This is a genomic window from Polynucleobacter sp. AM-7D1, from assembly GCF_018688455.1.
In the GTDB taxonomy this organism is placed as follows: Bacteria; Pseudomonadota; Gammaproteobacteria; order Burkholderiales; family Burkholderiaceae; genus Polynucleobacter.
Genome location: NZ_CP061319.1, coordinates 1,777,571 through 1,889,450 on the forward strand (window position 1 = coordinate 1,777,571; position 111,880 = coordinate 1,889,450).

The following is a 111,880-nucleotide window of genomic DNA, read 5'->3' on the forward strand; positions in this document are numbered from 1 at the left end:
CGATGACCATCGAGCAAGCCCATGAATTCTTCGAAGCAGTGCCTATTGTTAAACGCAAACTCAAAACCTTGCTCGATGTAGGTTTAGGTTATGTGAAGCTAGGTCAAAGTGCCACAACCTTATCTGGTGGTGAGGCACAACGTGTCAAACTCTCCTTAGAACTTTCTAAGCGCGATACTGGAAGAACACTCTATATCTTGGATGAGCCAACTACGGGCTTACATTTCCATGACATTCAATTGTTGCTGACTGTTCTTCAAACTTTGAAAAAGCAAGGCAATACGATCGTCATCATTGAGCACAACTTAGACGTCATCAAGACTGCTGACTGGATTATTGACTTAGGCCCTAAAGGTGGCGCTGGTGGTGGACAAATTATTGCGACCGGTACACCTGAAGAAGTTGCGAAGAACGAGGCTAGCTTTACCGGTCACTACTTGGCACCGCTACTAGTGCGCAAACCAGCCCCTGCAAAAAAGAAGAAGTAATTCAGAAATCGGAAGTGACTGAATACACTCAGAGCAATTTAGATTCGGCTAAATCAGTCGCCTCTGAATTGCCTGAGAGCACTAGGATATCGTTAGCTTGCAAACGTAAGTCTGGAGTGAGCTCCAATTTGACATAGTCGGAGCCATCCACTTTTCGCCTGACTGCTTGTACGCTCACGCCTTCGTTTTCAAGGTGTAACTCTTCAAGAGTCTGGCCAATACTCGCTGACTCAGGCAACAAAGTTACCGAGTGCAAACGCCATGACTCTTTGGTGTCGACTTCATCATCAACCCCCCGGAAATAGCCGCGCAAAAGACTGTAACGCGCTTCGCGTGCACTGGTGATGCGACGTACGACCTTACGCATAGGTACGCCCATCATTAATAAAACGTGTGATGCCATCATGAGACTACCCTCGATTAACTCAGGCACCACCTCAGTTGCTCCAGCTGCTTGTAACTTAGCTAAATCAGCATCATCTTTAGTGCGCACCAGTATGGTCATACCGGGACGCAAGCGCTCAACCTGATGTAATACTTTTAAGGTTGCTGGGGTATCTGCATAGGTAATTACTACTGCCTTTGCTCTCGACAAACCCGCGGCTACTAAATAATTTTCTCGACTGGCATCACCATAGACCACGTTATCCCCAGCGGCAGCAGCTTCTTTAACTCGATCTGGATCCATATCTAAGGCAATGTAAGGAATTTTTTCTTGATCGAGCATGCGGGCCAAGCTTTGTCCTGAACGACCAAAACCGCAAATGACAACATGGTTTTCAGTTCGGACACTTTTTGCTGCGACGCGTGTCAGCGCTAATGATTGCAACAACCACTCATTACTCGAGAAGCGCATCGCAATCCGATCGCTATATTCAATCAAGAAAGGTGCGCCAAACATCGAGAGCAACATGGCAGCCAGTACAGCCTGACTCAAAGCAGGATCGATTAAATCCAAGCCATCAATCTGATTTAAAAGAACGAAGCCAAATTCGCCAGCCTGCGCCAAACACAAGCCTGTCCGAATCGAAATGCCAGGGCTTGAACCAAAAGCACGTGACAGTAAGGCAATCAAACCAAACTTGAAAATCAAAGGGCCAATCAGTAAGAGCAGCACTAGCAACCACTGTTGGTAAATGACATTAAAGTCCAACAGCATGCCAATGGTAATAAAGAACAGGCCCAAGAGGACATCCCTAAAAGGCTTCACGTCCTCCTCAACCTGATGGCGGTAGGGTGTCTCGGCAATCAACATACCCGCCAAGAAAGCCCCTAGCGCAAGTGATAAACCAAAATGTTCTGTAAGTGCTGACATACCCAAAACAATCAGCAGCAAGTTGAGCATGAATAACTCTTGCGAGCGCAGCTTGGTAACCAAACTAAACCAGCGACTCATTAAAGTTTGGCCAATCACAAAAATCAGAACTAGCGCCACCGATATCTTGATGGAGGCTGCGGTCAAGGCCAAAAATAAGTCTCCAGGATTTTTACCCAGTGAGGGGATCAAAATAAGCAAGAAGACCACCGCTAAATCCTGAAATAGCAAAATACCGATGATGTTGCGCCCATGCTCAGTCTCAATTTCTGAACGATCGGCAATGAGCTTGGTAACGATAGCAGTTGAGGACATAGCCAGGGCACCCCCCAGGGCAATGGCTGCCTGCCAGGAAATGGGGTAAATCCAGTTCATCATCAAGCTTGCCGGCACTGCAAGCAAGATAGTCAAAAGCACCTGGCTGCCACCCAAGCCAAATACGATGCTTCGCATGGCCCGCAGCTTGTGGAGGTTAAATTCCAGGCCAATTGAAAACATCAAGAAAACCACGCCAAATTCAGCCAAATACTTGACTGTGGCGGAATCATTGGCCAAACCGAGGGCATGCGGCCCAATTAGGACGCCAATGGCAAGATAGCCCAAAATGGGGGGTAGTCCAAAATAGCGGAAAATAACTACCCCGGCCACTCCGGAGGCCAACAAGATGAGAGTTAATTGAAGGACTGACGGCATATACTCACCCCATGATAGCTAAGACTCGTGACCGAACCCTAAAGCTTGCGCGTGACACCCTCACCATTGAGGCTGCTGCACTGCACACTATGCGTGATCGCCTTGAAGGCGCCAATGCCGATGCCCTCGTTTTGGCAGTGGATTTACTGCATTCCTGCAAGGGCCGTATCGTTGTTTCTGGAATTGGTAAATCAGGTCATATCGCCCGAAAGATTGCTGCCACCTTTGCCTCTACCGGCTCCCCCGCCTTTTTTGTACATCCCGCCGAAGCCAGTCATGGCGACCTAGGAATGGTTACGCGTGATGATGTCTTTGTTGCACTCTCTAATTCCGGCGAGACTGATGAGCTTCTCACCATTGTGCCAATCGTCAAGCGCACCGGTGCAAAACTCATTGCACTAACTGGTGCGCCAAATTCTTCATTAGCAAAGTTGGCTGATGCCCATTTAGATACCAGTGTTGAGAAAGAAGCATGTCCACTTAACTTGGCGCCAACTACCAGTACAACCGCATCGCTCGCTATGGGTGATGCCCTAGCTGTTGCCTTACTTGATGCTCGCGGCTTTCAGGCTGAAGATTTTCAACGCTCCCACCCAGGTGGCCGCTTGGGTCGCAAGCAACTGATGCATGTCAGCGAAGTGATGCGCAACTTTGATGAGACTCCTAAGATTACGATCTCCGCTTCCTTACAAGAAGCTTTACTAGAAATGACCGCTAAACGCATGGGCATGGTGGTCACTTTAGATAGTGAAAATAAAGTTGCCGGCATTTTTACTGACGGCGACTTGCGTCGTCTACTAGAGAAGAGCACCAATTTGGATGGGCTCACCTTAGAAAAGGCAACTACTTCAGCACCCCGCACAATTCCTCCCGAACTCTTGGCGGAAGAAGCTATTGAGATGATGGAAAAACATCGGATTAATCATTTGGTGGTCACCGATCCTCATGGAGCATTACTTGGAGCGCTCAACCTCCATGATTTATTTGCCGCCAAGGTTATTTAAGCTTTTTACTTTTTAATCATTCATCTACTCACCTACATGCCAACCGCCTTTAATGCTCACCAAACCAATCCTCTGAGCCAGTATCCACAGGCCTGGGAGCGCGCTGGGGCAGTCAAGCTACTCGTACTTGATGTCGATGGGGTCTTAACCAATGGCCAGGTATTTCTTGGTGAAAACGGTAAGGAGTCTCTGAAAGCTTTTGATATTCAAGATGGCTTGGGAATCAAGCTCTTAGAAAAAATTGGTATTCCAACAGTCATCATTACTGGGCGTAGCTCCAAAATGGTTTTGGCACGCTGTGATGAACTCGGTATCAAGCATGTGCACATGGGTGTTGAAAATAAAGCCGTAGCCCTAGAAAAGATTTTGCAGTCACTTGGGCTCAAGTCGTCTGATTGCGCTGTGATGGGTGATGATTGGCCTGATTTTCAAATGATGAAGTCTGCAGGTTTAAAAGTATGTCCTGCACAAGGGCATGATGCCGTGAAAGAAACTGCTCACTTTATTACCACTCGATCTGGTGGATATGGCGCAGTACGTGAAGTCTGCGACTTGATTCTAAAAGCGCAAAATCGCTATGACGAATTACTTGCTCAGGCACGCGCTTAAGGTTTGTCTCAATGGAACTGAATGCCCAACAAATTAAATTGAGTATCTGGCGTGGCCTATTGCGCCTAATGCCATTGATCTTGATGAGCACACTTACTCTCGTCACTTTTTGGCTGGTTAAGAAAAATGCTCCCGTAGAAAAATCAGCACTAGAACGGGTACGCTTACATGAGCCTGACTACACTATTACCAATGGCGCCCTTTCCGCGCTCAACGAAGCCGGCAATACCAAATATCGAGTACTGGGCAAGAAAGTGATTCATTACGACGATGACGCTTCAATTGACATTGAAACACCTCGTATACGTTTGTTCCCTCCTGAAAAGTCGCCGATTACCGTGAAAGCGGACTCAGGTCATTTAGATGGCGACATCACCATACTAGATCTCATCAATAATGCTGAAATTTTTCGTCCACCACAAGCTGCTACCGCGACCGAACCAGCAAGACCACGCATGATTGCACGCTCTTCGTATTTCAAGGTACTCATCAATGACGACATTATTGAGACTAATAAACCCATTACGCTTGAGCAAGGCGTTTCCATCATGCGGTCAACTGATGGTGGCACATTCAACAACATCGAACAAAGTATGGTGCTGTCTGGCCAAGTGAGAGGTCGCATCGAGCGTGTTCAACCTGGAGCACAGCCATGAGCTTCTTACGCAAACTAGCAATACATTGTGGATTGTTAACAGCTTGCTTTATCGCACCTGCTCATGCTGAAAAAGCAGATCAAGATAAACCGGTTGTTTTAGAAGCAGAAAAAGTTTCTGTGAATGATGTGCAACAGGTCTATGAGCTTGATGGTCAGGTACTCTTGACCAAGGGCAGCATTTTAATTACCGGCGAAAAAGGCAATATCAAAGTTGATCCTGAAGGCTATGAGTACGTTGATGTTCAAGGCAATCCAGAATCAACGGCCAGCTTCAGACAAAGACGCGAAGGTCCGGCTAATGAGTTTATGCAGGGTCGCGGTCAAACAGTTACTTACAATGCAAAAACTGAATTGCTTACCCTAACTGGTGATGCTAACTTGAAGCGTCTTCACAATATGCAAATGTTAGATCAATTACACGGCTGGAAAATTGATTACGACGATGTCCTGCAGCGCTATCAAGTCACGCCACCCCCAAACGCTAAACCAGAAGATCTGCCTTTGGCTAAAGCCATCCTTTCACCAAGAAGAAAAGCTACACTAGAGAGATGACCACGGATTCCAGCAGCATTCAAAAGCCAGCAACCCTCAGCGCCCAGCATCTTCAAAAGCGTTATGGATCTCGCACAGTAGTTCGGGATGTATCGGTAGAAGTTAAATGCGGCGAAGTGGTTGGACTCTTAGGCCCTAATGGTGCTGGTAAAACCACCTCTTTCTACATGATTGTTGGCTTGGTTCCACTTGATGGTGGAAGTATTGTTCTGGATGGCACAGACATAACCCATCTACCGATTCATGAACGAGCTCGTATGGGCCTGTCATACCTCCCTCAAGAGGCTTCTGTTTTCAGAAAGCTGAACGTAGCCGAAAATATTCAAGCGGTATTAGAACTGCAGGTGCAAGGCGGCAAACCATTGAGTAAGTCTGAGATTGCGCATCGCCTAGATGAACTCTTGGGCGAACTTCAAATTAGTCATCTTCGTGATAACCCAGCACTATCCTTATCTGGAGGTGAGCGTCGTCGTGTTGAGATTGCAAGAGCGCTCGCCTCTCAGCCTAAATTCATTTTGCTGGATGAGCCATTTGCCGGCGTTGATCCGATTGCAGTTGGAGAGATCCAGCGGATTGTGCGCTTCTTAAGAGACCGCCAAATTGGCGTACTCATCACGGACCATAACGTACGCGAAACCTTAGGTATTTGCGATCATGCCTACATCATCAGTGAGGGTAGCGTGCTGGCAGAAGGCAAACCGGACCAAATCATTGAGAATGACGCCGTTAGAAGAGTGTATCTAGGCGAAAATTTCCGCATGTAAATATTCTGAGTTTTTCGAATATTTATTAAATAAACATGATCTGCCCCCTTGGTTTTCAGCAAAATCGCTGATACGCTGGAGGCTCATGAAGTTCATTTCCAAATAATCAAGTACATCGTTACAGGGGCTTGCTGCGCACCTCGGGTAATTATTTGCGCATGCATTTGTTTTGCTATGAATAGGAGCTGCTGATGAATCTGAAAATTAATAGCCGTCATGTCGAAGTTACTCCAGCCATGCGTTCCCACCTCGAAGCCGGGTTAGCTAAAATTCGCAAACATTTTGATCACGTTCTAGATGCATCAGCATTTTTGATTGTCGATAACGCTAAAGAAAAAAATCTTCGCCAAGCAGCCGAAATCACAATTCACCTAAAAGGTAAAGATCTTTATGCTGAAGCGCATAACGCTGATCTGTACCACGCTATGGATGCGGTGGTCGATAAACTAGAGCGTCAAGTTGTTAAGCACAAAGAAAAGATTCAAGACCATCACCATGAAAAGCATTTTGAGTGATGCCTCGCTTCAGGACACCTATAATCAATTGACATGAATGCCCTGACCGATCTTTTCGCTTTAGACCGCATTGCCTTGAATAGCCCCTCTAAAAATCGGGCTGAGGCATTTGCGGCTGTAGGACAGCTATTTGCAAAACAGGCAGGTCTTGAATCTGAAGCAATCGTTGGCTTCTTAAATGCTCGCGAGGACTTAGGTTCTACTGCCTTGGGTGCCGGCGTTGCTATCCCCCACGGCCGTGTAAAAGGGCTGAAGAGTCCGATTGCTGCGTTCGTCAAATTAAAGGACCCGATTGAATTTGCCGCGCCCGATGGTGAGGCTGTCTCTATTTTGATTTTTTTGCTCGTCCCTGAAAAAGCGACTCAGCAACATTTAGAAATTCTGTCTTCCATTGCACAACTGCTCTCTGACCCAGATGCTAGAAAATCGCTTGCCACGGAAGACAACCCAGAAAAGGTGTGCCAGCTATTACAGACTTGGGGCTCCGCTTGACAACCCAACCCTTACTCCTTGAGAGAGTTACTGCCCAACAGATCTTTGATGACAACGTCTCTGACTTAAAGCTTTCTTGGATCGGTGGCCTAGAAGGGGCAGACCGTACATTCCCCTCGGAGGCTGTCAAGGCTGCCGCAGCTAGCTCTGACTTAGTAGGTCACTTAAATCTCATTCACCCAAGCCGTATTCAGATTTTTGGTGAGCAAGAGGTTGATTACCATGCTCAGCTCGAACAAAAACAAAGGCAAGATCAAATCTCTAGCTTAATTTCAAAAACACCACCTTGTGTCATTGTGGCGGATGGAAAAACAGCTGATGCAGATCTACAACTGTTCTGCCAAAGATCCTCTACCCCACTCTTTACAACAACTATTTCTGCTGCGGAGGTAATTGACCACCTACGCACCTACCTCACAAAGATTGGTGCGCCCCAAATTACGATGCATGGCGTGTTCATGGACATCTTAGGCTTGGGCGTCCTAATCATGGGCGAGTCAGGTTTGGGAAAAAGCGAATTGGGTTTAGAGTTGATTTCTCGTGGCCACGGTTTAGTGGCTGATGATGCGGTGGACTTTGCTCGTCTTGGACCAGATTACATTGAGGGTCGCTGCCCTGTGATTCTGCGCAACCTCCTAGAGGTTCGTGGACTAGGCTTATTAGATATCCGCACAATTTTTGGTGAAACGGCCGTGCGTCGTAAATTGAAATTGCGCTTGATCGTACAACTCGTTCGTCGTAATGATGGTGAGTTCGAGCGTCTTCCATTAGAAGCGCAGCATATTGATGTGCTAGGCATTCCAATAAGGACCGTCAAAATTCAAGTGGCTGCAGGGCGTAACTTGGCTGTACTAGTAGAGGCGGCAGTCCGCAATACTATTCTGCAACTGCGGGGCATTGATACCTTAAAAGAATTTATGGAGCGTCAGCGTTTGCAAATGAATGCAGAGGCTGAATCTACTAAGTCACAGGGTCGACTCATTTAATATGCAAATCAATCTGATTACCGGTATTTCCGGCTCAGGTAAATCTGTTGCGCTGAGAGCCTTTGAGGATGCAGGCTATGACTGTGTAGATAACCTTCCAGTCACCCTCTTAGAAAATCTCATCACCACTCTAGAGATCGAGAAGAGTGAACGCGTTGCAGTAGCCATTGATGCCCGTCGCGGCCAGTCAATCGCAGAGCTACCCCAGATCTTAGAAAACTTACGACGCAGCCATGATGTGCGAGTTGTTTTCTTGAATGCAGATACTAATACACTCATCCAGCGTTTTTCTGAGACCCGTAGACGTCATCCGCTCTCTGGTAAAACTCAGGAGACTCAGTCGGCTACCTTGATAGAGGCGATTGATACAGAGCGTAACCTACTAGAACCCCTTCGCACCCAAGCGCATAGCATTGATACCAGCAACTTACCCGCCCATGCCCTACGCTCTTGGATACAGGATCTTCTGAAAGATAAGCCTCAAGGGCTTACCGTGATTTTTGAATCTTTTGGATTTAAAAAAGGTTTACCTAGTGAAGCAGATCTTGTATTTGATGTTCGTTGCCTGCCGAATCCGCACTATGACAAAGCCTTAAGACCACTGTCCGGAAAAGATCAGCCTGTGCGTGAATTCTTGGAAAAAATTCCTGAAGTCGTGAGCATGGAGAATGACATTATTCAATTTATTGAAAAATGGTTGCCCCACTACATTGCAGATGGTCGTAGTTATTTGACTGTTGCTATCGGCTGTACTGGTGGACAACACCGCTCTGTCTACTTAGTCACTCGGATTGCTGCGCATTTTCTGCCGCAAAAAGATTTGTCATCACTGCAGATTAATTTCTTAAGCCGTCACCGCGAGTTAGACTCAATCCCTGCAGTAGCAATTTAATTGGTTGAGGTAGGCCGTATTTTCCAAGCTGACGTAATGGCACCCACTTCAAATTATCACTAGAGAATTTCAGGGCATCGCTTGATGTCACATGCCAGATTTGCATCCACAAACGTCGATGGGTAAAGATATGTTTAATCTCTACTCCTTGCCCGATGGATTGAAAGCTCTTTAAAACACTGACAGTCTTTTCATCTGGCAACACCAGCTGAAACAACTCTTTAGCAGTAAAAGTAGCTGAATTGCTTGCTGAAGGTTTAGAATTTTTTTCCTTAGCCCTCCACGCAGATTCTGGTAACGACCACAACCCACCCCAGATAGCTTTGTCCGGGCGCCTTTGCAGTAAGACTGAATCACCATGTCTCAGTAGCAACATATCGCAATTAAATTCAGGGGATTTTGCTTTGATTACCTTGCGAGGCAATAACAAAACCTGATCGCTGAGATTGGCTTGGCATTCTTTTTCAAATGGGCATTTTCTCTCGCCACTCAAACACACCGGCTTACGAGAAGTACACCACGTTGCCCCAAAATCCATCAGAGCCTGTGTGTATACCGGCATATCCGAAGAATTTTTAGGAAGGAGTGTTTTGGCTAGTGACCATAATTCTTCATTCACCGTCTTTTCTTGGATGGCGCCACCTACACCAAATAGTCTTGCCAATATACGTTTGACGTTTGCATCGAGGATGGGTGCTCGCTCATGAAATGCAAAAGCAGCTATAGCACCTGCTGTGGACCTACCAATGCCCTTGAGCTGTTCAAGCAACACCGGATCCTCTGGAAACTTTCCTCCAAATTCCAGCATCACTTGTTTGGCGCAAGCGTGAAGATTGCGAGCACGCGTGTAATAACCAAGTCCTGCCCATTCGGCTAAAACATCATCTACCGGTGCAGCAGCCAATCTCTTAACATTCGGAAAACGTTTCATGAAACGCGGATAACGCTCCAGAACAGTAGCCACTTGAGTTTGTTGCAGCATGATTTCAGAAACCCACACTGCGTATGGATCTCGAATACTCTGCCATGGCAAGCCTTGACGTCCGTCTTTACCATGCCAAGCAATCAGCTTGGTGGCGAAATGCTTGATCAACGCTTCTGACATTGAGGGCAGAAATAAGTGGATCGTTGACCCTGTACTATTTGTTTAATCGGCGTCTTGCATACCTTGCAGGGCTGATCTTTGCGATCATAGACTTTGGTTTGCACCATGAAGTGGCCTGGGTCGCCCTCGCTATTCACAAAGTCTTTCAAAGAACTGCCACCTGCAGCAATCGCTTTTTTCAAAATCAATCTCACTGCATTAGCCAGTCTCGAACATTGTGGACGCGTTAGCTTTCCAGCAGCCTTTGCTGGATGGATGCCAGCCTCAAATAAACTTTCCGAGCAATAGATATTGCCGACACCTACTACCGCCTGTCCTGCTAATAAAAACTGCTTCACGGCAACACTGCGCTTGCGTGAGTATTGATATAAGACATCCGTGCCAAGCTCACCTTCAAACTCTGCTGAAAATGGCTCAACCCCGAGTTTTTGCAAGAGTGGGTTTTTCTCAATCGGCCCTTTAGATTTCGGGTGCCACAAAACGGCACCAAACTTTCGGGGGTCATGCAGACGTAAACTGAGCTTGCCAAACTCGAATGTCACGCGATCATGCGGTTTCAGGGTGTCGCTGCTAGGCAGTACGCGTAATGTACCTGTCATGCCTAAGTGCAGCAATAAATACCCAGCCTCAAACTCCATTAAGAGGTATTTGCCTCTGCGTTCTATTCCGAAGACTTTCTGGCCAGAAAGTAGTGCATTTAAATTGCTCGGCACCGGCCAACGCAGTCGACCATCAATAATTTTGACCGCGCTCACCCTACGCCCCTCCAAATGGGGCGCAATACCCAAGCGGGTAACTTCAACTTCTGGGAGTTCAGGCATAAATGGATTGTAGATTCGCGGATTAGAATGTGCTCATGACCAAATTTTCATTCAAGCCTTCTTTAAGGGTCTTATTGCTCGCAGGCGGACTTGGCCTAGGCCTTTCTTCCAGCTATGCTATCGCCCAAAACAGTAGCCTAGATAGCGGTCAAGCTGTATTTGAAGTCTTGGCCTCCGAAATTGCCCTGCAACGGGGCGAAGCTGGTTTGGCATACACAACCTATTTAGAGCTCGCTCGCCAACTCTATGACCCCCGTTTAGCCCAAAGGGCTATGGAGATAGCCATTACTGCCGGTGCGCCTGATTTAGCGCTGCAAGCAGCTCAAACCTGGGATAGTTTGGCAGGGCCCAAGCAAACCAAACCCAAAGAAGTGCTCGTCACACTCTTAATCTTGAATCAACGTTGGTCAGATGCAGTCAAACCCGCCATCTCCCTTCTAAATCAGCAAACGCCGGCGCAACGTGAAAAAACTTTGCTACAGATTCAGTCACTACTCGCTAAGGCAAACAATGAATCAGAGGCCTTAAGAGCTTTTTATGAAATCGTCTCATCATTAAAGCCAGAGCCAAAAGATCCTGGACTGCTCTATACCTATGCCATGTCTGCTGAAAAATCTGGGCATATGGATGTGATGGAAAGAACTTTGCGAGAAATCTTGCGCAAGAATCCAAATGACGTCAATAGTCTGAATGCACTTGGATACTCTCTAGCCGATCGTAACCAGAAATTGCCCGAAGCGCTCAAGCTCATTAGTAAAGCAAATCAGCTCTCGCCTAGAGACGGTTTTATTTTGGATAGTCTTGGTTGGGTGAACTTTCGCATGGGCAAAAATACCCTTGCGCTCGAACAACTTCAACAAGCATTCAACATGAAGCCTGAGGCAGATATTGCGGCACATATCGGTGAAGTGTTGTGGGTTATGAATCGCCCAATCGAAGCGGAAGACATGTGGCGCAAAGGGCAGCAATTGGATGCTAACAACCCTACCCTTAAGGAAACTTTGAAGCGCTTGAAGCCCGATTGGTCTGTGGCTGATACCGCCCTAAAAGGCTCATGGGACGGGCGTTTTGCCGTGAAAGTTACCGGCCTTACTGAAAGTAAAAATCAAGGTGGATCAGGTGGATTTACCTTGACTCAAGATGCGCTTACTGACGTTTTAGAAATTCGCAATCCAGTGGGCGGCTCCATTGCGAAAATTACGATTAAACCTGGTGAGGCGATTCTGGAGCGCGATGGTCAACTCACCACTGCAATTGATGCTGACACTCTTATCCAAAATGCATTAGGTCTTCCACTTCCAGCCCGTGGTTTATCTGACTGGTTACGTGGACAAACCCGCCCTGGTAGTAATGCGAGTGTGGAGCGAAATGAAAAAGGGCAAGTCAGCAAAATTACACAAGACGGCTGGACCTTAAATTACAACTGGAATGATGCTCAGCGCTTAGAAAAACTGACTATGAATCGCAGCTCTAATATCGGATCGATTGATATCCGCCTGGTATTTGATACTCCGAACGAGTAAAGCATAAATCATGAGTAATGCGATAGAACTCGCTTGCCCCGCAAAGCTCAATCTCTTTTTGCATATTGTTGGGCGCCGTGATGATGGCTACCACCTACTGCAATCCGTTTTTCAACTGATTGATTGGTGCGATGTTCTGACCTTGAAGCGCATTCCGGAAAACAAAGTTCGCCGTATCAATCCCATTCCTGGAGTCCCTCCTGAGCAAGACTTGGTTGTTCGTGCAGCCCAACTCCTGAAGGAACATTGCGGGATTGATCGGGGGGTTGAAATCAATCTCACGAAAAATATTCCAATGGGTGCTGGCCTTGGTGGCGGATCCTCTGATGCAGCATCCACCCTGATCGGATTAAATACCCTTTGGGATCTTCATCTCGATATCGCCACTCTTTGCCAACTTGGCCTAAAACTTGGTGCTGACGTGCCATTTTTCATCTTTGGCCAAAATGCTTTTGTTGAGGGGATTGGGGAGAAATTACAGGCAATTTCCTTGGAAACCCAAGACTTTGTGGTGATCTTCCCCAACAAGGGGGTCGCTACTGCTCAGATTTTTCAAGACCCTCAATTGACCCGAGATCACGCTCCGATTACAATAGATGGCTTTCTTGCATCGCCAAGGTCATATCAGTCGAATGATTGTCAGGCAGTAGCGGTGCAAAAATGTCCTGAAGTGAAGCAAGCATTAGATTGGATTTACAAGGCAGTGCCAAACTCGGCGCCTTGTATGTCCGGCTCTGGAAGTAGCGTTTTTGCCGCCTTAGACCCTAAGACGGACACCGCAAATCTGGAAATTCTTCTGCAAAATCTTCCAAAGGGATGGATGGGTCGAATTGTTCGGGGGCTAAATAAAAATCCCGCTTACAATTTGATTTCTTCAGATTGACCTGTAGGGGAATCGCCAAGCTGGTTAAGGCACTGGATTTTGATTCCAGCATGCGAAGGTTCGAATCCTTCTTCCCCTGCCAACTACTGTAGATACGACCAAAAGACATCCATTCGACACCTACCCAAATTCCAAAATCACCTATGTCCGCCCCAATGAACGCTGATTTACTGACTCTTTTCACAGGCAATGCAAATCCGGTTTTGGCCCATGCGGTAGCCAAAGAGCTCAATCTCCAAATGGGAAAAGCATTTGTTGGTCGGTTCTCTGATGGTGAAATTCAGGTAGAAATTCAAGAAAACGTTCGTGGTAAGAACGTGGTCGTTATCCAGTCAACCTGTGCCCCAACAAACGATAGTTTGATGGAGTTGATGATCATGATTGATGCCCTAAAACGAGCATCAGCAAGCCGTATAACCGCAGTGATTCCTTACTTCGGTTACGCCAGACAAGACCGCCGCCCTCGCTCAGCACGGGTTGCTATCTCCGCCAGGATCGTGGCAAACATGCTCCAGTCTGTTGCTGGCATTGAACGTGTTTTAACCATGGATCTCCATGCAGACCAAATCCAAGGTTTCTTTGATATCCCAGTAGATAACATCTACGCATCCCCTGTCCTTTTGGCCGATTTAGAGGCCCAAAAGACCAAAAAAGATCTCATCATTGTTTCGCCAGATATCGGCGGCGTTGTTCGCGCCCGCGCAATGGCAAAGCAATTGGGCACAGATTTAGCGATTATTGATAAACGCCGCCCTAAAGCGAACGTATCAGAAGTAATGCACTTAATCGGCGAAGTAGAAGGTCGTCACTGCGTCATCATGGATGACATCATTGATACTGGCGGAACGCTCTGTAAAGCCGCTGAGGCCCTTAAAGAACGTGGTGCCAAGGGTGTTACTGCCTACTGTACTCATGCCGTGCTTTCTGGTGATGCTGTAGCTCGCATTGCTGCCTCAGAATTAGACGAATTAGTCGTTACCGACACCATTCCATTAACACCGGAAGCAATGAAAATCTCCAAAATTCGTCAATTGAGCGTTGCACCCATACTTGCTGAGACCCTTTCCCGTATTAGCAAGGGTGATTCAGTGATGTCGATGTTCGCTGAATAAGCCAAAAATAGCGTTTCTACCTCTGTTTTTGGCAGTTTTGAGCCTTTTCTAGGCAAAAATCACCATTCCCACGATATAATCAAAGGCTTTTCTGTTTGGTCGCGAACGGAAATTAACCTTAATTTAGGAATTCAATATGAAAGTAGTAGCCTTTGAAAGAAGCGTACAGGGAACGGGTGCGAGCCGCCGTCTGCGCAACTCCGGTAAAACTCCGGGCATCATCTACGGCGGTAAAGACGCCGCAACTGTAATTGAGTTGGATCACAACGCACTGTTCCATGCTCTCCGCAAGGAAGCATTCCACTCATCCATCCTTGATCTCGAAATCGGCGGCAAAGCACAAAAAGTGTTGTTGCGCGATTACCAGATGCATCCATTTAAGCCTTTGGTTCTGCACATCGACTTCCAGCGCGTTTCTGCGACTGAAAAAGTTCACATGCGCGTTCCATTGCACTTCATCAACGCTGACACTTCAGCTGCAGTGAAATTGCAAGGCGCTGTAATCAGCCACATCGCAACTGAATTGGAAGTGTCTTGCTTACCAGCAGACTTGCCAGAATTCATTGAAGTGGACCTGAACAAGATTGAAGTTGGTCATGGTATCCACGCTAAAGACATCGCATTGCCAAAAGGCGTTACCTTGGTATTGCATGTTGAGCAAGAAAACCCAGTATTAGCTAACGCACGTATCCCAGCAGTGAAATCTGCCGATACTGAAGCTGCTCCTGCAGCTGCTGCGGCTCCTGCTGCTGAAGCACCAAAGGACAAAGCTTAATTATTTAAGCCTTATCTTTGCGACAGAGGAAGCCCGCTGACAAGCGGGTTTTCTTTTTTGCAGAAATGCTTTTATCCTTAAGCACTCATCATGACTAAATTAATTGTTGGCCTTGGCAATCCAGGCGAAGAACACATAGAAGATCGGCACAATGCTGGCTTCTGGTTTGTTGACGCCCTTGCTAAACAATTGAATACCCGCTTTGAAACTGAAAAACGTTTTCATGGCAAAGTGGCAAAAGCTAAATGGGAGAGTGAAGATCTCTTCTTACTCAAACCCAGCACCTATATGAATCTCAGCGGTCAGTCTGTCGGGGCACTATGCCGCTTCCACAAAATTACACCCAAGGATGTGCTGGTAGTACAGGATGAGCTTGATCTCAAGCCCGGTACTGCGCGTATCAAGCTTGGTGGTGGCACCGGTGGGCACAATGGTCTAAAAGATATCCAAGCTCACCTAGGAACGCCTGAGTACTGGCGCTTGCGATTGGGTATCGGACATCCACGGGATCTCGCCGCAGAAGGTGCACGAGTGATGGACGTGGCGGACTATGTGTTGAGAAGACCTTTGCAGCTTGAGCAAAAGCAGATCGATGCGAGTATCGAGGATGGTTTACAGATTCTGGATTTATTTATGAAGGGCGATACTCAGGCAGCAATGCTGGAGTTGCATTCCAAAACGAATTAGTGCGCTATTTTGTAGCTAGGGCTTTTTTAGCTGCAGTTAAGGCTTGATACTTCACCATAAGTTGCGTTTGGTTTTCTGGAAACGCGGGATTCAGTGGAATGCAGTCAACTGGACAAACCTGCTGACACTGGGGCGCATCGTAATGACCCACACACTCAGTACATTTATTGGGATCAATCTCATAGATCTCTAGACCCATGTAGATTGCGTCATTCGGACATTCAGGCTCACATACATCGCAATTGATGCATTCGTCCGTGATCATTAGAGCCATCTTGTTTCCCTGACGCCTTACTCTTTGCCCTTGTTGGCTTCAATCTTTTTAACTAACCACTTTTCTACAGATGGGAATACAAACTTACTCACATCACCACCCATCGAAGCAATTTCACGAACAAATGTTCCCGAAATAAATTGGTATTGGTCTGAAGGCGTTAGGAATAGCGTTTCAACATCAGGCAATAAATAACGGTTCATGCCCGCCATCTGAAACTCATACTCAAAATCAGAAACAGCACGCAAGCCACGCACAATCACCCTCGCATTATGTTCGCGGGCAAAATCTTTTAATAAGCCTGTGAAGCCCACAATCTTCACATTGGAATAATGGCCTAGAACCTCTTTAGCAATCTCAATACGCTCATCCAAAGTGAAGAAGGGGCGCTTGCTACGGCTATCAGCAACACCAACAATCAATTCCCCAAAAATACTGGAAGCACGGCGCACCAAGTCCTCGTGACCACGAGTAAAGGGATCAAATGTTCCAGGGTAAACAGCAACAGTCATAATGCTCCTCAGGCTTTTTCAGCTACAGGCAAGAGTTTAGCCCCTCTTCGAGCGAAATAGACAAGCTTTTACCTGCCCAGCCTCTAGGTATTTCCCACAATGCCATTCGGGCACCAGTGCTTCAATCTCATCACGTGAGCGACTAGCAGGAAATTCCACGTAAATTCCCCCGCCGGGACTGTCATCGCAAACGCGAGCAGCCTCTATCAACGCTTGATTGAATAAGCCCTCCTCCTGAAAGGGTGGGTCAATAAAGATCAAATTACTAGAGCGATCGGCTTGTTGCTTTAAAAACTCCAAGCTATCTCTGTGCACAATCTGTACTAATCCAGGAGCAGGGGATGACTGTAGCAAAGCATAGTTAGCCAAAAGCTTTGCATGCGCCCTCTTATCCTTTTCTAACAAAGTCACTGAACTGGCATGTCGTGAAGCAGCCTCAAAACCTAAGGCGCCAGTTCCTGCAAACAAATCTAAGCAACGCAAACCCACCAGATCCTGGCCAAGCCAATTAAATAAGGTTTCCCGAACGCGATCTGTGGTGGGACGTAGACCAGACAGATCCAGCACACTCAGTAAACGACTACGCCACACTCCACCAATAATGCGAATTTTCTGAGGAGGCTCAGGGCGCTTACCTAATGAAGCAGGCTTTGCGGGTTTATTTATTTTTAGCCCCTAACACCACAATCTTCATTCGGTCCATAGCCAAGTATTTTTGGAATGCCTCCTTGACTTGGTCCAAGCTCACCATCTCCACTTGCTTAGTCCATACATCCATCGTGTCGAGCGGCAAGTTATTCCAAGCAATAGATGACACGTTATCAAGCAGCTTGCGATTGTTATCAATTCTCAAAGGATAGCCATTGATTAAATTTGCCTTAGCAGCATCAAGTTCAGATTGCATCGGTCCATTAGCAATAAATTGTGCAATGGTAGAACTCATCACTTCAAGAGCCAAAGTAGCTTGATCATTCTTGGTCTGTACACCCGCCTGAAATATCCCTACATCCTTACCAGGGGCAAAATAACTGAACACACTATAAGCAAGGCCACGCTTCTCACGAACTTCTGACATCAGACGTGATACAAAACCGCCGCCGCCTAAAACATAATTCCCCACAAGTAATGGGAAGTAATCTGGATTACTGCGAGTAACTGCAGTCATTCCCATCGCAATATGGGCTTGCTGCGTGTCAAATGGAATAGTGACTTCGCGTTGACTTAAAGGCTCTACTGGTGAGCGCTCAAACTCTGGCAGCTTGGAAATAGCAGGTCCAGACTGCGGTACTCTTTGCAATAAACTATGAACGATTTCAGCGGCCTCGACTTTACTCACATCACCAACAATACTGACAATCATTCGATCGCCACGGTAGAACTGCTTATGAAACTGCTGCAAATCAGTAGCATTGATGTTGGCAATACTTTGCACCGTTGGCGAGTTAGCCAAGGGATAGTCGCCATAAACCAATTTTCTAAAACGACGATCCAATACTGACTCCGGCTTTGTCTCCGACTCTAATAATGCAGTAGTCATTCTTTGCTTCTCACGGGCTAAGATTTTGGCATCGTAAGTAGGGGCACTCAACATGGCTGATGCCAATTGAACGGCGCGATCACGCAAATCTTTGCGACTTAAAGTCCGAATGCGCATGATGGCACGCTCCCCGCTGACAGAGACCCCAAGGTTTGCGCCTAAATCAGCAATCTCATCAGCAATCTGCGCCTCATTCAACAAACCCTTCTCTGACTTGGCACCATAGTTCATCAACTGCCCAACCACAGTAGCTAAGCCACTCTTGGCTGATGGATCATAACGATCGCCTGCATCAATACTGATTTCAATATCGACCATCGGTAGCGATTTGGTTTGAACTAGATAAGCCTGTGCGCCCTTGAATGAGTCTAACTTTTCAATCGGCAATATTGCATGGGCAGAGGTGCTGACTACTGCTATCAGTGCGAATGTAAGACAAGCCTGCTTGATTGATTTATTTAGCAGCATGATTACCCCCCTGCTTGCTCTCAGCGGACTGACGCCCCTGCGGATCTAGCACCGCAATAGTCAGGCCCTCATCTACCAAATATTTTTTTGCAACGTGTTGAACTTGTGTGGGAGTGATTTTTTGCATCTTATCTAACATCACATCAATGTCTCTCCATGAGAATCCCGCCATCTCTGTGCTACCAATTTCCATAGCCTGCCCAAAGATTGAGTCGCGCTTATAGATTTGGTCGGAAAGGATGCGCACTTTAATACGCTTGAGTTCTGACTCCAGAATTCCTTTATCGACAATTTCTTTCAGAGCCTTGCGAATACTGCTCTCAGCCTGCTCCACTGTTTTTCCTTTAGCCATGCTGGTGCTAATTACAAAAAGTTCTGGACCTCTTGAGACCATGTCGTAACCGACACTCACATCATTGACTACACGCTCCTGCTTTACCAGTGCGCGATTGAGGCGTGCATTGTCATAACCATCAAGCACTGCAGCCAACAATTCCAATGCATAAGGCTCATCATCATCTAGCTTGCCCACTTGTAGCTTGGGAACCTTCCAGGCCATCGCTAACTGCGCACTATCTGCGGGTGCTTTAACCTGGACTCGCTTAATACCTTTTTGCGGTGGTTCAATCTGGGGCTTGCGATCTGGCAACTCTCTTGCAGAAGCAACTCCATAATATTTTTCCGCTGCTTGCAAAATGGCTTTAGGATCAACATCACCAGCAATCACCACGGTTGCATTATTCGGTTTATACCAACTACGATACCAATCACGTGCATCAGCGGCTTTCATATTCACCAGGTCATTCATCCAGCCAACTACTGGATGACGATAAGGCGAACTCACGAATGCAGTAGCCATCAGTGATTCATATAGCAAGCTGGTGGGATTATCTTCAGTACGCAAACGACGCTCTTCCATCACAACCTGAATTTCTTTTAAAAACTCTGCATCATCAAAATTGAGATTAGACATGCGATCCGCCTCTAGCCTCATCACTTCATCTAACTTAGACTTTTCAACTTGCTGGAAATACGCTGTGTAATCTCGAGAAGTAAAAGCATTTTCACGACCGCCCACCGCCGCAACTAAACGAGAGAACTCGCCCGATTTCACTTTGTTAGTTCCCTTAAACATCATGTGCTCAAGAACATGGGCCACCCCAGTTTTACCGTTAACCTCATCCATTGAACCAGCGCGGTACCAAACCATATGCGCGACCGTTGGTGCTCGATGATCCTCGCGCACAATCAACTTCAGCCCATTAGCAAGGACAAACTCATGGGTATTTGATGGGGCGGCCTCAGGAGTTGCCCAAGAAGCTGAGCAAGAGATCAGTAAGAAGAAAGAAAAACGCAATAAAGTGGAGCGCATCTGTAAGATCACCTATCCCAAGAATTTAATTGATAAGATGCAAGGATTAAATTGTATCGATTATGTTCGGCTTACGTAAAACCCTCGGATCCCTGTTTAAATCGAATCAGACTGATGAAGCCTGGTTTGATGCCCTAGAAGAATCTCTCATTTTGAGTGATGTGGGTCTACCTACGACCGAACAACTGATGAGCAAACTTCGCAAGGCTGCCAAATCAGAAAATGCCAGCAGTCCAGAAGACCTAAAGCAACTGCTGATTCAAGAGGTGGCAAGTCTCCTAAAGCCTTTGGAGCCAATCACTAACCCTTTATTTGTTCATGAACAAAAGACCACTCCGGAAATATGGCTAGTAATTGGCGTCAATGGCGCTGGTAAGACCACCACCATCGGCAAACTCTGCAAACTCTTTCAGTCACAAGGCAAGTCCGTCTTACTGGCAGCAGGTGATACTTTCCGGGCGGCTGCACGCAATCAGCTCCTGGAATGGGGTGGGCGCAACCAAGTCGACGTCATCATGCAAGAAAGTGGTGATGCTGCAGCCGTAGCGCATGATGCGATTCATGCCGCAGTGTCTCGTAAGAGCGATATTTTGATTATTGATACCGCGGGTAGATTAGCCACTCAAGACCATCTCATGGAAGAATTGAAGAAGGTTAAAAGAGTCATTGGCAAGGCCCTTCCTGGGGCCCCTCACCAGACTTTGCTGGTTCTTGATGGCAATACTGGTCAAAATGGTTTAAGCCAAGTAAAGGCCTTTCATGCTGCTTTAGGCCTATCAGCCTTAATCGTGACAAAGTTAGATGGCACCGCTAAAGGTGGAGTGATCTGTGCGCTTGCTCACACCCTCAAAGATGGGTCAAAACCAGCGGTTTTAGCCCTAGGCAAAGGTGAGGGAATTAACGATTTAGCCCCTTTCACTGCCGCGCAATATTCTTCTGAATTATTCAATTAAATCATAGACTTATAGAAGTAAAAAACCATTAGCACTCTCTTGACAAGAGTGCTAAAATAGAGCTCTATTAATACCTAAAATATATAAAAAGAAAATGGTTCAAAAGAAAACATACAATCCGCAATTGCAGGCAAGGCAAACGCTGCCGGCAGCGCAGACTGCTGCGGCTTCGCTTGCCTTTCCGATGCTGCCTTCCCTTGGGGTTGGCACACTCGACTCTTATATCTCGTACGTAAATCGCGTACCTATGCTCAGTGCTGCAGAGGAGCTTCATCTCGCGCAAGAATTTCGTCGCACTGAAAATGTAGACGCTGCAAAAACTTTGGTTCTCTCACACCTTCGCTTGGTGGTATCTGTTGCTCGTCAGTATTTAGGTTATGGCATTCCGCATGCCGACCTCATTCAAGAGGGCAATATTGGTTTAATGAAGGCTGTTAAGCGCTACGACCCAAACCAAGGCGCACGCTTAGTCTCTTACGCAATCCATTGGATTAAGGCAGAGATTCATGAGTACATTCTCAAGAATTGGCGTTTAGTGAAAGTAGCTACAACCAAAGCGCAACGTAAGTTGTTCTTTAATTTACGCAGCAATAAGCCCACTTTGGCTGCGCTAACTCCAAGTGAAGTTGAGGCATTGGCCAAGGCTCTGGACGTCAAAGGTTCTGACGTTAAAGAAATGGAAATGCGACTTGCTGGTGGTGATGTTGCCTTAGAAGGTGATGACAGCGATGACGAATCAGCCTATGCACCAATTCAATGGTTGGCAGATAGTAGTCAAGAGCCTACCGAGATGATGGCAGCGGCTGCAACGGATGCATTGCATGGCCCTCAATTGGATCAAGCTCTCATGGCTTTAGATGAGCGTAGTCGCAACATTGTGCAATCCCGTTGGCTGGCAATGGATGCGGATGGTAATGGCACAAAGACATTGCATGATCTCGCAAGTGAATACGGCATCTCTGCAGAGCGTGTGCGTCAGATTGAGACTGCTGCACTCAAAAAGATGCGCAGCCTCTTGCAAGCTGAGACTGCTTAAGCAGTCCTCCCTCTGTAAGGCTTTACTTCAGTAGCTCTTTCAAGTCTTGCGCTAAGGTATCAGCACCTTGCGCATGCTTGATGTACAGGCGTAAATGCCCCTCTGGATCGAATGCATAACTACCCGCCATGTGATCCATGGTGTATGACCCAGGACTCGTACCGGGAACCTTCTTATAGTAAATCTTGAAGTCCTTGGTCACTTTTTCTAAAGCCGCCTCGTCTGCAGGACGCAGGCCTAAGAAACGAGAATCAAACGCTGGTACATATTGCTTCAAAATATTGGCGCTATCTCGCTCGGGATCAACGGTGACAAATAGCACCTGAACCTTATCGGCCTGGGGGCCCAAGAGAGTCATCACTTGCTGCATCTCCGTTAGAGTCGTAGGACAAATATCTGGGCACTGCGTATACCCAAAGAACATCACAACTGCTTTACCTTTGAAATCAGCTAGCGTTCGCACTTTGCCATCAGGGTCGAGTAGACTAAAGTCAGTACCGAATGCCTTGCCGCCGGTGATGTCAACATTTTTAAAGCTCTGCTTGGGACTGCAAGCTAGCAGAGCCAATCCAATGATCGACAGCATCAGGCTGCGCGCAAGAAGGCTTGAAAGTGTTGATAAATTCATATTCAACTCAGATGAAATAGTGGTCAATTAATAGTGCTGCGAATAGCAAAGATAAATAGGTAATCGAAAAACGGAAAGTTTTCTTTGCAAGATCATCGCTATAAGAAATAAATAAGGCAATCACATAGGCAAGGAATATTAAGCCCAATATGACTGCAGCAATTAAATACACCAGCCCACTCATGCCGTAAATGTAAGGCAACAAAGTGGCAGCGATCAATATTAAGGTGTAGAGCAAGATATTGAGGAGCGTGAAGCGCTCACCATGAGTGACTGGCAGCATTGGTAAACCACTTTGCACATAGTCATCCCGACGATACAAAGCAAGCGCCCAAAAGTGCGGGGGGGTCCACACAAAAATAATGAGAACCAAGAGCCAAGCCTCAGCAGATAAGCCATTCGTCACGGCAGCCCAACCTAAGGCTGGTGGCATGGCGCCAGAGAGTCCGCCAATCACAATATTCTGTGGTGTGGCAGGCTTCAGTAACCAGGTATAAATTACGGCATAACCAACAAAGGTTGCTACGGTAAGCCACATTGTTAATGGATTGCAGAAGTTCCATAAGATGATCATTCCTAGGCTACCAAGAATGATCGAGAAAACAGTTATGTGAAAAGGCGTCACTTCACCAGTTGCAGATGGCCTCCAAGAGGTACGCTTCATCTTGGCATCAACGGCTTGCTCAATTAAACAATTCATTGCAAAAGCTGCGCCCGCCAACAACCAAATACCCAAAATGCCACCAATCAATACTGGGTAAGGAACCATACCAGGGGTAGCCAGGAACATTCCGATTACTGCACAGAAAACAGCCAGCAGAGTAACGCGGGGCTTAGTGAGCACCCAGTATTGACGCCAACGCGGCATCGCTACGGTAGTGGAGGAAGTGGGACTGCTCATAATGAATTAACCATCTTAATATGAATGGAGGCGCTCCACGAAGACCATTGAGTTAGGCGAACCAAACAGAACACCAGCGCAGCAGAGCCTGCGGTATGCATTAAAGCGGCAAGCAAGGGCCATTGGAAGACCACATTAGAAATACCTGTTAGCGCCTGAAGAATTAATAAGCCGAGCAATAACTTTGCAATCTTGCCCATTTTGGGCAATGCTGGATTACTTAACTTGAGAGCGCTGACTCCGAGAAGACTTAAAGCTGCAATGGCAATCACAGCAAACATGCGATGCGCCCAGTGAATCGTCTGCAAAGCCACAGGAGAAATAGATTCACCCTGTGCATTCAGGCCTAACTGACGCCATAGAGTGAAGCCCTCTTGCCAATCAGTTTCAGGCATAAAAGTACCTAGGCAAGTTGGAAAATCAGGGCAAGCTAATACAGCGTAATTTGTACTTACCCACGCGCCCAAAAAGATTTGAATAGATAAGACGACCGAAGCAAATAAAAGCAACTTCGCTGAAAGTGGCTTGATCTGAGAGTGAGCGACTGAGGAATTTCCCTCTTCAAACTCTTGCTGCGCATACGCTGTTAAACAGGCAAGTAAAACTAAAGCCAGCATTAAGTGGATAGTCACAATGATGGGTTGCAATTTGAGCGTTACTGTCCAAGCACCAAATGCGCCCTGGATACACACCAAAATCAATAAACCAAGGCTACCCAATAAAGGATACTTGCCCAAGCTTTTTAACTTGCTCCACGCCACTCCCACCTGAATCAAAATTAATGCACCAACCATCATTGCTAAATAGCGATGGATCATTTCAATCCAAGCCTTGATAACGGTGACGGGACCCGTGGGCATATTGGCTTCAGCCAATTGAATCTCACCGATTGCATGCCATGGATTAGATGTGCCATAGCATCCAGGCCAATCAGGACAACCTAAGCCAGAATCTGTTAGGCGAGTAAAGGCGCCAAATACAATCAAGTCGAAAGTCATAAAGACCAAAACCCAATTGAGTTTTTGGAAAAAATTAAATCCTGACCGAGTCCAGAGATAGAGCAAGGGTAGACCTGCAAAGACAATTGCAATGGCAGCTAACTCAGCGAGCAATAACAAACCACTCATTGCAACTTCTCACCCTTACGATTGAGGCGCAGCAGTTTCTCGAGATCTTTTTTAATGCTGCCAAATTCTTTGGGAGAATTTGTCACCGGAAATATCATCATCTTGGCCGGGCTAGGGTCAATCAACTGAATTTTCTGACCAGCGCCATCACGATTCAACCAAGTATCAAATTCCGCTTTCAGCTGAGGGTCTGTCGGCAAACTGAGGATCTGAAATCCTGCTGTTTTTTGATCGTAGGCCAGCAATACCTCTGGATCTACTGGCTTGCCATCGGTATTGACCCAGACTAACTGAACGCGGCCACTCTCACGACCAACTGCGATACGTAACTGACGCATTAAAAATAAGGCCTCAAGGCAAGATTCATTTTTGATGGTGCACTCACCGGCTGGCCTGGCCACCAGCAATGTCCACTTGCCATTAAATGGAATATCAAACCAAGCAGGATTCATATCTTGCACTGGCTGAACAAGAGTTCCAAAGTTAGTTTTTCCACCCTCTGGCTTAAATACGTAATACGCCAAATAGGAGGCGATGACAGGTGCTGCACAAGCTAACAACAGAAATAACATCTGCAGCCGGCCGCGGCGGGTCTGCGCATTAATTGCGGAAGAATCCATTTGCGAAGCTGGGATCAATAATTCTTTATCACTCACACTCTATCTCCATTTACCGCTAGCTCTCGCCGGTACTTCATAAGCCCATTGATGAGCCAAAATAAAAATCCAGCCAATGCCAAAGCAAACCACTGAAAGGCATAAGCATAATGGCGATCGACTCCGTTCGTTGGGGAAGGCCAATTTCTTAGCAAACCATCCTCTTTCGAAGAACCTGACTCTCGAACGATGAAAGGTAGTTGCTTCCATTCATGGCTTTGGGCTTCTAATGCCAAATCAAAATTTTGCTCAATTCGAGGTCTAGCTTTCGGATCCCCTTTTTGACCTAATTCATAAACTCTTCCCGGGTGTGGGAAGGCAATACCCTCAATAGTCACAATCTCATCGGCTGTCTTGACTGCGGGGAGCTCAATACGATTTTGGTTGTTACGAGGCGCCCATCCTCGATTAACCCAAAGAACTGCTTCTTGCCCTTCCAATCTCAAAGGCATCATCACGTAAAAGCCAGATTGCCCAGAAGCACCAGATCCACCCTCTGGGATAGGGCGAGGACGGTTATCTAACCAAACTACTTCATCCTGCATAAACCTTCCCCGAGCAAGAATACGGCGCTCTGAAGCCTTTTCTAAGGTCAAATTATCGACATTGGCATTGAGTACAGGCATTTGCAATTTGGCAGAAAGCGAATCACCTAAGCGGATTTTTTGTTCCGCTCTGTTTAACTGCCAGATACCAGCTCCACAGCCTACTAAAATCACCAGAAGGGCTGATAAAGTAGCAACTATACGACTAGTAATTAAGCTAGAAAACATATTCACAGGGGTATTTTGAGATGAAATGGATTATTCCAGTTGCGCTGCTAATGATTGTAGGAAGCTTGGGCTCTGCTCTCTACTTCATGATGAAAGACAAAGGTGGGAGCTCAAGAATGGTTCAGTCTCTCATGCTGCGTATTGGACTTTCAATAGTACTCTTCTTGGGAATTTTGATTGCCCACTACTTTGGCTACATCGAGGCTAGTGGCGTTCGGGTGGGCACAAACTAAGTCCACTCCTTAGCTAGCAAGCATCTAAAGCAAATCGGGGCTTAACGCCCCGATTTTTTATTTCCTTACATCCAGTAAACAGCGATGTAGAGACCAAGCCAGACAACGTCAACAAAGTGCCAGTACCAAGCAGCCCCTTCGAACGCAAAATGATTTTCAGCAGTGAAGTCACCACGAATCATTCGACGAAGAACAATCGCCAGCATCAAGCCACCTAGAAATACGTGGAATCCATGAAAGCCAGTCAACATGAAGAATGTTGAGCCATAAATGCCTGAAGTTAACTTCAGATTCAAGGCATGGTAAGCATGGTAGTACTCATAAATCTGGAAGCCTAAGAAAACAACGCCCAAGGCAACAGTTGCAGCCAAGCCATTGATGGCTTGCTTCATATGACCTTCACGAATCGCATGATGTGCGTAAGTAACCGTCACACCAGAAGACAAGAGCAGCAAGGTATTGATAGTGGGGATTGGCCATGGGCCCATAGTCGTGAACTTCTCTACCAAGCCTGCAGGGCCATCATTAGGCCAAACCGCTGTGAAATCAGGCCAAAGTAATTTACTTTCAACATCACCCATCCAAGGCATCGCAATATTGCGCGCATAGAATAAAGCTGCAAAGAATGCGCCGAAGAACATGATTTCTGAAAAGATGAACCAAGCCATCGACCAGCGATAAGAAATATCTACGTTGACACCATTCTTACCAGAGTTAGACTCAGCAATAGTGTCTCCAAACCAGTTGTAGAGAACAAACAAAACCCAGAGCACACCAACTGCAGTTACTGGGCCGCCCCAAGCTGCATGGTTTACCCAGCCAGACATGCCAGCGCCAAAAGCAAGCAAGCCTAAAGCGGCTGAAGCTGGATGACTAGATAGTCCAGGAACGAAATAGTAAGGGGTTGAATTGGATGACATCTTATTCTCTCTATTCAATCAAAAAATAATCAATGGGACACAACTGCTTTAACTATCAAGAGGAGTATGCCCATAAAAATTATGGCACCCAAAACTCCCGCAATGACAATATGTACAAAACTTAATGACGCTACATCTTCCTGCAATCCTGATTTTTTACGCACACCCAAAAAAGCCCACAATACTGCGACCATGGATTGCATAAAAGTACTTTTTTTACTCATGACGCCGTTTTCGATTTAGGGGTGGTTGAGCCTGCTGGCTGCTGACCAACACCTAACTCAAAAAAGGTATATGACAAAGTAATTGTTTTCACATCAGCAGGTAGTCCTGCATCAATTACAAACATGACCGGCATCTTCTTCATTTCATGTGCCGCCAATGTTTGCTGCTGAAAACAAAAACACTCTAATTTAGTAAAAAACTCCATCGCGCTTTTAGGCGCATAACTTGGTATCGCTTGAGCCTCTACAGGACGATTCAAGTTATTTGTCACTTCGTACACAATCTCGGTCATCTCGCCTGGATGCACTTCAAGAAAGTTTTTCACAGGGCGAAAGGTAAATGGGCCACGGCTATTGGAGTCAAACTCGATTGTCACCTTACGGGAATAATCTACTTGAGTATTGCCAACCTTATTAGCGCTATAAGCCCGGATCCCATAGTCATTCTTACTAGTGACCACATTAATACCAGTCACTTCACACAAGGCCTTGTACATCGGCACCAATGCATATCCAAAACCAAACATCATCACTGAAGCAATCAATAGCTTCAGCATGATCTGACGGTTAATGGAGGCAGTTGCAGACATATTGATAGAAGGCTTTAACCCAGCACACTCCGTTTAATCACGATGCCAATGAAGAACACAATGGCAACGCTTAAAAGGATAAAACCCAATCTGCGATTATTAGCAGATTGGGATTTGTGATGAGCTACTTTAGATTCCTGCAGCATGCAACTCTTTAGCATCAGGCGGAGTTTCAAATGTGTGGTGTGGCGCTGGAGAAGGAATAGTCCACTCCAAACCTTTGGCGCCATCCCATGGCTTCATGGATGCTTTTTCACCTTTGGCGTTATAAGCAGGCAAGACAACGAATAGCAAGAAGTAAACCTGCGATAAACCAAAACCAAGCGCACCGATCGAAGCGATCATATTGAAATCAGCAAACTGAGTTGGGTAATCAGCATAACGACGTGGCATACCTGCTAAGCCCAAGAAGTGCATTGGGAAGAAGGTGATGTTAAAGAAAATCATGGAAGTCCAGAAGTGGATCTTGCCACGAGTTTCATTAGCCATGTAGCCAGTCCACTTTGGACACCAGTAGTAGAAACCAGCAAACATTGCAAATAATGAACCTGCAACTAATACATAGTGAAAGTGAGCTACAACGTAATAAGTATCTTGAACACCAATATCAATTGGGGCCATTGCCAAGATCAAGCCTGTGAAACCACCCATCGTAAATACGAAGATAAAGCCAACAGACCACAACATAGGAGTTTCGAAAGTCATCGAACCCTTCCACATGGTTGCAACCCAGTTAAAAATCTTCACGCCAGTTGGAACAGCGATCAACATCGTTGCGTACATGAAGAACAACTGACCTGTTACAGGCATACCAGTTGCAAACATATGGTGAGCCCAAACAATGAATGACAAGATCGCGATAGATGCAGTTGCATAAACCATTGAGCTATAGCCAAACAATGTTTTTCTGGAGAAAGCTGGAACGATTTCGCTAATGATTCCAAATGCAGGAAGAATCATGATGTACACCTCTGGGTGACCAAAGAACCAGAAAATATGCTGGAACATGATTGGGTCGCCACCGCCAACTGCGGAGAAGAATGAGGTACCGAAATGACGGTCTGTGAGAACCATGGTGATTGCGCCAGCCAATACAGGCATTACAGCAATCAACAAATACGCAGTGATCAACCAAGTCCAGCAGAACATTGGCATCTTCATCAATGTCAGGCCAGGTGCGCGCATGTTCAAGATAGTCACGATGATGTTAATCGAACCCATGATGGAAGAAGCACCCAATAAGTGGAGTGCAAAAATACCCATGTCTAAACCTGGGCCCATCTGTGATGTCAATGGAGCATACAAAGTCCAGCCGCCTGCAGGTGCACCACCAGGAGCCAAGAATGAACCGAATAATAAGCATGCTGCTACTGGAAGAATCCAGAAGCTAAAGTTATTCATACGAGCAAAGGCCATATCCGATGCACCGATTTGCAATGGAATCATCCAGTTTGCAAAACCAACGAAGGCCGGCATGATCGCACCAAACACCATCACCAAACCGTGCATGGTAGTGAGCTGGTTGAAGAACTCAGGACGCAAGAATTGAAGGCCAGGCTGGAAGAGCTCCAAACGGATACCCAAGGCCATTACACCACCAGCTAATAAGCTGACAAATGAGAAAATCAAATACATCGTACCGATGTCTTTGTGATTGGTTGCGAACAACCAACGACGCCAACCATGTGGCGTGTGATCATCGTGTGCGTGATCATGTGCGTGATCGTGGGTGGTAGAGGCTGTGCTCATGGATTACTCCGGTTTAGTTTGATCTGTATTAATAAATTACTTGCCAGCGCGTGCGGAAACAATGTCTTGGGTTTGAATAATCTCGCCCGTTTTATTGCCCCAAGCATTGCGGGTGTAGGTCATAACAGCAGCAATATCGCCATCAGAAATCACACCAGCCCACTTCGGCATTGCACCCTTACCATTGATAAGAATGTCGTATTGAGCTGCTTTTGGTCCAAGCACCATCTTGCTGCCATCTAATGCTGGGAATGCGCCTGCACCCTTACCGTTTGGTTGGTGACAAGCAGCGCAGTTTGCTGCATAGACCTTAGCCCCACGCTCCTTTTGCTCATCCAAGGTATAAACCTTTGATGGATCATCGGAGGCTGCACCCATTTCTTTTTTCTTCTCTGCTACCCACTTGGTGTAGTCGTCTTGTGAAACCACATTCACTACGATAGGCATAAAGGCATGCTCAGCACCACACAACTCTGAACACTGACCGCGGAATTTTCCGATTGTTTCTGCGCGGAACCAGGTGTCACGCACAAAACCAGGGATTGCATCTTGCTTTACGCCAAATGCTGGAACTGCCCACGCATGGATCACGTCGTTCGCAGTGGTAATCATGCGAATTTTTTTGCCAACTGGCACAACCATTTCGTTATCTACTTCCATCAAATAGGTATTTGATTTGGCTTCTAAATTATTAATGGCTTCACGAGATGTAGATAGGGTAGATAAAAAGCTAATGCCTTCACCCTCACCTTTAATATAGTCATAACCCCATTTCCACTGGTAGCCAGTAGTCTTAATGGTGATGTCTGAATTCGTAGTGTCTTTCATTGCCACAACGGTTTTTGTTGCTGGCAAAGCCATACCGATCACGATCAACAACGGAATTACCGTCCAGATGATTTCAACAGTAGTGCTCTCATGAAATGAAGCTGATTTAGCACCCAAGGATTTGCGATGCTTGAGGATGGAATAGAACATCACCCCAAAAACGCCAATAAAAATCAGAGCGCAAATAATCAACATCATCCAATGCAGCCAATGGATTTCTTGCATAATTTTGGTTGCTGCAGGGGTAAAGTTCAGCTGATTTACGGCCGGACCACCTGGCATATCTTCTGCCGCCTGTGCAATTGCGGTGCTAAAGGCTGCTACTAAGTAGAGCGATGCCCTAGTGACTTTTCCAAATAAATTCATCTTATTCTCTGTTTATTGTCATGAGCTTCTGTAGCAATACAGCCTCAGAAAGCCCAAAAAAACGGTATCAAGCAATTCAACTAGCGCTAATTATAGGGTTAATTAAGTTCAACAACAAACGGGATTAACCATGCTTGACTCAATCTTGACAATGGTTTAAAAGATAGTAAGCACTCACACTTAAGCAGAATCACTACTAGTCTTGCGTCCGATTTGATTTGGATCAATATAGGCAACATGATCTTGTGATTTAGCAAGGTGCTTACCTAAAGCCCAAGCATGCCCATAGACAACCTCTAAAGTGAGTTTGCTCGGCAATTGAGGCAATTGAGCATCATTTTTATCATTAAGGGCTAGTAGATTTAACGCTTTGGCATCTGACAGCAACAGCGCATCTGAGTCGTAATTCAGTTTTAAAAACTCCATATCCATTACGGGATCAGAAAAACGTTCGCCTAATAGAGCATCCCCCATATCGTGCATATCCCACGGGCTAGGCAAGTTCTCAATCTGCAATTGCTGAGCTAAAGATTCAGACTTGAGTTCTTTAGCGGTATCAGGCCCCAAATAACTCAATGTTAGTAAGCCACCCTCTTTAAGTACTCGCCAGCATTCCTTTAAGAATTGCTTAGGGTCGGCCAGGTTCTGAATCAAAAGAACACTCACTACCAAATCTACAGAATTACTAGGTAGATTGATGCGCCCCGTCTTCATATAGTCATTTAGAGAAACTACGGCGGTAGATTTCATCTTGGAATTCCAAAAACGAGTTAGTCTCAATTTATATAAATCAAAACTGGATAACTCACTTTCTGGCGCACAATGAAAACGAATTCCAGGAAAACGTTTTGTCAGAAAAGGGGCGTGCGCTCCAGGGAAATCTGGAATCAACAAGACGTCTTTTGCTTCCAACTTCACGATGTCTAATTTTTGCAGCATGCGGCCTGCAATTTCATCCTGAAGCCATCTGATTGATTGGGTCATTGGCTCAGTATACTCAGCAGCCCATGCGGCCAATAGAGAATATTTTTCAATCGATTTGTTCTCACCTATTACCAAGCTCATGTATTGTTTGCGGGACATTTCAGCAACTCACTCACTGTGCAGAGTGCTACGCCTTATTAGCATCTGAGCAGCTATTGAATTACGAATGCTGTCAGCAATGTGGCCTTACTCTTCAGGTAGATGAACTAAAAGAAAAAACTTGTCGAGAGTGTTGCGCTAACCCACCCTACTATGATGCAACTTACTGCCTAGATCGCTATGATGGCAAACTGCAATTTGCTTTGCATCAATTGAAATATCAGCGTCGACTTGCATATGCACATGGCTTGGCGTCTACATGGAATGCTCTGCTTGCAAAGAGCTTAGCAATAACCCAAGCAGACTATCTTGTACCGGTACCGCTGAGCCAAGAAAAACTCTGTGCCCGAGGCTTTAATCAAAGCTGGGAGTTGGCGAGGCGAATTCTTTGCGACAAACGCATTCATAAAAACCCACACATCTTGAAGCGCCATCACAGCGACCAGCATCAGGCTCAAGGAAATCGCACCAATCGTCACATTGCCATTCAAGACATGTTTTATATCAACCCAAGGTACCAGGGACAGCTAGAGTCTGCATCAGTCATTGTGTTTGATGACGTCATGACTAGCGGAGCAACCTTAAATGAAATCGCCCGCGTATTGAAGGACAATGGGGCATCTAGTGTTATTAATTGGGTATTACTAAGAACACTACGTCCATCATAAAGATCAGAGCATGTTTAACATTGTTTTATTCGAACCAGAAATTCCACCCAACACAGGCAACATCATTCGCCTGTGTGCAAACACGGGTGCAAAATTACACCTCATCGAGCCGCTTGGTTTTCCCATGGAGGATGCCAAACTTCGCAGAGCCGGATTGGACTATCACGAGTTTGCCAAAGTAAAAGTTCATAAAAACTGGGCGCAATTTCTGGTTGATGAAAAACCTCAGCCCGAGAGAATGTTTGCTCTGACTACCAAAGGATCTGGGAAGTTTCATGATGGCAACTATTTGCCAAATGACTATTTTGTTTTTGGTTCAGAAACTAAAGGCATTACAGAAGAAGTAAGAAGTTCGATTCCAATCTCCAACCAAATGCGCTTAGCAATGCAAGACAGTAGTCGCAGCTTGAATCTCTCAAATACGGTAGCGATTGTGGTTTATGAAGCATGGCGCCAAAACGGATTACTTGGCGGAAATTAAAACCTAGACCTCTACCTTGGGGTCGCGCCCCATGAGTTTTTTCACTGCATCATGCGGTGAGAGTTTTCCAGATAGGACCTCGCCCATCATGGCAGTGATTGGCATCTCTACACCCAAGCGAGTCGCCAGATTTCCAACTGCAGAGGCACACAGTACGCCTTCAGCAACATGTCCTAAGTTACCTAAAATTTCAGGTAAAGGTTTTCCTGCAGCAAGCGCTAAACCAACACGACGATTGCGCGAGAGATCACCGGTTGCAGTCAAAATCAAATCGCCTACGCCAGTTAATCCCATGCAGGTCTCTGGTCGGCCGCCGGCTGCCTTCACAAGACGCATCATTTCTGCAAGGCCGCGAGTTAACACTGCAGCGCGTGCATTTAAGCCAAGATCTAAGCCATCACCAATACCGGCCGCAATTGCAAGAATGTTTTTAATTGCGCCGCCCAGTTCAACACCAACTAAATCGTCGCTCGCATAGATACGCATATTGCCGTGATGAAAGGCGCCCTGAACAATGTCACATAAGGCATTCGATTTGCTGGCGATAGTTAATGCACAAGGCATACCATTACCAACTTCTTGCGCAAAACTAGGTCCCGATAATGCGCCATAAGAATGACGCATGCCATTGCTATGCAGATGATCTTCACGCTCCACTACTTGATGTGGCAATAGAGTAGTGCTGGGCTCTAAGCCCTTACATAACCAAACAATATTCAGCGGGTGCTTTGCGAGGCGCAATACATTTGCCACTGTTTCCGATAAGCCCGACATCGGAGTAGCAATCACTAAAAGATCTTTTTCAGAAAGACGCTCAATGGCGCGCTCAAAACTGGCTTCTAATTGCAGGCCCTTAGGCAGGATGATGCCTGGGAGATAGTCAGCATTTTCGCCAGACTTCTGAATATCCTCTAACTGCTCAGCGCTGCGAGACCATAAACAAACGTCGCCAGACTGAAGGTGGCGCGCAGCTTGCGCGGCCATAGCAGTGCCCCATGAACCAGCTCCAAGCAGCGTCACTTTCATGATCTGTGGGCTTTGACTAAATCAGCTTAGTGAGGAAGGATGATTTTGCTTTCATCGGTAGAACCGCTTTCCGTTGCGGCAGCTTGCGCAGCCTGCATCAGGCGATGTTCGTACATACCGTGGAAGTTAATTTCATTCAAATGAATTGGCTGGAAACCAGCACGGCTGATAGTGTCAGCAATATTCGAGCGCAAGTAAGGATACAAAATCGTTGGGCAAGCAATGCCCAACATGGGATCAATTTGCTCTGGTGGAATATTGCTAAATTCAAAAATACCCGCTTGCTTAGCCTCAACTAAAAACAGTGCCTTACTATCTACTTTGGCAGTGACTGTCGCAATTAAAGCAACCTCAAAAATTTCGTCACCCAAACGATTGACAGCAACATCAACCTCAACCTCAACTTGAGGCTCAGCTGCGACCAATAAAATTTGCGGTGCGTGTGGTTGCTCTAAAGACAAGTCTTTGAGATAAATACGTTGAATGCGGAAACCTGGCTCTTTTGAGTTATCTACTGCATCTGGAGTGGAAGTAGTTTGTTCAGTCATGGGAAACTTTCTGGGTAAATTTTTAAGCTAATAGTGGATCAAGTTGGCCGGCACGGTCTAGAGCAACTAGATCGTCATAACCGCCAACATGAGTCTCACCAATATAAATTTGTGGCACAGTGCGACGACCTGTTCGTGTCATCATTATTTCGCGCTGTGCAGGATCACGATCAATCAAGATCTTCTCTAAATTTGTAACGCCCTTCTTTTGCAAAAGCTTCTCTGCCATAACGCAATAAGGACAAACTTGGGTGCTGTACATCATGACTGGTGGCATATCTAGACCCGCTAAGTTATTTGATTAATGGCAGAGCTGCAGCCTGCCATCCTTGAACGCCACCATCCAAAACTGCAACTTCAGAAAATCCCAGCTTCTTTAACTCTGGAATCGATTTGCGGGCGCTTATACCGGATTGACATACCAAAATGACCGGATTCTTACGGTCCAGCTTGAGCTTGTCGAGTCCAGTAGAGATTCGGTCGGCCAAGATGTGCTTTGATCCTGGCAGATGACCCGCCTTAAAGTCCGATTCTGGACGCAAGTCCAAAACAGCCGCTTTTCGGCGATTAATCCAAATTGTTGCCTCCGAAGGCGATAAGCCTTTTCCGCTAATAAGCGTAGATAATGTAGGGAGGAAGAGCGCTGCGCCTGAAACAAACAAGAGGGCAATAAGCGCTAAATTATCAGTTTGCGTGAGAAAGTTCATCACCGGATTATAGAATGGCTCTATGAAACAACTTGTCCTTATTCGTCATGGCGAATCCGCCTGGAACCTTGAAAACCGCTTCACTGGCTGGGCGGACGTTGACTTAACCCCAAAAGGCACAGAACAGGCCCTAGCTGCAGGCGAAAACCTTCGAAAAGCAGGCTACGAGTTTGATTTAGCCTACACCTCGGTACTGAGAAGAGCGATTCGCACACTATGGCATGTTCAGGACACCATGGACCTCATGTGGTTGCCAGTAGTCCATAGCTGGAGATTAAACGAGAGGCATTATGGTGCCCTCACTGGTTTAAATAAAGCTGAAACTGCTCAGCAGTATGGAGACGCCCAGGTTCATATTTGGCGCCGTTCCTACGATGTGCGTCCACCACTCTTAGAAAGGGGTGATGAACGTAATCCGCAGAATGATCGACGTTACGAAAAACTCAACACTTCCGATATTCCTTTGGGTGAGTGCCTTAAAGATAACGTCGAGCGCGTACTACCTCTTTGGAATGAATCTATTGCTCCAGCCCTAAAAGCGGGTAAGCGTGTATTAATCGTTGCGCACGGCAATAGCATCCGCTCCTTGATTAAATATCTCGACCAGGTTTCTGACGCAGATATTATGGAAATTAACGTCCCTAACGGCATCCCGCTTGTTTACGAGCTCGATGACAATCTCAAACCCATTCAACATTTTTATTTGGATTAAGGTAAAACAGAAGCATGCGCGTATTTTTCAAGAACTTTGCCCTAGTCTCTGTTGGCCTCATCGCCGGGGTTGCAGCCACCATCCAACTCTCCGCTACCGCCCAGCAAGGCACGACACTGCCTTTAGATGAGCTGCGCACCCTATCGAACGTGTTTGCACAAATCAAGCGTGAGTATGTTGAGCCAATTGAAGACAAGCAGTTACTAACTGATGCTGTTAAGGGCATGGTGAGCAGTCTTGATCCACACTCAACCTACCTTGATAAAAAAGATTTTTCTGAAATGCAAGAGCAAACAAGCGGCAAGTTCGCTGGCCTTGGCATTGAAATTACTTCAGAGGATGGTGTTGTTAAAGTACTCAACCCCATTGAAGACAGTCCTGCTGCGCGCGCTGGCCTGCAAGCCGGGGACCTCATTACTCGCTTAGATGACAAACCTGTTCGTGGCATGTCTCTAGATAAAGCGGTACGCACCATGCGGGGTACTCCGGGTACAAAAATTACTTTGACGGTCTTTCGCAAAAGTGAAGAGCGCAGCTTTCCGGTAACCATCACTCGCGCTGAAATTAAAGTGCAATCCGTCAAGGCCAAAATTTTAGATAACAACATTGCCTGGGTCAGAGTAACGAGTTTTCAAGAGCGTACGGTTCCTGACCTAGCAAAAAAATTAAGCGACCTTGCCACTCAAGATCCTAAGATGAAGGGCATCATTCTTGATCTCAGAAATAATGGTGGTGGCTTGTTACAAGGTGCAGTTGGTGTTGCAGCAGCCTTCTTGCCGGCAGATGCCGTGATCGTCTCCACTAAAGGTCAGACAGCTGATTCAAAGCAGGTATTCAATGCGACGCCAGCTATGTATCGCCTGAGTGAGCCTGGCGACCCTTTAGCTAGCGTACCTGCGATGTATAAAAAATTACCAATGGTCGTTTTAGTCAACGCCTACTCTGCTTCCGCTTCTGAAATTGTGGCTGGCGCATTACAGGATTACAAACGCGCCACCATTATCGGTAAAACCACTTTCGGCAAAGGCTCTGTTCAGACCGTTCGCCCACTTACTAATGATTCTGCATTAAAAATTACTACAGCCTACTACTACACGCCAAGTGGTAAATCGATTCAAGCTTACGGCATTAAGCCTGACATCGCGGTTGATCAAAATAAAGATGGCGATCCCGATGATGTGCTGATTACTCGCGAGATCGACAGCGAGAAACATTTACGTAATAAGCAATCTTCAGAAGAAAAACTCGTTGCTGATCGTGAGAAGCGTCGCCTAGAAGAGTTACAACGCATTGAAGAAAAAAATGCCAAGAAGACTCCTGAAGAGAAAGAAAAAGAAAAGTCTAAGAAGCCTATCGAACTTGGTAGTGCAGATGACTTCATGCTTTCTCAAGCCGTTGCGTTTATTAATGGTGAGCCTGTAAAACGCTCAGCCTCCAAGCTAGAATAGGTTCTAGCGATGGGGTACACACATGAATGATGAGCAGCTACTTCGCTACTCGCGGCATTTATTACTAGAAGAAATTGATGTTGCGGGCCAAGAAATATTGCTTGGTTCGCACATCCTCATCATTGGTGCTGGTGGATTGGGAAGTGCTGCTGCGCCTTATCTGGCTGCAGCAGGCGTGGGAAAAATAACGCTTGTCGATCACGACAAAGTCGAACTCACTAATTTGCAGCGACAAATCATGCATACCCACAACTCCATTGGCAAAAGCAAGGTGGAATCTGGTAAACAGTTTTTGCAAAGTATTAATCCCACTCTGACGATTAATGCAATTGCAGAGAAGGCAACTGATAATTTATTGAAAGACGTCTTGCCAGCAGTTCATCTTGTTCTAGATTGCACGGATAACTTTGCAACTCGCCAGCTCATTAATGCGGCTTGCTTTCGCCAAAAGGTGCCCCTAGTATCAGGATCAGCACTCAAATTTGACGGCCAACTAAGTGTCTTTGATTTTCGTCATGAAGCATCCCCCTGCTATGCCTGTCTTTTTTCCCCAGAAGAACAGTTTGAGGAAGTCAGCTGTGCCAGCATGGGCATCTTTTCCCCCCTAGTTGGCATTATTGGAGCGATGCAAGCAGCTCAAGCATTGCAAGTATTGATTGGCTTTGGTCAGCCTTTAGTGGGGAGAATGTTGCTTTGGAATGCGATCAATACTCAAATTGATGAGATTCGCATTTCTCGAAATCCCGCATGCAAGGTTTGCGGCTCCCAGCATTAGGTGCTTAAGAGAGCAAGCGCTCCAACGCTTTAGCCTGCTCCTCAGGCTCGTAGGCACGCAGAACTCTAGGGACGCGGGCTTTCAATAGGCCTACATTTGCTTTTAAGATCTCGCGCTTAACTAACAACAATTGACTAAAGTGCATTGAGAAATCTGTCAGCCCGAGCGCGAGCAATAGCTTTGTTAATGCAGGGTCTCCAGCCATCTCTCCACAAACAGCAACAGGCACGTCCGCGCGTTTAGCCTGATCAATGATGCTTGATAGCAAATTCAAAATAGCGGGATGGAGGGGATCGTATAGATGTGCAACTGCATGATCTGCGCGATCGATTGCTAAGGTGTATTGAATTAAGTCATTCGTACCAATTGAAAGAAAATCGAAGCGATTAATAAATAAAGGCAGCATCAATGCAGCAGCAGGAATTTCAATCATTGCACCAACTTGAATATTGGGATTAAATGCCTTGCCGCGTTGGTGTAGTTGCTGCTTTGCTTTTTCAATCAATCTAAATGTTTCATCGATTTCTTTAGCGTGCGCCAACATCGGGATCATGATCCGCGCTTGTCCATGAGCTGATGCACGCAAGATAGCCCTGAGTTGCGTTAAAAATATTTCAGGTTCAGTCAGAGACCAGCGAATCGCACGCAACCCAAGTGGTGATGTACCAGTTTGAGAAATATCACCGCCGCCACCCAATGCCTTGTCGGCACCAACGTCGATGGTTCTAATATTGACAGGCAAACCATGCATTAAATCGACCACGCGACGATATTCTTGATATTGCTGCTCTTCGTCTGGCAAGGCTTGCTTGCGATCCATAAATAGAAATTCAGAGCGGAATAAGCCGACACCCACAGCACCCAACTTCACTGCCTGAATGGCATCCTCAGGCAACTCAATATTGGCAAATAATTCAATCTGAACACGATCAGCAGTTTCTGTCTTGGCGTGCTTTAACTGCTTTAGCTTGCGGGCTTCTTTTAAGGCTTGAGCTTGCAGCTTTCGATACTCGGCAAGAAGCTGCTCATCGGGCGCAACAACGACAACTCCATGCCCCCCATCCAATATCAACCAATCGCCATGACGAATCATTTCACTGGCATGTCGCACACCAACTACCGCAGGGATCTCCATGCTGCGCGCAACAATAGCGGTATGAGAAGTCTTGCCACCCAGATCTGTCACAAACCCTGTAAAGGCATGCTCTTTAAAACGCAGCATGTCATGCGGAGCAATGTCGTGCGCAACGATAATTGATTCAACACCGATATCGCTTGCTGGTAAAAAATCAGCATCATGTAGAGGGTCTTTTTTCTGCGCATTCAACGCTTTGATTACGCGCTCTGCGACCTGTCTAATATCATTAGCACGCTCTTTTAAATACGCATCCTCAATATCAGCAAATTGCTCTAAAAGATCATTGAGTTCGGTTGTTAAGGCCCAAGCTGCATTTAACCTCTGAGTGCGAATCAATTTCATTGGCTTCTCAGCTAAAGCTGGATCTGCCAGAATCATGCCGTGTACATCCAAAAACGCAGCCATTTCTTGAGGCGCATCTTTAGGCAATCCTTGACGCAATTGCGTTAACTCAAGGCGCACCTGCTCAAAAGCATCCAATAACTTTTGAGCCTCAGCCTCTTCTTTGCCAGCTTCAACTAAATAATGACTAACCTCTAATGCTGCACGCGATATCAGCACGGCTTTGCCAATAGCAATGCCTTTAGATACTGCTATTCCGTGTAAAGCAAAAGTCACCCTTATTCGCCCTCGCCAAATCGATCGTTGATCAATGCCGTTAAAGCTTGCATCGCCTCATCCTCTTTTTCGCCAACAGTCTCTAGAGTGACAGTGCTGCCAATTCCAGCGGCCAGCATCATGACGCCCATAATGCTCTTGGCATTAATTTGACGCCCATTGCGAGATAAAAAGATTTCACAGGGGAACTCAGCAGCAAGCTGAGATAACTTTGCAGATGCTCGAGCATGCAAGCCCAATTTGTTAATGATTTCGATTTCAGCAACAGGCATAGTGAGTCCTATTTCTCCGTAGTGGCTTGCGGTGTTTTAGAGCCCAAACGCAAAATTCCATTTTGACCGCCTAGAAGTGCTTTATGGGCAAGCTCTTCGAGCCCTTCACCACGATGAGAAATACAGCGCATCAGCATGGGTAGATTTAATCCGGCCAAGACAATCACGGGCGCATTTAAACCCGATAATGGCCCCAAAGCTTCAAGCTTCGATGCCACATTAGCGGGAGTCGCGCCCATTACATCAGTCAGTATTAAAACGCCCTGGCCCGTGTTGACGGCATATGCTGCTTTCAAGAGTCGGTCGAAGCTGGCTTTTGTATCTTCATGGGGCTGAATGTCGACAGCTCTTACTCTCTCTGGCGCTACACCAAATGCATGCTCAGCAAAACCAAGCATCGCACTTGCGACTGGAGTGTGAGCAACTATTACGATTCCAACCATTTTTATGCCAATGCCTTTTCAAGCGCTGTTAACCAAAATTTCGGAACATCAAATCTGCTTTGCTCAGTAATCTCTACGAAGCAGGTTGGGCTAGTCACATTGATTTCTGTGACGTAAGCACCAATTAAATCTAATCCTACCAAGAACAAGCCCCGGGCGTTCAAAATAGGGGCGAGACGTTCTGCAACCTTCCTCTCTGCATCCGTTAGCGGCATAGCAACCCCTTTACCACCAGCAGCTAAGTTACCTCGAATTTCACTTCCCTGAGGTATGCGAGCCAGCGCAAACGGCACCACCTCGCCACCGATGAGCAGCACGCGTTTATCGCCTTGAGCTATCTCAGGCAAGAATCTTTGCACCATTAGAGTACGTGCGCCATTCTCACCCAGTGTCTCCACAATACTGGCAAGATTTAAACCATCTGGCCCTACACGAAATACACCCATGCCGCCCATGCCATCCAGGGGCTTAATGACAATATCTTGATGCTCTTGGTGAAACACTTCAATCGCACTCAGTTCACGCGTGATTAAAGTTGGGGGAATGAGTTCCGGAAACTCCGTGATAGATATCTTTTCAGAATGATCACGAATAGCCGTTGGATTATTAAATACTTTTGCGCCCTGTCGAACCGCAGCAGATAACAACCAAGTGGTATTGAGATACTCGATATCAAATGGCGGATCAGTGCGCATCATGACTGCGTTAAAGGTATTTAATGGGCGATCCTCTACAGGACCTAATTCAAACCATGCTGTACCACTTGGCTTAATGGTGAGCGACTGACAATCAGCCACTACAAAATCGTTCCTCCACAGGATGTTGCGACTTTGGCAAAACCAAAGTTGATGACCAGCTTCTTGCGCAACGCGCATCATTGCCAAAGTGGAATCCTTGCTAACCTTAAATGACTCCAAAGGATCGGCAATGAAAAGAATGTTCATCTTATGTCCGAGCATTCAAATACAGTTAGGCGGCTTCAGCATTAGGATCAGAACGCTCCAACTCTAAAGAGGCGGCCAACAAAGCCAGGCGTGCAACAACACCATAAAGATAAAAACGATTGGGCGGTGCACTACCAGGCTTAGCACCCAGATCTGGCATGGAGTTTTGCTCGAATGCTAACGGTACAAAATGCATGCCCGGCGCATTCAGATTCTCATCTGGGCCACGATCAGTATGTACACGGTAGAAGCCGCCAATCACATAGCGGTCAATCATATACACCACTGGTTCAGCAACAGCTTCATTCACTTTCTCGAAGGTATACACACCCTCCTGAATTAAGACATCGCTAACTTCAAGACCTTCTTTAACAACACTCATCTTGTTGCGGTCTTTGCGATTCAGGCCCTTGAGTTGCGCAGGATCATTTACTACCATGACACCCATGCCATATGTACCAGCATCTGCTTTGACAACGACATATGGTTTTTCTTTAATGCCGTACTCTCGATATTTCTTGGCAGTTTTCTTGAGTACTTTCTCAACAGCAGCTTGCAATTCTTCTTCGCCCTTACGCTCATGAAAGTTCACGTTAGAGCAACTAGCAAAATAAGGATTGATCATCCAAGGATCAATATCCACTACCTTTGCAAATTTCTTAGCAACTTCATCGTAGGCTGCAAAGTGATTTGACTTACGACGGACATGCCAACCTGCATGCAAGCCTGGCAAGAGATACTGCTCGTGCAGATTTTCTAGGATCGGAGGAATACCCGCAGATAAATCGTTGTTCAGCAAAATTGAACAGGGATCAAAGTCTTTTAAACCTAAACGCTGCTTCTTTAGACCTAAGCGAGACAAAGGCTCCATCAAGAGACGATTGCCATCAGGCAAATCAATCCAAGTTGGTTTTTTAATTTCATCAGACAAAGTGCCCAAGCGAACATTAAGGCCTGCTTGACGCAAGATCGAAGATAGGCGTGCAATATTCTGCAAATAGAATGTATTGCGAGTATGTCGCTCAGGTATCAACAGTAAATTTTTTGCTTCCGGGCAAATCTTCTCAATTGCTGCCATAGCTGCCTGAACCGCCAAAGGCAACATCTGAGGTGAGAGGTTATTAAAACCACCTGGAAAAAGGTTCGTATCCACTGGCGCAAGCTTAAAACCAGCATTACGCAAATCGACTGAGCAGTAGAAAGGCGGGGTGTGCTCCTGCCACTCAAGCCTAAACCAGCGCTCAATAGTTGGGGTTGCTTCTAATACCTTCGACTCGAGATCGAGAAGAGGGCCGCTAAGGGCAGTGATGAGATGTGGAACCATTCCACCATTGTAAGATTTTTAAAAGAAAGACGCGGAATCCGAGGATCCCGCGCTTAAAAACTGGGCAGCCACAAGGCCACCCAGTGAGGGGTAAAAACGCTAATTAAGACTCGTAAGCAGACTCACCGTGGGAGCTGATATCCAAACCTTCGCGCTCTTCATCTTCCTTAACGCGCAAGCCAATCACGATATCTACTAATTTGAAGGCGATATACGAAACTACGCCAGACCAAATTAGGGTAACAATGACACCTTGGCTCTGAATCCACAATTGGCTAGCAATAGAGTAATCAGGGGCTGCAGCATTGGCTACGTAATCCCAAATACCTGTTCCACCTAAAGCCGGATCTGCGAACACACCAGTTAACAAAGCACCTAAGATACCGCCAACGCCATGCACACCGAATACGTCCAAGCTGTCGTCTGAACCCAACATCTTCTTGAGACCAGAAACACCCCATAAGCAAACTACGCCTGCAAGAGCACCGATCACGATTGCACCCATTGGGCCAACAAAACCAGCAGCCGGAGTGATTGCAACCAAACCACCTACGCAACCAGATGCAGCACCCAGCATGGAAGGCTTGCCTTTAGTAATCCACTCAGCAAATGACCAGCCCAACACTGCAGCAGCTGTTGCCAACAATGTGTTTACGAATGCTAATACTGCACTGCCGTTTGCCTCGAGAGCAGAGCCAGCATTGAAGCCAAACCAACCGAACCACAAGAGTGAGGCACCAATCATGACGAACACTAAGTTATGCGGCTTCATTGCTTCTTTGCCGTAACCCAAACGTTTGCCGACTACAAATGAACCTACCAAACCTGCAATCGCAGCATTGATGTGAACAACGGTACCCCCAGCAAAGTCGAGAACACCCTTTTGCCATAACCAACCAGCGCGAGCTGTAATAGCTTCGAGTGATGCAGCATCTTTGATGTCATCAGGACCAGGCCAGAACCAAACCATGTGAGCGATTGGTAAGTAGCTGAAAGTGAACCACAAAATCACAAACAAAATAATTGCAGAAAACTTTGCACGCTCAGCAAACGCACCAACGATCAAGCAGCAAGTAATGGTTGCAAATGCAGCTTGGAAGGCCATAAATACAAACTCAGGAATCACAACGCCCTTACTAAAGGTAGCTGCAACCGAGTCTGGAGTAATGCCCTGCAAAAACAAGCGATCTAGTCCACCAATGAACGCACCGCCTTCACTAAATGCAAAGCTATATCCATAAAGTGCCCATAAAACTGTTACTAATGAAAAGACAAACATGCACTGTACGAGTACAGAAAGAATGTTCTTGCTGCGTGTTAAGCCGCCGTAGAACAGTGCCAAACCAGGCAATGTCATCAAGATTACCAATGCAGTACACACCAATAACCAAGCTGTATCAGCCTTGTTAGGAACTAATGCAGGAGCGGCTGCAACTGCTGCTGCCGCGGCTGCTGCCACTGGCTTTGCTTCTTCAGCAAAAGCTGGTGAAGCCAGCATCACGCTAGTTGCACCAATAGCCAAGGCCATTGCGCTTCCAGCTAGGAGTCGTTTCATCCAAGTTAACATTTTGAGCCTCTCTTTAAAGTGCTGACGCACCGGTTTCACCGGTACGAATGCGAATGACGTGTTCAACTGGTGAGACAAAAATCTTGCCATCGCCAATCTTTCCAGTACGAGCAGATTTTTCAATTGCTTCAATCGCTCGCTCCAAGATGCCATCTTCAACAGCAGCTTCAATTTTTACTTTTGGCAAAAAGTCGACTACATACTCTGCACCGCGATACAACTCGGTGTGACCTTTTTGACGACCAAAGCCTTTAACTTCAGTGACGGTAATGCCCGAAACTCCCACTTCCGAGAGAGCTTCGCGCACTTCGTCAAGCTTGAAGGGCTTGATGATTGCGGTAATTAATTTCATACGTTTCTCCGTTCAGAGGAAAGAATTAGAAAGTTTTTGTGAGAGTAAGAACGCCTGTTGAACCAGCCAAATTCTTCCCTGTTGGTGATGCATAGTTGTATAGACCTGAAGAATTTTTTCCTGCATTAGTTCCAATATAAGCAGCTGCTAAAGATAGGCCGCCTCCAAAGTCTTTTGTTACGCCCAATTTCCAATCGGTATAGCTATATAAGCTGGAATTAGATGTGCCCGCGACTGTTCCAGCAATATATTGGTAGCCAACGTGAGCATTTACTCCAAGACCCCAAATGCCCGTATCGTAGTTAACAGTCAAATCAGGATAGTAAGATCCAGTACTGTTTTGATTTCCAAATGTATTGGTAACTGCATAAGAAAACTTTAAGAAACCAGTTACTGGACCAAATGTATAGTTTTGAGCTGCATAAATTTCAGTTGTATTTGGATTTACATTGGTGCCGGAAAAGTTTCCGCTAGTTGGATAGTAATACTGCAATACACCTAAGTCAGATGCAAAACCTTCGCCAATCAATTCTTTCTTCAGGCCTGCATAAAAGTCCATCTCAACAGATGAGGCTACTGAGCCCGAATTTATATTGTTTACCCAACTAATAGAGCTATTCCAGTTCCCAATGTAGAAACCGCTCTCATGGGCGTAGTCAAAGCCACCTTGAATAGCGGGCCTCAAGTTGGACTGTGAGAGGCCACGATAGCGGTAGTCACTTACCAAAGAAACGTTAGCTGTAATCGGACTCACTTCAGGAGTCTCTGGGGCAGCTGCAGGAGCTGATTGTGCAAATGCGGCAGTTGCAAATAAGCCAGATGCTGCTAGAGCGATGGCTGTCTTGTGAATAGTTTTCATGTGTTGCTCCTTGCTGTGTGTAATGAAAAGGGATAAATGCTTTATTGCATGGTGTGATCATGAATCTCGCGCCCTCTTTCAAATTGGCGCAATTCCCCTAAATAAGGCTTATGCACCCCATTAGTGCTTATATTTGCACCAATTTGAATCATTTTGGTGCAACTGCAGCATTTTTGACTTGTTTTGCCTGTTTTTGATGTCACAACTTAAAATAGGGGCCTGTATCTTTTAAGCAACTATCAACAGAATGGCGGGCAGCATTATGCAAAAACCAGGCGAGATCCTAGAACAAATCCAGCGCATTGCTAGCGATATGCAAAACAAGGTTGGGGATGCTATTCGTAACTCACCTGCACAAGAGATTGAAAAGAATGTGCGCGCCATGATGAATCAAGGTTTCCAAAAAATGGATCTAGTGACTCGTGAAGAGTTTGATTTGCAATCGAAGGTATTAGCAAAGACCAGAGAAAAGCTAGAAGCACTAGAAGCTAAAGTGGCTGCCCTAGAAAAGCCTTAACCAGAATTACAGTTTCGTCTGGAAACTACTCTGGACGGAACTCATCAAAGAAGTTGGCGTATGCCTCTTCAGAGAAAAACTGTTTTGCATCTACCCTTGCTGGTGCTTTATGCAAAACGGAGATTTGATAAATCCATACACCGTTATCTGGCGCAATTCTGGTAATCCAACGAACGCGCATTGACTGCTCTACTGCACCAGTAGATTTAAATTCTAAGAAGTAATCCTTAGTCGCAATACGCTGTTTATTGGCGGTCTGATATAGAGCATCAACACTAAGTGCACTCTCTAAACTGACATTCGCACGATTCAATAAGTTACCCTGTAATTGTTCTAATAATTTAGGTGCTAGGGTTGCTTGAATCTTACTCAAATGAATCGTACTCACTGAATAAATATCATCCTCAATTTTTACCGCTTCTAGAGTTTGTGGAATTTCTTGATTTTGATATGGGAGTTTTCGTTGAATCTTTTCAGGCTTACCTGGAAATAAAGCGCTATATCGATCTTGCGGAGACTGCACTGTCCGCCAATCTAACTTGGGACTACAAGCAGAAAGTAGCAATGCAAGCGTTAGAACTACACCAAACTTACGGAGCATATGTTTAGACAACACCTGCACTATGTGCTTGTTGATCAGCATGGTAGCTAGAGCGCACCATCGCACCCACAGCAGCATGAGAGAAGCCCATGGTATGTGCCTCTTCCTCAAAATGCTTAAACACATCTGGATGAACATATCGCTGCACTGGTAGATGGTGACCTGAAGGCGCCAGATACTGGCCAATAGTCAACATGTCGATATTGTGCTCACGCATATCACGCATGACTTCTAAAATCTCTTCATCAGTCTCACCCAATCCAACCATCAATCCACTCTTGGTTGGAATGTGGGGGAAGCGCTCCTTAAAGTCTTTCAACAGTTTCAGTGAGTGTGCATAGTCAGCACCAGGACGTGCCTGCTTATACAAACGCGGTACGGTCTCTAAATTGTGATTCATGACATCGGGCAAACCTTGCGGCGCATGCTCAGAAAAAATATCTAAAGCCTTGTCTAGGCGACCACGGAAGTCTGGAACCAATACCTCAATACGCGTATCTGGAGATAGATCGCGTGATTGAGAAATGCAGTCCACATAATGCATGGCGCCACCATCGCGCAAATCATCACGATCGACACTCGTAATCACCACATAATTGAGTTTTAAAGCAGCAATGGTGCGCGCTAAGTTGCCGGGCTCTTTGGTATCCAGCGGATCCGGTCTGCCGTGACCAACGTCACAAAATGGACAACGACGAGTACATTTGTCACCCATGATCATGAAGGTAGCGGTGCCTTTACCAAAGCACTCACCAATATTGGGGCAGCTTGCTTCTTCGCAAACAGTTACTAACTCGTTCTCACGAAGAATTTTTTTGATCTCAGAAAAACGTGAATTATTAGAGGCAGCCTTTACACGAATCCAATCAGGCTTTTTAAGCACCTGCTCTAGGGGCACGATCTTGATCGGAATACGCGCAGTTTTCTCGCTCGACTTTTGCTTTCGGGAAGCATCGTAATTCAGGTCTTGGCGACTATTGCTAGTGGCGGCAGTGTCGAGATCCGGCTTATTGGTGGTCATGATGAAGTTAGTTGCTTTTGCAAATGCCCTAAAAGGGTTTGGCTAATAATGTCTATATTGTCCTTGATCCCAAGGGTTTGCATATCAACCGTCCTTAAGCCCTCATACCCACATGGGTGAATACGGGAAAAAGCCTCTAAATCAGTAGATACATTCAGAGCAAGCCCATGATAGGAGCATCCTTTTGAGACTTTCAGGCCCAAAGCAGCAATCTTTGCACCCCGATACTCGGATGAAACTGGACTCTCCTGGGCAATATAAATACCAGGCGCACCAGCATGTCTTTCTGCCTGAATACCAAAATCAGCCAGAGTGTCAATTAAAGACTGCTCAATTCTGGAGACAAGCTCTTTTACAAAAACTCCCAAACGCCTAAGATCGAGTAGAAGATACACCACGATTTGGCCGGGGCCATGATAAGTAATCTCGCCACCGCGATCCACCTGGACTAAGGGAATTTGATTGCTAGGGGAATGTAAATTACCCGCATCGCCCGCCAAACCCAAAGTGAATACTGGAGGATGCTCCAAAATCCAAATTTCGTCTGGAGTTTCAGCATCTCGCTGCTGCGTAAAATCGCGCATCGCTTGATAGGTAGACTCGTAATCAGCTACCCCTAAATTTTTTACTAAAAAACTCATGCAAATAATTTAGAGGACAACACTAACCAAAGGATGCGTGGATAAAGTGCGATACAGCTCATCTAATTGCTCGCGGCTGGTTGCAGTAATCGGCAAAGTAATACCTAGATAATTTCCATCTTTAGAAGGTCGTTGCTCAACCTTGCTCTCATCAAGGGTGGGGTCAAATTGACGGGCAATGTGCAAAATTGCTGGCAAGTATTCTGGATTGGTTTTACCCATCACCTTAATCGGAAACTCAGATGGATATTCGATAAGAGATTTTCTATCTTCAGTCATGTATTTGATCCTTCTAATTTGCTTGGTAGTTTATTGATTGCGATGATCAGGCATACCTAACCAAGCACCGGTGATGATATTGCGTATGCAATGTAGACGTCGGTGGAAAAAATGATCTGCGCCTGGCACTACCTGAACAGTTAATTCTTGAGGACGCGCCCAATCTAAGACATCGATCAAGGGAATAGTTTCATCCACCTCGCCATGAATCAAAATCGTGTCGGCAGGCACCGGCGCCAAGACCCACTTACCTGCAGCACTTCCCACCATGACGAGTCGTTCAGCTGGGCGCCCAAGCTCTGACAAGCGTTGCACCAAATGCGTCCCGACAAAACTTCCAAATGAAAAACCAGAAACGACTAAAGGCAAAGTATTTGCAGTCTGGGTCCACGCTTGTTGTGAGCTAGCTTCAAATTGATTCCAGCCTGAGGGGGTTCGCATCCAATCAGTGACATGCAGTAGATCTTCCATCTCGCCAATACCGTCATCATGCACACCAGCAGTAGCCCCTACGCCTCGAAAATTCGGACGAACACTGACGTAACCCAACTGATTAAAAGCACGCGCCATAGTTTGTGCGACTTTGTTATCCATGGTTCCACCCATTAACGGATGAGGATGGGCAACTAGGGCTAAACCCCTCACTAAAAAATCAGCATTGGTTTTTAACTCATCCGGTAGGTCAATCGACATTTCGATTTGACCCACAACACCATCAATATGAATGATTTTTGTACGGCTATTCATGGAAACGCTTTCTGAAATCTTTTTACGCTAACCGCAGACGCTCTACTGGGCGCCCCTGCACTAAGTGAGACTGAATAATTTCTTCAATGTCTTCAGTATCGACAAATGTGTACCAAATACCCTCTGGATAAATTACTGCTACTGGTCCATCAGCGCAGCGATCTAAACATCCTGCCTTGTTTATGCGAATTTTTTCTGGGCCTGATAAACCCAGCTCTTTCACACGACTTTTTGCATACTCAAATAATGCAAATGCATTATGACGATCGCAACAATCTTCGCCATTCTTACGCTGATTTAGGCAGAAAAAAACATGGTGTTTAAAGGTCATACGTTATCTCAATTCAGTTTTTGAACTAAAGGCAGTCCGATTTCGGAGTGCCCAAATTAAAGCCAATGGCAACCATACTACTGAAACCCATTGCATTAGTTCATTAAAGTGTAATAGCCGGCCCTGGTACCACTGCCGTAATGTCAAAATGAAGTAAGGATTGTCTGGTAAGAGATTAATTGCCAGGGTGGCACTCAGCAAGCAAGTGATCGCAAGCCAAACTTTATTGCTTACAGAAAACCGGAGGGCCCATCTCAGCAACAGACTTCCCAGCAGCATCCCCCAGATAGCGCCAGCCGTGAGCCACACCAAGCTAAATACTGCCCCGAATTGCAATGCCGTAAAGGCAATTTTTACCAGAACGGTGAAGCAAAGTAGGCTGTTCAAGATTTTCCACTGAGGAGCTTTTGCACGCATCCCTAGAGACAGCAGAAGCCCAGTACCCAGCCAGCAGACCGCTGTAATGATGGATTCCTGTACAACATGGTTTATCACCATGGTTCCCCAGTCAACTGAGGCAAAAATCGCATGCCCCCACACTCCCGTCCCCAACCAAGAACTCTGGGGATAGATCTGAGTCCATGGAAAAAGTAGAAACAGGGCGCAAGCGGCCCAGTTCAATCCAAACCACTGGTCAAAACGACGGCGCACCACACTTCCAGAGAGCCACTGGGGGCCTAGGGGAATAGCTAGCAAGCCACCTAACAAAGCACCCAATACATTGGCCCACCAATCCATTTGACTCGGTATCCGGGTGGGTAGCCAGGTTTGCAAGGACTCCACACTTAATGCTAATGCTGCACTCAAGCCCAAGGCGATCCCTAAAGCAACAAAATTTTGCCAACGTGGGTAGCAGGCAAAGACCAACAAAAACCCTAGAGGGATATAGGCCAAGATGTTGACCGAGACATCAAAGAGCGTAATAAAGCGAGGCAAAGGGGCATCCAACCACGCTAATGTAGCAATACCATTGTCAAAGTGGAAATCAAAGGGATTGAGGCTGACGTAAAGGATTAAAAGTGCGTAGCTCAAGCTAATGGCCCTAGCTAAGGGCATCGCCTGGAGGGGCCAAACAAACTTGCGAGGACGCTGATCTTCGTGATGCATTCCCTTATTCTAGGTCAGCTAGGCTAGATCTTTCTACAATAGGAAAATGAGTCCGAATTGCATCCTAGAACGTGTAGCCGCCACCAAATCGACTAATGATGATTTATTGGCTCGCTGGCGTGCCGGGGAGCTAATCGATCCCGTTGCCCGCATTGCCCACGAGCAGACTTCTGGCAAAGGCAGAGCTGGAAGAGCTTGGCTTTCCAACCCAGAAGACACGCTATGCTTTTCCTTGGCCTACCCATTCGATAAACGCCCTAATGAGCTTAGCGGACTCAGTTTAGTAATTGGGCTGGCAGTCGTCTCCGGCATTGCTGAGGCTCTAGGAGCCAATGAACACGCGCTCTATCAGCAAGGTTTAAGACTAAAGTGGCCGAACGATTTACTGCTAAATCATTCCAAACTTGGTGGCATTCTGATTGAGGGTGGGCAAAGCAATCCAAACTCACCTACTTGGATGGTGATCGGACTAGGCCTAAATCTACGCAATGCATTACTGATTGCAAAGAATCTCGATGTCCAATCCTCACTTGGAGTTGCCGCTTTGGATCAACTCGTTCCCCACCAAAAACCTCTTCCCGATACTGAATTTATTTGGCTAAAACTCATTGATTCATTTGAAAAGCATTTAGCTCAATTTAAGCAGCATGGATTTGGGTATTTTAAAAATTCCTGGGCACCTTGGGATGCATATAACAATCAATCTGTTTGCATATCAGGTGCAGGCAAAGAGCCTATCATCGGAATTTCTGGTGGTGTTGATGATACTGGCGCACTGATCCTAAAGCAGCAGGGCAAATCCATTGTTATTCATGCAGGCGATGTTTCTTTGCGAGTTCAATCATGAGTCTCTATTTAGTATTTGATCTTGGTAATACTCGGCTGAAGTGGGCCGCTGTCGAATCTACACAAAACATTTCGGACCGCAACAAAAAACTGTGGGCATATTCTGGATCGATTAGCAATAAATCTTTCCAATCACCCGAGCTACGTGCTGAGCTATCCGACTATATTTCTAAAACATTACCAAAGCCAGATGCAATTGCATTTTGCTGTGTGGCTGGCAATGCTGCCATTCAAAATCTACGCAGCCTATTTCCGCAATGGCAAGAGCTTGAGTGGAAGCAGCTTTCAGGTGGCAGTACTTATGAGGGTGTACGTACACTCTATCAAGACCCAAGTAAACTGGGCGCAGACCGATGGGCCGCACTGATTGGTGCAAGAGCACTCTCCAATACCAATACGCTGGTGATTAACGCTGGGACGGCTACGACCATTGACTTACTAGGTGGCAATGGCGTTCATTACGGCGGCTGGATCTTGCCGGGTCTTAGCTTGATGCACGAGAGCCTTCAACAAAATACAGCCCAACTTCCATTAGCGGTTCGCCCTAGTAAGCCTGAAATACAAGCAGGCTTTGGTATTACAACGGATGAAGCTATTACCGGAGGGTGTGATGCGGCACAAATTGGAGCAATACTGCGTGCAGTCTATTTAGCTAAATCAATGAATCACCCAGTCGAACGAATTTGGCTTGACGGTGGTAATGCCAAAATTTTGGCAAATGCAATTAAACAATTTCCTGAGCTAGCGTCCCTACCTATTGAGCCTATCGAAGGCTTGGTACTGCGTGGTCTTTGGGCATGGCTCTTGCAAAATCTTTGAGTGCTAGATCTTTTTAATTTGCTATGCTTAGCTAGTGCGAATCTTACCCAGTAGTGTTGTAGTAGATCGCTCATATAAAAATGGAATAGCGACTGCTTTGCCGCCCCAGGTTTTTACCAAACGCGTTTCTTCAAGGGTATCGATCTCATAATCTCCACCCTTGACATAGATATCCGGATGAATTTTTGCAATCAGATTCACTGGCGTCTGCTCCGTAAATAACACGACTAAATCCACACTCTCCAGCGCCGCCAACAAAGCTTGGCGGTCAGCCTCGGTATTGATAGGCCTATCATCACCCTTACCCAACATCTTGACTGAGGCATCTGAGTTCACGCCCACGACTAGACTCGCTCCTAATGCTCGGGCTTGGGCCAAGTAACTAGCATGTCCGCGGTGCAAAATATCAAAGACGCCGTTCGTAAACACCAGAGGTCTTGGAAGTTCAGCAATACGAGCCTCGAGCTCTGCAGACGCACAGACTTTGGACTCAAAAGAAGGTAAAGGTAGGGAGCTCATAGCGTCATATTAATGGCATTGAGCCAGGCTCAACGATATTTGCCAGAATGTCTTAGACTTGGGCATGCCCACCCCTTTAATAGGCTCAAAATGATTCGCAACTTGCCAAGACATTTATTGGCACTTCTCTTTCTGGTGTCTGCAACGCAATTGGTTCAGGCTGCGCCCCCCACATCACCCAGCTGCAGCCCTCTTTTGTCCCATACTTTTTTGAGATTGCAGGATGAGGCAGCTCAAAGCCTATGCCAATACCAGGGAAAGGTCATTTTGGTCGTTAATACAGCCAGCTTTTGTGGCTTTACAAGTCAATATGAGGGTCTAGAGAAGCTATATGCCAAATATAAAGATCGTGGCTTAGTTGTATTAGGGTTTCCATCAAACGATTTTGGGCAACAAGAGCCAGGTAGCAATAAAGACATTGCTGAATTCTGCAAAAATACCTATGACGTGAAGTTCCCCATGTTTGCTAAGAGTTCGGTCAGCGGCAGCAATCCCAATCCTCTATTTAAGATGCTGATTGCTAAAACTGGTACAACTCCCAAATGGAATTTTTATAAATACCTCATTGATCGCAACGGTAATGTAGTGGACTCATATGGCAGCTTGACTAAACCAACGAGCAGCAGCATTACTAGTGAGATAGAGAAACTTCTTGGAGAGAAAATTTAGTGGGTAAGAAAAAAGTTGCCATCATAGGCGCCGGTATTTCTGGCTTAGGATGCGCATATGCATTAAGACAGCACCCAGAATTAGATCTCACTGTATTTGAAGGCGGCAATCATATTGGCGGTCATAGCAATACGGTAGATCTCACACTAGAAACTTCTGAAGGTAAGCTGACTCATGGGGTGGATACTGGATTTTTGGTATTTAATCGCAAAACCTATCCCCGCTTAGTTCGTCTATTTGAGGAAATTCAAGTTCCGATTGCACCATCAGAAATGTCTTTTTCCGTCTCAATTGATACGAGCGAAAAAACAGGGCGCAATAAAAAGATTGAATGGGCTGGCAATGACATCAATTCTTTTTTTGGACAAAGAAGAAATTTATTCTCATTGTCATTCTGGAGAATGGCTTACGACATCCTACGCTTCAATCGTCTCGCTACTCGACTCGCAGAAGAACAAATCACTGCTAAGCTTGAATACTCAGAGCCAGATGAGCGTATTAAAGATTTTTTAGATCGCAACCGCTTTAGCACTAGCTTTAGAGAAAATTATTTCTTGCCAATGATTGGTGCTATTTGGTCATGCTCTGTTGAGCAGATGCTGGAGTTTCCAATTCATACCATGGTTCGCTTCTGTCACAACCATGGTCTTTTACAAATTCAAAATCGTCCGCAATGGCTTACTGTTAAAGGAGGTTCGCGAGAATACGTGAAGCTTTTAGTCGCGGCGCTAGATAAACAGCAAGTCCAATTTGTGCGCGAATCGGTTTCTCGTGTCAATGTCCGTAAATCAGAAAATTCTCAGGTCGAAGTCATTACCCCCTTAGGATCTCACTGGTTTGATGAAGTAGTGATGGCTTGTCATAGCGATCAGACTTTAGAGTTAGTCCATGGCATTGACCAAGATGCTCGGAATATTTTGGCCTCTGTACCCTATCAAAAGAATCGTGCAATTTTGCATACAGACAGGAATTTTTTACCGGCCGCTGAGCGCTGCTGGGCGGCTTGGAACTACACTGCAAAATCTGGTGCGACACCAACTGCGCAACAACACGTCAGCGTCAATTATTTAATCAACCGCTTACAACCTCTGCCTTCAGCATTCGATGATACGCAGATTATTGTGAGCCTAAACCCGCTAACTGATCCCAACCCATCGCTAGTCCATGAAGAAATTCATTACTCACATCCAGTATTTGATATGCGCGCGGTCCAGGCACAAAAAGAGCTGCCCTTAATTCAGGGTAATTCCTCGATTTGGTATTGCGGCGCATGGACTGGGTTTGGCTTTCATGAAGACGGTTTACGTTCAGGTGAATTAGTGGCAATGGATCTAATGGAAAAAATTGCTCATCGCGCCCTGCCCAATTCCATTAAAGATGTTCAGTAAATGAATTTGCCAACGATTAATTTTGGTACGGTAAAGCATCGGCGTTTTCGTCCCGCTAAAAATGCGTTTGGCTATGGTGTATTTACTTTATCTATACCAATGCGTGCACGCAGGAGCGATCCGCAACTACTCAGCAAGCATGGTCTCAAAGACAATCAGTTCGGACTTTTTTCATTCTTCGATCAAGATCATGGAATAGGGAATGTAGATAGCCTGTCATGGATTGAAACAATTCTTGAGCAGCACCACATTCAGCATATTGATGGCGAGATTTGGTTGCAAACCTTCCCGCGAGTACTAGGCTATGTCTTCAATCCTGTCAGCTTTTGGATCTGCACTCAAGCCAATGGACAAGTTCAGGCCGTATTGGCGGAAGTGAATAATACTTTTGGCGAACGACACTGCTACTTACTTCACCATGACTCTGGTGCTGCACTGAAATCTGGAGAGACTTTGGTGAGCAAGAAAGTGTTTCATGTATCACCTTTCTGCGATGTTCGCGGGGAATACCATTTCCGTTTTTTATTTTCACAGGACAGTCGCTCCAAGAGAAATATCGTTTGTCGAATTGAGCTCCATGAGGATGGAAGTCCATTGATCAATACCAGTATCAGTGGCCTAGCTCAACCCCTGAGTAAAAGCGCACTTTACCTTGCCTTTCTACGCTACCCGCTAATGAGTCTTGGTGTGATTGGCCGCATTCATTGGCAAGCATTGAAATTATGGCTAAAAGGTGTACCCTTTCATTCAAAACCCAAACCACCAGAACTTGAAATTACCCGATGAATCGCCCCGGTCAATCACTACTGTCTCGCCTCACCTTCTCCCGTCCGGATAGGCCGAAATCAAAGCAACAGCAATATCGTGCAAGCACACACACCCTTTTAGGCCTCTTAGCGCAATTGCGAAGTGGGCATTTGGTTCTGACACTGCCAAATAAAGAAATAAGAGAATTTGGAAATAAGTCAGATCAACTACATGCAGAGATTCAAGTTTTAGATTGGTCTGTATTTAAACAAGTGCTATCCCATGGCGATATTGGCTTTGCCGAGAGTTATATTCGAGGTGAATGGAATACACCTGATCTCAAGGCTGTTCTAGAGCTAGCTATTCGGAACCGCACCATTCTAGAAAAAGCAATCTATGGAAGTTGGTTGGGCTCCATAGCGTATCGCCTGAGACATTGGTTTAGAGACAACTCCAAATCTGGAAGTCGTAAAAATATCCATGCTCACTATGATCTAGGTAATGCCTTCTATAGCCTCTGGCTAGACCCCACTATGAGCTATTCAAGTGCATGGTTCTCAGAAGGTGATAAGCAATCACTGATGGATGCGCAACGCGCAAAAATCAAACACATATTAGATTCCATCCACGCTAAACCAGGCGACCGACTGCTAGAGATCGGCTGTGGTTGGGGTGGATTTATGGAAGAAGCCTTACGCAATGGTAATCAAGTTACTGGTCTCACTCTGTCAGCAGAGCAAAAAACCTTTGCCGATACCAGACTTCAAAAGGTAGTTACAGAGACAGGGAACGCACATCAATTCGAGGTGCGCCTACAAGACTATAGAGACTGTACTGAACGATTTGATGGGATCGCCTCCGTTGAAATGTTTGAAGCGGTCGGTGAGAACCATTGGGATGAATATTTTCAAGTAGTTGCAAAGCGACTCAAAGCAGGGGGTCGAGCCTGCATCCAAACTATCGTCATAGCAGAAGACTTATTTGATCGCTATCGACACAGCACCGACTTTATTCAGCAATATGTTTTCCCAGGCGGCATGCTGCCCTCACCAAGTAAATTCAAGGCTGCTGCTGCCAGCGCAGGCTTAGAAGTTGAAGCTGAGTTTGCATTTGGTTCTGACTACGCTAAAACCTTATGCCTATGGCATGATAGCTTTAACCAGAAGATTGAAGAAATCTATCGCCTTGGATTTGACGAGGCTTTTATTCGACTGTGGAATTTCTATCTCATGTATTGCGCTGCTGGATTCTTCGAAAAGAATATTGATGTTGTGCAATACACCCTTAAACACCAAGATGCTATTCACTCAAGCGATGCCCTGTGCCCATGAAACAAAAAGGAATTAATTCATTTGTAAATCAACGTATTTGGATCATCGGCGCCTCCAGCGGAATTGGTGAGGCCTGCACTCAGGCCTTCATCAAGGCTGGCGCGAAAGTCGCTCTTTCTAGTCGTCGTGCTGAGCGCCTCAATGTCCTTGCTAAATCAGCGCAGTCGGGACAAGCATTGGTGCTCCCTCTTGATGTCACCAAGCAAGAACAGATCCTATCTTCCTACCAGAAAATTCTAGAGGCTTGGGGCGGTCTAGACCTACTACTATTTGTTTCGGGTGTATATACCCCCTTACGCGCTGACAATTTTGATTTTGAGATTGCACAGAAGACTATCGATGCCAATCTGCTAGGGCCTATGCGGGCAGTAGGCATTGTTTTGCCCAATATGCTCAAAGAGCATGCCGGTCATATTGCTATCGTGGGGAGCGTCGCCGGATACAGTGGATTACCAAAAGCCCTTGCATATGGACCGAGTAAAGCAGGGATTATTAATTTCTGTGAAACCCTGTATTACGACTTACTACCCCAAGGAGTGAGCGTACACATGATCTCACCAGGGTTTGTAGCTACTGAAGCGACTGCACAGAATGATTTTGAAATGCCAGCGCTCATTACCGCTGACGAGGCTGCAAAAGAAATCCTCACAGGACTACAGGCTGGAGAGTTTGATATTCACTTCCCTAAGCGGTTTTCAGGATTCCTAAAATTCCTCAGAATCCTGCCTTACCCACTCTATTTTTGGATCGTACGACGCTTCGTCAAAATCTAAGGCTTTAGATTACTTGTACTTGTCCTTGCGGATTTTTTGCTCTAGGAAATCCATCACTACAATCGCCTTAGCTTTAGTCCCGGCAATGGATGGTGATGTCACATAACGACCCTGCATCACAATAGTTGGCACGCCATCAATACGATAGGTATCAGCCATCTGTCTTGCAGCACGGGCTTTAGATACAACAGCAAATGAACGGTACGTAGCCAAGAAAGTATTGCGATCAATACCTTGAGAGGCGACCCAATCCGCAATCTCGTTTTCTGTCATGAGGCGCTTATTTTCTTTATGCATGGCGTACATGACTTTGTCATTCATCACCTCTCCCTTGCCCATAGCTTCTAAGGCATAGAACAACTGGCTATGCGGCATGAAGTCATCACGAAAGGCAACGGGTACTTTACGAAAAGTAACATCTTTAGGTTGGCGCTTAAGCCAGGCGTTGAGCTCTGGCTCAAAGTCATAGCAATGCGGGCAACCGTACCAAAAAAACTCAATCACCTCAACCTTACCCTTGGACTCAACTGGCTGAGGGGTAGGAAGAATGCGGTAGTCAAAGCCTTCTTCAATCTTAGGGCTTTGCGCACTAACAAAGCCTGAGAATGAAACTGCCAAGCCCAGAATGGTGGCGGATAAAAAAATTCTTTTAGATTTGGATAATGTAATCATGATTTACCAGATTTAATAACATTTGGTTTAATGCCCATGCTATTTAACTTATCACGCACGGGGTTACTTTCTTCAATACTGTTATACGGACCCACACGAACACGCCACAGTGTATTACCCTCACTTGTAATCTCACTTAATTGAGACTGGATACCCTGAATAGCTAAACTGGCTTTTTGAGCATCCGCATCCGCGCGCTTATTAAATGCGCCAACTTGTAAAAAATAAATTGCATCAGATTTTGCGACAGGGACTGGAACCACTTCAGCTGGCTTCTTACCGCTAGCTAAATCAGCAATTGGGTCCGAAGCATCGGAGGCTGGTGCGGCAGACTTACCTTGTAAAGGTTTGTTTAAATCTAAAGCCTCTGCTGGGGCAGCTGCTTCACCTTCCGCCGGTGCCGGTCCTGATTTAATAGTTAAGGGAAGATTGGGGGCTCTAACACCAGGGCGCTCTTGAGGTGTATTTTTTGAGAGATAAAAAGCAATCACAAAAGCAACGCCTAGACCAACACCAAGCCCTAAGATAAAGCCAAGGATGGTGCCGCCATACTCTGAGCTCGTAGACTGTGTCTTTAGATCAAAGCTGTCGTATTGATTGTTATTTTTCATCGAGTCCCCATCCTTCTTTTTACCTCTTAAACCCTAACGAGGGTTAAAGCTTACATCTTAGCGGGTGCTGATACACCCAATACTTTTAATCCATTTTCAAGCACTTGGCGAGTTGCTGAAAGTAATGCGAGACGAGCTAATTTCAATGCAGGGTCATCGACCAAAACGCGGTCTGCGTTATAGAAGGTATGGAAATCTCCCGCCAAATCACGCAAGTAGAAAGCCAAAGCATGTGGAGCTAAATCTGCAGCTGCATCAGTGAGCATTTCTGGATATTCAGCTAGACGACGTAAGAGATGATCTGAGGCCTTACTTTGCAACAAGGAAAGGTCTGCGCCCTTGAGGTCAGAAACTTGTCCACCCCATTGAGTCAAGATTGAGCAAATACGAGCATGGGCATATTGCACATAGAACACAGGGTTCTCATCATTTTGTTGCAATGCTAGATCAATATCAAATACAAACTCCGTATCCGCTTTACGAGAAATAAGGAAGAAACGCACAGCATCACGTCCTCGCTGAAGCGCAAGCTCACGCTCACCGCCAGCCATCTCTGGTGTAACACCACCGGACCACTCAACCAAGTCACGCACAGTCACATAAGAACCTGCACGCTTAGAAATCTTGACTTCCTCGCCATGGCGCATCACTGTCACCATCTTGTGAAGCACATACTCTGGATAGGTTTTCGGAATCTCCCAACCGCGCTTCTGAGCTACACCCTGCAAGCCTGAGCGCACACGTGCAATCGTGCCATGGTGATCGCTACCCTGAACGTTAATCACTTTTTCAAAGCCACGATTCCATTTACTGGTGTGATAGGCAACGTCTGGGACAAAGTAGGTGAAGCTCCCATCAGACTTTTTCATGACGCGATCTTTATCATCGCCATCGTCTGTTGTCCTAAGCCATAGTGCGCCCTCAGACTCATAGGTCTTACCAATACTCTGTAGCTCGTCGACAATTTTTGCAACACTACCATCGGTATACAAAGAAGACTCTAGGTAATAGCAATCAAACTTCACACCAAATGTTTTTAAGTCGATATCCTGCTCATTGCGCAAATATGCCACGGCAAACTGACGAATAGCCTCGATATCATCTTTATATTCAGATGAAGCCTTAAAAGCAGTAGCAATCTCCGCAATATATTCACCGTTATAAGCACTTTCTGGCCAAGCAGCATCACCTGGTTTAAGTCCATTCAAGCGAGCCTGTACTGAGAGCGCTAAATTCGCAATCTGCACCCCAGCATCGTTGTAATAAAACTCGCGATGCACCTGAATACCCTGAGTTGCCAATAAGTTTGCCAGCGCATCTCCTAACGCAGCTTGACGACCATGACCAACGTGAAGCGGGCCAGTAGGATTGGCCGACACAAACTCAATCATGGCCCTGGAAACGGGAGCAGCTTCTGGAGCTAGCTGACCAAACTGGGATCCCGCCGTAAGAACCTCGTTCACCACCGCAGTTTTAGCGGTGTTACTCAATCGAAAGTTAATAAACCCAGGGCCCGCGATTTCGCAAGAAGCAATGAGATCACCATAGCCGGCTTGCTGCTCTAAACGCTCAACCAGTGCTTGCGCTAATTCCCTGGGATTAAGCTTCCAAGCCTTGGAAAGCTGGAGGGCAATATTACAAGCAACATCGCCATGGTCTACTGCCTTAGGGCGTTCCAGGCGGGGTGCCGGGGCGTCACCCAAACCACGCTCCTGAGCCAAACCCAGCAGGGCAGCACTCAGCATTTCAATTAAACGATTTTTATTAGTTAACAACATAGATAAGTGAGTTTATCAGGTGGTAAGCTATCGAAATGATCTATCAATTTCGCTCCAAAGCGGGTCCTGACGTCATCATGCTGGCTGATCTGACCCAGCGAATCTTTGAGATTTTGGGCCGCCCATTAGAGCCCAGAGGTATTTTGATGGTGGAGCAACTACCAGCCCTCATCATCGCCTTAGAAACAGCCATCCTCAAAGATTTGGAAGATCGGGCTAAAAGTAATACGTCTGATCAAGAAAATACCGAAAAACCGAAGCTTGCCGATAGGCTGGGACAGCGTGCTTATCCCTTTCTGGAACTGATGAAGCAGTCTAAGGCAAAGGATGAGCCAGTAATGTGGGGCGTTTAAAGCCCTGCACCCCACTCAGATATAGCGGACTTAGTCGATTGAACTGGCTAGTTGGCGGCGGATATCTTCAACAGACTCATTACGACGCTTAGCAAGATCTTCAATTTGATCGGCTGATAGCTTGCCCACGTTGAAATAACGCGCATCTGGATGTGCCATATAAAAACCGCTGACGCTAGAAGCTGGATTCATAGCCATTGATTCAGTCAATGTCATACCAATATCTTCTGAGCCAATCACGCGTAATAAGTCTTTTTTAACTTCATGCGCAGGACAAGCTGGATACCCTGGCGCTGGACGAATACCGCGATATTCCTCATTGATCATTTGATCATTTGTCAAAATCTCATCGGTCGCATATCCCCAAAGATCAGTACGAACGCGGTGATGCATTAATTCTGCAAATGCCTCTGCTAAACGATCGGCTAAGGACTGCAACATGATTGCACTGTAGTCATCATGCTTAGCATGAAACTCAGCCACTTTTTTCTCAACACCGTGCCCAGTCGTAACAGCAAAGCAGCCGAGGTAATCAGTCACATTGGAATCTTTTGGTGCCACATAATCTGCCAAGCAACGATTAGGTCGGCGAACGCCGTCGACTACAGGCCGCTCAGACTGCTGGCGTAAGTTATGCCAAACAAATAATGGTTGCTCACGCGATTCATCGCTGTACAAGACAATGTCATCACCTATTGTGTTTGCTGGATAGAACGCTACTATAGCATCAGCTTGCAACCACTGACCTTTGATTAATTTATCAAGAAGAGCCTGGCCATCTTCAAATACCTTACGAGCCTCTACGCCAACGATTTCATCGTCCAAGATGGCTGGAAACTTACCAGCCAAGTCCCAAGTCTGGAAGAACGGTGTCCAGTCAATATATTTAGCAATATCGTTTAAAGAGAAATTCTTGAAAACGCGGCGCCCAATAAACTTAGGCTTCTCGGGCACATAACTAGCCCAATCAATCAGCTCTCGATTCTTACGCGCTACTTCTAATGAAATCGTTGGGGATGCTTTTTTATTGGCATGTTGCTCACGAATACGCACGTAGTCATCGCGTAAGTCTTGAATAAATTTCTTAGCACTTTCGTCCGATAGCAAGCTTGATGCCACCGATACAGAACGAGATGCATCTGGCACATAAACCACTGGTCCATCATAGTGCGGAGCAATCTTCACCGCAGTATGAACGCGTGAAGTTGTCGCACCACCAATCATCAATGGAATTTGACGCTCACGGAAATAGTCGTCACGCTGCATCTCTTGAGCAACGTAAGTCATTTCTTCTAAAGACGGGGTAATCAAACCAGAAAGGCCAACGATGTCCGCTTTTTCTTCTTTGGCGCGTTTCAGAATTTCCGCACAGGGCACCATGACGCCCATATTCGCAACTTCAAAGTTATTACATTGCAGCACTACCGTCACAATGTTTTTACCAATGTCATGCACGTCGCCTTTAACAGTCGCCATCACAATCTTGCCTTTGGCTTTCGCTTCGCCACCAGAGGCAATATGCAGGCGTTTTTCTTCCTCAATATAGGGAATCAAAATGGCCACTGCCTGCTTCATCACACGCGCACTCTTAACCACTTGAGGCAAGAACATCTTGCCGGCACCAAACAAATCGCCGACGACATTCATTCCATCCATCAAAGGACCTTCAATAACCTCAATTGGACGGCCGCCTGCACCCATAATTTGGGCACGCAGCTCTTCAGTATCTTCTTCAATAAAGGTAGTGATGCCATGCACCAAAGCATGGGTTAAACGCTCACGCACCGGGGCTTCACGCCATACCAAGTTCTCAACTTGCTTCGCGCCACCGCCCTTAAATTGATCAGCGATATCCAGCAAGCGCTCCGTTGGAGTCTTACCGTCTTTTTCTTTAAAACGATTGAGCACCACATCTTCAACGCGCTCACGCAATTCAGGATCTAGGTCTGCGTAAACGCCAAGCTGGCCTGCATTGACGATACCCATGTCCATGCCCGCCTGAATAGCGTGATACAGGAACACAGTATGAATGGCTTCACGCACACGATCGTTACCGCGGAACGAGAAGCTAACATTAGAGACACCACCACTGACCTTCGCGCCCGGCAGATTTTCCTTGATCCAGCGGGTCGCATTGATGAAATCTACTGCATAGTTGTCATGCTCTTCAATACCAGTCGCAATGGCAAAGATATTCGGATCAAAAATAATATCTTCTGCAGGAAAACCAATCTCGTTAACAAGAATTTGATAGCAGCGCTGGCAAATTTCTGTTTTGCGCTTAAAAGTGTCAGCCTGCCCCACTTCATCAAAAGCCATTACTACAGATGCTGCGCCATAACGACGAATCAAGCGTGCTTGTTTTCTGAAAGACTCTTCACCCTCTTTGAGTGAGATCGAGTTAACAATCGGCTTACCTTGAATGCATTTCAGGCCAGCTTCGATCACGCTCCACTTGGAAGAGTCAATCATGATCGGTACACGAGCAATATCTGGTTCTGAGGCGATCAAATTCAAGAAGCGCGTCATCGCTGCCTCTGAATCCAACATCGCTTCATCCATATTGATGTCAATCACTTGAGCACCATTCTCAACTTGCTGTCTTGCAACTACTAAGGCTTCATCAAATTGATTATTCAAAATCATGCGTGCAAATGCTTTAGAGCCCGTAACGTTAGTGCGCTCACCAATATTTACAAAACCAACTTCTGGCGTGACATTGAAAGGCTCTAGGCCTGAAAGCTTCATCGCCGGCATTACTTTCACGGCCTTAGTCATGCTGACACCTCCGCGCTCTCACGGTAGAAGGCACGTGGCTTGCGCTTAGCAACCGCATTAGCAATTGCACGAATATGATCTGGCGTCGTTCCACAGCAACCGCCTACAAGATTGACTAAGCCATCTTTTGCAAAGCCATCAACTAGGCTAGAAGTAATTTCTGGGGTCTCATCAAAGCCTGTATCACTCATTGGATTAGGGAGACCAGCATTTGGGTAGCAAGATACAGCAGCGTCACAAATACGAGCAAGCTCAGCAATATAAGGACGCATGAGGGCAGCACCTAAGGCGCAGTTCAAACCAAAGGTTAAGGGCTTGATGTGACGCAAGCTATTCCAGAAGGCTTCCACTGTTTGTCCAGACAAGATGCGACCAGAAGCATCAGTCACTGTTCCCGAAATCATCACCGGCAAACGCTCGCCAGTCTCTTCAAAAAATTCATCTAATGCAAATAATGCAGCCTTAGCATTGAGCGTATCAAAAATAGTTTCCACCAAGAATAAGTCGACACCACCCTCGAAGAGGCCTTCAATCTGTTCGCGATAAGAAGCCCGCAATGCATCAAATGTCACATTACGTGCACCTGGATCGTTTACATCTGGAGAAATGCTTGCTGTCTTTGGAGTGGGCCCAATTGCACCAGCTGCAAAACGTGGCTTATCTGGCGTAGAGTATTTTTCACAAGCAGCGCGCGCCAATTGGGCAGAGATCACATTCATCTCACGTGCCAAACCCGCCATCTTGTAATCTTCTTGTGCAACAGAGGTGGCGCCAAAAGTATTAGTCTCAATAATGTCGGCGCCCGCATCTAAATATTGCTCATGAATCTTGCTAATGATCTGGGGCTGAGTCAGAACTAAGAGTTCGTTATTACCCTTGATATCGCCGGGATGAGCCTCAAAGCGCTGGTTAGCTGGCAATCCACGGTAATCGGCTTCATTGAGCTTGTATTGCTGAATCATGGTACCCATAGCGCCATCCAAAATCAGAATGCGCTGCTTCAGTAGCTCGGGAAGTGCCTGACCGCGGGTGTAAGGCTGGGATAAACCATTAGATTGCATTGCTTAACCGGGATTAATCTCTAGAATCCCTTATTGTATTGGTAATAAGCCACTTTTATCTGACCTGGAGCACACCCTATGTTTGGCACTATCCCTGAATTCAATCAAAGCCTTGAAATGATGAAAACCATGTGGGGTCAGGGAGCCGGGGGACAGGTGCCAGGACAATTCCCCTTCACTACAGATGCCTCTAAGGCTGCCGGGGGGTTTGGCTCAGCATTTCCAGGGCTAGATACCGATGAGCTAGAAAAACGCATCAAGGATCTTAAAAGTGTTGAAAACTGGTTGAACCTGAATCTCAATGTCTTGAAGTCCACTATTCAGGGTCTAGAGGTTCAACATGCCACCATGATGGCCCTCAAATCATTTGGGGATGCTGTTTCAGCAACTGCAGCTGCCGCTACGGGTGGAGCCACCGAAGACTCAGGAACAAAGGCTACTAAACCACGCAAAACCGCAACACGTCGTCGTCGCAAAGCTGGCGACTCAACTTTCCTCGACGAAGTAGGTAATTCAGATGAGCAATAGCCTCACCCATGGCAAATGTCATTTGGTGAATATCTAATTCACGTTTAAATAAAACCGGCACGATCTCCCGAGCAGTTGCCGGTTTTTTACATGCTCCAAGCGTCTCTGCCAAGCGCTCATCGTGGTGCAATTTCAACTGATCAATTCGCGGCTTCATTCCCGTAAATGGTTTGCCATGAGATGGCAACACAAGAGTGTTGTCTGGTAATGGCAGATATCGATCTAAAGAACTGAGATACAAGCCTAAAGGATCCGCATCCGGATCAGCATCGTAGACGCTGACATTCGTAGAGATTCGTGGCAGCAACATATCTCCAGAGATTAATACGCCTAGGTCTTTACAAAATAGTGAGGCATGCTCAGGCGCATGACCAAAACCCATAATGACTTGCCACTCATGTCCACCAATCAAAATCATTTCACCGTCAATGATGCGACGATATTGCCGAGGCACACCTGGAACCATATTGCTGTAATAGTTTGATCGAGCCCGAATTTTTTCTAAATCTTCTGGGGCAACTAATCCATGCTTCTGAAAATGATCTGCAGACCCACCGCCACCAGCACGTGCACCAACTGCAGCACCACCCTCTTTATGACTTAACCATTGCGCAGTTAAATAATCCGTCATTGAAATCCAAAGCGGTGCATTCCATTTTTCACATAGCCATTGAGAGAGTCCAACGTGGTCTGGATGCATATGGGTCACGATGACTCTCAGTACAGGCAAGCCTTCTAGCTGCGTGGCAAAGATCTCATCCCAAGCTGCTTTCGTCTCATCATTCGCAATACCGCAATCCACGATGGTCCAGCCCTGAATACCCTCAAACTCATCGCGCAGTAGCCAAAGATTGATGTGATCCAAAGCAAACGGTAGACGCATCCGCAACCAACGCACGCCAGGCGCTACCTCCATTGAACTACCCACTTCCGGCAAAGTATCGGCTAAGGGATAATGAATAGAACTAAGATCGCTGGATTGGTTTTTGGTATTCATCTATTTCTATTCTAGGTTTACTTTGACAACAGTTCCATCGCCTTGTATCAACTGGTGCGACATCAATCCTGAAAATGGTTTTTGTCGTGGTTGCTATCGCACACTTACTGAAATTGCCGATTGGTCTGAACTCTCTAATCCTGAAAAGCTTGAGGTCTGGGCAAAACTGGAAACACGCAAACCTCAAGCACCACAATAAATATTACTAATTAGCAATTGCTTATTTATTTACATCTACGATTAATCGACCGCGCACATTTCCGGCCATCAGTTCTGCAGCATATTTAATGGAGTCCTCCAAACTAATTTCATGAGAGATCTCCTCTAAAGTTTTGAGATCGACCAACTTACTCAATTGCTCATAGGCAGCCATGCGTTTAGCTTTTGGCACTGTCACACTATTGATGCCATACAGAGTCACCCCACGCAAAATAAATGGTGCAACAGTCGATGGAAAATCCATTCCTTGAGCAAGACCACAGGCGGCAACCGCACCATCGCTCTTGGTTTGTGCACAAGCATTAGCCAAGGTATGGCTACCAACGCTATCAACCACTGCTGCCCAACGCTCTTTTGCCAAAGGCTTGCCAGGAGCTGACAGTGCAGCACGATCAATCACTTCACTAGCACCCAATTTCTTCAGATAATCAGCCTCGGACATGCGACCTGTACTGGCAACAACCGTAAATCCTAATTTGCTCAGAAGAGTAATAGCGAAGCTACCTACTCCACCTGCTGCACCAGTGACCAATACCTCGCCATCACTTGGCTTCAATCCATGCTTTTGTAATGCCATCACACACAGCATTGCGGTATAGCCAGCAGTACCAATAGCTAGAGCCTGCTTAGCAGTAAACCCTTTTGGCAAGGGAATAAGCCACTCTGACTTCACGCGTGCTTGCTGTGCTAATCCACCCCAATGACCTTCACCAACACCCCAACCATTGAGCAACACCATATCCCCAGCCTTAAATTCTGGGCTAGTGCTCTCTAACACCTCACCTGCAAAATCAATCCCCGGAACCATGGGAAAGCTACGCACCACTGGACCTTTCCCAGTAATCGCTAAACCATCTTTGTAATTTAAAGTGGAATAGAGCACCTTCACTCTGACATTGCCCTCGGGCAGGCTGGCCTCATCAACCTGAGTTAGCTCAGCACGATAACCGCGATCATCCTTATTTACCAAAATAGCGTTAAACATGTTTCTTCCTTTTAAATGCGCTGCATTCCCCGCAGCAAATGCGTAATAGGTTTATCCTAACGAGCATTGCTGATTATGGAGGCTTCCATGAAAAAAATTCTACTATTAACTTCGCTTTGCGGCTTAACTCTAGCCGGATGCTCTTCAAGCCAAATTCATATGTCTATGGGCAATATGCGCTTAATCAGCTCCAGCGCCTCCCCACAAGATGTGATGGATTTTGCCAATACGACCTGTAAGAATGACTTCTACCAAGGTGCAAGCTTTCTTTCGAAGGCAGGCAAGGAATATCGCTTTAAATGCGTCAAAGCTGAGGAGAACGAAATTCTGACCCCAATTCCAGGTACAACCATCCCCGCTAGTGCTTCTGCGCCGGCAGCTGCAAAGTAAGTAATTCATTAAGAAAACGAGATGACCCCATTTACCTCTCAAGAGCTCCGCAAAGGATTCTCCTCTTTCGCAACAGGGGTCACTGTGATTACTTGCCTAGATGCCGACCAGAACGCACATGGCATCACCATCAGCTCATTTAATACTGTTTCATTGGAGCCACCACTCATTTTGTGGAGCTTAAAGAAGCATTCACGCCTAATGCCTAATTTTGAAGTGGGTCACAAACAATTAATTCATGTGCTCGCGCGTTCACAAGAAGCCATGGCAATGCACTTTGCTACCGTCAAGGAAAATCAGTTCGACAACATTCCGCACAAAATTGCAGCAAGCGGTCTCACTCAAATTGAAGGATGCTCAGCCTACTTTGAATGCGAAACAGTTTCAGTCCACACCGGCGGCGATCACAATATCATTGTTGCTAAAGTGCTCAACCTAAAGCACACTCCAGAAAGTCATCCACTAATATTTGCGCATAGCAAATTTATGGGTTTAGATTCATCAATTTAAAATTATCTAAATAGGAATTCTCATGATGCGCTTATGGGGAAGAAAAAGTTCTATCAATGTGCAAAAGGTCTTGTGGTGCCTTGCAGAACTGGGGCTTGAAGAAGGCAAAGATTTTGAGCGCATAGATGCCGGCCTTCATTTTGGAATAAATCATACCCCTGAATTCTTAGCACTTAACCCGAATGGTTTGGTCCCCACTCTAGAAGACGGTGATCTTGTGCTCTGGGAGTCCAATACTATTTTGCGCTATCTTGTTCGTCAATACGATAGGTCGAAGCGCTTTCCTGCTGACATTAAAAATCAGTACCAATCTGAGAAGTGGATGGACTGGCAACTGGGAACTATGTGGCCACCATTACGAGTTGCATTCTTAGGACTCACTCGTACCCCTGAAGCAGATCGTAACTATGAGTTAATTAAGAGCTCGTATCAAGAGGCAGATGCATTGCTGGCATTACTTGATCAGACCTTAGAAAAACAGGCTTACTGCGCTGGCGAACAATTCAGCGTCGGAGATATTCCATTGGCTTTATGTGTAAGTCGATGGATTCTGCTACCACAAACTTTCCCCGAAAAAATAGGGCCTCGCTCACAATTAAACAATATTGATGCGTGGATGAAACGGATTGAACTTGAAACTAAATATAAAATCGTGGCACAAAAAGAACTCAATATCGTGAAGTAAATAACTGGTATCTCAGATTTTCTGAATCTGAGACATCAAGTAAAAAAGGATGAACTTAGTTCACCCTTTTTTCATAGCTATTTACAGAATAAATTACTGTTGCTTGAATTTCTTCTGATGGTGATCGGCACCAATAAACAAATACATCGCCGGAACCACGAAAAGCGTAAATAAAGTACCAATCGATAGTCCAGTAAAGATCACAATACCCATCGACTGACGACCAGCGGCACCTGCACCAGATGCAATCACCAGGGGAACAACACCCAGCACCATTGCCGCAGTGGTCATCAAGATTGGGCGCAAACGGACGCTACTAGCCTCTACGATGGCATCTAACTTACTGCGGCCAGCTTCCTGCAATTCATTAGCAAATTCCACAATCAAAATTCCGTGCTTGCTGATCAAGCCCATTAGCGTAACTAAGCCAACTTGGGTATACACATTCAAAGTTGTGAATCCCAAATTAATAAAGATTAATGCGCCAAATAAGGCGAGCGGCACTGAGACCAAAATCACGATTGGATCGCGGAAGCTTTCAAACTGTGCAGCCAAGACCAAGAATACGATCAAGATGGCAAAGAACATGGTCACCAAGAAACCGCCAGACTCCGCCATAAACTGACGGGATGGGCCGGCGTAATCCATGGTGTAACCATTCGGCGCCACCTCTTTTAAAGTTTGACGCATGAACTCAAGTAAGTCCGCCTGAGAAATAAATGGCGTACTCACACCAGAGATTGTTGCAGAGTTCAACTGTTGAAAGTGATTAATGGATTGCGGAACCACTTTTTGCTTAATTGTTGCTATTGTCCGCGCCTGAATCATCTGTCCACTTGGAGTACGTATGTAGTAATCCAAGATCTGATCTGGATTTAAGCGGTCCACTTGCTTTACTTGCGGAATCACGCGATAGGAGCGGCCAGCCACAGAGAAGTAATTCACATAACCACCACCCAAGGCAGCGGAAAGGGCGCTACCCACTTGTTGCTGCGTCATACCCAGTGCAGCTACTTTCTCACGATCGATTTCTAAAACGTCTTGCGGCTTATCAATCTTTAAATCTGAATCCACAAAGAAGAAGTTGCCGCTACGACGTGCCTTATCCAGAACCGCCTGAGACACTTCATTGAGTTGCTCATAAGACTCTGTAGTATTAATAACCACCTGAACAGGAAGGCCCTGTGCACCAGGCAAAGCCGGGAATTGGAAAGCGGCTACACGAGCACCGGCAATCGAATTCCACTTACTTTGCATAGCTTCCTGAAACTTCGTGGCATTACGACTACGTTGATCCCAATCTTTTAGTAATACACCACCAAAGCTACTAGTGGGGCTAGTGATCTGGAACATCTGCTCATACTCAGGCTCTGCAGCTGATATTTGATAAATCTGATCAGCATAGGTCTGCATTTGATTGACGGTGCTATTCGGCGGACCTGAAGCCTGCATCAAAACAATACCTTGGTCTTCTGTTGGCGCCAATTCAGCGCGAGCAGTAGCGTAGAGATAAGCCACACCTCCCAGCAAAATCACACCCATCACAATAATGACCTGCCAAGTGCTCAGGAGCTCACGCAAAGTAGTTTGATAACTGTGATGAACTTTTTCAAAAACGCGATCAATCTTTTGTACAAACGAAGAGGCTTCTTGCTCTTCAGTAAAAATGCGTGAACACATCATCGGTGAAAGCGTCAACGCAATCAATCCCGATACCGCGACTGCACTTGCTAAAGTAAAGGCAAACTCGGTAAAGAGCGCGCCCGTTAAACCACCCTGAAAACCAATTGGTATATATACGGCGATCAACACAATCGTCATTGCCAAGATAGGACCACCCAACTCGCGCGCAGCAATTAAAGAAGCCTCCAGCGGTGACTTGCCTTCCTTCATATGACGGTCTACGTTCTCAACCACAATAATGGCATCGTCGACCACCAAGCCAATTGCAAGCACTAGGGCTAACAGCGTCAGCAAATTAATGGAGTAACCCAAGATCTGCATCAAGAAGAATGTGCCAATTAATGAGAGTGGCATCGCAATCACCGGCACGGCAACAGCACGTGCACTTCCCAGGAAGAGATAAATCACCACCGTCACAATCAACAGCGCTTCTAAAAGGGTTGCCACTACCTCATCAATCGAAGTAGTGATGAACTTAGTCGAGTCATAAACCACTTTGCCCGACATACCGGTTGGCAACTGCTTCTGAATATCTGGGACTACTGCACGAACACGTTCTGCTACATCGAGCAAGTTCGCCTGGGGCGCCACCTTGATGGCAATAAATACTGAGCGCTTGCCACTAAATGCAACATTGGTGTTGTAGTCTTCAGAGCCCATGCTCACAGTTGCTACTTGATCTAGGTACACAATATTGATGCCATCTTTTTTGACAACTAACTTGCGGAACTCATCGAGCGTATGGAGATCCGTGCCAGCTACCAAATCGACGGCAACCATGTCACCCTTAGTGCTGCCTACCGCGGATAAATAGTTATTGGCTGCCATGGCACTATAAACATCATCAGCACCGACCCCAAGCCCAGCCATCTTCTCGCGATCAAGCCATGCGCGTAGGGCAAACTTTCTGCCACCAGTAATTTCAGCATTCTGAACACCATCGACAGCATCCAGCTTTGGCTTCACTACCCGTAATAAGTAATCAGTAATTGCATTGTTTGGAATGTCATCGCTGTAAAAGCCCATGTACATTGCCGCAGTAGACTGACCAATTTGTACAGTCAATATGGGTTGTTGGGCTTGCGGAGGTAACTGATTCTTAACCGAACTAATCTGTGTTTGGATCTGCGTGAGCGCAGCATTGGAGTCGTAATTAAGCTTGAGAGTCGCAGTAATGGTCGAGAGACCACTCACACTCATCGATGACAAATAGTCAATACCTTGGGACTGAGCAATCGCAGTTTCTAATGGCTGCGTAATAAAGCCTGCAATCGTCTCTGGATCAGCACCATAGTAAGCCGTCGTAATGGTGACAATCGCATTTTGGGTTTGTGGGTATTGGTTGACTGGCAAAGAACCGACAGCCTTCAAGCCAAACACCAAGACAAGCGCACTCACTACCAGCGAGAGCACTGGCCTACGAATAAATATATCAGTCCAATTCATCTAGGACTTATTCCTGTGGCTGTGGGTTTGGTGAATTGGACGGCAACACTTTGTTATTGATAATTAGCGGCGTGCCATTCTTCAACTTAAGCTGGCCACTAGTAACAACCGTAGCACCCTCTTCAACCCCTTTGAGAATTGCTACTTGATCTCCACGCGTTAGTCCTGTTGTTACAAAGACCTGTTGAGCCTCAAGTGCAGGCTTGCCCTGCTTATCCTTTTTACCAGTTGGCTTAGCAATAAACACCGTTGAACCATACGGGTTATAAGTCACTGCAGTTTGAGGCAAAGTTAGCAACTTCACTTCATCGCCTAACTTAATATTCACATTAGCAAACATACCTGGCAATATTTTCTTATCCGGATTTGCCAACTGAGCCTCAATCTGAATATTGCGTGTATTGGTATCGACCTTCGGACTCACGGCAGTAACCTTGCCAGTAAAGCTTGCGCCCTTGAATGCATCAGTCGTCACCACAATTTCTTGCCCAACCCGAATCTGTTCAGCATTACTTTGCGGGAGATTGAAATCGACAAAAATAGGATCTAAAGTTTGAAGGGTGAGCAACTTGTCACCTGGGTTGACGAATTGACCAGGGTTAATCATCACGATACCGACACGACCAGTAAAGGGGGCTTTTAGATTCTTCTTGGCGACTAAGGCTATTTGCTGCTCTACCTGCGCCTGCTTAGAGGCAGCATCAGCTTTACTAGTATCAAAGACATTCTTACTAATCGCCTGAATTTCTAATTGTTGCCTATCGCGTTCATTAATTACCTTAGCTAAATCTGCCAACGCTTTTAATGAATTGAGTTGTGCAACATCTGAGGCGTCATTCAGTTTAATCAGCAAGTCGCCTTCTTTTACATCCATACCCGATTTAATGGGTACAGTTTGCACAAGGCCACCGATTTCAGTGCTGAGATCTACCCCTCTAAATGCGCGGACATTACCAACGCTAGAAAGCTTAGGCTGCCATGCAGTCGTCTCTACTACCATCGTGGAAACAGTTGCAGGAGGCAAGCCCATGCCAGCAATGAAATGCTTAATCATGAAAGTCTTGAGTTGATTGAACCCAAAGATCAAGCCAAGCAACAAAAATACACCACACAACATAATGGTCATGCGTCGACCCAATGGGGTCATAGACTGTAACTTGGCATTTGCCTTGCTACGTATAAAGCGATCGCGCAAACGTAAGCAGGGCCCTTTTACTTTCCCCCAAAGCGCAATCAACTTCTCGCGAAGTTTCCACTCGATCGCCTTCGCAAGCGACCAAGCCCACATGGCAAGCGCGACTGCAGTTACTTTGGTTTTAATTGTTTCCAGAAGTTTCATTTTGATCTTTGTTCGCTATGGCTTTTGGTTGAAAGGCTGGGCTGGTTCGATTCCACCAGCCGCCGCCTAGTGCTGCAAATAATGCTGCTGTATCTGAGAATCGGGTTGCTTGTGCAGAAACCGATTTGACTTTAGCAATTTGATATTGATTTTGGTAGTAGAGAACAGCTAAGTAGCTAGCAGTGCCTAGCTTGTATTGCTGTTGCACTAATTCCAAAGTTTCATAAGCGTAACGTTCTGCATCTGATGCTGATTTCAATGCTTGTGCGCCAGTCTCGAGAGCTCGCAATGCATCGGCTACCTCTTGAAAGGCTTTGAGTACGGTCGCTTGGTATTGGTAAACCGCCTGCTCATAATTCGCAACAGCGCCACGACGTTGCGCTAATAATTGTCCACCCTGAAAGAGTGGCTGAAATATTCCACCGGCAACCGACCATAGGGTTGCGTTCGGCCCAAAGAGGGCTGAGCTAGTCAATGCTGCAGAACCAATAGCGCCAGTGATATTAAATTGTGGCAATAAATTGGCAGTAGCTACTCCCACCAAAGCATTGGTGGCCTTGAGCTGTGCTTCTGCAGCGCGTACGTCTGGGCGTTGGCGCACAAGGCTCGACGGCACTGAAAGAGGGAGCTTCTCTGGCAAGTGCAAAGACTTCAAGTCAAACTTCGTGATGTTGGCATTGCTAGGTAGCTCACCGACCAAGACGGCCAACTGATTGCGTGCAAAGGAAAGGTTGCGCTCATAAGTAAATAAATCTACTTGGGAGTTAGATACCAAAGTTCTTTGTGATGTCACATCCACTCGAGAAACCGTACCAATCGCTAGTTGCTTTTCTGTTACCTCAGCTAAATTTGTTTGTGCCTTGAGAATTTCTTCTGTGGCCTGCATCTGTGCCCGCAAAGCAGCTTCACGCACTGCACCAGTAACAATATTGGCGGTCAGCGAAAGATATGCGCCCTCTAACTGAAACTGCGCAATCTCTGCTTGCGCTCTGGCGCCTTCAACTGCTCGGCGTGCCCCACCAAAAACATCAAGCTTGTAGGTGACGTTTACAGAAGCGTTATAGAGGTTGTAAGTATCAGAGCCATAAGGCAAGCCATAAATAGCAGAAGGCTGTAACTGTCGAGTAGCGCCACCATTTAAACCAATTGCTGGGAAGTACTGCCCACCAATTTGTGCGCTGACATTTTCTTGGCTCGCACGCAGAGCGGCATCAGCTGCACCTAAATTAGGGTTTTGCTGCAAAGCTTTTTTGATCAATACATCTAGCTCGGGAGATTTAAATAATTCCCACCATTGGGCCTCAATATCAGCGCCTTCAATAAATTCTTGATTCGTTCCACCGGGTACTCCAGGTGCAGTAGCCAACTTTTGTGAAAGTGCAGTTTCGGTATACCCAGATGTATTAGGAGCATCAGGCTGCTTAAAGTCTGGACCTACAGCGCATGCGGAAAGAAATCCCGTAAAAATAAACGGAAGCAAACGCAAACTAGAGAAATCCTTAGAACCAAACATGAATGGTGACAAATATCCTTTTCTACAGTAGATATTTGAACACACTTTTCTAATTGAGTCTGTGTAACACCTTGATTTGACTAATAAATTTTTGTACACAGCTATGCGTAGAAGTCAAACGGATTTTTTAAACCCCAACCCTATTCTTCTGAGGCGATTCTTCCAAAGCTTCCGCTGTTGAAATCTTGCATTGCTCGGGCGATCTCCTCTTGGGTATTCATAACAAATGGGCCATATCCAACGATAGGTTCATTAATCGGCTCACCACTCAGTAGCAAAGCAATAGAGTCCTCAAGCACATTCACTTGAATATCTTGGCCCTGATTGCTAAACATCAGCATCTGAGCATCTTTAGCAACTACACCCTCACCGGCCTCAACTGCACCCTTGAGTACAACTAGGGATGCATTCCAAGACTCTGGCACAGAAATACTTGTTGAGCCTTTGTTCAATTTCAAGTCAATCACATTCATTGGGGTGAAGGTGTGAGCGGGGCCTTGGTGACCATCAAACTTCCCAGCTATGATGCGCGCTTGCCCTGCACCATTTTGCAAATCAAGCACAGGAATCTGTTTATCCACAATGGCTTGATAAGCTGGCTTAGTCATTTTCAGCTTTGCCGGAAGATTTACCCATAACTGCACCATTTCCAAAGTGCCGCCGCTTCTAGCAAAACTTTCTGAGTGAAACTCTTCATGCAAGATGCCAGACCCAGCAGTCATCCACTGCACATCACCAGGGCCAATTACGCCGCCTTGACCCGTTGAATCTTTATGTGCCACCTCACCTTCATAAACAATGGTGACTGTTTCAAAGCCGCGATGTGGGTGTGAGCCCACACCCTTGCGCTCAGTTGTGGAGGGGAACTCAGCTGGGCCCGCATAGTCCAGCATCAAGAATGGGCTCATTTGCTTGCCCAGGTCTTGATAGAAAAACAAGGTGCGCACAGGAAAACCATCGCCCACCCAGTGACCCCGATCATTGCCTTGTATGCCAATCAGTTTTTTCATCATTCTCTCAGGAGCATCCATAACTGCGTACAAATATTTACACTGAATTGAGGCTACTCGACCGTAACACTCTTTGCAAGATTGCGGGGCTTATCGACATCAGTGCCGAGGGAACAAGCCGTGTGATACGCCAAGAGTTGAAGCGGGACTACGTGCAAGATTGGAGATAAATTGCCGTAATGCTCGGGCAACCGAATCACGTTGATACCCTCGCTACTGGTGATATCGGTATCTTGGTCAGCAAAGACATAAAGCTTTCCACCGCGGGCTTTGACTTCTTGCATATTGGATTTGAGTTTTTCCAATAAGTCGTCCTTAGGAGCCACCGTTACCACTGGCATCTTTTCAGTAACCAAGGCAAGCGGGCCATGCTTTAACTCACCAGCTGGATAGGCCTCAGCATGAATATAAGAAATCTCTTTTAACTTGAGTGCCCCCTCAAGAGCAATTGGGTAGTGCATACCGCGCCCAAGAAATAATGCGTTTTCACATTTAGCAAACGCAGAACTCCAAGCCATGATTTGTGGCTCAAGGGCTAAAACTGCATGCAATGCTTTTGGTAAATGGCGCAAATCACGCAAGAGCTCTTTTTCTTTATCAGGACTCACTTTGCCTGCACGCTTAGCCAATGAAACGGCCAATAGATAAAGTGCAAGCAGCTGAGTGGTAAATGCTTTTGTAGAAGCAACGCCAATCTCAGTTCCAGCCTTGGTCAAGAAATTCCAATTGGTTTCGCGAACCATAGCGCTACTTGCAACGTTGCAAATTGCTAGCGTGTAATGATGTCCTAAAGCTTGGGCATGACGCAAAGCTGCTAAGGTATCTGCAGTCTCGCCAGACTGAGAGACCACCACAATTAATGCATTCGGATTAGGAACGGTTGTGCGATAACGATATTCACTAGCAATCTCAACTTGCGTCGAAATGCCAGCCAAATCTTCTAACCAGTATTTAGCAACACAAGCAGAGTAGTAACTAGTGCCGCAAGCCAAGATCAAAATTTGATCAAACTTTTTCCATTGCTCGGGATCGGCACTAAAGAGCTCTGGACCAAAACTAGCGATGTTGGCTAACGTATCACCAATTGCTCTTGGTTGCTCAAAAATCTCTTTTTGCATGTAATGCTGATAAGGCCCCAGATCCACAGAGTCAGCTTGGGCTGGCATTGGCTTTTGCTCACGCTGTGTAGTCTTACCTAATTGATCAATGATCTCAACACTCTCTGCCCTGAGAACAGCAACATCACCCTCTTCGAGATACATCATTGAATGTGCGCGGCCAGCTAAAGCCAAGGCATCTGAAGCAAGGAAGTTTTCATTCTCACCGAGTGCAACCACTAATGGAGAGCCCACACGTGCACCCACCAACATATCTGGACGATCTTGCGCAATCACCCCAATTGCATAAGCACCATGTAGTCGCGGTAATACAGAGCGCACCGAAGCAACCAGATCTGCCTGCTTACTTGCCACATAAGCTTGATGAATTAAATGCGCAATCACTTCAGTATCTGTTTCCGAAGTAAATACATAGCCCACAGACTTCAATTCAGTACGTAGTGATTCGTAGTTTTCAATAATGCCGTTATGAACAACAGCAATTAATCCACCAGAAATATGGGGATGTGCATTTTGTGTGTCAGGTTTACCGTGGGTTGCCCAGCGAGTATGTGCAATACCTAGGGTGCCATGAAAATCCTTGCCCTGCTCTGCTAACTCGGAAACACGAGCAGTAGTGCGAGCTCGTTCAATTGTGTGTTTAGCATCATTGCTATTAATTACTGCAAAACCACAAGAATCGTAACCGCGGTATTCAAGACGACGCAAACCTTCAATTAAAACTTCAACAATATTCTTACGCGATACCGCGCCAACAATTCCGCACATTATTTTTTAACCTTCACGGATTTTTTGGCGGCTACTTTTTTTACAGCAGCCTTCTTGATTAACGACTTTTTCTCTTGCGGCTTTTTATCTTGCTTTACTGGGCGTTGCCACTGCAATGAAACTTGCTTGGCTCGTGACACGGTAAGTTGATTCGGGGGCGCATCTTTAGTCAGGGTTGTGCCCGCACCCAGTGTGGCACCACGGCCAACGCGCACTGGGGCCACCAACTGTGTATCCGAACCAATGAAAACATCATCCTCAATGATGGTTTGATGTTTATTGACACCATCATAGTTACAGGTAATCGTACCGGCACCGATATTGACTCTAGAGCCCACGATCGAATCACCCACGTAGGCCAAGTGATTGGCTTTGCTATTGGCGGCAATCTTGCTGTTCTTCACTTCGACGAAGTTGCCAATATGTACATCATTGGACAGATCTGCACCGGGACGCAAACGAGCATAAGGCCCAATCAGCGAGCTTGCGCCAACTTGAGCTCCATCAATATGACTATATGGGTGAATGGTGACATTCTTGCCAATCAGGCTATTACGAATAATGCAGTACGGGCCCACTTTTGTGCCAGCAGCTAAAGTCACGCAACCTTCAAATACACAGCCAACATCAATGAAGACGTCCGTACCACACTCGAGTGTTCCTCGAATATCGATACGCGCTGGATCAGCCAAAGAAACACCGGCATCCATTAAAACGTTTGCTTGATTGAGCTGATGTACTCGCTCTAAAGCAGCTAACTGATCACGACTATTAACACCAACAGTTTCATACTCAGCATCAGCTTGTGCGGTACGAATGGGAACTCCATCTTTAACTGCCATAGCAATGACGTCAGTTAAATAGTATTCACCCTGGGCATTACTGGCTCGCAATGCCTTCAACCACTTCTTCAGTGAATTGGTTGGCAGAACCATAATGCCGGTATTAATTTCTTGAACACGCTTTTGCTCTGGTGATGCATCTTTTTCTTCAACAATCGCTTTTACCGAACCATCGATATCTCGCACGATGCGGCCATAGCCTGTTGGATGGTTGAGGTTTTGAGTCAGGAGTGCCAAAGCAGAATCTTGACCACGCACGCCATCAGCCAATTTGACTAATTTAGACAGCGTCTTTTTACTTGTAAGTGGCACATCGCCATACAGAACCAAAGTAGGTACATTTACATCCAGTTTGGGCAATGCTTGTAATAAAGCGTGGCCCGTTCCTTTTTGCTCAGCCTGTAATGCAGTAGCAACTTTGCCAAAGCGAGAATCTTGCACGCTAGCTGTTTGAAGAAACTCTTTAACATCGACTGCACCATGCCCAACAACAACGATGGGGCCAGTTTTAGTGCTATTACCCTGTAAATCTAAGGCTGTATTGAGAACGTGCTGGAGAAGGGGTTTCCCGGCCAAGGTTTGAAGAACCTTGGGTAATGCGGACTTCATCCGTTTTCCCTGCCCAGCAGCCAAAATAACGATGTTCATAAAGAGGGATTATAAGACCCCTGAATCAACGTTCCGCAGGCTATTTCATCGATTTCTGTCTCATCAATCGCTTTATCACCAGCAGATCTTGCAGCAATACCCGACAACTCAGTAGAAATCTCAAGATTCTTAAAATCAAAGGCCTCACCATCCATTAAATGGGACGGAACAATGTGATGCATTGAGCGGAATAGATTCTCGACGCGCCCCGGGTGCTTTTTCTCCCACTCGCGCAGCATCTCTTTCATGGCGCCGCGCTGTAAGTTAGGCTGACTGCCACAGAGATTGCATGGAATAATTGGGAAGTTCATATCTACCGCATAACGCTCCAATAACTTTTCAGGAACGTATGCGAGAGGACGAATGACAATATGCTTGCCATCATCAGATCGCAACTTTGGTGGCATACCTTTGAGCTTGCCGGCAAAGAACATATTCAACATCAATGTTTCTAAGATGTCATCACGATGATGACCTAAAGCAATCTTGGTGGCACCCAGCTCATCTGCTACGCGATACAAAATCCCACGACGCAAACGAGAGCAAAGACCGCAAGTCGTTTTTCCTTCTGGAACTACACGCTTAACGATACTGTAGGTATCTTGATTTTCGATGTGATACTGAACACCTAAAGCCTTTAAATAATTTGGCAAGATCTCCGCTGGAAATCCTGGCTGCTTTTGATCTAAATTGACAGCAACGATCTCAAAATCAATTGGGGCACGCTCCCGCAGCTTCAACAGAATGTCGAGCATGGCGTAACTATCTTTACCGCCTGACAAGCACACCATTACCTTATCGCCATCTTCAATCATGCCAAAGTCACCAATAGCTTGGCCAACTAAACGACATAACTTTTTCTCAAGCTTGTTTTCTTCGAAGACGACTTTACGGATATCACTCATAGCGACTAAATTTTTCTGGATTCTCTTTAAGCCTGCTTCATCCGAAATACTTCAACACCAACAGAGTGACAGTCTGGATATACATCAGGCTTAGCTGTACTAACACGAGCAGCAATTACCTTCGGATGCAAGAGCATCGCAGTCACGATGTCATCGCAGAAGGTTTCTTGCAAATGAATATGGCCTTGGGAAGACCGTGCCTTAATGGTTTCACGCATAAAGTCATAATCAACAACTTCTTCCAATAGATCCTTGGATGGCGTATTCATATTCAGCGGGATATAAAGATCTACATTAAGAATAACGCGCTGCTCAGCCTTTTTTTCAAAGTCATGAACGCCAATATTGATATAGATTTCATAGTCACGCAAAAATAAGCGGCGGCAATCCGCAAGTGCTGGGTGAGAAAGAATGGCATGCATATTTTTATGAACTCTTTTTGAATTTTTTTCTGTATTAAATTCTTAATTGGTTTTAAACATCACATCGCGTGATGATGGTAATAGATGCTGCCCACCATCGACATATAAAGTAGTTCCTGTGATCGCATTTGAGTTAGCTAAAAATACAGCGGCTTTTGCAATGTCACTAGGTGTGGATGACTTACCTAATGGCGTCATCTGATGTGCCTTGGTAAAACCAGACTCAGTTTGATCGCCTGAGGTCAATGTAATCCCAGGGGCTAAACCAATCACCCTTAAGTGAGGAGCAAAATCTACCGCCAGCACTTCAACTGAAGTGAGTAGTGCCGCTTTAGATAGTGTGTAAGACAAATAATCTGGATTGAGATTGATCAGTTTTTGATCGAGCAACTGAATCACCGAGGGGATTGATAAATTACTCTCGCTTGCTTTCTTTGTCTGACGTTTGTGATATTCAAACATCAGCTGAGATAGTAAGATAGGTGCAGCTAAATTGATTTGCATGTGGTCTTGCAAACTTTTACCACTCAGCGGAGTATCCGAATTGGCGCGATCATATTCAAAGATGGATGCGCTATTCACGAGACACTCAAGGCTTTGAAACTCAGCAACAACTGCGGCAAATAGAGAATGGATTTCTGCTTCGCTGGCGAGATCAGCTTTAAATGCGACAGCTTTACGCCCAAGCTTCTGAATTTCGGCCACAGTTGCTGTAGCATCGGATTCCGAATGGCCATAATGAATTGCGATATCCCAGCCCTGACGAGCAAATTCCAAGGCAATTTCCCGACCAAGGCGCTTAGCTGCACCGGTCACTAAAACCGCTTTATTTTGCTGAGGTGATGGGTTTGAACTCAAGTTCACTTAAATTCTCTTAGACTAAGGAGCTATGGATATTACCTTGACCAGCCTTGAAACGGCTCATACAGAGCATCTGAGCCAAAAAATAATGGCTGAAATCGCTTCCAAAGGCGGCTGGATGCCCTTTTCAAGGTATATGGAAATGGCTCTCTACGAGCCTGGAATGGGGTATTACAGTGCTGGAGCTCATAAATTGGGTGCTAGCGGTGATTTCACGACAGCCCCAGAGCTATCCCCCCTATTTGGCGCTGCCATCGTAGAAACCCTTTTACCGATTCTGGAGGGCCTTCAAGCCCAAGGGCTCCCCACCCAGATTCTGGAATTTGGTGCCGGCACTGGCAAGCTAGCTGAATCTATTCTCAGCCGACTGCACGATCTCGGATTCTCACTTGATCGCTACGACATCATTGAGATCTCACCCGACCTAGCCCAAAGGCAAGAAGAGCGCCTCAAGCAAGTTGTAGAGAAACTGGCCCTATCTACTCAATCCAATTGGTTAAGTTCTTTACCTGGCAACTTCAAGGGCATCATTCTGGCAAATGAGGTGATTGATGCTATTCCGTGTGATGCCATCATTTTTCAAAATGGCTTTTGGTATTGGCAAGGTGTTTCAGCTATTGATGGCAAGCTTACTTGGTCAGCAGGACAGCCTGTTGAGCAGTCACTGCTTCCAGAGACTTTGCTCACTGGAAACTTTTCTGAAGGCTACCTTACTGAATTGCATGCGCCAGCCAATGCTTGGATGCGCCAAGTAGCCAATCATCTTGATACCGGCCTCTTTCTGACTTTTGATTATGGATTTCCTGAGAGTGAGTACTACCATGCACAACGCCTCGAAGGCACGCTCATGGCGCATCATCGACATCATGCCATTCAAGATCCATTTCATCTTCCAGGGCTTTGTGATTTAACAACTCACGTAGAGTGGTCTCAGATCGCACGTAGTGCGCTTGAAGAAAAAGTTGATGATGTCTATCTTAGCAATCAAGCAAGCTACTTACTGGATGCGGGCATTGGCGATATTGCGCTAGAAATTGGCGATCCCAGCAAGCCAGAAACTTTCTTACCGATTTCGAATTCTTTGCAGAAACTATTGTCTGAAGCGGAGATGGGTGAGCTCTTCAAAGTCTTTGCATTCTCAAAGAAGCTATCTGAGATATTGCCAGATCATGTCTTAGAGGATTTGCCTGGCCTTCGAGGCAGAAACCGGCTGTAAGCTTTTAGCTTTTTATGGCTGCAGTAATGGCAGAGAGTCTTGCGGCATCCATTGCACTACGAATATTTTCACCATTAGTCCTCTGGTCTGCAGGAACACCTTCAATAATTTCCGCCGTGTTGAGCGATTGAGCATTTTGCATTGCTGAAATTAAAGTGTCGACATTTAAACCAATACGTTTAGCTAAATCGAGCAATGCGTATCCACGATCAGGCTTACGCCAAACATCTGCGCGATTGAACCAAGTTAATATATCAGCGGATTGATATACGCCACCGAGGTCACTAGCTGTTTTCTCAATCAGTACATTGAGCCCACTAAATATTTCACTGAAGTCACGCAAGTCATTTGGCATCTTGACGCACTCTGCCCATGAGCGAATTTCGCACGCAGGTAGATGCATGAGAGTTACAGCACAGCGATCTTCCAGCTGATTTGCGGCATGTAGGTATGCAATGAGCTGCTCACGATATTCTTCTTTAGCCAAATGAGATGTCAGCGTTGATGGTAGCAATACTTTAGCTGCACCAGCATCTAGCAAAACTTGGAACATGCGCATTGGCTTACTAGCAGTTAACCCTCTAGCCAACTCCTGCCAGATTCTCTCAGCCGAGAGCGCTGATAATTCATTGGAATGAACAATCGCCTGCAAGGCGGCCATGGTTTCTGGCGCTACTATGAATTCAGGAAAACGCGCTGCAAAACGAGCGATACGCAAAAGACGTAAAGGGTCTTCGGAAAACGCATCGGACACATGACGAAATACCTTAGCAGCTAAATCTTGCTGGCCATTGTGGGGATCCAAAATAGGCCCAACCCACTTGCCATCCGCGTCGACCTCTTGTGCCATCGCATTAATAGTCAAATCTCGACGCTCTAAATCCTGCTCTAATGTGACGGTTGGGTCAGCATAAAACATAAAGCCTTTATAACCCTTCCCCGTTTTCCGCTCTGTACGCGCTAATGCATATTCAGCCTGTGTCTCTGGATGCAAGAACACTGGAAAATCTTTGCCCACCGGACGAAAGCCCTGAGCAATCATCTCTTCTACGCTAGAGCCAACCACAACATAATCAATGTCGTGTATCGGCAAGCCCATCAGGGTATCCCGAATAGCACCACCGACCGCATAAATCTTCATCGACTTATTTCATGCCTTCTAATGTGCGACGGCTGATGCTAAAGACCTTAGTCAATGCGTCTACTCCATTAAGCGGGAGGATATTAGGCAACTGCATAGATGCAATGTTGTCACGCGACATTAAAGTTGGGACGGGCAGAAACTCAAAAGCTAAAGCTTGAAGATGTCCAACAAAATCATGAACAGGAATAATGGCACATTTTGTGTTGACCTTACGCGCAGCAAATTCCACAATCTCTTTCATGGTGTAAACAGTAGGCCCCACTAAATCATATGATTGATGAACAGTAGATGGCATTTTTAGTGACTTGGTAAATGCACTAGCCACATCATCCACGCTAACCGGCTGAAACTGTGCTCCAGAGTTTGCTAAGGGCATCGCTGGAAATAACTTTGTCAACTTAGCAAACAAATTAATGAACTGATCTTGGGCGCCAAAAATGACGGAAGGTCTAAAAATAGTCCAGTCAAGATTGCTAGCCTTTACAGCGGCCTCGCCATCACCTTTACTACGCTGATACATTGACGGGCCATTTGAGTCTGCACCCAATGCGCTCATATGTAGGTAACGTTTTAGACCGTGTAACTGCATAGCAGTGATAATATTTTTGGGAAGCTCTACATGCGCAGCTTCAAACACTTTTCCATAAGGCTGCGCAGGCTTGTCATGCAGTACGCCCACTAAATTAATGACTGCACCACCAGGCTTTATTCGTGAGCAAAGCTCTTGCAAAACATCAAACTCATGCACATTGGCATCTTCTAGATGCACTTTTGGCAGCATGCGCAATTCACGTGCAGACGCTAAGTGTCTAGTCGGCAATAAAACAGAATAGCCCTCAGATTGCAACTGAGCAGCTAAAACTCTACCTACAAAACCGTTACCGCCAATTAGCAGAATGTCATATTTCATAAAACTCCTATGCAGTTGAAATATTAAGGTAGCTCTGATGCGTTTGCTGCTTTAGGAGCGATTACCCCTAAACGCTGTTTTAAAGACTGTGTCTGACCGTGCATCACTGATGAATAATACGTTGCATTCGCCAAAACGTTTTTTACATAGGTGCGCGTCTCATTAAATGGAATCGTTTCTGCAAAGATCGCTCCCTCGGTCGGGCTAGTGAGCTTTTCCCGCCAAGTTTTAGAGCGTGATGGTCCAGCGTTATAGGCGGCAGATGCGAGAACCCAGGATCCATCTAAATCCAATAAAACCATATTCAAATAATTACTGCCCAAAGTTAGATTGGTGTTGGTATCAGTAAGCTTGTCATTGGTATAGGAGGTCATACCAATTTTCTTAGCCACATATTTCGCTGTGTTTGGCATTACTTGCATTAGGCCTGAAGCGCCTACTGAAGAGGAGGCATTCATGATGAATCGTGACTCTTGGCGAATCAAGCCATATGCCCACGCCAAGTTCAAATCAATTTGCTTAGCAATTGGTGATAGCTCATCGCGATAAGGTGTTGGGTAGCGTAAGCTAAAGTCATGCTCTTGCTTGGTACGATCAGCCGTATTCACAACGCGGTCGTATAAACCAATCCTCTTAGCGTATTCAGCCGCTGCAAGCAATTGCTTATCACTCATATTGCGCAACTCCCAATTCCAGTCGCGATTACCTTCAAAGCGCAAATTCATGGCATAGAAGCGCTCGCCCCTAATGAAGCCTTTGCGCTGAGACATAGATTCGATTTCTGCATCACTCACTTTAGTTCGGGCAGGCGCATGATTCGATTTGCCCAAGTCTTCGCGAGCAAGCTGTCCGTAAAAGTTGTACTGATCAGAAATGAGCTCAAGGTTCTCGCGTGCTTTTTCATTTTGACCATCAACTTTTAATGCACGTGCATACCAATAAGTCCAAGCAGGATCCCTACTACGAACTACAGGATTCATACCTTCAATTGCATTCTTTACCAGCACCCAGTCTTTGGCGCGCAGACCTGCGCGTACTTTCCACTCTTGACCTTCAGTTGAAAGAAGCTCGTTATAGCCCAGTTCTTGTTGAAAACGATATGCATCATCCGCATTGGGATCTAATTTCTTTGCAAGGAACTGGCCAATTACACCCCAAGCAACGGCCTGGTTTTCTTTGCTATAACGCGATGCATTTTGAGAAAAATCTCTAAATGCTTTTGCAGGGTCTGCTTTGGCTGCCTTCACAATATCGGCAATAGGATCCTCGCCACCCAAGCGACGTGACATGGTATCGAAACCCATTTCACTAGCAGCGCGGCCAATTGCCTTTGCTTCATTTGGTGTCATACCGCCCGCACTGACCAAAGCAGGCACCAATTCTTGGCAAGCCTGACCAAAATTACGTGGGTCTAATAGTATTGCGCGAGCATCAATTGCAACTTTAGTTGGGTTCTCCCCTTGTGCCAATTTTGACTGCAGTGCGTAGCACTTCACCTGAGTGTCATCATCCAAAACAAACTTAGGATATTCAGCATCAAAACGCGACCAATCCTTCCGCTTACCCAAAACGAGCAACCAATCATTGCGCATCCGATCAGCTAGAGCAGTACCCTGATATTGATTTAGAAAAGCCGCTACCTGTGAGTCCGCATTACTATCGGCTCGCGCCACACCAGCACTATCAAATAGCTGAGGTTTGATACGGAAATAGCTTACATAGTCTTCATATGGGTAATTGGAGAGGCTAGCAGCTAAGGTTTGTGCACGGACCGCATCATTTCTTTTGGCTGCTTCACGCAGCTCAATAAAGGTGCGATCACCCTCAGTAATTTCAAAGACTGAAATTCTGCTTTCTTTAGCGGAAATAGTTTTCTTGGCCTTCTCAGCAAAAATACTGGGCGAACTGCTCAATAGAGCCAGAAATAGAATTCCGCCCGCAGCTTTTTGCCAAATACTAAAAACATCAAACCTCTTTTTCACCGTCTAGCCTTATCGATTTACTATATCTCTCAATTTTCGCCTGATAATGGTCGATATGCACGGCAATTCTCCAAAATCGCTACGGCAGGACTTACTTGCCCAAAGGAAACAGTTTGCGGCTAGCGCAAGCTATCCCATGGCACGAGAAGCTATTTTGACTGGCTTAGCTGGTTTTCTGGCCGACCATGACACTCAAGTTCAATCTATTGCCTTGTATTGCCCCATACAAGATGAACTGGATCTTCGGCCGACTCTATTAGCTTGGGCCAAGGGCAATAAAGCTAGAACGCTAGCACTCCCTTTTGCGCGCCCCGATAAACATTTAGATTTTTATGCCTGGCAAGCGGGTGACTTACTAATTCCAAGTCGCCACGGCGTGCCGGAGCCAGACCCGAATAACCCTCGTAGACTTCAAGTCACTCCAGACTACATCTTGATTCCCTGCGTAGGCTGGTCTAAATCCAGAGTAGGCGATAAAACGCATTATTGGCGGCTTGGGTATGGGGGTGGCTACTTTGACCGCACCTTAGCCCAATTACGTAAAGCTAAACCAAGCCTACTGTGTGTAGGCATTGGCTTTGATTGGCAAAAATTAAGTGATGATCAATGGCAGACTCAAACACATGATGAGCCTTTGGATGCCATGCTGACTGAGTCAGGCTTATTAAGCTAACTCAGTTGTAGCCTTCGCTACTTATTAAGACTTAAATTATCTGCTATCGCCAAAACGGCATCTGCTTGATTCAAGGAATAGAAATGCAATCCTGGTGCGCCAGCAGTTAAAAGTTGATCGCAAAGATCAGTCACCACTTCCTCACCAAACGCACGAATCGAAGCAGTGTCATCACCATAAGACTGCAAACGCAAACGAATCCAACGCGGGATCTCTGCGCCACAAGCATCTGAAAAACGTAGCAGCTGAGTGCTATTGGTAATCGGCATAATTCCAGCAATGACTGGCTCAGTGACGCCCAAGTCATAAGCCTCATCCACAAAGCGGAAATACGCATCACTGTTGTAGAAATACTGAGTTACTGCTGAATTGGCCCCAGCCTTCATCTTCTGCACAAAGAAGTCCACATCAGTTGCGGGCGACTTAGCTTGAGGGTGTGTTTCTGGATAAGCTGCGACATCAATGTGAAACCAATCACCCGTTTCTGCACGAATAAATTCCACTAACTCGTTAGCATGGTGAAACTCACCATACTGACCCATGCCAGATGGTAAGTCACCACGTAAAGCTACGATACGTTTAACACCTAAAGCTTGGTATTGCTTCAACATGTCGCGCACGCTCTCACGTGAACTACCAACACAAGATAAGTGTGGGGCAACTGCTGCACCAGCAGCATGAATATCGCTCACTACTTTTAGTGTGCCAGATTGAGTAGAGCCACCGGCACCAAAAGTCACAGAATAAAAAGCGGGCTTAAGCGTTTCACTAAAACGCTCGCGCACGAGATGTAACTTATTCTCACCTTCAGGTGTTTTTGGAGGAAAGAATTCAACGCTTAATTCCATGATCTTGGGCCTGTATCTCTATTTCTCTATTGAACAATATCTAGCAAGGGGCAGATTAATAACGATAGTGGTCGGCCTTATAAGGGCCTTCCTTCGTTACACCAATGTAAGAAGCTTGCTGATCTGACAATACAGTTAACTGGGCATTCAATGTCTTGAGCTGCAAACGAGCAACCTTCTCATCCAAATGCTTAGGCAATGTGTAAACGCCGACTGGGTATTTATCTGTGCCAACTGCATTCCACAACTCGATCTGTGCAATCACTTGGTTCGCAAATGAAGAGCTCATGACATAAGATGGGTGACCTGTACCGCAACCAAGGTTAACCAAACGACCTTTAGCCAAGATGATGATGCGCTTCTCAGGGTTTCCATTGGCTGCTGGGAAAATTACGTGATCAACTTGTGGCTTAATTTCTTCCCACTTGTATTTCTCGATACCAGCTACATCAATCTCGTTATCGAAGTGGCCAATGTTACAAACGATAGCTTGATTCTTCATCTTGACCATGTGGTCATGTGTAATCACATGATAGTTACCAGTTGCTGAAACAAAGATGTCTGCCTTATCTGCAGCGTAGTCCATTGTCACTACGCGATAGCCTTCCATCGCTGCTTGTAATGCACAGATTGGATCCACTTCAGTAACCCAAACTTGAGCAGACAAAGCACGCAATGCTTGTGCAGAACCTTTGCCTACGTCGCCGTAACCACAAACCACGGCAACCTTACCGGCAACCATTACGTCAGTAGCACGCTTGATCGCATCAACTAAAGATTCGCGGCAACCATAGAGGTTATCGAACTTACTCTTAGTAACAGAATCGTTCACGTTAATTGCTGGGAACTTCAAATCACCTTTTGCGAACATCTGATAGAGACGATGCACACCAGTAGTAGTTTCTTCAGTTACGCCTTTTACTTTTTCTAAGCGTGTGGAGTACCAAGTTGGGTCTTGTGCTAATTTCTTTTTAATGGCAGAAAACAAAATAGTTTCTTCTTCGCTTGTTGGGTGATTCAAGCAAGCCTGATCTTTTTCCGCACGTGCGCCGAGGTGCAGTAGCAAGGTTGCATCGCCGCCGTCATCCAAAATCATATTCGTGAAGCCGCCATCAGCCCACTCAAAAATACGGTGGGTGTAATCCCAATACTGCTCAAGGGTTTCGCCCTTGATGGCAAACACTGGTGTGCCATTTGCAGCAATTGCTGCAGCAGCGTGATCTTGTGTGGAGAAAATATTGCAAGAGGCCCACTGCACTTCAGCGCCGAGCGCTTCAAGCGTCTCGATCAATACTGCAGTTTGAATGGTCATGTGCAATGAACCAGTGATACGTGCACCACGCAATGGCTGCTGTGATGCAAACTCGTCGCGAATTGCGATGAGACCTGGCATTTCAGTTTCAGCAATGGCGATTTCTTTACGACCAAAATCAGCCAAAGAAATATCAGCAATAGCGCAGCGGGTTGCTACAAAGTTGTTTAAATCGGAAACGGTACTCATGAATGCTCCAGCTAAAGACGATCCAATGCTGGAGTAGGAACTCGCTAGCCATTGAATCATGGGTTAGCGAGCGCAGTTGCAATTAGCAAACTCTGGGGTTACTAGGAGTCCACTCCCTTCAAGCCTGGGGAAACACTGGTTCTCAGCATTCCTTGCAACGCTCCTTGAAGGTATGGCGAAATTGTAATCAATTTCGCCATATTTCGTCTCAATACCACTACATACTGCAAATTTACTGCCTAGAAAGCAGATTACAAGCCAGCAGCTGCGCGTAAGGCAGGCGCCTTGTCGCACTGTTCCCAAGTAAATTCTGGCTCTTCACGACCAAAGTGGCCATAAGCAGCCGTCTTGCGATAAATCGGACGCAAGAGGTTCAACATCTTGACGATGCCCTTTGGACGCAAGTCAAAGTGCTCAGAAACCAGTTGTGCAATCTTCTCGTCAGAAATCTTGCCAGTACCGAAAGTGCTCACCATTACTGAAGTTGGTTTAGCCACACCAATCGCGTAAGAGATCTGAATCAAGCACTTGCTTGCCAAACCAGCAGCAACGACGTTCTTTGCCACATAGCGACCAGCATACGCAGCGGAACGGTCAACCTTGGAAGGATCCTTCCCAGAGAACGCGCCACCACCGTGAGGAGCTGCACCGCCGTAGGTATCCACAATGATCTTGCGACCAGTCAGACCACAATCGCCTTGCGGGCCGCCGATCACAAATCGACCTGTTGGGTTTACTAAGAAATTAATCGCGCCTTTGATCAAATGCTTTGGCAATACTGGTTTGATGATTTCTTCGATCACTGCTTCGCGCAATTTCTCGAGAGAGATTTCTTCATCATGTTGTGTGGAGAGAACTACTGTATCGATTGAGTCAGGCTTGCCATCCACATAGCGCAAGGTCACTTGAGACTTCGCATCTGGACGCAACCAGTTCAAACGGCCGTCACGGCGCAGTTGAGACTGACGCTCTACCAAGCGGTGTGACAAATGAATTGGCAAAGGCATGAGCTCTGCAGTTTCATCACAGGCGTAACCAAACATCAAACCTTGGTCACCAGCACCTTGGTCTAAGCCGTCATCATGCGCCTTGTCCACGCCCTGTGCGATATCAGGACTTTGCTTGTCATAAGCAACCAACACGGCACAACCTTTGTAATCGATACCGTAGTCAGTATTGTCGTAACCAATTTCACGCAAAGTATTACGAGCTACTTGAATGTAATCCACATTGGCATTCGTTGTGATTTCACCAGCTAACACTACTAAGCCGGTATTACACAAAGTTTCTGCAGCAACGCGCGCAGTTGGGTCCTGAGCCAGGATCGAATCCAAGATGGCATCAGAGATTTGGTCTGCTACTTTATCGGGGTGACCTTCAGAAACCGATTCTGAGGTAAAGAAGTAATCATTTGCCATTGCATATTCCTTTAAAAAATTAACACGATTTATGGGACAACTCGACGTGCCAGGAATTTCAACGGCGACGCTTTAGCAGAATTTATGAATCGCCCTGCAAGTTGCCTTAACTCAGCGATGGTGCAATTCTATCCGAAAAATGCCTTATTTATCAAGCTAGATCGGAAATTTGGCCCTAGCGCTGGCATTGAATATCATTAGAGGGTGCGCAAATTCCTTCTTAAGCTAACCCTCGCAGCAATAGCGGTATTACCCTTATTCCTAGTTCAGGTAATTGGGGCTGCTTTAGGGGTTCTGGCTTATGTGGGCTCCAAGCAATATCGATCACTTTTTCGTCCTCAATACGAGGCCGTTATTAAAAGTCATCATTTGCCCCTGCAAATCTGGCGTGCGACTGCTGCATCAGGGCAACTCTTCTCAGACAGTTTGTGGATTTGGCGAAATCCCAAAAAAGCACTTTCCCTTGTTGAAGTACAAGACTGGGATCTCGTTGAAGCAGCTATCAATGAAGGGCATGGCTTAGTCATGCTCACACCCCACCTTGGCGGCTTTGAAATTATTCCTCGGGTACTTGCGCAGCACTTCCCCGCCACCATTCTTTATCGTCCGTCCCGCCAAGAATGGCTTAACGAAGTGGTGGAAGAGGGTCGCGCTTACCCCAATATGCATTTCGTACCAACGAACCTTAATGGCGTTCGTCAAATGACGCGAGCGCTGACACGTGGTGAAGCAATTGGCATTCTTCCAGATCAAGTCCCGAGCGGTGGTGAAGGTGTGTGGGTTCCCTTTTTTGGACGCCCTGCCTACACAACCCCACTTCCTGCACGCCTAGCCAATCGCAACAACACACCGGTTGTGATGTTTACTGCCAAACGTAAAGGGCTTGGTAAAGGCTGGCTCATGCAAGCTAAGAGACTAGAGCCGCTTTCTGAAGACTCGACACTCGCAGCCACTGAACTCAACGTTGCCATTGAGAATGCAATCCTAGTTGCACCCAATCAATTCATCTGGGCCTATAACCGCTACAAACATCCCAGTGGAGCAGAATTACCACCGAGTAATTAGTTAGTAAATTTATAATTTATTCAACATGACCTGGTTACAAAACGTTTTCAATTTTCTAGCACTCAGCTTACTGCGCCTGTTTGCTTTTTTGCCTTATGGTCTCACCATTTACATTGGTTATGGCCTTGGCTGGTTGGCGGCGCATATACCCAATGAGCGTGCCAAGGTTGTTAAAACAAACCTACGTCTTTGCTTTCCTAATCTGAGCGAAGATGAAATTCATTCGCTTGCATTAGAACATTGGAAGTTATTCGGACGCAGCGTCATCGAGAGAAGTCGTATTTGGCTTGGCAGCGGAAAACAAATTACCGACATCGTCAGTATCAATTCTGAGATTACGCTGGGGGATCGCAAGCCACGTCTATTAATCAACCCGCACTTTGTTGGGCTTGAAGGTGGCTTCATGGCACTATCGGTTTTAGCAAGTCAGCATGATTGGCCTCGTGGTGCTGGCCTCTACCAAAATATGAAGAATCCTTTTTTTAATCAAAAGATGATTGAATGGAGAAATCGTTTTGGGGGGAAATCGATCGAGAGACAAAGTCGCTTGCGCGATTTGATCCGGGAAATTCAAACCGGGAACTTTATTTTTATTGCGCCTGATATTGATCTCGGTCCACGTGACTCGGTTTTTGTTCCCTTCTTTGGAATTCAAACCAATACCATCACCTCAGTCTCACGCCTGGCTAGGCTCAGCGGCGCAGAAGTGTGCTTCATGACCACCACCTTAAATGCTGATCGCATGGGATATACCTGCAATATCAGTGCACCACTTCCCAATTTTCCAACAGATGATGTTGAGGCAGATACCGCACGCCTGAATAAATATATCGAAGACCTTGTTCGCGAAAGGCCTGCAGAGTACTATTGGGTACACAAGCGCTTTAAACATAGGCCGCCTGGCGAGCCTAGCCTTTACAACTAATTGGAATTCTTTTGAGCACGAATTTAAACCGGTCTGCACGCAAATTACGATTCACCAAAATGCATGGTGCGGGCAATGATTTCATTGTGCTCAATGGGATTAATCAAGATCTCAGCGATATCACTCGTGAACAATGGCAAAAACTAGCCCATCGCCAGTTTGGTATTGGTGCCGATCAAATCCTGCTGGTTGAAAAAGCCACGCGCCCTGATGCCGATTTTCGTTATCGTATTTTTAATTCTGATGGTGGCGAGGTAGAGCAATGCGGTAATGGCTCGCGCTGCTTTGTTCGCTTTGTGCTCGACCAAGGCCTTTCTACAAAGAATCCCTTACGCGTAGAAGTTGCGCATACAGTGCTTACACTCAAGTCTCATGAAGATGGCGAGGTGGAGGTGGATATGGGCGCGCCGATTTTTGAGCACAGCCAAATTCCATTTAATGCGAGTGGCCTTGCAAGTAAGCAAGAGTTTCATGAAATGCTCTATGCATTACCTATTGCTACGCCTGCTGCACACGATAGCTGGATAGGTGTTTTGTCGATGGGTAATCCCCATGCAGTTCAAGTGGTGGGTGATGTTGACAGCGCACCCGTTCTCGAAGAAGGTCCGTCAATCGAGAGAGATCCGGTATTTCCAAAAAGAGTGAATGCTGGCTACATGCAAGTGATCAATCGCAATGAAATTAAATTGCGCGTCTATGAGCGGGGTGCTGGTGAGACTCTCGCTTGTGGCACTGGTGCATGCGCTGCAGTGGTCTCTGGCATTCGTCGCGGCTTACTTGACTCCCCCGTCAAAGTGCACACCCGTGGCGGTGATTTGCAAATTGCCTGGGGCGGAATGATTAATGAAGTGGCTCAGAGCGTCATCATGACTGGGCCAGCCATCACCGTGTTCGAGGGTGAAACACAAATCTAAAGAGTGGGGCTGCAGAAACTACTGCTACTGTTCTTTAAATTAAATTCCGTATTTCTCGCGATAGGTTTTCACTGCTGGAAGATACTTTGTTAACTCGGCATTGCTGGAGGCAGTTAAGAAGGCCATCAGGTCTGCCAAGTTTGCAATTGCTACTACCGGCAAACCAAACTCTTGCTCCACTGCTTGCACTGCTGACTTATCGCCAATCTCTGTAGCCGTCCCGGACTTCTCCATACGATCCAAAGCAATCAATACCGCTGCTGGCTCTGCACCTGCATCGCGAATAAGCTTTACGGACTCGCGTACAGATGTCCCAGCTGAGATCACATCATCAATGATGACCACCCTGCCTTTAACTGGAGCACCCACCAGTGAGCCTCCCTCGCCATGATCTTTGGCTTCTTTACGGTTGTAGGCATATGGAACATTGCGGCCAGCATCGGCTAGAGCAATTGCAGTGGCAGCAGCCAAAGTAATGCCTTTATAAGCTGGGCCGTACAGCATGTCATATTGCAGGCCAGACTCTTGCAAAGCCTTGGCGTAATACTTTCCTAGCGCACTGAGGCGGGTACCATCATTAAATCCACCCGCATTAAAGAAATAAGGGGAAAGGCGCCCCGCTTTAGTTTTAAACTCCCCAAACGACAAAACATTTGCCTCCAAAGCAAAATGAATAAAGTTATCTTGATTAGAATTTTTTGAGCTCATAGGCCTATATGTTACGCATCATTTCTGCCAACCTCAACGGTATCCGCTCCGCGGTCAAAAAAGGCTTTATGCCATGGGTGGTGAAGCAAAAGGCGGACTTTGTCTGTATGCAGGAGCTCAAGGCTCAGCAAGACGATTTAGAAGATGCCATTCTGAATCCGGATGGGCTACACGGCTTTTTTCATCATGCCGAAAAAAAAGGCTATAGCGGGTGCGGCATCTATACCCCTCATAAGCCAGATGAGGTCCTATATGGCTATGGCAATGAGGAGTTCGATGCTGAAGGTCGCTATGTCGAGGCTCGATTCAAAAAGCTCTCTGTCATCTCGGTATACATGCCCTCAGGCTCAAGCTCGCCAGAAAGGCAGGAAGCAAAATATCGTTATCTAGACTCTTTCTTGCCACACTTGGTTGAACTCAAAAAGTCAGGGCGTGAAATTGTGCTGTGTGGGGACGTCAATATTGCCCACAACGAGATTGACCTTAAAAACTGGAAAGGCAATCTGAAGAACTCAGGATTTTTACCCGAAGAGCGCGCTTGGCTGACAAACCTATTTGGCAAAATTGGCTACGTAGATGTCTATAGAAAACTAGAGCCCGAAGCAACTGATGCCTGCTACACCTGGTGGAGTAATCGCGGTCAAGCTTATGCAAAGAACGTGGGTTGGCGCATCGACTATCACATCACCACCCCAGGAATTGCGGGAAGCGCTAAAAATACTGCGGTGTATAAAGAGGAGCGTTTCTCAGATCATGCACCACTCACAGTAGATTACGACTGGTCTATTTAGCGACTTGTGAATCGTGTTTTTTGAATTCCACTACTTTGAAGTGGATGGTGAGCCAAATCAGAATTAAGACCGGCGCTCCAATAATTGCGGTACTGATAAAAAAACTTGCATAGCCAAAGTTATTTACAAAAACGCCAGAAAATCCAGCCAGCCACTTTGGCAATAAGAGCATCATGGAGCTAAACAATGCGTACTGCGTTGCGGAGTACTGGATATTCGTCAAGGCCGATAAGAATGCGATGAACGCTGCCGAAGCTATTCCGGAACTCAGGTTATCCGCAGAGATCACCCAAACCAAGCCATGCAAATCGTGGCCCTGTGTCGCAAGCCAAGCAAATAATAAATTGCTGACGGCCGATAAAATTGCACCCAATAACAAAATGCGCATCACGCCAAAACGTAAAGTGAGTACACCCCCAAGGAAGGCGCCGACTAATGTCATCACTACTCCAAAGACTTTACTAACAGCTGCGACCTCATCTTTGGTGTATCCCATATCTACATAAAATGGGTTAGCCATAATTCCCATCACCACATCGCTAATACGATAGATGGCAATTAAAGACAGAATCAAAATAGCGTGCCAACCGTAACGCTTAATAAAGTCGGCAAATGGTTCAATCAAGGTTTGATGTAGCCATGCCTTTGCATTGCGTGCTTTTGCAAGCTCAATACGAACCGGCTCTTTACTAAATAAGGTGGTGAGCACGCCCACACTAATCGAGAGCGCCATGCATAGATAGGCAAATTGCCATGCAGCAGGATCATAGCTAGCAGAGCCTGACTCAGCGCGGGCAGCCAACCAGAGAACGCCTGCACCAGACCAAATCAATGCGAGGCGATAGCCCGTTTGATAGGTAGCGGCTAATGCTGCTTGATGATCACTATCTGCAGACTCAATTCGAAAAGCATCTAGGGCAATATCTTGCGTTGCAGAACCAAAGGCAACCAAAAGAGCGCACCACACGATTGGTGTGAGTTGAGCTTTGGGATCAATGCTGGCCATACCGACCAAACCCAGAATAATGAGCAACTGCGCAAAAAGCAGCCAACTACGTCTTCTACCAAATAATGTTGATAACAAAGGGATGGGTAATCGATCTACTAAAGGGGCCCACATCCACTTAAACGCGTAGATCAAACCAACCCAAGTCAGATAACCAATCGTGCTGCGATCAATACCAGCCTCTCTTAGCCAAAAGCTCAAGGTTCCCAAAATAAGCAACAAAGGTAGACCGGCGGAGAAGCCCAAGAAGAGCATTCGGAGGCATGGCCATTCGAGATAAACCCGAAAATCTTTCAGCCAGGACTGAAGGGTACTAAGCACGTCGAACGCGGAACAGCGCTAGGCTTCCAAAAAGATTCGGCATCAAAGTAACCTGACGACCCTCATGCAAGATGCATTGATCCAGAATTTGGAGACCCAAGCTTGAGGCTAATTTTTCAAAATCAGCAACGGTAAGAACGCGCACATTAGGTGTGTTGTACCACTGGTAAGGCAAGCTTTTAGAAACTGGCATACGGCCAAAGCCAACTGCTAGGCGGTGTGACCAATGACCAAAATTTGGGAAAGAAACAACTGACTCTTTGCCAACGCGCACCACTTCACGCAAGATCTTTTCAGTCTCATGAATGGTTTGTAGTGTTTGAGAGAGTACAACCGTATCAAAACTATTGTTCTCAAAAAGTGCCAAACCGCCTTCAAGATTTTGCTGAATGACATTCAAACCCTTTTGCACACATGAGAGTACACGGGCATCATCAATCTCAACGCCATAAGCATGGACTGGCTTTTGTTTCTGCAAATACTCCAAGAAACTACCATCGCCGCAACCCAGGTCTAGCACTTCACTATTGGGCGCAATCCAGTTCGCTATCGCGGCAAAGTCAGCGCGCTTCATGATTTAACCTCAAGCATTTGTTTGAAATAAGCACGAATCAGATTGTGATAACGCGGATCATCCAACAAGAAAGCATCGTGCCCATGTGGTGCATCAATCTCTGCATAACTCACTTCACTCTTATTACTGAGTAAAGATTCCACAATTTCGCGGCTGCGATTAGGGGGGAAGCGCCAATCAGTAGAAAAACTCACGACCAAAAACTTAGCTTGCACTTCCGCTAGAGCACGATTGAGACTTCCTTCATAACGACGAGAAGGGTCAAAATAATCTAGCGCCCTGGTAATGAGTAAATAAGTATTGGCATCAAAGTAAGTAGAAAACTTATCGCCTTGATAGCGCAAATAACTTTCAACCTCAAATTCCACATCAAAGCTAAAGCGGTAGTCTTGAGATTCGCCATGTGGCCTTTGCAGCTCGCGCCCAAACTTTTCCGCCATATCATCGTCAGATAAATAGGTAATGTGTCCGACCATACGAGCCAACTTTAGCCCGCGCTTCGGCACTACGCCATGTTCGTAATAATTACCGCCATGAAAATCTGGGTCAGACAAAATAGCATTACGTGCCACTTCATTGAACGCGATGTTTTGCGCACTCAGTTTTGGCGTCGAGGCAATAACCAAACAATGGCCAAGGCGTTTTGGAAATTGGATAGACCATGCTAATGCCTGCATTCCACCCAAGCTTCCACCCATGACTGCAGCAAAACGACGTATACCCAATTTATCAGCCAAACGCGCCTGAGTATTGACCCAATCCTCAACCGTGATGACAGGGAAGTCTGCGCCATAAGGCTTTTTAGTGGCAGGATTGATGCTCATTGGCCCGGTCGATCCGAAGCAAGAGCCTAAGTTATTAACCCCAATAACAAAGAAATGATTTGTATCTACTGGCTTGCCTGGCCCAATCATGTTGTCCCACCAACCAATATCGCTTGCATCATCGGGGTTAGGACCGGCTACATGGTGCGATGCATTGAGCGCATGGCAAACCAGCACAGCATTACTTTTATCGGCATTCAGCTTGCCGTAAGTTTCAATAACTAAATCGTAGCCCGATAAGATGGCGCCACTTTGCAAAGGCAAGGGCTCGGCAAAGTGGATAGTGTTTCTAGAGAGATGTAACTCGCTCATTCGGACAGAAGAATGCGAAGGCTAATATCAGATGCTTCGGTTGGCAGCTTCTTAAAGCCGCTTCGAGCAAATCGATGCCAGCGACCTAGGACGCAACTCATCAACATAGCTGCTCGGACACTAACCTCATCTTGACTTACATTCGCCCAAGCACCGCCTTGGGTTTGAGCAATGCGTAAAGACTGCTTGAGAGATGCCTCCACGCGATCCAGCACCTGTGTAATACGCTCTTGCAGGCGATCATCCTCTTGCAACAAAGCATCACCCAAAAGTACGCGAGTCATGCCAGGATTTTTTTCTGCGAAGAACAACAGCATCTGCAAAATCCCGCGAGCTTGTGCAAGCCCAGATTCTTCTTTTTGATTAATCTGATTAATCAAACCAAAAACTGTTTGCTCAATAAATGAAATCAAGCCCTCAAACATCTGCGCCTTACTAGCGAAATGCCGATAGAGCGCCGCTTCTGATACCTGAATTTTTGCCGCTAATGCTGCAGTAGTGACTCGCTCACCCTTTGGGTTTTGCAACATCTCTGCCAACACCTGCAAGATCTGTAGACGACGTTCACCAGGGCGCGGGCGCTTGCGTGTCTTACCCTCTTCGGCAACTGTCGCTTCGATCTCTGATGCAGTAGGGTCTAAGGAATCACGCATATCTATATCTCTTATCCACTCTCAGCGGGAGCGAATCATTGTTCCAAAAGCTTGTTCAGTCAGAATCTCAAGCAACAGTGAGTGCTCAATTCGACCATCAATGATGTGAACAGAATTCACACCACTCTTTGCCGCATCTAATGCAGAGGAAATCTTTGGCAACATTCCACCAGAAATCGTGCCGTCAGCAAACAAACCATCAATTTCACGTGCAGTCAGGTCGGTTAAGAGTGTGCCGGCCTTATCCATCACGCCCGGAATATTGGTCATCATGACCAATTTCTCTGCATGCAAAATTTCTGCCATCTTGCCAGCGACCAAGTCAGCATTGATGTTGTATGCCTGACCTTCTTCGCTAAATCCAATCGGAGAGATCACTGGAATAAATGCGTCATCTTGCAATGCTTTAACAACTGCCGGGTTAATGGCTTCAATCTCACCAACAAACCCTAAATCAATAGTGCCGCCTACTTTCTTTTCATCGGCAACCAACATCTTCTTCGCACGAATCAAGCCACCATCTTTACCAGTCAAACCAACCGCCTGGCCACCGAAGTGGTTAATCAACATGACAATATCTTGCTGTACTTCACCGCCGAGAACCCACTCCACCACTTCCATGGTTTCTTCATCGGTTACGCGCATACCTTGAATAAAGGTGCCGGTCTTACCAATCTTCTTGAGGGCTTCATCAATTTGCGGACCGCCACCATGCACCACTACTGGGTTCATACCAACCAGCTTTAGCAAAATGACATCGCGCGCAAAACTTTCTTTCAGGCGCTCTTCGACCATCGCATTCCCGCCGTACTTAATCACAATAGTCTTACCGTGATAAGCGCGAATGTAAGGCAAAGCCTCGGCCAAAATCTCCGCCTTAAGTAAGGGTGGGATTTCGCTAATAGATGGGGATTGCTTAGTCATTGCTACTTGTATATTCAGTCTAGTAATTAATCGCCAAACAATTTTTGACGAAGTTCACGACGCTCTTGCGCCTCCAGTGAGAGATTTGCTGTTGGACGTGCAATTAAACGGTTCAAACCAATCGGCTCGCCTGTTTCCTCACACCAACCATAATCACCAGACTCAATGCGGGCCAAAGCCTGCTCAACTTTTTTCAAGAGCTTGCGCTCACGATCACGTGTGCGCAGCTCAAGTGCATGCTCTTCCTCGATCGTTGCACGGTCAGCAGGATCAGGCACCAAAATATTCTCACGCAAATGCTCTGTAGTTTCAGAAGCATTTTTCAAAATATCATCTTTTAAAGTCAGGAGCTTTTGACGGAAAAAATCCAGCTGAGCCGCATTCATATAGTCCTTTTCGGACATCTTGAGCAATTCAACTTCTGTTAAAGGGGCACCCTTAGCAGCCTTTGCACTTGCAGCCTTAGTAGGCGCTTTTGCTGTAGCCGTAGCTTTCGTTGGTGTTTTTACCGTCATTTCGTTCTTTCCATGGATCTAAACCATTATTACTTCATTCTGCCAAACTTTTACCGCCCTTTTGCCAATATTTATCAATATTGACCGTGGCGCCGGATTGTACTTGATATTTCTTAGGCCAAACACCCTTCAAGCCCAGCCAGCAGGGTATCTTTAGGCAAATCAATGCCGATAAAAACCATCCGCGTTTGCTTTGGCTCAGCACCCCAAACACCCGCCAAATCACTTCCCATCATCTGATGAACGCCCTGGAACACGACTTTTCGGTTGCTACCCTTCACATAGAGGACGCCTTTATAGCGCAACATCTTCTCTCCGAAGACCTCCAAAATACCCCCCAGGAAGTCCTCTAATTTTTTATGATCAAAGGGTTTATCACTACGAAAAACGAAGGATTGAATGCGGTCTGTATGGCCTGCATGGCCATGATGGTCGTGACTATGGTCATGCCCACAAGTGCTGTGATCATGGTGGTCATGGCTGTGATCGTGGCCACAAGTGGCGTGATCATGATCGTCTTGCTCCAAGAAGTGAGGGTCAATATCGAGCTTGGAATTCAAATTAAAGCCCTTAAGATCCAAAACAGCGTCTAAGGGCACTACCCCCTTAGATATTCCCTGAATTGGGGCGCGGGGATTCATATGCATCAAACGATTGCGCAAAGCATCCACTTCAGCCGGCGATACCAAATCCGTCTTAGTAATGAAGATTTGATCGGCAAAGCCTACCTGGCGCTGTGCCTCTTCATGCTCAGTGAGCTGCTGTGGGCCATGCTTGGCATCTACAAGAGTGACTACCGCATCCAATACGTAATGATCCGCAACATCATCATCCATAAAGAATGTTTGGGCCACCGGGCCTGGATTAGCCACACCGGTAGTTTCAATAACTACGCGATCAAAACTAATCTTTTTATCTTTACGCTGCTCCCAGAGTGAATTGAGGGCCTCCACTAAATCGCCGCGAATAGTGCAGCAAATACAACCATTGCTCATTTGCACAATGTTCTCTTGATTGTCTTGAACCAAGATGTCGTTATCAATATTCTCTTCGCCGAACTCGTTTTCAATCACGGCAATTTTTTTGCCATGCTCTTCAGTCAAGATGTGTTTGAGCAAAGTCGTTTTGCCGCTACCTAAAAAGCCTGTAAGAATTGTTACTGGAATTAACGCCATGATCGATCCATTCAAAATCTATAAATACATTCCCTAAATGGGAAACCTTCTATCTTACCGAGTTCCTCACGCTTTGCCAGCCTTTGCGCGTGGATGGGCTTTATCGTATGCCTGCGCTAGGTGCTGGAAATCTAAAGAGGTATAAATCTGCGTGCTGGCAATGCTGGCATGCCCCAGCATTTCCTGCACCGCCCGCAAATCTTGGGACGATTGCAATACATGACTTGCGAAGCTATGGCGCATCATGTGCGGATGCACATGGGTCGGCAGGCCGGCACGCATCGCCAAAGTGCGCAGACGCGCCTGCACAGTCCGAGGGGATAGGCGCGCACCGCTAGCAGAGATAAATAAAGCCATTGATACATTTGCCTGCTCCAGTTGGTCACGAACCGCACGCCAGACTTTGAGGGATTGCATTGCAGGTCCACCAATCGGGACTGAGCGGCGCTTGCCACCTTTACCCAACACCGTGACTTCTGCAGCATCCCAATCCAACCAGCCGGCAGACTCTTGTTGGCGATCTTTGCTTTGCATTACATCAATGCCAAGAAGCTCAGATAAACGTAGGCCTGATGAATACAGCAAATCAATGATCGCTGCGTCACGTACAGTCTCGAGATCTTTTTTTTCTTCGGCTTCTTTCACGGCTTGGTTTACTAAAGAGAGTGCCTGCTCAACTGAGAGCGCCTTAGGCAAAGACTTCAAACGTTTGGGCGCCTTCACATCATCAACAGGATTGGCGACTAGATTGGCGGTTACCTTTCCTGCCTGCGCATCGCGACGGGCATCTTTCTCAGTCAACCAGTCATACCAGCCGCGCCATGCAGAAAGCGCTCTAGCAATCGTACGGGATGATTTTCCTTTGGAATGTAAGCGACCCGCCCAGCGACGCACATGCGCATTTGTGACTTTTAATAACTCAATGGAATCATCTGCTGCTAATTCCTGCAGCTCAACCAGATCCATGCGATACGCTTTAAGCGTATGAGGTGAGAGCTGCCTTAAAACATGCAGCTCGTGCAAATACTCTTGCACTAAGGGATGAAGATCAGCTGGTGCTTGGCTCATAAGCCTGGATACGATCCAAAGCTGCAGCAGTGAGTTCGGCAATTTGACGCAAATAAAATGCGCCCATATCTGCCGTAAATCGAGTTTCATCTTTACTGGCCAACAAAAGCACTGCTGGCGATTGCGCCACACCAATACTCTTGCCTAATGGCAGGCCAATAGCCACCATACTTTGCCACTCAGGATCAATGCTCACTTGAGTTGCCAACAAATCTACGCTCGCTGCAGCCAGCTCTTTAGCAGAGCCACAAAGCGGCGTATCGATCCAAGGACCAAATGCTGTATTGGGTGACAAGAGTTGTGCAGCTTCCACCTCAAATACCTCTGCCAAACCCGCTGTCACTGCAGACTCTACATCTGCCTTCGTGTTGGCACCCATTAGGCGTAATAACCAAGCCACTAGCCTCTGTTGAGTTTTGTCGTTGTGACTACCGAAGTGCAACATCTCACTCAGGCGGCGGTTCAGCTCTTGGTTCTGTGTGCGCAACAAAGTCATCTGGCGCTCTTGCAATGATATAGCGCGATCTTCATGTGGATGCTTCAAGCGAATTTCATTTAAGAGATTGGCATAGCGCTCAAAAAAACCTGGGGTAGCGCGTAACCACTCTGCTACCAATTCTTCTTGCTCGGCCTGCTTGGGATCGATTGCGCTCATTTATTTCTTTCTTGCATATTTTTTATTTAACTTTTTAGCCCAGCTTTTTACGCAACAGCTCATTCACTTGCCCTGGGTTGGCTTTACCTTGTGAGGCTTTCATAATTTGGCCTACCAAGGCATTAAATGCCTTTTCCTTACCAGAGCGGAACTCCTCAACAGACTTCTCATTAGCTGCCAACACTTTATCGATCATGGTTTCCAACTCACCGCTGTCACTAATTTGCTTTAAACCTTTAGATTCAATCACTTCATCAACAGTGCTAATAGATTTACCAGTGACGGCTTGCTCCCACAGAATCGCAAAGATGTCTTTTGCAATCTTGTTAGAGATAGTGCCATCTGCCACACGAGTTAATAGCGGTGCTAAATGCTCAGCTTTTAAGGGGGCATCTGCGGTAGCAATACCAGCACGATTCAATGATGAAGCAAACTCACCCGCAATTAAGTTGGCCGCAGCTTTTGCCAAAGACTTACCAACAATGTCGAGCAGCTCTTCAAATACTTTTGCAGTGTCGCGATCTTGTGTGAGTAATTGCGTATCGTAGGCACTTAAACCAAACTCGCTTTGCCACTGCTCACGAAGCTGCGCTGGTAGAGCTGGCATCTTGCTGCGCACATCGGCAATCCAGGCATCGTCAATCACGACTGGCAATAGATCGGGATCCGGGAAGTAGCGGTAGTCATTCGCATCCTCTTTGCTTCGCATACTGCGAGTTTCTTGACGATCGGGATCGTACAAGCGGGTTTCTTGCACGACTGTGCCACCATCTTCAATTAATTCGATTTGGCGACGCACTTCATATTGAATCGCCTCCTCTAAAAAGCGGAACGAGTTCAGATTCTTAATTTCGCAACGGGTACCAAATTCTTTTTGGCCTACTGGTCGAACGGATACGTTGGCATCACAACGGAAAGAGCCTTCTTGCATATTGCCATCACACACCCCAAGCCAAACAACTAGCGTGTGAAGTGCTTTTGCATAAGCCACTGCTTCAGCAGCACTGCGCATCACCGGCTCAGTCACAATTTCTAATAATGGGGTGCCGGCACGATTCAGGTCGATACCGCTAGAGGCTTCGCCATGTGGGCCTAAGAAGCCCTCTTCGTGAACCGACTTACCAGCATCTTCTTCCATGTGGGCGCGCGTGAGCTCAACTACCTTGACTTGATCGCCAACCAATATCTCCAGATGACCACCTACAACTACAGGGAGATCCATCTGACTAATCTGGTATCCCTTTGGCAAGTCAGGGTAGAAATAATTCTTGCGCGCAAAAATACTTGCTGGCGAGATCTTGGCATTAACTGCCAAACCAAAGCGAATGGCATGCTCAACCGCCTGACGATTCAATACTGGCAAAACACCAGGTAAAGCCAAGTCAACTGCACAAGCCTGGGTATTGGGTCCTGCACCAAAGCGTGTACTTGCGCCACTGAAGATTTTCGATTGCGTTTGAAGCTGTGCGTGAGTCTCTAGACCTATAACGATTTCCCATTGCATCATGCCACCTCGCTTGCTTGACGCAAATGCCAGTCAGTACTTTGCTGATATTGATGAGCCACCTGTAGTAAGCGCGCCTCAGAAAAATAATTGCCAATGATCTGCATCCCAATAGGTAACTTGCTTGAATTAAATCCACAAGGAACACTCATTGCCGGCAGTCCTGCTAAGTTCGTTGAGAGTGTGTAAATGTCTTCTAAATACATCTGCACTGGGTCATTTGATTTTTCACCTAAGCGCCATGCAACATCTGGTGCAACTGGCCCCAAGATCACATCGCACTTCTCAAATGCTGCCTGAAAATCCGCGGCAATAATGCGACGAATTTTTTGTGCCTGTAAATAATAGGCATCGTAATAACCATGACAGAGCACATAAGTACCAACTAAGATACGCCGCTTCACTTCTGCTCCAAATCCTTCGGTGCGTGATTTCTTATACATGTCAGATAAATCACGATATTCATTTGCGCGGTGTCCGTAACGCACACCATCAAAGCGACTCAAATTACTTGAGGCTTCAGCTGGGGCTAAAACGTAATACACCGGGATGGATAACTTAGTCTTAGGGAGACTTACTTCAAGCAATTCTGCACCCAAATCTTGTAATACTTTTGCAGCTGCATTGACAGCATTAGCCACTTCCGGTGCAAGGCCTTCTGCAAAGAATTCTTTTGGCAAGCCAATCCGCAAACCTTCTAAAGGTTTCATAGGGCTTGCATTGCCCTCTTTCCAATTTTGTGTGAGGTAGCGGCTGTAATCCTCTCCAGAATCGGCAAGCGAAGTGGAGTCACGCGGATCATGGGAAGACATTGCTGTGAGCAATAAAGCGCAGTCTTCAGCCGTTTTACCCATCGGGCCTGCTTGATCTAATGAAGAGGCGTAGGCAATCATCCCGTAACGAGATACGCGCCCGTAACTTGGCTTAATTCCGGTTAATCCACAAAAAGCAGCGGGCTGCCTTATCGATCCACCCGTATCCGTGCCTGTTGCAATCGGGGCTAATCCTGCGGCCACTGCCGCTGCAGAACCTCCAGAAGATCCGCCAGCAACATATTCTGAATTCCACGGGTTTAAGACTGGGCCATAGGCAGAATTCTCATTAGAGGAGCCCATTGCAAACTCGTCCATATTGGTTTTGCCAAGGCAAACCATGCCAGCACCATTTGGATTCAACTCATCCGGAATTCCAAGATTCGAAACTACCGTTGCATCAAATGGGCTGAGGTAGCCTTCGAGCATTTTGGATGCCGCAGTGGACTTCCAGCCGCGCGTCACAAAGACATCTTTATGCGCAACTGGGATACCCGTTAATTTTCCGGCTTTACCTGAGGCAATGATTTTATCTGCTTTAGATGCTTGCTCTAAACTTAAGTGAGTGCTTACATCAAGGTATGCATTGAAGCGCTTTCCAGCCTCAATACGATCTAAAAAATACTTTGTCAGCTCGGTACTAGAGACCTCTTTTGCTGCCAATGCTTTGGCCATTAAAGCTATGGGGGTTTGGTGCCAACTCATTCGATCACCCGTGGGACTAAGAAGTATCCATCCTGCACAGCGGGGGCGGATTGCATATTTTCTGCACGATGGTCAGTTTCAGTAACGTCATCTTTGCGCAATGGTTGTGCCAAGTCTCGCAAGAAGAGGATGGGGTGAGCCAAGGGAGCAAGGCCTGTTGTATCAACAGCCTGCATCTCCTCAACCAAAGCAAAAACTGCCTGTAGTTGAGGCAATACTGCCTCGGCTTCTGCCTGACTTAAGTCAAGGCTAGAAAGGTGCGCAATGCGCTGGACATCATCAAGTTTCATGGGGCGCTAGGGTATCATTCATATATATATTTTTTAACACTTACTTATTTTCCCACTACATCATGTTTGGTTTTTTCCGCAGCTACTTTTCTAATGACCTGGCTATCGACCTAGGCACCGCTAATACCTTAATTTACATGCGTGAACGGGGTATTGTGCTTGATGAACCATCTGTTGTGGCAATTCGCACCGAAGGCGGCCCAAATGGCAAAAAAACCATTTTGGCAGTTGGAAAAGAAGCAAAAGCGATGTTAGGGCGCGTTCCAGGGAATATTGAGGCGATTCGCCCGATGAAAGACGGCGTTATTGCCGATTTCACGATTACCGAGCAAATGCTCAAGCAATTTATCAAAATGGTGCATGAGAGCAAGCTGCTAAAGCCAAGCCCACGCATCATTATTTGCGTACCGTGTGGCTCTACTCAAGTTGAGCGTCGCGCTATTCGCGAATCGGCTTTGGGCGCAGGCGCGTCACAAGTATTTTTAATTGAAGAGCCAATGGCTGCTGCGATTGGTGCTGGCTTACCAGTTTCCGAAGCTGCCGGCTCTATGGTTGTTGACATTGGTGGCGGCACAACGGAAGTGGGCGTGATGTCATTGGGCGGAATGGTTTACAAAGGCTCTGTTCGTGTTGGAGGCGATAAGTTTGATGAGGCCATCACCAATTACATCCGTCGTAACTACGGAATGTTGATCGGCGAACAAACTGCCGAGTTGATTAAGAAAACAATCGGCTCCGCATTCCCCGGCGCTGAAGTTCGCGAGATGGAAGTAAAAGGCCGCAATCTTTCTGAAGGTATTCCACGCAGCTTCACTGTGACTAGCAATGAGATTTTGGAAGCCTTAACTGACCCATTGAATCAAATCGTGACAGCAGTAAAAGCTGCTTTAGAACAAATACCTCCTGAGCTAGCATCTGACATTGCCGAGCGGGGCATGATGCTTACTGGTGGTGGCGCACTATTGCGTGACCTCGATCGCTTGCTCTTAGAAGAAACTGGCCTTCCTATCCATGTTGCAGAAGATCCCCTCACTTGCGTCGCACGTGGTTGCGGCATCGCCTTAGAGCGCATGGACAAGTTGGGCGGCGTGTTCTCTCAAGAGTAATTGACCTAAGCGTCGATTAGGGAATTGCAACATAGCGCTCCTCCTCTTTTCAGACAAGGCGTTCCGGCTTTAGTCAAACTGATTGTCTGTCTATCGATCAGCATCGCATTGATGTTGATCGATTTTCGCTATAAGGCGCTCGATCCAATTCGCAACAATGTCAATTGGCTATTGCGCCCACTAGAGTATGTGATGATGATGCCGCGCAATGCATATGAAGCGACATCAGAATATTTCACCAGTCGTGGAACACTCGATAAAGAAAACCAAGAAATGAAAGTCCGCCAAGCTGAACTTTCTCTGCTTGCGAATCAATCTGAATTTCTTTTAATTGAAAATCAAAATTTGCGTCAGCTCATCGACTTACAAAATCAAGTTCCCTATAAAACATTGTCGGTGGAAATTTTATTTAATCCCCCCAATCCAATTTCTCAACGGATTGTGATTAATCGGGGAAGTGCCGACGGACTAAAGCAAGGTAGTCCAATAGCCAATGATTCAGGCATCTTGGGTCAAGTAGTGCGTCTCTACAATAATTCTGCCGAGGTTTCTTTATTAGAGGATCGTGACTTTGCAGTGCCTGTTCAGGTAGCTCGCAATGGCTTGAGAGCAGCGGTATTTGGAGCTGGGCGCGGCAACCCTCTAGAGCTTCGCTATTTACCCGTGGCCAGTGATTTAGAAGTAGGTGACGTACTGATTACCTCTGGTATCGACGGCGTTTATCCGCCAGGTTTTGCCGTTGCAGTCATTAGTCGCATAGAGCGTAATGCGGATAAAAACTCATCGAATGTATTTTGTGTGCCAATTGCCCCCGTCAATCGCTATCGCCAGGCTTTAGCCCTTCTTTATGATCCTCAGTGGGATGCCAATGCCTCTACTGGCAGCAATAAATTAGGCGCACCGATAGTTAATGCTCCAGGTCGCCGTCAAACTCGTGCGCGAGGCATGCAATGATTGATTTTCAAAGCGGCTATATTCTGCGACCGGTTAACCCAGTCTTTATTTATTTCAGCCTGCTGTGTGCGTTGCTGCTTAACCTGCTGCCAATTGGGAATTACAGCTGGGTTCCTGACTGGCTCATTATTTGCATCGTATTTTGGAATATTCACCAACATCGCTATATTGGGGTAGGCGCTGCATTCTTTCTTGGACTCTTGATGGATGTGCATAACTCGGATCTCCTGGGCTTGCATGCTTTTAGCTACTCATTGGTCGCCTACCTTGCGATCTCTTGGCATAGACGAATCATTGTTTTGAATGTTCTCACTCAGGCGATGCATTTACTGCCCATCTTCTTGCTAGTGTCACTATTCCCCGTAATCACTCATTGGTTATTGAGTGGCGAAATTTATTGGTGGGCATTAACTGGTGCTATCCAAGCAATGATTGAGACATTGTTATGGCCAGTAGCAACACAAATTTTGCTTTCGCCTCAACGTCGCCCCATTGACGTTGACCACAATCGTCCGCTTTAAAGCGCTGCATGGTTTCATTTAAAAAACCAAACCTCGATTCATTTCAAGAGCGCATTCATATTGCGACCTTGTTTGTTACCTTTTGCTTCCTCCTGCTCATCACTCGATTGGTATGGCTACAACTGGTAAGTCATGGCAAATATGCTCTGCTAGCAGAAAGCAATCGCATCGCCCTTGTCCCTGCCCCCGCCAATCGTGGTCTATTGATCGATCGAAATGGAATTGTTATTGGCAGAAACTATTCAGCATTGACTTTAGATGTGAATGCTGAAGAGCTAAAAGGCAATGTTGATGAGCTCATTGATGAGCTCTCCCAAATCGTATTGATTTCTCCAAGAGATCGTCGGAATTTCAAGCGCTCACTTGAAGATTCTAGAAAAATGGGCACCTTTCCCCTCAGATCTATGCTTACTGAATCTGAAACAGCGCGATTTATGGCTAACCGCTATCGCTTTCCGGGTGTTGAAATACGTGCACGCAGCTTTCGCGAGTACCCCTACAACGAACTAGCCTCGCACCTGATTGGCTATATCGGACGTGCTTCCAAGCGCGATATCGAGCGCATGCAAGTTGAAATCGATAATTCAAAAGCAGGCGATCCCGATGCGCTACAAACATCATTTCTGCCGGGCATTCAATATGTCGGGAAAATTGGTATAGAGCAAAGCTACGAAACAGTATTACGTGGCACGCCAGGGTACGATGAGGTTGAAATTACTGCAGGCGGCAAACCAGTACGAACCCTCGCAAGCTCACCATCGGTACCTGGAAAAAACGTAGTACTGTCAGTTGATATCAAACTGCAATATTTAGTTGAACAGCTCTATGGAAATTTTCGTGGTGCATTTGTGGCTATTGAGCCCGAGACTGGCGATATATTGGCCTTTGTATCGAAGCCCAACTTTAATCCCAATGATTTTGTAGAGGGCATTGATTCAGTGACATGGAAGGAGCTGAATGACTCCCCACAAAAGCCACTCTACAACCGCCCACTCAAAGGGATCTACCCACCGGGATCAACATATAAACCATTTATGGCCCTTGCCGCATTGGAAACCAAAAAACGTACTCCGGCGCAAACGATCTCCGACCCAGGCTATTTTGAATTTGGTAACCATACTTTTCGAGATGATAAAAAAGGAGGTCACGGTATCGTAGACATGCAAAAGTCCATTGTTGAATCTTGCGACACCTACTACTACCTCTTGGCGCGCGATATGGGCGTCAACATGATGCATGACTTTATGAAGCCTTTTGGATTTGGTCAAATCACTGGTATCGATCTACAAGGCGAGTCTAAAGGCGTATTGCCATCGACTGAATGGAAGAAAAATACCTTCAAAAAACCAGAGCAGCAAAAATGGTACGAAGGGGAAACGATTTCTTTGGGCATTGGTCAGGGTTATAACGCATTTACGATTT

The 111,880-nt window shown here is 46.3% G+C and carries 122 protein-coding genes, 1 tRNA gene and 1 riboswitch (2 of these 124 cut by a window edge); of the genes, 48 read left to right on the forward strand and 75 right to left on the reverse strand.

Translation table 11 applies throughout. The features are described from left to right. Window positions 1-488: the end of an excinuclease ABC subunit UvrA gene (gene uvrA / locus GQ359_RS09235; protein WP_215386876.1), read on the forward strand. 2,401 nt of this gene lie to the left of the window's left edge; the window shows 488 of its 2,889 coding nt (coding positions 2,402-2,889); its start codon lies off the left edge, out of view; the stop codon is at window positions 486-488. A gap of 28 nt (window positions 489-516) precedes the next feature. Here uvrA and GQ359_RS09240 read toward each other — a convergent pair whose 3' ends face one another. Continuing rightward, complete coding sequence (locus GQ359_RS09240) at window positions 517-2,496, reverse strand: monovalent cation:proton antiporter family protein (protein WP_215386877.1); 1,980 nt, start codon at window positions 2,494-2,496, stop codon at window positions 517-519. A gap of 11 nt (window positions 2,497-2,507) precedes the next feature. Between GQ359_RS09240 and GQ359_RS09245 the strand changes: the two genes are divergently transcribed. The 9 genes from GQ359_RS09245 to rapZ all read left to right on the forward strand — a co-directional run bounded on the left by GQ359_RS09245 (window position 2,508) and on the right by rapZ (window position 8,968). Beyond that, the gene (locus tag GQ359_RS09245; protein ID WP_215386878.1) at window positions 2,508-3,500 is read left to right on the forward strand and encodes an SIS domain-containing protein; all 993 of its coding nucleotides are present in this window, start codon (window positions 2,508-2,510) and stop codon (window positions 3,498-3,500) included. A 36-nt stretch (window positions 3,501-3,536) separates the two neighbouring features. Beyond that, complete coding sequence (locus tag GQ359_RS09250; RefSeq protein WP_215386879.1) at window positions 3,537-4,109, forward strand: HAD family hydrolase; 573 nt, start codon at window positions 3,537-3,539, stop codon at window positions 4,107-4,109. Between the two features lie 11 nt (window positions 4,110-4,120). After that, entirely contained in the window at window positions 4,121-4,765 is a 645-nt protein-coding gene (gene lptC / locus GQ359_RS09255) for an LPS export ABC transporter periplasmic protein LptC (protein ID WP_215386880.1), read from the forward strand. Next, window positions 4,762-5,319, forward strand: coding sequence for a lipopolysaccharide transport periplasmic protein LptA (lptA, locus tag GQ359_RS09260; RefSeq protein WP_215386881.1), 558 nt, complete (start codon window positions 4,762-4,764; stop codon window positions 5,317-5,319). The genes lptC and lptA overlap by 4 nt, the downstream gene beginning before the upstream one ends. Continuing rightward, window positions 5,316-6,083: an LPS export ABC transporter ATP-binding protein gene (gene lptB / locus GQ359_RS09265; protein WP_215302121.1), complete on the forward strand. Its 768-nt coding sequence runs from the start codon at window positions 5,316-5,318 to the stop codon at window positions 6,081-6,083. The genes lptA and lptB overlap by 4 nt, the downstream gene beginning before the upstream one ends. Window positions 6,084-6,274: 191 nt before the next feature. Then, window positions 6,275-6,598 (forward strand): ribosome hibernation-promoting factor, HPF/YfiA family, encoded by a 324-nt coding sequence (gene hpf / locus GQ359_RS09270; protein WP_215302122.1) that lies wholly within the window; start codon window positions 6,275-6,277, stop codon window positions 6,596-6,598. Between the two features lie 33 nt (window positions 6,599-6,631). Beyond that, a complete protein-coding gene (locus GQ359_RS09275; RefSeq protein WP_215386882.1) occupies window positions 6,632-7,090 on the forward strand; it encodes a PTS sugar transporter subunit IIA in 459 nt (152 codons plus the stop codon). After that, entirely contained in the window at window positions 7,087-8,076 is a 990-nt protein-coding gene (gene hprK, locus GQ359_RS09280; protein WP_215386883.1) for an HPr(Ser) kinase/phosphatase, read from the forward strand. The genes GQ359_RS09275 and hprK overlap by 4 nt, the downstream gene beginning before the upstream one ends. 1 nt (window position 8,077) lies before the next feature. Next, entirely contained in the window at window positions 8,078-8,968 is an 891-nt protein-coding gene (gene rapZ, locus GQ359_RS09285) for an RNase adapter RapZ (RefSeq protein WP_215386884.1), read from the forward strand. Here rapZ and mutY read toward each other — a convergent pair. Both mutY and mutM read right to left on the reverse strand, forming a co-directional pair. Beyond that, window positions 8,913-10,073 carry an A/G-specific adenine glycosylase gene (mutY, locus tag GQ359_RS09290; protein ID WP_215386885.1) on the reverse strand — a complete coding sequence of 387 codons (1,161 nt, stop codon included), beginning with the start codon at window positions 10,071-10,073 and terminating at the stop codon, window positions 8,913-8,915. The genes rapZ and mutY overlap by 56 nt on opposite strands. Next, window positions 10,058-10,894 carry a bifunctional DNA-formamidopyrimidine glycosylase/DNA-(apurinic or apyrimidinic site) lyase gene (mutM, locus tag GQ359_RS09295; protein ID WP_215386886.1) on the reverse strand — a complete coding sequence of 279 codons (837 nt, stop codon included), beginning with the start codon at window positions 10,892-10,894 and terminating at the stop codon, window positions 10,058-10,060. The genes mutY and mutM overlap by 16 nt, the downstream gene beginning before the upstream one ends. Before the next feature lie 35 nt (window positions 10,895-10,929). On the opposite strand from mutM, the gene GQ359_RS09300 reads away from it, so the two are divergent. The 6 genes from GQ359_RS09300 (at window position 10,930) to pth (ending at window position 15,874) form a co-directional block, all read left to right on the forward strand. Beyond that, window positions 10,930-12,417, forward strand: a complete 1,488-nt coding sequence (locus GQ359_RS09300; protein WP_215386887.1) for a lipoprotein insertase outer membrane protein LolB — start codon at window positions 10,930-10,932, stop codon at window positions 12,415-12,417. A 10-nt stretch (window positions 12,418-12,427) separates the two neighbouring features. Next, window positions 12,428-13,300, forward strand: a complete 873-nt coding sequence (gene ispE / locus GQ359_RS09305; RefSeq protein ID WP_215386888.1) for a 4-(cytidine 5'-diphospho)-2-C-methyl-D-erythritol kinase — start codon at window positions 12,428-12,430, stop codon at window positions 13,298-13,300. A 5-nt stretch (window positions 13,301-13,305) separates the two neighbouring features. Beyond that, window positions 13,306-13,382: transfer RNA gene (locus GQ359_RS09310), tRNA-Gln, on the forward strand. A gap of 73 nt (window positions 13,383-13,455) precedes the next feature. Continuing rightward, window positions 13,456-14,412, forward strand: a complete 957-nt coding sequence (locus tag GQ359_RS09315) for a ribose-phosphate pyrophosphokinase (RefSeq protein ID WP_215387958.1) — start codon at window positions 13,456-13,458, stop codon at window positions 14,410-14,412. A 136-nt stretch (window positions 14,413-14,548) separates the two neighbouring features. Further along, the gene (locus GQ359_RS09320) at window positions 14,549-15,187 is read left to right on the forward strand and encodes a 50S ribosomal protein L25/general stress protein Ctc (RefSeq protein ID WP_215302130.1); all 639 of its coding nucleotides are present in this window, start codon (window positions 14,549-14,551) and stop codon (window positions 15,185-15,187) included. Window positions 15,188-15,277: 90 nt separating this feature from the next. Further along, complete coding sequence (gene pth, locus GQ359_RS09325) at window positions 15,278-15,874, forward strand: aminoacyl-tRNA hydrolase (RefSeq protein WP_215386889.1); 597 nt, start codon at window positions 15,278-15,280, stop codon at window positions 15,872-15,874. Between the two features lie 4 nt (window positions 15,875-15,878). On the opposite strand, the gene GQ359_RS09330 is transcribed toward pth, so the two are convergent. Genes GQ359_RS09330 through GQ359_RS09350 form a run of 5 tightly spaced genes read right to left on the reverse strand, consistent with a single transcriptional unit; the run spans window position 15,879 to window position 20,037 of the window. Continuing rightward, a complete protein-coding gene (locus tag GQ359_RS09330) occupies window positions 15,879-16,148 on the reverse strand; it encodes a YfhL family 4Fe-4S dicluster ferredoxin (protein ID WP_215386890.1) in 270 nt (89 codons plus the stop codon). Window positions 16,149-16,165: 17 nt separating this feature from the next. Further along, on the reverse strand, window positions 16,166-16,660 hold the full coding sequence (gene coaD / locus GQ359_RS09335; protein WP_215386891.1) for a pantetheine-phosphate adenylyltransferase: 495 nt from the start codon (window positions 16,658-16,660) through the stop codon (window positions 16,166-16,168). 36 nt (window positions 16,661-16,696) lie between these two features. Next, on the reverse strand, window positions 16,697-17,326 hold the full coding sequence (gene rsmD / locus GQ359_RS09340; protein ID WP_215387959.1) for a 16S rRNA (guanine(966)-N(2))-methyltransferase RsmD: 630 nt from the start codon (window positions 17,324-17,326) through the stop codon (window positions 16,697-16,699). Beyond that, window positions 17,319-18,665, reverse strand: coding sequence for a pitrilysin family protein (locus GQ359_RS09345; RefSeq protein WP_215386892.1), 1,347 nt, complete (start codon window positions 18,663-18,665; stop codon window positions 17,319-17,321). Before GQ359_RS09345 ends, rsmD begins: the two co-directional genes overlap by 8 nt. Next, window positions 18,652-20,037, reverse strand: a complete 1,386-nt coding sequence (locus GQ359_RS09350) for a pitrilysin family protein (RefSeq protein WP_215386893.1) — start codon at window positions 20,035-20,037, stop codon at window positions 18,652-18,654. The genes GQ359_RS09345 and GQ359_RS09350 overlap by 14 nt, the downstream gene beginning before the upstream one ends. A 62-nt stretch (window positions 20,038-20,099) precedes the next feature. On the opposite strand from GQ359_RS09350, the gene ftsY reads away from it, so the two are divergent. Beyond that, window positions 20,100-20,990: a signal recognition particle-docking protein FtsY gene (ftsY, locus tag GQ359_RS09355; protein WP_215386894.1), complete on the forward strand. Its 891-nt coding sequence runs from the start codon at window positions 20,100-20,102 to the stop codon at window positions 20,988-20,990. A 94-nt stretch (window positions 20,991-21,084) separates the two neighbouring features. After that, a complete protein-coding gene (rpoH, locus tag GQ359_RS09360; RefSeq protein WP_215386895.1) occupies window positions 21,085-22,026 on the forward strand; it encodes an RNA polymerase sigma factor RpoH in 942 nt (313 codons plus the stop codon). Window positions 22,027-22,048: 22 nt separating this feature from the next. Here rpoH and GQ359_RS09365 read toward each other — a convergent pair whose 3' ends face one another. The 5 genes from GQ359_RS09365 to GQ359_RS09385 are packed head-to-tail and all read right to left on the reverse strand — an operon-like array spanning window position 22,049 to window position 26,111. Then, window positions 22,049-22,654: an SCO family protein gene (locus GQ359_RS09365; RefSeq protein WP_215386896.1), complete on the reverse strand. Its 606-nt coding sequence runs from the start codon at window positions 22,652-22,654 to the stop codon at window positions 22,049-22,051. 7 nt (window positions 22,655-22,661) lie between these two features. Then, window positions 22,662-23,555, reverse strand: a complete 894-nt coding sequence (cyoE, locus tag GQ359_RS09370) for a heme o synthase (RefSeq protein ID WP_215386897.1) — start codon at window positions 23,553-23,555, stop codon at window positions 22,662-22,664. Then, window positions 23,552-24,682: a heme A synthase gene (locus tag GQ359_RS09375; RefSeq protein ID WP_215386898.1), complete on the reverse strand. Its 1,131-nt coding sequence runs from the start codon at window positions 24,680-24,682 to the stop codon at window positions 23,552-23,554. Before GQ359_RS09375 ends, cyoE begins: the two co-directional genes overlap by 4 nt. Then, window positions 24,679-25,338: a hypothetical protein gene (locus GQ359_RS09380; protein WP_215386899.1), complete on the reverse strand. Its 660-nt coding sequence runs from the start codon at window positions 25,336-25,338 to the stop codon at window positions 24,679-24,681. The genes GQ359_RS09375 and GQ359_RS09380 overlap by 4 nt, the downstream gene beginning before the upstream one ends. Then, complete coding sequence (locus GQ359_RS09385; protein WP_251367970.1) at window positions 25,335-26,111, reverse strand: SURF1 family protein; 777 nt, start codon at window positions 26,109-26,111, stop codon at window positions 25,335-25,337. The genes GQ359_RS09380 and GQ359_RS09385 overlap by 4 nt, the downstream gene beginning before the upstream one ends. Before the next feature lie 20 nt (window positions 26,112-26,131). On the opposite strand from GQ359_RS09385, the gene GQ359_RS09390 reads away from it, so the two are divergent. After that, a complete protein-coding gene (locus GQ359_RS09390; RefSeq protein WP_215302142.1) occupies window positions 26,132-26,344 on the forward strand; it encodes a twin transmembrane helix small protein in 213 nt (70 codons plus the stop codon). A gap of 65 nt (window positions 26,345-26,409) precedes the next feature. On the opposite strand, the gene GQ359_RS09395 is transcribed toward GQ359_RS09390, so the two are convergent. From GQ359_RS09395 to GQ359_RS09425, 7 genes are all read right to left on the reverse strand, one after another. After that, entirely contained in the window at window positions 26,410-27,264 is an 855-nt protein-coding gene (locus tag GQ359_RS09395) for a cytochrome c oxidase subunit 3 (RefSeq protein WP_215386900.1), read from the reverse strand. Between the two features lie 29 nt (window positions 27,265-27,293). Then, window positions 27,294-27,467: a DUF2970 domain-containing protein gene (locus tag GQ359_RS09400; protein WP_251367869.1), complete on the reverse strand. Its 174-nt coding sequence runs from the start codon at window positions 27,465-27,467 to the stop codon at window positions 27,294-27,296. Window positions 27,468-27,484: 17 nt separating this feature from the next. After that, a complete protein-coding gene (locus GQ359_RS09405; protein WP_215302145.1) occupies window positions 27,485-28,078 on the reverse strand; it encodes a cytochrome c oxidase assembly protein in 594 nt (197 codons plus the stop codon). Window positions 28,079-28,092: 14 nt separating this feature from the next. Further along, the gene (locus GQ359_RS10190; protein WP_371822443.1) at window positions 28,093-28,308 is read right to left on the reverse strand and encodes a cytochrome oxidase small assembly protein; all 216 of its coding nucleotides are present in this window, start codon (window positions 28,306-28,308) and stop codon (window positions 28,093-28,095) included. Continuing rightward, complete coding sequence (gene ctaD, locus GQ359_RS09415; protein WP_215386903.1) at window positions 28,208-29,827, reverse strand: cytochrome c oxidase subunit I; 1,620 nt, start codon at window positions 29,825-29,827, stop codon at window positions 28,208-28,210. The genes GQ359_RS10190 and ctaD overlap by 101 nt, the downstream gene beginning before the upstream one ends. A gap of 36 nt (window positions 29,828-29,863) precedes the next feature. Continuing rightward, window positions 29,864-31,021: a cytochrome c oxidase subunit II gene (coxB, locus tag GQ359_RS09420; protein ID WP_215386904.1), complete on the reverse strand. Its 1,158-nt coding sequence runs from the start codon at window positions 31,019-31,021 to the stop codon at window positions 29,864-29,866. Between the two features lie 180 nt (window positions 31,022-31,201). Further along, entirely contained in the window at window positions 31,202-32,005 is an 804-nt protein-coding gene (locus GQ359_RS09425; RefSeq protein WP_251367870.1) for a class I SAM-dependent methyltransferase, read from the reverse strand. Window positions 32,006-32,160: 155 nt separating this feature from the next. Here GQ359_RS09425 and GQ359_RS09430 point away from each other — a divergent pair, with 155 nt between their 5' ends. Together GQ359_RS09430 and trmL are read left to right on the forward strand one after the other, a co-directional pair. Continuing rightward, window positions 32,161-32,772 carry a ComF family protein gene (locus tag GQ359_RS09430; protein WP_251367871.1) on the forward strand — a complete coding sequence of 204 codons (612 nt, stop codon included), beginning with the start codon at window positions 32,161-32,163 and terminating at the stop codon, window positions 32,770-32,772. Between the two features lie 10 nt (window positions 32,773-32,782). Next, the gene (gene trmL / locus GQ359_RS09435; protein WP_215386907.1) at window positions 32,783-33,253 is read left to right on the forward strand and encodes a tRNA (uridine(34)/cytosine(34)/5-carboxymethylaminomethyluridine(34)-2'-O)-methyltransferase TrmL; all 471 of its coding nucleotides are present in this window, start codon (window positions 32,783-32,785) and stop codon (window positions 33,251-33,253) included. 3 nt (window positions 33,254-33,256) lie between these two features. On the opposite strand, the gene GQ359_RS09440 is transcribed toward trmL, so the two are convergent. Genes GQ359_RS09440 through GQ359_RS09455 form a run of 4 tightly spaced genes read right to left on the reverse strand, consistent with a single transcriptional unit; the run spans window position 33,257 to window position 35,534 of the window. Next, window positions 33,257-34,279, reverse strand: a complete 1,023-nt coding sequence (locus tag GQ359_RS09440; protein ID WP_215386908.1) for an NAD(P)H-dependent glycerol-3-phosphate dehydrogenase — start codon at window positions 34,277-34,279, stop codon at window positions 33,257-33,259. 26 nt (window positions 34,280-34,305) lie between these two features. Then, a complete protein-coding gene (secB, locus tag GQ359_RS09445) occupies window positions 34,306-34,827 on the reverse strand; it encodes a protein-export chaperone SecB (protein ID WP_215386909.1) in 522 nt (173 codons plus the stop codon). 22 nt (window positions 34,828-34,849) lie between these two features. Next, window positions 34,850-35,104 (reverse strand): glutaredoxin 3, encoded by a 255-nt coding sequence (gene grxC, locus GQ359_RS09450; RefSeq protein ID WP_215386910.1) that lies wholly within the window; start codon window positions 35,102-35,104, stop codon window positions 34,850-34,852. Between the two features lie 16 nt (window positions 35,105-35,120). Continuing rightward, the gene (locus GQ359_RS09455; protein WP_215386911.1) at window positions 35,121-35,534 is read right to left on the reverse strand and encodes a rhodanese-like domain-containing protein; all 414 of its coding nucleotides are present in this window, start codon (window positions 35,532-35,534) and stop codon (window positions 35,121-35,123) included. Between the two features lie 22 nt (window positions 35,535-35,556). Between GQ359_RS09455 and gpmA the strand changes: the two genes are divergently transcribed. From gpmA to GQ359_RS09470, 3 genes are read left to right on the forward strand one after another with little or no spacing between them, the layout of a single operon-like run. Continuing rightward, a complete protein-coding gene (gpmA, locus tag GQ359_RS09460) occupies window positions 35,557-36,246 on the forward strand; it encodes a 2,3-diphosphoglycerate-dependent phosphoglycerate mutase (protein WP_215386912.1) in 690 nt (229 codons plus the stop codon). A 14-nt stretch (window positions 36,247-36,260) separates the two neighbouring features. Beyond that, window positions 36,261-37,694 carry a S41 family peptidase gene (locus tag GQ359_RS09465; RefSeq protein ID WP_215386913.1) on the forward strand — a complete coding sequence of 478 codons (1,434 nt, stop codon included), beginning with the start codon at window positions 36,261-36,263 and terminating at the stop codon, window positions 37,692-37,694. 22 nt (window positions 37,695-37,716) lie between these two features. Then, entirely contained in the window at window positions 37,717-38,469 is a 753-nt protein-coding gene (locus GQ359_RS09470; RefSeq protein WP_215386914.1) for a molybdopterin-synthase adenylyltransferase MoeB, read from the forward strand. Between the two features lie 4 nt (window positions 38,470-38,473). On the opposite strand, the gene ptsP is transcribed toward GQ359_RS09470, so the two are convergent. From ptsP to GQ359_RS09510, 8 genes are all read right to left on the reverse strand, one after another. Next, window positions 38,474-40,225: a phosphoenolpyruvate--protein phosphotransferase gene (gene ptsP, locus GQ359_RS09475; RefSeq protein WP_215386915.1), complete on the reverse strand. Its 1,752-nt coding sequence runs from the start codon at window positions 40,223-40,225 to the stop codon at window positions 38,474-38,476. 2 nt (window positions 40,226-40,227) lie between these two features. Beyond that, window positions 40,228-40,497 carry an HPr family phosphocarrier protein gene (locus GQ359_RS09480; protein ID WP_015422104.1) on the reverse strand — a complete coding sequence of 90 codons (270 nt, stop codon included), beginning with the start codon at window positions 40,495-40,497 and terminating at the stop codon, window positions 40,228-40,230. Between the two features lie 8 nt (window positions 40,498-40,505). Then, window positions 40,506-40,940 (reverse strand): PTS sugar transporter subunit IIA, encoded by a 435-nt coding sequence (locus GQ359_RS09485; RefSeq protein WP_215386916.1) that lies wholly within the window; start codon window positions 40,938-40,940, stop codon window positions 40,506-40,508. A gap of 2 nt (window positions 40,941-40,942) precedes the next feature. Then, a complete protein-coding gene (gene gshB, locus GQ359_RS09490) occupies window positions 40,943-41,884 on the reverse strand; it encodes a glutathione synthase (RefSeq protein ID WP_215386917.1) in 942 nt (313 codons plus the stop codon). 25 nt (window positions 41,885-41,909) lie between these two features. After that, on the reverse strand, window positions 41,910-43,208 hold the full coding sequence (gene gshA / locus GQ359_RS09495; RefSeq protein ID WP_215334022.1) for a glutamate--cysteine ligase: 1,299 nt from the start codon (window positions 43,206-43,208) through the stop codon (window positions 41,910-41,912). A gap of 103 nt (window positions 43,209-43,311) precedes the next feature. Further along, on the reverse strand, window positions 43,312-44,775 hold the full coding sequence (locus GQ359_RS09500; RefSeq protein ID WP_215386918.1) for an ammonium transporter: 1,464 nt from the start codon (window positions 44,773-44,775) through the stop codon (window positions 43,312-43,314). Window positions 44,776-44,788: 13 nt separating this feature from the next. Continuing rightward, entirely contained in the window at window positions 44,789-45,127 is a 339-nt protein-coding gene (locus GQ359_RS09505) for a P-II family nitrogen regulator (RefSeq protein ID WP_011903792.1), read from the reverse strand. A gap of 25 nt (window positions 45,128-45,152) precedes the next feature. Continuing rightward, a complete protein-coding gene (locus GQ359_RS09510; protein ID WP_215386919.1) occupies window positions 45,153-45,986 on the reverse strand; it encodes a TorF family putative porin in 834 nt (277 codons plus the stop codon). Between the two features lie 262 nt (window positions 45,987-46,248). Here GQ359_RS09510 and GQ359_RS09515 point away from each other — a divergent pair, with 262 nt between their 5' ends. Continuing rightward, window positions 46,249-46,503, forward strand: a complete 255-nt coding sequence (locus tag GQ359_RS09515) for an accessory factor UbiK family protein (RefSeq protein WP_215387961.1) — start codon at window positions 46,249-46,251, stop codon at window positions 46,501-46,503. A gap of 25 nt (window positions 46,504-46,528) precedes the next feature. Here the strand turns inward: GQ359_RS09515 and GQ359_RS09520 are convergent, their stop codons facing one another. Genes GQ359_RS09520 through GQ359_RS09550 form a run of 7 tightly spaced genes read right to left on the reverse strand, consistent with a single transcriptional unit; the run spans window position 46,529 to window position 51,230 of the window. Beyond that, the gene (locus GQ359_RS09520) at window positions 46,529-47,104 is read right to left on the reverse strand and encodes a hypothetical protein (protein WP_251367872.1); all 576 of its coding nucleotides are present in this window, start codon (window positions 47,102-47,104) and stop codon (window positions 46,529-46,531) included. A 4-nt stretch (window positions 47,105-47,108) separates the two neighbouring features. Next, on the reverse strand, window positions 47,109-48,125 hold the full coding sequence (lipA, locus tag GQ359_RS09525) for a lipoyl synthase (protein ID WP_215386920.1): 1,017 nt from the start codon (window positions 48,123-48,125) through the stop codon (window positions 47,109-47,111). Then, window positions 48,122-48,766, reverse strand: a complete 645-nt coding sequence (gene lipB, locus GQ359_RS09530; protein ID WP_215386921.1) for a lipoyl(octanoyl) transferase LipB — start codon at window positions 48,764-48,766, stop codon at window positions 48,122-48,124. Before lipB ends, lipA begins: the two co-directional genes overlap by 4 nt. A gap of 9 nt (window positions 48,767-48,775) precedes the next feature. Continuing rightward, window positions 48,776-49,045: a YbeD family protein gene (locus GQ359_RS09535; RefSeq protein ID WP_114654086.1), complete on the reverse strand. Its 270-nt coding sequence runs from the start codon at window positions 49,043-49,045 to the stop codon at window positions 48,776-48,778. A gap of 30 nt (window positions 49,046-49,075) precedes the next feature. Further along, window positions 49,076-49,792, reverse strand: coding sequence for an alpha/beta hydrolase (locus tag GQ359_RS09540; protein ID WP_215386922.1), 717 nt, complete (start codon window positions 49,790-49,792; stop codon window positions 49,076-49,078). A gap of 22 nt (window positions 49,793-49,814) precedes the next feature. After that, window positions 49,815-50,123, reverse strand: coding sequence for a ferredoxin (locus GQ359_RS09545; RefSeq protein ID WP_215386923.1), 309 nt, complete (start codon window positions 50,121-50,123; stop codon window positions 49,815-49,817). A 3-nt stretch (window positions 50,124-50,126) separates the two neighbouring features. Next, window positions 50,127-51,230, reverse strand: a complete 1,104-nt coding sequence (locus GQ359_RS09550) for a VanZ family protein (protein ID WP_215386924.1) — start codon at window positions 51,228-51,230, stop codon at window positions 50,127-50,129. Between the two features lie 46 nt (window positions 51,231-51,276). On the opposite strand from GQ359_RS09550, the gene GQ359_RS09555 reads away from it, so the two are divergent. Continuing rightward, the gene (locus GQ359_RS09555) at window positions 51,277-52,077 is read left to right on the forward strand and encodes a biotin--[acetyl-CoA-carboxylase] ligase (protein WP_215386925.1); all 801 of its coding nucleotides are present in this window, start codon (window positions 51,277-51,279) and stop codon (window positions 52,075-52,077) included. Beyond that, complete coding sequence (locus GQ359_RS09560; RefSeq protein WP_215386926.1) at window positions 52,074-52,895, forward strand: type III pantothenate kinase; 822 nt, start codon at window positions 52,074-52,076, stop codon at window positions 52,893-52,895. Before GQ359_RS09555 ends, GQ359_RS09560 begins: the two co-directional genes overlap by 4 nt. Window positions 52,896-52,922: 27 nt before the next feature. Here the strand turns inward: GQ359_RS09560 and rfaE2 are convergent, their stop codons facing one another. After that, on the reverse strand, window positions 52,923-53,414 hold the full coding sequence (gene rfaE2, locus GQ359_RS09565) for a D-glycero-beta-D-manno-heptose 1-phosphate adenylyltransferase (protein ID WP_215386927.1): 492 nt from the start codon (window positions 53,412-53,414) through the stop codon (window positions 52,923-52,925). 90 nt (window positions 53,415-53,504) lie between these two features. Here rfaE2 and GQ359_RS09570 point away from each other — a divergent pair, with 90 nt between their 5' ends. Genes GQ359_RS09570 through GQ359_RS09590 form a run of 5 tightly spaced genes read left to right on the forward strand, consistent with a single transcriptional unit; the run spans window position 53,505 to window position 58,322 of the window. Next, the gene (locus GQ359_RS09570) at window positions 53,505-54,083 is read left to right on the forward strand and encodes a glutathione peroxidase (RefSeq protein WP_371822473.1); all 579 of its coding nucleotides are present in this window, start codon (window positions 53,505-53,507) and stop codon (window positions 54,081-54,083) included. Continuing rightward, window positions 54,083-55,471 carry an NAD(P)/FAD-dependent oxidoreductase gene (locus GQ359_RS09575; RefSeq protein WP_215386928.1) on the forward strand — a complete coding sequence of 463 codons (1,389 nt, stop codon included), beginning with the start codon at window positions 54,083-54,085 and terminating at the stop codon, window positions 55,469-55,471. The genes GQ359_RS09570 and GQ359_RS09575 overlap by 1 nt, the downstream gene beginning before the upstream one ends. Further along, entirely contained in the window at window positions 55,472-56,257 is a 786-nt protein-coding gene (locus tag GQ359_RS09580; RefSeq protein ID WP_215386929.1) for a DUF1365 domain-containing protein, read from the forward strand. It abuts the gene before it with no gap. Continuing rightward, window positions 56,254-57,549 carry a cyclopropane-fatty-acyl-phospholipid synthase family protein gene (locus GQ359_RS09585; RefSeq protein ID WP_215386930.1) on the forward strand — a complete coding sequence of 432 codons (1,296 nt, stop codon included), beginning with the start codon at window positions 56,254-56,256 and terminating at the stop codon, window positions 57,547-57,549. The genes GQ359_RS09580 and GQ359_RS09585 overlap by 4 nt, the downstream gene beginning before the upstream one ends. Further along, window positions 57,546-58,322: an SDR family oxidoreductase gene (locus GQ359_RS09590; protein ID WP_215386931.1), complete on the forward strand. Its 777-nt coding sequence runs from the start codon at window positions 57,546-57,548 to the stop codon at window positions 58,320-58,322. The genes GQ359_RS09585 and GQ359_RS09590 overlap by 4 nt, the downstream gene beginning before the upstream one ends. A 9-nt stretch (window positions 58,323-58,331) precedes the next feature. Here GQ359_RS09590 and GQ359_RS09595 read toward each other — a convergent pair whose 3' ends face one another. From GQ359_RS09595 to argS, 3 genes are read right to left on the reverse strand one after another with little or no spacing between them, the layout of a single operon-like run. After that, window positions 58,332-58,994 carry a thiol:disulfide interchange protein DsbA/DsbL gene (locus GQ359_RS09595; protein ID WP_215386932.1) on the reverse strand — a complete coding sequence of 221 codons (663 nt, stop codon included), beginning with the start codon at window positions 58,992-58,994 and terminating at the stop codon, window positions 58,332-58,334. Next, complete coding sequence (locus tag GQ359_RS09600; RefSeq protein ID WP_215386933.1) at window positions 58,991-59,605, reverse strand: SPOR domain-containing protein; 615 nt, start codon at window positions 59,603-59,605, stop codon at window positions 58,991-58,993. The genes GQ359_RS09595 and GQ359_RS09600 overlap by 4 nt, the downstream gene beginning before the upstream one ends. Before the next feature lie 50 nt (window positions 59,606-59,655). Continuing rightward, entirely contained in the window at window positions 59,656-61,383 is a 1,728-nt protein-coding gene (gene argS, locus GQ359_RS09605) for an arginine--tRNA ligase (RefSeq protein ID WP_215386934.1), read from the reverse strand. A 35-nt stretch (window positions 61,384-61,418) separates the two neighbouring features. Here argS and GQ359_RS09610 point away from each other — a divergent pair, with 35 nt between their 5' ends. Next, on the forward strand, window positions 61,419-61,736 hold the full coding sequence (locus GQ359_RS09610) for a DUF1840 domain-containing protein (protein ID WP_215386935.1): 318 nt from the start codon (window positions 61,419-61,421) through the stop codon (window positions 61,734-61,736). Window positions 61,737-61,766: 30 nt separating this feature from the next. On the opposite strand, the gene metH is transcribed toward GQ359_RS09610, so the two are convergent. Further along, entirely contained in the window at window positions 61,767-64,514 is a 2,748-nt protein-coding gene (metH, locus tag GQ359_RS09615) for a methionine synthase (RefSeq protein WP_215386936.1), read from the reverse strand. After that, the gene (locus tag GQ359_RS09620; protein ID WP_215302190.1) at window positions 64,511-65,575 is read right to left on the reverse strand and encodes a homocysteine S-methyltransferase family protein; all 1,065 of its coding nucleotides are present in this window, start codon (window positions 65,573-65,575) and stop codon (window positions 64,511-64,513) included. The genes metH and GQ359_RS09620 overlap by 4 nt, the downstream gene beginning before the upstream one ends. A 78-nt stretch (window positions 65,576-65,653) precedes the next feature. Between GQ359_RS09620 and GQ359_RS09625 the strand changes: the two genes are divergently transcribed. Next, window positions 65,654-66,103, forward strand: coding sequence for a PhaM family polyhydroxyalkanoate granule multifunctional regulatory protein (locus GQ359_RS09625; protein WP_215386937.1), 450 nt, complete (start codon window positions 65,654-65,656; stop codon window positions 66,101-66,103). On the opposite strand, the gene GQ359_RS09630 is transcribed toward GQ359_RS09625, so the two are convergent. Then, window positions 66,015-67,100 carry an MBL fold metallo-hydrolase gene (locus GQ359_RS09630; RefSeq protein ID WP_215386938.1) on the reverse strand — a complete coding sequence of 362 codons (1,086 nt, stop codon included), beginning with the start codon at window positions 67,098-67,100 and terminating at the stop codon, window positions 66,015-66,017. The two genes, GQ359_RS09625 and GQ359_RS09630, sit on opposite strands and share 89 nt — an antisense overlap. A gap of 22 nt (window positions 67,101-67,122) precedes the next feature. Here GQ359_RS09630 and GQ359_RS09635 point away from each other — a divergent pair, with 22 nt between their 5' ends. Further along, window positions 67,123-67,299, forward strand: a complete 177-nt coding sequence (locus GQ359_RS09635; RefSeq protein WP_215386939.1) for a DUF1289 domain-containing protein — start codon at window positions 67,123-67,125, stop codon at window positions 67,297-67,299. A 21-nt stretch (window positions 67,300-67,320) separates the two neighbouring features. Here the strand turns inward: GQ359_RS09635 and GQ359_RS09640 are convergent, their stop codons facing one another. Continuing rightward, complete coding sequence (locus GQ359_RS09640) at window positions 67,321-68,304, reverse strand: MDR family oxidoreductase (RefSeq protein ID WP_215386940.1); 984 nt, start codon at window positions 68,302-68,304, stop codon at window positions 67,321-67,323. Window positions 68,305-68,391: 87 nt separating this feature from the next. Here GQ359_RS09640 and GQ359_RS09645 point away from each other — a divergent pair, with 87 nt between their 5' ends. The 3 genes from GQ359_RS09645 to GQ359_RS09655 are packed head-to-tail and all read left to right on the forward strand — an operon-like array spanning window position 68,392 to window position 69,889. Continuing rightward, window positions 68,392-68,694 carry a hypothetical protein gene (locus GQ359_RS09645; protein ID WP_215386941.1) on the forward strand — a complete coding sequence of 101 codons (303 nt, stop codon included), beginning with the start codon at window positions 68,392-68,394 and terminating at the stop codon, window positions 68,692-68,694. 21 nt (window positions 68,695-68,715) lie between these two features. After that, window positions 68,716-69,204: a flavin reductase family protein gene (locus GQ359_RS09650; protein WP_215302196.1), complete on the forward strand. Its 489-nt coding sequence runs from the start codon at window positions 68,716-68,718 to the stop codon at window positions 69,202-69,204. A 22-nt stretch (window positions 69,205-69,226) separates the two neighbouring features. Continuing rightward, complete coding sequence (locus GQ359_RS09655) at window positions 69,227-69,889, forward strand: glutathione S-transferase family protein (RefSeq protein WP_251367874.1); 663 nt, start codon at window positions 69,227-69,229, stop codon at window positions 69,887-69,889. 93 nt (window positions 69,890-69,982) lie between these two features. Here the strand turns inward: GQ359_RS09655 and GQ359_RS09660 are convergent, their stop codons facing one another. From GQ359_RS09660 to GQ359_RS09700, 9 genes are all read right to left on the reverse strand, one after another. After that, complete coding sequence (locus GQ359_RS09660) at window positions 69,983-73,018, reverse strand: efflux RND transporter permease subunit (protein WP_215386942.1); 3,036 nt, start codon at window positions 73,016-73,018, stop codon at window positions 69,983-69,985. 7 nt (window positions 73,019-73,025) lie between these two features. Further along, the gene (locus GQ359_RS09665) at window positions 73,026-74,165 is read right to left on the reverse strand and encodes an efflux RND transporter periplasmic adaptor subunit (RefSeq protein ID WP_215387965.1); all 1,140 of its coding nucleotides are present in this window, start codon (window positions 74,163-74,165) and stop codon (window positions 73,026-73,028) included. A gap of 169 nt (window positions 74,166-74,334) precedes the next feature. Then, window positions 74,335-75,870, reverse strand: a complete 1,536-nt coding sequence (locus GQ359_RS09670; protein WP_215386943.1) for an efflux transporter outer membrane subunit — start codon at window positions 75,868-75,870, stop codon at window positions 74,335-74,337. A 140-nt stretch (window positions 75,871-76,010) separates the two neighbouring features. Further along, window positions 76,011-76,880, reverse strand: a complete 870-nt coding sequence (locus GQ359_RS09675; protein WP_215387966.1) for a pirin family protein — start codon at window positions 76,878-76,880, stop codon at window positions 76,011-76,013. A gap of 53 nt (window positions 76,881-76,933) precedes the next feature. After that, the gene (glmS, locus tag GQ359_RS09680; protein WP_215386944.1) at window positions 76,934-78,766 is read right to left on the reverse strand and encodes a glutamine--fructose-6-phosphate transaminase (isomerizing); all 1,833 of its coding nucleotides are present in this window, start codon (window positions 78,764-78,766) and stop codon (window positions 76,934-76,936) included. Next, on the reverse strand, window positions 78,766-80,256 hold the full coding sequence (gene glmU / locus GQ359_RS09685) for a bifunctional UDP-N-acetylglucosamine diphosphorylase/glucosamine-1-phosphate N-acetyltransferase GlmU (protein WP_215386945.1): 1,491 nt from the start codon (window positions 80,254-80,256) through the stop codon (window positions 78,766-78,768). Before glmU ends, glmS begins: the two co-directional genes overlap by 1 nt. Further along, window positions 80,253-81,161 carry a tRNA 2-thiocytidine(32) synthetase TtcA gene (gene ttcA / locus GQ359_RS09690; protein WP_215386946.1) on the reverse strand — a complete coding sequence of 303 codons (909 nt, stop codon included), beginning with the start codon at window positions 81,159-81,161 and terminating at the stop codon, window positions 80,253-80,255. The genes glmU and ttcA overlap by 4 nt, the downstream gene beginning before the upstream one ends. Window positions 81,162-81,187: 26 nt before the next feature. Continuing rightward, entirely contained in the window at window positions 81,188-81,583 is a 396-nt protein-coding gene (locus tag GQ359_RS09695; RefSeq protein WP_215386947.1) for a dihydroneopterin aldolase, read from the reverse strand. 42 nt (window positions 81,584-81,625) lie between these two features. Next, window positions 81,626-82,447: an SDR family oxidoreductase gene (locus GQ359_RS09700; RefSeq protein WP_215386948.1), complete on the reverse strand. Its 822-nt coding sequence runs from the start codon at window positions 82,445-82,447 to the stop codon at window positions 81,626-81,628. A 25-nt stretch (window positions 82,448-82,472) separates the two neighbouring features. Here GQ359_RS09700 and GQ359_RS09705 point away from each other — a divergent pair, with 25 nt between their 5' ends. After that, the gene (locus GQ359_RS09705; protein WP_215386949.1) at window positions 82,473-83,660 is read left to right on the forward strand and encodes a class I SAM-dependent methyltransferase; all 1,188 of its coding nucleotides are present in this window, start codon (window positions 82,473-82,475) and stop codon (window positions 83,658-83,660) included. Between the two features lie 4 nt (window positions 83,661-83,664). Here the strand turns inward: GQ359_RS09705 and GQ359_RS09710 are convergent, their stop codons facing one another. The 3 genes from GQ359_RS09710 to GQ359_RS09720 are packed head-to-tail and all read right to left on the reverse strand — an operon-like array spanning window position 83,665 to window position 87,696. After that, window positions 83,665-84,801: a polynucleotide adenylyltransferase gene (locus GQ359_RS09710; RefSeq protein WP_215386950.1), complete on the reverse strand. Its 1,137-nt coding sequence runs from the start codon at window positions 84,799-84,801 to the stop codon at window positions 83,665-83,667. A gap of 4 nt (window positions 84,802-84,805) precedes the next feature. Beyond that, window positions 84,806-85,714, reverse strand: coding sequence for a complex I NDUFA9 subunit family protein (locus tag GQ359_RS09715; RefSeq protein ID WP_215386951.1), 909 nt, complete (start codon window positions 85,712-85,714; stop codon window positions 84,806-84,808). Window positions 85,715-85,737: 23 nt separating this feature from the next. Continuing rightward, entirely contained in the window at window positions 85,738-87,696 is a 1,959-nt protein-coding gene (locus GQ359_RS09720; protein WP_251367875.1) for a lytic transglycosylase domain-containing protein, read from the reverse strand. A gap of 55 nt (window positions 87,697-87,751) precedes the next feature. On the opposite strand from GQ359_RS09720, the gene GQ359_RS09725 reads away from it, so the two are divergent. Continuing rightward, on the forward strand, window positions 87,752-88,369 hold the full coding sequence (locus tag GQ359_RS09725) for a 5-formyltetrahydrofolate cyclo-ligase (protein WP_251367876.1): 618 nt from the start codon (window positions 87,752-87,754) through the stop codon (window positions 88,367-88,369). Between the two features lie 17 nt (window positions 88,370-88,386). On the opposite strand, the gene metF is transcribed toward GQ359_RS09725, so the two are convergent. From metF to metK, 3 genes are all read right to left on the reverse strand, one after another. After that, window positions 88,387-89,217, reverse strand: coding sequence for a methylenetetrahydrofolate reductase [NAD(P)H] (metF, locus tag GQ359_RS09730; protein WP_215386953.1), 831 nt, complete (start codon window positions 89,215-89,217; stop codon window positions 88,387-88,389). A gap of 55 nt (window positions 89,218-89,272) precedes the next feature. Next, the gene (gene ahcY / locus GQ359_RS09735) at window positions 89,273-90,718 is read right to left on the reverse strand and encodes an adenosylhomocysteinase (protein WP_215302208.1); all 1,446 of its coding nucleotides are present in this window, start codon (window positions 90,716-90,718) and stop codon (window positions 89,273-89,275) included. Between the two features lie 61 nt (window positions 90,719-90,779). Then, a riboswitch (S-adenosyl-L-homocysteine riboswitch) is annotated at window positions 90,780-90,890 on the reverse strand. A gap of 79 nt (window positions 90,891-90,969) precedes the next feature. Further along, complete coding sequence (gene metK / locus GQ359_RS09740) at window positions 90,970-92,136, reverse strand: methionine adenosyltransferase (protein WP_215302209.1); 1,167 nt, start codon at window positions 92,134-92,136, stop codon at window positions 90,970-90,972. A 204-nt stretch (window positions 92,137-92,340) separates the two neighbouring features. On the opposite strand from metK, the gene GQ359_RS09745 reads away from it, so the two are divergent. From GQ359_RS09745 to dapF, 3 genes are read left to right on the forward strand one after another with little or no spacing between them, the layout of a single operon-like run. Next, window positions 92,341-93,201: a lysophospholipid acyltransferase family protein gene (locus GQ359_RS09745; RefSeq protein WP_215302210.1), complete on the forward strand. Its 861-nt coding sequence runs from the start codon at window positions 92,341-92,343 to the stop codon at window positions 93,199-93,201. Window positions 93,202-93,226: 25 nt separating this feature from the next. Beyond that, window positions 93,227-94,126 (forward strand): lipid A biosynthesis acyltransferase, encoded by a 900-nt coding sequence (locus GQ359_RS09750; protein ID WP_215386954.1) that lies wholly within the window; start codon window positions 93,227-93,229, stop codon window positions 94,124-94,126. Between the two features lie 59 nt (window positions 94,127-94,185). Then, window positions 94,186-95,040, forward strand: a complete 855-nt coding sequence (gene dapF, locus GQ359_RS09755; protein ID WP_215387968.1) for a diaminopimelate epimerase — start codon at window positions 94,186-94,188, stop codon at window positions 95,038-95,040. A gap of 39 nt (window positions 95,041-95,079) precedes the next feature. Here dapF and pyrE read toward each other — a convergent pair whose 3' ends face one another. After that, window positions 95,080-95,748 carry an orotate phosphoribosyltransferase gene (pyrE, locus tag GQ359_RS09760; RefSeq protein WP_215386955.1) on the reverse strand — a complete coding sequence of 223 codons (669 nt, stop codon included), beginning with the start codon at window positions 95,746-95,748 and terminating at the stop codon, window positions 95,080-95,082. An 8-nt stretch (window positions 95,749-95,756) separates the two neighbouring features. Here pyrE and GQ359_RS09765 point away from each other — a divergent pair, with 8 nt between their 5' ends. After that, window positions 95,757-96,539 (forward strand): exodeoxyribonuclease III, encoded by a 783-nt coding sequence (locus tag GQ359_RS09765; RefSeq protein ID WP_215302213.1) that lies wholly within the window; start codon window positions 95,757-95,759, stop codon window positions 96,537-96,539. Here the strand turns inward: GQ359_RS09765 and GQ359_RS09770 are convergent. From GQ359_RS09770 to gatC, 12 genes are all read right to left on the reverse strand, one after another. Further along, window positions 96,532-97,866, reverse strand: coding sequence for an MFS transporter (locus GQ359_RS09770; protein WP_305848979.1), 1,335 nt, complete (start codon window positions 97,864-97,866; stop codon window positions 96,532-96,534). The two genes, GQ359_RS09765 and GQ359_RS09770, sit on opposite strands and share 8 nt — an antisense overlap. Beyond that, entirely contained in the window at window positions 97,859-98,440 is a 582-nt protein-coding gene (metW, locus tag GQ359_RS09775) for a methionine biosynthesis protein MetW (RefSeq protein WP_215302215.1), read from the reverse strand. The genes GQ359_RS09770 and metW overlap by 8 nt, the downstream gene beginning before the upstream one ends. After that, the gene (locus tag GQ359_RS09780; protein ID WP_215386957.1) at window positions 98,437-99,576 is read right to left on the reverse strand and encodes a homoserine O-acetyltransferase; all 1,140 of its coding nucleotides are present in this window, start codon (window positions 99,574-99,576) and stop codon (window positions 98,437-98,439) included. The genes metW and GQ359_RS09780 overlap by 4 nt, the downstream gene beginning before the upstream one ends. After that, window positions 99,573-100,229 carry a nucleoid occlusion factor SlmA gene (gene slmA, locus GQ359_RS09785; RefSeq protein WP_114654129.1) on the reverse strand — a complete coding sequence of 219 codons (657 nt, stop codon included), beginning with the start codon at window positions 100,227-100,229 and terminating at the stop codon, window positions 99,573-99,575. The genes GQ359_RS09780 and slmA overlap by 4 nt, the downstream gene beginning before the upstream one ends. A gap of 21 nt (window positions 100,230-100,250) precedes the next feature. Next, on the reverse strand, window positions 100,251-101,153 hold the full coding sequence (gene argB, locus GQ359_RS09790) for an acetylglutamate kinase (RefSeq protein ID WP_215386958.1): 903 nt from the start codon (window positions 101,151-101,153) through the stop codon (window positions 100,251-100,253). Window positions 101,154-101,179: 26 nt separating this feature from the next. Next, window positions 101,180-101,557, reverse strand: a complete 378-nt coding sequence (gene dksA, locus GQ359_RS09795) for an RNA polymerase-binding protein DksA (protein ID WP_062307316.1) — start codon at window positions 101,555-101,557, stop codon at window positions 101,180-101,182. A 224-nt stretch (window positions 101,558-101,781) separates the two neighbouring features. Then, the gene (locus tag GQ359_RS09800) at window positions 101,782-102,846 is read right to left on the reverse strand and encodes a GTP-binding protein (RefSeq protein ID WP_215387969.1); all 1,065 of its coding nucleotides are present in this window, start codon (window positions 102,844-102,846) and stop codon (window positions 101,782-101,784) included. 63 nt (window positions 102,847-102,909) lie between these two features. After that, on the reverse strand, window positions 102,910-103,911 hold the full coding sequence (locus GQ359_RS09805) for a tyrosine recombinase XerC (RefSeq protein ID WP_215386959.1): 1,002 nt from the start codon (window positions 103,909-103,911) through the stop codon (window positions 102,910-102,912). Beyond that, entirely contained in the window at window positions 103,892-104,566 is a 675-nt protein-coding gene (locus tag GQ359_RS09810; RefSeq protein WP_215386960.1) for a DUF484 family protein, read from the reverse strand. The genes GQ359_RS09805 and GQ359_RS09810 overlap by 20 nt, the downstream gene beginning before the upstream one ends. Before the next feature lie 34 nt (window positions 104,567-104,600). Beyond that, the gene (gene gatB, locus GQ359_RS09815) at window positions 104,601-106,070 is read right to left on the reverse strand and encodes an Asp-tRNA(Asn)/Glu-tRNA(Gln) amidotransferase subunit GatB (RefSeq protein WP_215387970.1); all 1,470 of its coding nucleotides are present in this window, start codon (window positions 106,068-106,070) and stop codon (window positions 104,601-104,603) included. Continuing rightward, the gene (gatA, locus tag GQ359_RS09820) at window positions 106,070-107,587 is read right to left on the reverse strand and encodes an Asp-tRNA(Asn)/Glu-tRNA(Gln) amidotransferase subunit GatA (protein ID WP_215386961.1); all 1,518 of its coding nucleotides are present in this window, start codon (window positions 107,585-107,587) and stop codon (window positions 106,070-106,072) included. The genes gatB and gatA overlap by 1 nt, the downstream gene beginning before the upstream one ends. Beyond that, entirely contained in the window at window positions 107,584-107,877 is a 294-nt protein-coding gene (gene gatC, locus GQ359_RS09825; protein ID WP_215386962.1) for an Asp-tRNA(Asn)/Glu-tRNA(Gln) amidotransferase subunit GatC, read from the reverse strand. Before gatC ends, gatA begins: the two co-directional genes overlap by 4 nt. Before the next feature lie 62 nt (window positions 107,878-107,939). On the opposite strand from gatC, the gene GQ359_RS09830 reads away from it, so the two are divergent. The 4 genes in view from GQ359_RS09830 to mrdA are tightly spaced (at most 24 nt apart) and all read left to right on the forward strand, a layout consistent with a single transcriptional unit that may run on beyond the window. Further along, entirely contained in the window at window positions 107,940-108,983 is a 1,044-nt protein-coding gene (locus tag GQ359_RS09830) for a rod shape-determining protein (RefSeq protein ID WP_046330974.1), read from the forward strand. A 24-nt stretch (window positions 108,984-109,007) separates the two neighbouring features. Then, window positions 109,008-109,937 carry a rod shape-determining protein MreC gene (gene mreC, locus GQ359_RS09835; RefSeq protein ID WP_215386963.1) on the forward strand — a complete coding sequence of 310 codons (930 nt, stop codon included), beginning with the start codon at window positions 109,008-109,010 and terminating at the stop codon, window positions 109,935-109,937. Continuing rightward, complete coding sequence (mreD, locus tag GQ359_RS09840) at window positions 109,934-110,458, forward strand: rod shape-determining protein MreD (protein WP_215386964.1); 525 nt, start codon at window positions 109,934-109,936, stop codon at window positions 110,456-110,458. The genes mreC and mreD overlap by 4 nt, the downstream gene beginning before the upstream one ends. Before the next feature lie 8 nt (window positions 110,459-110,466). Beyond that, window positions 110,467-111,880 carry the 5' portion of a penicillin-binding protein 2 gene (mrdA, locus tag GQ359_RS09845; RefSeq protein ID WP_215386965.1) on the forward strand. It continues 494 nt past the right edge of the window, so 1,414 of the gene's 1,908 nt are visible here — the first part of the coding sequence; its start codon is at window positions 110,467-110,469; the stop codon falls past the right edge of the window.

Excerpts from the sequence above, each read along its gene's own strand:
- GQ359_RS09240 (WP_215386877.1), bottom strand. The coding sequence starts at position 2,496 with ATGCCGTCAGTCCTTCAATTAACTCTCATCTTGTTGGCCTCCGGAGTG.
- GQ359_RS09245 (WP_215386878.1), top strand. The coding sequence starts at position 2,508 with ATGATAGCTAAGACTCGTGACCGAACCCTAAAGCTTGCGCGTGACACC.
- GQ359_RS09250 (WP_215386879.1), top strand. The coding sequence starts at position 3,537 with ATGCCAACCGCCTTTAATGCTCACCAAACCAATCCTCTGAGCCAGTAT.
- lptC (WP_215386880.1), top strand. The coding sequence starts at position 4,121 with ATGGAACTGAATGCCCAACAAATTAAATTGAGTATCTGGCGTGGCCTA.
- lptA (WP_215386881.1), top strand. The coding sequence starts at position 4,762 with ATGAGCTTCTTACGCAAACTAGCAATACATTGTGGATTGTTAACAGCT.
- lptB (WP_215302121.1), top strand. The coding sequence starts at position 5,316 with ATGACCACGGATTCCAGCAGCATTCAAAAGCCAGCAACCCTCAGCGCC.
- hpf (WP_215302122.1), top strand. The coding sequence starts at position 6,275 with ATGAATCTGAAAATTAATAGCCGTCATGTCGAAGTTACTCCAGCCATG.
- GQ359_RS09275 (WP_215386882.1), top strand. The coding sequence starts at position 6,632 with ATGAATGCCCTGACCGATCTTTTCGCTTTAGACCGCATTGCCTTGAAT.
- rapZ (WP_215386884.1), top strand. The coding sequence starts at position 8,078 with ATGCAAATCAATCTGATTACCGGTATTTCCGGCTCAGGTAAATCTGTT.
- mutY (WP_215386885.1), bottom strand. The coding sequence starts at position 10,073 with ATGTCAGAAGCGTTGATCAAGCATTTCGCCACCAAGCTGATTGCTTGG.
- mutM (WP_215386886.1), bottom strand. The coding sequence starts at position 10,894 with ATGCCTGAACTCCCAGAAGTTGAAGTTACCCGCTTGGGTATTGCGCCC.
- GQ359_RS09300 (WP_215386887.1), top strand. The coding sequence starts at position 10,930 with ATGACCAAATTTTCATTCAAGCCTTCTTTAAGGGTCTTATTGCTCGCA.
- ispE (WP_215386888.1), top strand. The coding sequence starts at position 12,428 with ATGAGTAATGCGATAGAACTCGCTTGCCCCGCAAAGCTCAATCTCTTT.
- GQ359_RS09315 (WP_215387958.1), top strand. The coding sequence starts at position 13,456 with ATGAACGCTGATTTACTGACTCTTTTCACAGGCAATGCAAATCCGGTT.
- GQ359_RS09320 (WP_215302130.1), top strand. The coding sequence starts at position 14,549 with ATGAAAGTAGTAGCCTTTGAAAGAAGCGTACAGGGAACGGGTGCGAGC.
- pth (WP_215386889.1), top strand. The coding sequence starts at position 15,278 with ATGACTAAATTAATTGTTGGCCTTGGCAATCCAGGCGAAGAACACATA.
- GQ359_RS09330 (WP_215386890.1), bottom strand. The coding sequence starts at position 16,148 with ATGGCTCTAATGATCACGGACGAATGCATCAATTGCGATGTATGTGAG.
- coaD (WP_215386891.1), bottom strand. The coding sequence starts at position 16,660 with ATGACTGTTGCTGTTTACCCTGGAACATTTGATCCCTTTACTCGTGGT.
- GQ359_RS09345 (WP_215386892.1), bottom strand. The coding sequence starts at position 18,665 with ATGCTGCTAAATAAATCAATCAAGCAGGCTTGTCTTACATTCGCACTG.
- GQ359_RS09350 (WP_215386893.1), bottom strand. The coding sequence starts at position 20,037 with ATGCGCTCCACTTTATTGCGTTTTTCTTTCTTCTTACTGATCTCTTGC.
- ftsY (WP_215386894.1), top strand. The coding sequence starts at position 20,100 with ATGTTCGGCTTACGTAAAACCCTCGGATCCCTGTTTAAATCGAATCAG.
- rpoH (WP_215386895.1), top strand. The coding sequence starts at position 21,085 with ATGGTTCAAAAGAAAACATACAATCCGCAATTGCAGGCAAGGCAAACG.
- GQ359_RS09365 (WP_215386896.1), bottom strand. The coding sequence starts at position 22,654 with ATGAATTTATCAACACTTTCAAGCCTTCTTGCGCGCAGCCTGATGCTG.
- cyoE (WP_215386897.1), bottom strand. The coding sequence starts at position 23,555 with ATGAGCAGTCCCACTTCCTCCACTACCGTAGCGATGCCGCGTTGGCGT.
- GQ359_RS09375 (WP_215386898.1), bottom strand. The coding sequence starts at position 24,682 with ATGAGTGGTTTGTTATTGCTCGCTGAGTTAGCTGCCATTGCAATTGTC.
- GQ359_RS09385 (WP_251367970.1), bottom strand. The coding sequence starts at position 26,111 with ATGTTTTCTAGCTTAATTACTAGTCGTATAGTTGCTACTTTATCAGCC.
- GQ359_RS09390 (WP_215302142.1), top strand. The coding sequence starts at position 26,132 with ATGAAATGGATTATTCCAGTTGCGCTGCTAATGATTGTAGGAAGCTTG.
- GQ359_RS09395 (WP_215386900.1), bottom strand. The coding sequence starts at position 27,264 with ATGTCATCCAATTCAACCCCTTACTATTTCGTTCCTGGACTATCTAGT.
- GQ359_RS09400 (WP_251367869.1), bottom strand. The coding sequence starts at position 27,467 with ATGCAATCCATGGTCGCAGTATTGTGGGCTTTTTTGGGTGTGCGTAAA.
- GQ359_RS09405 (WP_215302145.1), bottom strand. The coding sequence starts at position 28,078 with ATGTCTGCAACTGCCTCCATTAACCGTCAGATCATGCTGAAGCTATTG.
- GQ359_RS10190 (WP_371822443.1), bottom strand. The coding sequence starts at position 28,308 with ATGGCGCCAAAGGTTTGGAGTGGACTATTCCTTCTCCAGCGCCACACC.
- ctaD (WP_215386903.1), bottom strand. The coding sequence starts at position 29,827 with ATGAGCACAGCCTCTACCACCCACGATCACGCACATGATCACGCACAC.
- coxB (WP_215386904.1), bottom strand. The coding sequence starts at position 31,021 with ATGAATTTATTTGGAAAAGTCACTAGGGCATCGCTCTACTTAGTAGCA.
- GQ359_RS09425 (WP_251367870.1), bottom strand. The coding sequence starts at position 32,005 with ATGACCCAATCAATCAGATGGCTTCAGGATGAAATTGCAGGCCGCATG.
- trmL (WP_215386907.1), top strand. The coding sequence starts at position 32,783 with ATGTTTAACATTGTTTTATTCGAACCAGAAATTCCACCCAACACAGGC.
- GQ359_RS09440 (WP_215386908.1), bottom strand. The coding sequence starts at position 34,279 with ATGAAAGTGACGCTGCTTGGAGCTGGTTCATGGGGCACTGCTATGGCC.
- secB (WP_215386909.1), bottom strand. The coding sequence starts at position 34,827 with ATGACTGAACAAACTACTTCCACTCCAGATGCAGTAGATAACTCAAAA.
- grxC (WP_215386910.1), bottom strand. The coding sequence starts at position 35,104 with ATGCCACCAGTCATGATGTACAGCACCCAAGTTTGTCCTTATTGCGTT.
- GQ359_RS09455 (WP_215386911.1), bottom strand. The coding sequence starts at position 35,534 with ATGAACTTTCTCACGCAAACTGATAATTTAGCGCTTATTGCCCTCTTG.
- gpmA (WP_215386912.1), top strand. The coding sequence starts at position 35,557 with ATGAAACAACTTGTCCTTATTCGTCATGGCGAATCCGCCTGGAACCTT.
- GQ359_RS09465 (WP_215386913.1), top strand. The coding sequence starts at position 36,261 with ATGCGCGTATTTTTCAAGAACTTTGCCCTAGTCTCTGTTGGCCTCATC.
- GQ359_RS09470 (WP_215386914.1), top strand. The coding sequence starts at position 37,717 with ATGAATGATGAGCAGCTACTTCGCTACTCGCGGCATTTATTACTAGAA.
- GQ359_RS09480 (WP_015422104.1), bottom strand. The coding sequence starts at position 40,497 with ATGCCTGTTGCTGAAATCGAAATCATTAACAAATTGGGCTTGCATGCT.
- GQ359_RS09485 (WP_215386916.1), bottom strand. The coding sequence starts at position 40,940 with ATGGTTGGAATCGTAATAGTTGCTCACACTCCAGTCGCAAGTGCGATG.
- gshB (WP_215386917.1), bottom strand. The coding sequence starts at position 41,884 with ATGAACATTCTTTTCATTGCCGATCCTTTGGAGTCATTTAAGGTTAGC.
- gshA (WP_215334022.1), bottom strand. The coding sequence starts at position 43,208 with ATGGTTCCACATCTCATCACTGCCCTTAGCGGCCCTCTTCTCGATCTC.
- GQ359_RS09500 (WP_215386918.1), bottom strand. The coding sequence starts at position 44,775 with ATGTTAACTTGGATGAAACGACTCCTAGCTGGAAGCGCAATGGCCTTG.
- GQ359_RS09505 (WP_011903792.1), bottom strand. The coding sequence starts at position 45,127 with ATGAAATTAATTACCGCAATCATCAAGCCCTTCAAGCTTGACGAAGTG.
- GQ359_RS09510 (WP_215386919.1), bottom strand. The coding sequence starts at position 45,986 with ATGAAAACTATTCACAAGACAGCCATCGCTCTAGCAGCATCTGGCTTA.
- GQ359_RS09515 (WP_215387961.1), top strand. The coding sequence starts at position 46,249 with ATGCAAAAACCAGGCGAGATCCTAGAACAAATCCAGCGCATTGCTAGC.
- GQ359_RS09520 (WP_251367872.1), bottom strand. The coding sequence starts at position 47,104 with ATGCTCCGTAAGTTTGGTGTAGTTCTAACGCTTGCATTGCTACTTTCT.
- lipA (WP_215386920.1), bottom strand. The coding sequence starts at position 48,125 with ATGACCACCAATAAGCCGGATCTCGACACTGCCGCCACTAGCAATAGT.
- lipB (WP_215386921.1), bottom strand. The coding sequence starts at position 48,766 with ATGAGTTTTTTAGTAAAAAATTTAGGGGTAGCTGATTACGAGTCTACC.
- GQ359_RS09535 (WP_114654086.1), bottom strand. The coding sequence starts at position 49,045 with ATGACTGAAGATAGAAAATCTCTTATCGAATATCCATCTGAGTTTCCG.
- GQ359_RS09540 (WP_215386922.1), bottom strand. The coding sequence starts at position 49,792 with ATGAATAGCCGTACAAAAATCATTCATATTGATGGTGTTGTGGGTCAA.
- GQ359_RS09545 (WP_215386923.1), bottom strand. The coding sequence starts at position 50,123 with ATGACCTTTAAACACCATGTTTTTTTCTGCCTAAATCAGCGTAAGAAT.
- GQ359_RS09550 (WP_215386924.1), bottom strand. The coding sequence starts at position 51,230 with ATGCATCACGAAGATCAGCGTCCTCGCAAGTTTGTTTGGCCCCTCCAG.
- GQ359_RS09555 (WP_215386925.1), top strand. The coding sequence starts at position 51,277 with ATGAGTCCGAATTGCATCCTAGAACGTGTAGCCGCCACCAAATCGACT.
- GQ359_RS09560 (WP_215386926.1), top strand. The coding sequence starts at position 52,074 with ATGAGTCTCTATTTAGTATTTGATCTTGGTAATACTCGGCTGAAGTGG.
- rfaE2 (WP_215386927.1), bottom strand. The coding sequence starts at position 53,414 with ATGAGCTCCCTACCTTTACCTTCTTTTGAGTCCAAAGTCTGTGCGTCT.
- GQ359_RS09570 (WP_371822473.1), top strand. The coding sequence starts at position 53,505 with ATGATTCGCAACTTGCCAAGACATTTATTGGCACTTCTCTTTCTGGTG.
- GQ359_RS09580 (WP_215386929.1), top strand. The coding sequence starts at position 55,472 with ATGAATTTGCCAACGATTAATTTTGGTACGGTAAAGCATCGGCGTTTT.
- GQ359_RS09585 (WP_215386930.1), top strand. The coding sequence starts at position 56,254 with ATGAATCGCCCCGGTCAATCACTACTGTCTCGCCTCACCTTCTCCCGT.
- GQ359_RS09590 (WP_215386931.1), top strand. The coding sequence starts at position 57,546 with ATGAAACAAAAAGGAATTAATTCATTTGTAAATCAACGTATTTGGATC.
- GQ359_RS09595 (WP_215386932.1), bottom strand. The coding sequence starts at position 58,994 with ATGATTACATTATCCAAATCTAAAAGAATTTTTTTATCCGCCACCATT.
- GQ359_RS09600 (WP_215386933.1), bottom strand. The coding sequence starts at position 59,605 with ATGAAAAATAACAATCAATACGACAGCTTTGATCTAAAGACACAGTCT.
- argS (WP_215386934.1), bottom strand. The coding sequence starts at position 61,383 with ATGTTGTTAACTAATAAAAATCGTTTAATTGAAATGCTGAGTGCTGCC.
- GQ359_RS09610 (WP_215386935.1), top strand. The coding sequence starts at position 61,419 with ATGATCTATCAATTTCGCTCCAAAGCGGGTCCTGACGTCATCATGCTG.
- metH (WP_215386936.1), bottom strand. The coding sequence starts at position 64,514 with ATGACTAAGGCCGTGAAAGTAATGCCGGCGATGAAGCTTTCAGGCCTA.
- GQ359_RS09620 (WP_215302190.1), bottom strand. The coding sequence starts at position 65,575 with ATGCAATCTAATGGTTTATCCCAGCCTTACACCCGCGGTCAGGCACTT.
- GQ359_RS09625 (WP_215386937.1), top strand. The coding sequence starts at position 65,654 with ATGTTTGGCACTATCCCTGAATTCAATCAAAGCCTTGAAATGATGAAA.
- GQ359_RS09630 (WP_215386938.1), bottom strand. The coding sequence starts at position 67,100 with ATGAATACCAAAAACCAATCCAGCGATCTTAGTTCTATTCATTATCCC.
- GQ359_RS09640 (WP_215386940.1), bottom strand. The coding sequence starts at position 68,304 with ATGTTTAACGCTATTTTGGTAAATAAGGATGATCGCGGTTATCGTGCT.
- GQ359_RS09645 (WP_215386941.1), top strand. The coding sequence starts at position 68,392 with ATGAAAAAAATTCTACTATTAACTTCGCTTTGCGGCTTAACTCTAGCC.
- GQ359_RS09650 (WP_215302196.1), top strand. The coding sequence starts at position 68,716 with ATGACCCCATTTACCTCTCAAGAGCTCCGCAAAGGATTCTCCTCTTTC.
- GQ359_RS09655 (WP_251367874.1), top strand. The coding sequence starts at position 69,227 with ATGATGCGCTTATGGGGAAGAAAAAGTTCTATCAATGTGCAAAAGGTC.
- GQ359_RS09660 (WP_215386942.1), bottom strand. The coding sequence starts at position 73,018 with ATGAATTGGACTGATATATTTATTCGTAGGCCAGTGCTCTCGCTGGTA.
- GQ359_RS09665 (WP_215387965.1), bottom strand. The coding sequence starts at position 74,165 with ATGACCCCATTGGGTCGACGCATGACCATTATGTTGTGTGGTGTATTT.
- GQ359_RS09670 (WP_215386943.1), bottom strand. The coding sequence starts at position 75,870 with ATGTTTGGTTCTAAGGATTTCTCTAGTTTGCGTTTGCTTCCGTTTATT.
- GQ359_RS09675 (WP_215387966.1), bottom strand. The coding sequence starts at position 76,880 with ATGAAAAAACTGATTGGCATACAAGGCAATGATCGGGGTCACTGGGTG.
- glmS (WP_215386944.1), bottom strand. The coding sequence starts at position 78,766 with ATGTGCGGAATTGTTGGCGCGGTATCGCGTAAGAATATTGTTGAAGTT.
- glmU (WP_215386945.1), bottom strand. The coding sequence starts at position 80,256 with ATGAACATCGTTATTTTGGCTGCTGGGCAGGGAAAACGGATGAAGTCC.
- ttcA (WP_215386946.1), bottom strand. The coding sequence starts at position 81,161 with ATGAGTGATATCCGTAAAGTCGTCTTCGAAGAAAACAAGCTTGAGAAA.
- GQ359_RS09695 (WP_215386947.1), bottom strand. The coding sequence starts at position 81,583 with ATGCATGCCATTCTTTCTCACCCAGCACTTGCGGATTGCCGCCGCTTA.
- GQ359_RS09705 (WP_215386949.1), top strand. The coding sequence starts at position 82,473 with ATGGATATTACCTTGACCAGCCTTGAAACGGCTCATACAGAGCATCTG.
- GQ359_RS09710 (WP_215386950.1), bottom strand. The coding sequence starts at position 84,801 with ATGAAGATTTATGCGGTCGGTGGTGCTATTCGGGATACCCTGATGGGC.
- GQ359_RS09715 (WP_215386951.1), bottom strand. The coding sequence starts at position 85,714 with ATGAAATATGACATTCTGCTAATTGGCGGTAACGGTTTTGTAGGTAGA.
- GQ359_RS09725 (WP_251367876.1), top strand. The coding sequence starts at position 87,752 with ATGCACGGCAATTCTCCAAAATCGCTACGGCAGGACTTACTTGCCCAA.
- metF (WP_215386953.1), bottom strand. The coding sequence starts at position 89,217 with ATGGAATTAAGCGTTGAATTCTTTCCTCCAAAAACACCTGAAGGTGAG.
- ahcY (WP_215302208.1), bottom strand. The coding sequence starts at position 90,718 with ATGAGTACCGTTTCCGATTTAAACAACTTTGTAGCAACCCGCTGCGCT.
- metK (WP_215302209.1), bottom strand. The coding sequence starts at position 92,136 with ATGGCAAATGATTACTTCTTTACCTCAGAATCGGTTTCTGAAGGTCAC.
- GQ359_RS09750 (WP_215386954.1), top strand. The coding sequence starts at position 93,227 with ATGACCTGGTTACAAAACGTTTTCAATTTTCTAGCACTCAGCTTACTG.
- dapF (WP_215387968.1), top strand. The coding sequence starts at position 94,186 with ATGCATGGTGCGGGCAATGATTTCATTGTGCTCAATGGGATTAATCAA.
- pyrE (WP_215386955.1), bottom strand. The coding sequence starts at position 95,748 with ATGAGCTCAAAAAATTCTAATCAAGATAACTTTATTCATTTTGCTTTG.
- GQ359_RS09765 (WP_215302213.1), top strand. The coding sequence starts at position 95,757 with ATGTTACGCATCATTTCTGCCAACCTCAACGGTATCCGCTCCGCGGTC.
- metW (WP_215302215.1), bottom strand. The coding sequence starts at position 98,440 with ATGAAGCGCGCTGACTTTGCCGCGATAGCGAACTGGATTGCGCCCAAT.
- GQ359_RS09780 (WP_215386957.1), bottom strand. The coding sequence starts at position 99,576 with ATGAGCGAGTTACATCTCTCTAGAAACACTATCCACTTTGCCGAGCCC.
- slmA (WP_114654129.1), bottom strand. The coding sequence starts at position 100,229 with ATGCGTGATTCCTTAGACCCTACTGCATCAGAGATCGAAGCGACAGTT.
- argB (WP_215386958.1), bottom strand. The coding sequence starts at position 101,153 with ATGACTAAGCAATCCCCATCTATTAGCGAAATCCCACCCTTACTTAAG.
- dksA (WP_062307316.1), bottom strand. The coding sequence starts at position 101,557 with ATGTCCGAAAAGGACTATATGAATGCGGCTCAGCTGGATTTTTTCCGT.
- GQ359_RS09805 (WP_215386959.1), bottom strand. The coding sequence starts at position 103,911 with ATGAGCCAAGCACCAGCTGATCTTCATCCCTTAGTGCAAGAGTATTTG.
- GQ359_RS09810 (WP_215386960.1), bottom strand. The coding sequence starts at position 104,566 with ATGAGCGCAATCGATCCCAAGCAGGCCGAGCAAGAAGAATTGGTAGCA.
- gatB (WP_215387970.1), bottom strand. The coding sequence starts at position 106,070 with ATGCAATGGGAAATCGTTATAGGTCTAGAGACTCACGCACAGCTTCAA.
- gatA (WP_215386961.1), bottom strand. The coding sequence starts at position 107,587 with ATGAGTTGGCACCAAACCCCCATAGCTTTAATGGCCAAAGCATTGGCA.
- gatC (WP_215386962.1), bottom strand. The coding sequence starts at position 107,877 with ATGAAACTTGATGATGTCCAGCGCATTGCGCACCTTTCTAGCCTTGAC.
- GQ359_RS09830 (WP_046330974.1), top strand. The coding sequence starts at position 107,940 with ATGTTTGGTTTTTTCCGCAGCTACTTTTCTAATGACCTGGCTATCGAC.
- mreD (WP_215386964.1), top strand. The coding sequence starts at position 109,934 with ATGATTGATTTTCAAAGCGGCTATATTCTGCGACCGGTTAACCCAGTC.